Raw genomic sequence first — 115,343 nt, 5'->3', positions numbered from 1 at the left:
AGGGAGCGTCATAGGGGCGGCGCGAGGAGATGCGCTGGATGGGCTCGCCGGGCGGCGTACTGGAGCGCACCAGCGAGAAGAAGATCGGCCGGCCATTGGCTCCCTTGACCTCGGGGAAGTAGAGGTGCGTCAGGAACAGGTGCTCGTAGATGTAGCGACTCATCAGCCGCTGCTTGAGGCTGTCACCATTGAGGAAGGCTTCCACCTGCTGAATCCGTGGCACCAGGACCTCAGACACCGGGCGCACCTCGGTCATCGGCGAGCCCTGCGCCAACCAGTTGACCAGCGTACGGTGCTCCTCATCACTGATCTGCGGCAGCGCATACGGCATGCCCCAGTCCGGATGATCTTCCGCGAAGGCATCATAGCGCTCGATGGGCGCGCACACCTGACTGCGATTGAGCGACAGATCGAAGCGGTCTTCCGGCAGCAGGCCTTCCTCCGTCACCGGCAGGGGTTGCTTGCGCTTCTGGCTCAGCGAGCGGAACAGCACACTGCCTTCCAGATTGGCGAGCGCCGAGTCGTTGCGCTCGTTGAGCACCGGCGAGAAGTTCATGTCACGCCATTCAGCGGTGCTGTCGGCATCCTCGAACAGACGCGTCAGATTGGCCGCCAGCAAGCGGGTGCCGTCATAGACAGGAGCGGGATTGATACCGCGGTCGATCCCGGCCGCCGAGGACATCTTGAGCTGGCACGGGGCGTCATAGCAGCCATGGCAGACCACGCAACGCGTCTCGAGGATCGGTTTGACCTCATCTTCCCAATGCCTCCCCGCCAGACTATCGCCGGACACGACGCGATCGCGTGGCTCGGGCGTCCCGAAACGCGCATCCAGCTGATGCACGGTGACGGCGCTACATCCTCCCAGCAACAGGATGACGAGGATGCTCCAGCGCCAGCGCGGGGTATGCCACAGGCGTCGAAGGGAGTTCAGCATGCAAGGCTCCATAAGCAGAGTACGAGACCGATGGACGGATCGGCCATGAGGCAGGCGGGGCCCGCTGCACACTGCTTCGACAGAGCACAGAAGACATGACAGGCACACAGTATGCCACGAGCAGAATAGCGTCTTTCAGAGGGTTTTCGCGCTCCCGGTCAAATTCTCGAGCCGCGGTGCATCCACCTTCACGCCGGCGACGTAAGACTCAATGACCCGGCAACGAGACCTGACTGGCCGGGTGGATATCTGCATCGAACCTTGCTCAACAACCAGAAAAAACGGGCTCGCCCGAAAGGAAACCATCATGACCATGAAGAAGACCGTGACTGCCGCCACCTTTGCCGCTGCTGCCGCTGCACTGTTCTCCACCGCCGCCCTGACCTCCATGTCCGTGCAGGCGGCTGACAACGCCGTGAAGTGCTCCGGCATCAACTCCTGCAAGGGCACCTCCGAGTGCGCCACCGCCACCAGCGCCTGCAAGGGCCACAATGCCTGCAAGGGTCAGGGCTGGTCTTACACCGCAAGTGCCGAATCCTGTGTCGGCGCTGGCGGCGAAGTCATCTCCGGCAAGAGCTGAGCACTCGAGATGAGGGCACCGTCACCCAGGTAACGGTGTCGCCAGGAGTCCCTGGACACAACGGGAGGACGGCATGCCGTCCTCCCGTTGTTGCATCAGGTCTACACTGCCAATGCAGGCACTGCCTGCCATGCCATGGAAAAGGAGTCACTCATGACGACAGCTTCCCGGAGTCACCAGCCTGCCACTGCCACCTCGGGTGCCGGTCAAGGGCTTGGGCTACGTCCTGAGTACTACCACGAGATTCTGACGACACTGCCGGATATCGATTGGTTCGAGGCCATCAGCGAGAACTACATGGGCCCCGGATTCATCGACTCCGACGGCGTCAGTGCCGGCGGCAAGCCGCTGCACTTTCTTGAGCGAGTCCGCGAGCACTACCCCATCGCCCTGCATGGCGTCTCGCTATCCATCGGTGGCAGCAATCCCATCGACACCCGCTATCTGCGCGAGCTGCGCGCACTGTGTGAGCGCATCGAACCGATGTGGGTCTCCGATCACCTGTGCTGGACCCGCACCGGCGCGCATCAATTCCATGACCTGCTGCCTCTGCCCTATACCGAGGCCACCATCACGCACCTGGCCGAGCGCATCGACCAGGTCCAGAACGCGCTCGGGCGCCAGCTAGTGCTGGAAAACGTCTCCAGCTACCTGACCTGGCAGCCCGACGAGATGAGCGAATGGGAGTTTCTGGCCGAGGTCAGCCGCCGTGCCGATTGCCTGATCCTGCTCGACCTGAACAACGTCATCGTCTCCAGCCACAATCATGACTTCGATCCGCTGGCCTATCTGGATGCCATGCCGGCGGAGCGTGTCTGGCAGCACCATCTCGCCGGGCACATCAGGCAGGACGTGTCTGGCGGTGAGCTGTGCATCGACACCCACGACCAACCCGTCCCGGATGCCGTGTGGTCGCTGTATGACGCCGCACGCGAGCGCTTCGGCGATGTCGCCACCATGATCGAGCGCGATGACAACTTCCCGCCATGGTCGGAGCTGATGGAAGAATATGCCGAGCTGCGTCGCCGCAGTGGTCGCCCGCTGGCCGACGATCAACCGACCCGGACTGTCGCGGCGGCAATGAATGGGGGGCTGCACGCATGACGCATGCATCGACCACAGCGTCGACAGCATCACAGTTCGATCGCCGCGCCTTGACCCAGCTTCAGGACGCCACCGCCGCCTATCTGGCCGCGCCGTCACCCGACACCCGCAGCATCGCGGCACAGGCTGTCATCAGTGATGAGCTGGCCAGTGCCGAGGAGCGCCTTGGCATCTATGCCACGGCTTACCGCCTGCGCCTGTTCGATGTCTTCGGCGGTGATTTCGAGGCCGTGCACACCTTGATTGGCGATGATGCCTTCGGCCTGCTGTGTCGCGAGTACCTCAATGCCCATCCGCCGAGCCACTACTCGATCCGCTGGGCAGGCCAGCACTTTCCGGCCTTCGTGACCGCGCGCGAACCCCGGCGTTCGCTGGTCACCGAGATGGCGGCCTTCGAATGGGCACTGGGGCTGGCACTGGATGCCGAGGAGATCGCGCCGCTCAGCGTCGAGACCCTGCAAGGGCTCGCCCCGCAAGACTGGCCGACGCTGAGACTGGCAGCCCATCCGTCACTGCATCACTTCGCCTTTCATTTCGATACGCCGGCTATCTGGAAATCCATCGACAATGACGAGCCGCCACGTGCGCCGGTCGAGAGCGACATCCCCACGCCATGGATCGTCTGGCGTCAGCCGACCGAGGGCGCACCCGAGGTGCACTATCGCTCTCTCGAGCCATTGGAAGCGCTGGTGCTCGACGCCATTCTCTCCGCCGGTGATGACGGCCTGAGCTTCGCCTCACTGGGAGAGTTGCTGGCCCCCGAAGTCGGCGCCGAGGCAGCGCCGGGCGCCGCCATCAACCTGCTGGTGCAATGGATACCGGCCGGCATGCTGATACGTCCCGAAGACACCGGACGAGCCAGCCGACATACCTCAGACCGTATTGCCTGAGGCGGCGCCCCCTCCTGCAACAGACCGGACATGACAGCCAGCCAGGAAAGCCGGACAATACACGCCGATCACCCCCTTGGTGATCGGCTTTCGTCTTCCTGCTGCCGTGATGCCCATGCCCCCTTCTTCCCATGATCTGCCCTCTTCTCCCGATGGCCTGCCCTGCGACGCGTCAGTGACGTCTCGACCACTCGTGTCGGCGCCCCTCGATGCTGACCCGGCTCACGAGGCCGACCCCATCTTGCCACTCGACATCCTGTTTCAGGATGACGTGCTGGTGGTGGTGCAGAAGCCTTCTGGCCTGCTGGTGCATCGCAGCCCCATCGACAAGCATGAGACGGAATTTCTGCTGCAGCGCCTGCGTGACCAGATCGGCATGCACGTCTTCCCGGTGCATCGTCTCGATCGCCCGACCTCCGGGCTGATGGTCTTCGGCCTCTCACCGGAAGCCGCCCGCAAGCTGAGCGCCGCCTTCGAGGAACAGCAGGTCAGCAAACGCTATCTGGCCGTGGTGCGTGGCGTCGCTCCCGAACAGGAACGCCTGGACTACGGCCTGCGCAAGGAAGAGGGTCGCCTGCCCAAGGCCCAGATGCCGGAGCAGGAAGCCATCACCGACATCCGCCGACTGGCGCAGGTCGAGCTGCCCGTCGCGATCGACCGCTACCCCCAGTCACGCTTCTCGCTGGTGGAGGCACGTCCCTTGACCGGCCGTCGACACCAGATTCGTCGGCACCTGTCGCGCCGTGGCTACCCCATCATCGGAGATGCCAGGCACGGCAAGGGCAACTACAATCGTTACTTCGCCTCGACCCTGGAATGTCCGCGTCTGCTGCTGGCGGCGGTCGGACTGGAACTGCCGCACCCCGAGGGTGGCTGGTTGCGTCTTTCATGCCCACCGGATGGCGCCTACGCTGCCCTGCTGGCGCGCTTTGGCTGGCTGGGGCATCTGCCGGAGCGCCATGCCATCCACCAGGCCGAACGCCCCGAAAGCGACCTGGCTGGCCGGCCCACAGACGACTTGCCCGAATGACGACCGGGCACCCGCGAACACGCTTCGCCATCTGCATTCAACGTCCCTGGAAAGCATGAGCTGCGCATGACCACTACCCCTGACGACATTCCGCTGAATGAGCCAGCGGCCCACACGGCCTCTCTCTCGGACGCCGCGCCCTCTGCCAGCGAACGCATGCTGGCGGATTTCTTCGCCACCGACGCCGAGGCACCGGCGGCGGACGATTACGACTTCCGTTTCGGCGGCATTCGTCGCCTCTACGGCGCCAGCGCCTTCGCCCACTTCCGTCACGCGCATGTCGCGGTGGTCGGGGTCGGCGGGGTCGGCAGCTGGAGCGCCGAGGCGCTGGCACGCTCCGGCATCGGCGAGATGACGCTGATCGACCTCGACGACGTCTGTGTCTCCAACGTCAATCGTCAGCTGCATGCGCTGGATGGCCAGATCGGCCGTCCCAAGGTCGAGGTGCTGGCCGAGCGCTGCCAACTGATCGCGCCACAGATGAAGATTCACGCCATCTCGGCCTTCGTCACCCCGGACAACCTGGCCGAGCTGATCCACGATGAGCTGGATCACGTCATCGATGCCATCGACAGCGTGCCCGCCAAGACGGCGCTGATCGCCTGGTGCAAGCGTCGCAAGCTGGGCCTGACCGTGACGGGCGGTGCCGGTGGCCAGCTCGACCCGACACGCATCCAGATCGCGGATCTTGCCCGTACCGAGCAGGACCCGCTGCTGGCGCGCGTTCGCTCCCTGCTGCGCCGCGACTACCATTTCAGTCGCAATCTCAAGCGCCGTTTCGATGTCGAGTGCGTCTACTCCGACGAGCAGCTGACCTACCCCGGTGCCGATGGCGAGGTCTGCGCCACCAAACCCGGCGACAGCGCCACGCGTCTGGATTGCGCCGGCGGCTTCGGCGCCGCCACCTTCGTCACCGGAAGCTTCGGCTTCACCGCCAGTGCGCGCGCCCTGGCGCGCATCGCACGCCGCGGTGCCAAGGCCACGCCGGCCAACGCTCTCAAGCCCGCACCCGACGCCTGATCGCGCCGGGCGACCGCGCCAACTGTCTTGCCCATCAAGGAAATCATCATGTCAGAGCTGCCTCCCATGCCGCCGCTGCCCGAGAATCGCCCCGTGCCGGGGCTCTACCGCCACTACAAGGGCGCGCAATACGAGGTGATCGGCACCAGTCGTCATAGCGAGACGGAAGAGCTGCTGGTGGTCTACCGCGCCCTCTACGGCGAATGTGGTCTGTGGGTGCGCCCACTGAGCATGTTCATGGAGAATGTCGAGATCCAGGGCGAGCCAGTGCCGCGTTTCGCGCTGGTCACGCAATGGTCCTGCTGAGCCTCGCCGGCCGGTGGCGCCCATAAGCTGACCGACCGGACAGGTGCATGCTGCCTCTCAGGCTCGGTGCTATACTGCGCCGCTTGTTTTTCCAGACATACGCATTGAGGTGGGACTGGCCATCACGGCCCGGCCACCTCGACCACGCCCACACAGCGGGCCGCCCAGCATGCGCTGGCGGTGGCTGTGAGCTGGTTCATACCACGTCAAGAGCGGAGGAAGCATGAGCGCACTGGTTGGTGTCATCATGGGATCAAAATCGGATTGGGCGACCATGTGCCATACGGTCGAGACCCTGGAAGCCCTGGGGATCGAACACGAGGTCAAGGTCGTCTCTGCCCATCGCACGCCTGACCTGCTGTTCGATTATGCCGACACCGCTGCGGAGCGTGGTCTCGAGGTCATCATCGCCGGAGCCGGTGGCGCCGCCCACCTGCCGGGCATGTGTGCCGCCAAGACCTGGCTGCCGGTGCTGGGCGTGCCGGTGCAGTCCAGCATGCTGTCTGGCGTCGACTCTCTGCTCTCCATCGTGCAGATGCCCGCCGGCATCCCCACCGGCACCCTGGCCATCGGTCGTGCCGGTGCCGTGAATGCGGCGCTGCTGGCTGCCAGCCAGCTGGCCAACAAATATCCGGCCATCCGCACGGCGCTCATCAACTTCCGCGCCGAGCAGACCGACCGCGTGCTGGACAATCCGGACCCGCGTCCCGATGCTCCCAGCCTGTCGCATGGAGGCCAGTGAATCATGAGCGAGCCGATCCGCTTCGGTATCGTCGGTGGTGGTCAGCTGGGTCGCATGCTGGCTCAGGCTGGTGCCGCCCTCAATGCCCGCTTCACCTTTCTTGATCCCGCCGACTCGCCCTGTGGGCGCGTGCATGGCCATCATCTGCGCGCCGACTGGCAGGATGACGCCGCTCTGACACAGCTGGTGGCGGCCTCCGATGCCATCACCTTCGAGTTCGAGAACGTGCCCGCCGACGCCGTCGAGCGCCTGGCGGCAGAGCGTCCGACCTATCCCCCGGCCGGCGCGCTGGATACCGCACGGGATCGCTGGAACGAGAAGTCGCTGTTCATGCGTCTGGGCATCGAGGTGCCGCCGCTGGCGCTGGTCGACAGCCAGGCCGATCTGGAAAGCGCGGTGGCCACCATCGGCCTGCCTGCCGTCCTCAAGACACGTACGCTGGGCTACGACGGCAAGGGTCAGAAAGTGCTGCGCGAGATGGCGGACGTGGCCGACACCTTCGCCGAACTCGGCAGCGTGCCGCTGATTCTCGAAGGCTTCATCGCCTTCGATCACGAGGTCTCGGTGATCGCGGTACGCGGTCGTGACGGTGAGACACGCGCCTGGCCGCTGTCCCGCAATGAGCACCGCAGCGGTATCCTGCACTGCGCCACACCGCTGGCCGCGCATGACCTGCAGGCCGAGGCCGAGGCGGCTGCCTTCAAGGTGATGCACGAACTCGACTACGTGGGCGTGATGGCCTTCGAGTTCTTCGTGGTCAAGGAAGCGGACGGCAGCGAGCGCCTGCTGGCCAACGAGATCGCCCCGCGCGTGCACAACTCCGGTCACTGGAGCATCGAGGGCGCGGTCACCAGCCAGTTCGAGAACCATCTGCGCGCCGTCGCCGGCCTGCCGCTGGGCGAGACAGCCCTGCTGGCCCCCTGCGCGATGCTCAACATCATCGGGCGCATGCCAGAGCGCGATGCCGCGCTGGCCATTCCCGGTGCTCGCCTGCATGACTACGGCAAGGCACCGCGAGCCGGCCGCAAGATCGGTCACATCACGGTGCTGGCCGCCGACCAGGCCAGTCTCGACGCGCGCATCGCAGCCGTCGAGGCGCTGCTGGTCAATGACCTGGGCAAGTAAGCCGGTTCTGCGCCACTGAAGACAAAACGCCCCCGCTGCCGATGGCAGCGGGGGCGTTTTCGTTCCTGTCACGACTTGGAAAGCCGCGCCTGGAATCAGTCGATCTCGTGATGAATCTGCTTCTGCAGGTAGAGCTCGATACCGACCTTCTCGATCAGACCCAGCTCGGTCTCCAGGTGATCGATATGCTCTTCCTCGTCGTCGAGGATCTTGCGGAACAGATCACGTGAGGTGTAATCGCGGACCTGCTCGGCATAGGCGATCGCTTCTTTCAGATCACCATGAGCCTGGTGCTCCAGCGCCAGATCGCACTCGAGCATTTCCTTGGTGTTCTCGCCGATACGCAGCTTGCCGAGGTCCTGCAGGTTGGGCAGGCCTTCCATGAACAGGATGCGCTCGATCAGGGTGTCCGCATGACGCATCTCTTCGATGGACTCGTCATATTCCCACTTGGCCAGGCGCTTGAGCCCCCAGTCCTTGTACATGCGCGCATGCAGGAAGTACTGATTGATGGCTACCAGCTCGTTGCCCAGTATGGTGTTGAGATGCTCGATGATCTTGGGATCGCCTTTCATGTCGCCATTCCTCTCTTGTCCGGTGCGGTCTCGTTGTCGTCGGCGACCGGCATGCATGCCGGTGTCAGGGGCCGTCGGGGGTGAGGCGTCTCAGGCACTCGCCCCGCTTCGTCAGGTCCGGCAAGTATGGCGCAAAACCATGAATTTTTCGAGACATGACAACAAGTTATCGACTTTTAGGCGCAAATGGGAAAGATTGGTATCCGCGTTGTCATATGCAGACGGACACCGGTGAGCGTACAAGCGATGAAAGCCCGGGAGAGGAAAGCACGAGAAAGGAAAGTGCGAGAGAGGGAAGTGCGAGAGAGGATAGCTCGAAAGATGAGCTCTCCCGGCAAGGAGCGGCATGCGAAAACGCCAGAGGCCCGATCATGTGATCGGGCCTCTGGCGTTTGAATGACATGGACTCGTGGCGCTGTGCTGCATCGACAGGGCAATCCAGGCCCGGAGAGGCAAGCTCCCCTGACATCAGACCGCGTAGGCGAGGTCGTCAGCCGGCATCATTTCGCGTGCCACGGCTTCACGGGTGATCGTCTTGGCCATGCAGGCACATTTTCCACATTGGGTCGCACACCCGGTCTGCTCGCGGACCTCACGGAAGCTGCGCGCCCCCTGCTCCACGACTTCACGGATCTTGTGGTCTGATACACCCTTGCACAGACAGACGTACATGGCTCACCTCGCTCACTCCAAGTGAGACAAATGTAAATGATTCGCAGAAAGATGCGCAACACCTGACTGCAAAAAATTCTCATTTGCATGCCATATCAACCACTTGCATTACCCCGTCTTCCACCGTCAGCGCCATGAATTGCTGCTGCGGGATGTGAACGTCCGACCAGAGCCGCGTGACGGTTCTCGACCCGCCGTTCTCCCCGCTTTCCTCAACCCGCTGTTCTCAAACCATTGCTTTCAAATCCACTGCTCTCAAATCCGTTGCATCGATGAAAGCGCCCACCGTATAAAGAAGGGAGTCACCTGCCTAAGGCAGGGGTTGCGATTTGGGTCAGGGACGCTAAGATGTATAACGTTTTATTATGCAGAAAAGAATCAAGTCGCAACAAAAAATAATGAGCCATCGACATCCAATGGTTCAGGCTGGTCACTCGCCTCCTGTTAGCGTCAACTTCGCCAGAACGCTGCCGTTCATGACGATGACCCACACGCAGCAAGGCGACGGCAAATGACTGCCACGACCTGCCAGGCAATCAGGAAAAGCACATGAACAGGACACTGCAAGAGATTCCGTCGACGCCCTCCATCCTGACTCGGCCCATCGGCATGCCGATGATGGGCGACATGATGATGCCGTGACCGGCCCGAATCCGTCTGCTGTCCGTTCGTTTCGCCTACTGCCAAACTGCAAGGAGTCCTGACCCAATGTCCGCATCCATCGCTACCGCTGAACATCACGCCGCCTCCCACCTGCCGCTCAATCTCGACGCCGTTCGCGATGCTGGCAGCTGCTTCGGGGACCATCACCGCCTGCCGCTCAATCCGCTGCTGCGCAATCTCTATCGTGAGGCGCGTCGCGAGGGCCTGGTGGACGAGAGCTGCAACGCACGTGAGTTGATGAGTCACATCGCACTGCCGCACGATCACGTCGTCACCCAGGAAATCTCCGATCGTGTCTGGCGCTACAACGTCGGTTATGCCAACAGTGAAAGCAGTGCCGAGCAGGGCGACCTGAATGCTGCACTGGACTCGCTCAACGAGCGTACCCTCGATGAGCCACTGCCGGGCGCGCTGCATCGCCTGACCGAGGCCTGGCTGTACCTGCCCGGCGAGCTGGAAAGTCCGCGTCAGGCCAGTGCCGACGTCCTGTGGCTGGACAAGCAGGGCCGTGCCCGCTATCGCTTGGATCAGGCACGTCACTGGTTCGCCACCCTGCGTGACGAAGCCATCGAAGTGGACGACTGGCTGGCATGGCGCCTGACCCACCTGCCGCTGACCAGCGCACCGGTGCTGGACACGGTCAGTGCCTTCACACGCCTGGCCCGCCTCGACCACGACGGTCAGCGCCCCATCGGCCAGCTGCCCTTCGTGCGCTATCGTGATGGCGTGCGTTTCGAGGGCATGGGCAACGCGGTACTCGACCTGCCACGTGAGCTGCCGGAAACCGCGGCACAGGAAGACAGCCTGGTCGTGTCACGCGCCACGGTCGACCGCATCATCACGCGTCTCGATGGTCTGCTGGGCGTCTGATTCACGTCCTGCACCCCTGACAGACACAACGCCCCGCCAGTCGATGACTGGCGGGGCGTTGTGTTTTCCGGCATTCGGCATGCCTTTCACGGCGATTCCTGCACGCCGCCCTTGCACGACACCCGCAAGGGCGGCGCCTACCGGGCCGTCACTCTCGGCTGGGCCTCGGCACCACCACCACGCGCGTGCCTGAGGCGATGTCGTGCCAGCTGCGGTGTTCAGAGTCCCATAGCTGCCAGAGATACCCCAGTCCACCGCATCCCAGCGAGAGACCGGCAACCAGAAAACGCAGCAGACACTGAGGCAGTGTCGGTGCGCAGCCTTCCGGCGCCTGCAGCCTCAGCCGCCAGGCCTGCATGCCCAACGTCATGCCACTTCGACTCCAGAAGTAGGCAAAGAAGGCGAACACCGCCACCAGCAGAAGCGAGCGGAACAATGGCGACTGATTGGCCTCTCCGCCATTCGCGGCCACCCCCACGAACCCCAGCACGATCAACAGCGCCACTACCAGAAAGGTGTCATACACCAATCCACCCAGACGCCGCATCAGCCCGGCAGGGCGCACGCCCTGCTGCGCGAAGCAGCGCCGGGCCACCGGGCACCGTGCCCTAGCCACTGCGACGAATCAGCAGCAGGCCGATCACGTAACAGGCGATCGTGGGGGCCAGTACTGCCCAGATAGGCGCGAACCCGAAGACCACCGAGGCCGGTGCCAGCAGGTCCTGCAGGTATTTGAACAGCAGACCGACGATGATCCCGTAGAACACGCGCGTCCCGGCTGCCACGGTGCGCAACGGCCCGAACACGAAGGACGCTGCCACCAGCACCAGCGCTGCCAGCGTCAGCGGTTGCAGGATCTTCTGCCAGAAGTACAGCAATGGCTGGTTGGCGGACAGACCCTGCCCCTTCAGATAGCTGGCGTAGCGCCACAGATCAGAGGCGGATTGCTGCTTGGGTTCGGTGATCACCAGCTTGAGCAGGTCCGGCGTCAATCGGGTATCCCACTGGCGTGAGTCCTGCTGCTCGACACGCGTGGAGGCCACCTCGCCGCCTTCACGCTCGAAGACCGTGGTTTCCACCGCCTCCAGCGTCCAATGGTCGTCCTCCCAGACAGCACGCCGGGCGTACATGGCCTGCTTGAGCTCCTGATCATCATCGAATTGATAGCGGGTCACGTTGAGCACCACATCATCACTGCGGATCGAACCGAAGCGATAGAAGTTGTTGCCCTCACGCTGCCAGCCACCGCCTTCGGCATAGACGGCACCCGCCCCCTGCTGCTTCTCGGCGCGCCAGGCATCGGCCTGCATCTCGGTGACAGGCGCCACGTACTCTCCCACGGCCATGGTGATGGCGATCACCAGCCCGAGCGGCTTCATCACGCCCCACAGGATGCGCGTCAAGGAGCGGCCCGCCGCACGCATGATGGTCAGCTCATTGCTGGATGCCATGCTGCCCAGGCCGATCAAGGCCCCCAGCAGCACCCCTACCGGCACGAATTCGTAGAAACGTGACGGTAGCCTCATCAACAGGTAGAGCAAGACCTCAAGGGCACCGTAATCCCCCTCGACATCGCCCAGGTCATTGATATAGGTGATCATCAGGTCAAGCCCGAGGATCAGTACCTGTACCACCAGCATGGCCAGCAGCACGTTGCGCGCGATGTAACGGTCGAGACGATCAAGCAGCATCAGCGGCCACCTCCGCGGTTGTCGCGCCAGCTCAGCCAGAGGCCAAGCGCCAGATAGACGCCGTGAATGGGCCACAGGCCGATCGCGGCCGGATATTTGCCGGACGCGACGGCATTCTGAGCCGCGATCAGCAAGCTGAGGTAGGTGATATGCACGAAGATGGCCGGCAGCAGACGCGCGAAGCGGCCCTGGCGCGGATTGACGCGTGCCAGTGGCAGACCGATCAGCATCAGGATCGGCACCATCAACGGCAGGGAGATACGCCATTGCAGCTGGGCCTGGGCTTCGGGCGTCTGCGTGGCCAACAGCTCTCGGGTGGAGACGAGTTCGATGTCATCCTTGAGACTTGCCTCGCTCTGCCCCTCGCTGACCCGCACCGCATAACGCTCGAAGCCCAGTCGCTGTGAAGCCGACTTGCCCGGCTCCACCGCGTAGCGTGAGCCATCCGCCAGCACCAGATAGCGACTGCCGGTCTCCTCGCTGACGTCCTGGAAGGCGCGCTCGGCGCGCACCACCGACTGACTCGGTTCACTGTCATCGCGGCGGGTGGCCCCGTCATTGCCACGCTCTGCGATGAAGACGTGCTTCAGTTCGCTGTTGTCGTCACTCATGCTCTCGGCATAGACGGTGCGATCGCCGATTTGCTGAAAACGTCCCGCGCCCAGCACCGAGAAGTCGGTCTTCTGCTTCTGAAGCTCCAGCAACATCTCGTTCTTCAGCGCGCCAGCCGGCGTCAGGTAGAGGCTGCAGGCCGCCACCAGCGCCGTGATCAGCAGTGCCGGCAGCAAGGTGACGCGCAGCAGACGCTCCGGGCCGACACCGCAGGCCACCAGCACGGTGATCTCACTGTTCATGTATAGCTGACCGAAGGCCAGCAGCACGGCCAGGAAGAAGGACAGCGGCAACAGCAGCTCGAAGAACCCCGGCAGGTGATAGAGCATCAGGCTGCCGAGAATCGAGGCCGGGAAGTCCCCCTCTGCCGCGTCACTGAAATAGCGGATGAATCGGCTGCCCATGATGACAAGCATCAACACCCCGGCCACCGCGGCCATGGTGGTGAGAATCTCGCGTGTCAGGTAGCGGAAGATGATCAAATGAAACTCCTGTTTCCCACTCGCAATCGAGCGTGTTGACCAGAACGATGATAGCCGGTGAAGACACGATACGGGACACATGAAGATGCACCATCCCTCATGCATGCCGAACCGCCTTTGCGTACACTGGGCATCCGGCCTGCGCTTGCGCCTCGGCCCGGTGCGTTCGAGTGTCGATGACACTGGGCGTGCCGAGCCCCGCAAGGGCATGCTCGAGCATTATCCAGAAAGCATGCAGCCTTGTCGCGGCCATGCCTTGCGACAGGCACATGATCTTCCGCATGATGGACGGCACCGGGAGATGCTTGCCATCAGCGGCCAGCGTCCCCATTCAAAGGTCATGCTCGGTCAGACACCGATGGACGGCAGAGCCTCTTCACATCCGCCCCTGCCGGACCTGGATGCCTGACCCCGGATATCGCGACACGCCCGACCCGCTTCGGTCTGACGCTATCCTCATTTTCGTATCCCCTACTCGCCCGCGTGGAGTTGTCATGGAATTTCCTGTTGTCACTGTCAATCCGGCCCAGCTAGAGACCGCCTGCCTGGTGGTTCCCGTCATTGAAGGCGAACTCGAAGGCGCCGCGGCACGTCTGGACGACGCTAGCGAGAAGCTGATTTCCCAGCTGATCGAACGCGGCGACTTCAAGGCCGAGCTGGGCAACACCCTGCTGCTGCCTTTCGCCCCGGGGCTCGGCGCACAGCGCCTGCTGCTGGCCGGGTTCGGCAAGGCCGAGAAACTCGACGAGAGCCGCTACAAGCGCGGACTGGACGCCGCCATGGCAGCACTGCTCAAACTGCCGGTGGAAGACGCCGCCTTCGCGGGAGTCGGCCTCGATATCGAGCTGCGCGACGCCGCATGGAAGGCACGCATGATCGCCGAGAGCGCGCTGCGCAACGCCTACCGTTTCACCGAGATGAAGAGTCAGCCGGGCGAGCCTGCCTCTCTGACCCGTCTGAGCGTGGTAAGTGCCGACAAGAGTCAGCAGGCAGAACTGGAAGCGGGTCTGCGTATTGGCGCGGCCATCGGCGAAGGAGTCAACGAAGCCCGCACCCTGGGCAATCTGCCGGGCAACATCTGCACCCCGACCTATCTGGGCGAGCGTGCCGAGCAACTGGGCAGCACCTCCGAAGGCGCACTGAAGGTGACCGTGCTGGGTGAGGAAGAACTCGAGAAGCTTGGCGCCCTGTCACTGCTCTCGGTCGGCCGTGGCAGTGAAGAGCCGAGCCGTCTGATCGTGATGGAATACCGCGGCGCGGAAGACGAGAACGAGGCACCGCACGTGCTGGTCGGCAAGGGCATCACCTTCGATACCGGTGGCATCTCGCTGAAGCCGGGCGCCGGCATGGACGAGATGAAGTACGACATGGGCGGCGCGGCGAGCGTCTTCGGCACCATGCGCACCGTGCTGGCACTCAAGCCCAAGCTCAACGTGGTCGCCATCGTGGCCAGCGCCGAGAACATGCCGGACGGCCGTGCCACCAAGCCGGGCGACATCATCAAGACCCTGAAGGGCCTGACCGTCGAAGTCCTCAACACCGACGCCGAAGGCCGCCTGGTGCTGTGCGACGCCCTGACGTACGCCGAGCGCTTCGAGCCGGCCAGCGTCGTCGACATCGCCACCCTGACCGGCGCCTGCGTCATCGCGCTGGGCAATCACGCCACCGGCCTGATCTCCAACGATGATGACCTGGCGCTGGATCTGCTGGATGCCGGGGAAGAAGCCTGGGACCGCGCATGGCACATGCCGCTGTGGGACGAGTATCAGGCACAGCTGGATTCCAACTTCGCCGACATCGCCAACATCGGTGGCCGTGAAGCCGGCATGATCACCGCAGGTTGCTTCCTGTCCCGCTTCGCGGACACCTTCCCGTGGGCGCACCTGGACATCGCCGGCACCGCCTGGCAGTCCGGCAAGCAGAAAGGTGCCAGCGGCCGCCCGGTGGGCCTGCTGACCCAGTATCTGCTGGATCGCGAAGCGGAACTCTATGCCGCCCAGGAAGAGACGCTCTGAGGCTTCGCATGCTCTCGATGGCGTGCTAGCGTTGAGACACGCGGGTCGGCACGCCACTCGGCACCGCTGACCCCAGAGGTCCTATAAAAATGATTCGACCCCCGGCGTTTCGCGCCGGGGGTCTCGCTGCTACGGAGACACCCACGTGACCAAAGGCTTCGACGTCCGCGCGTCCACGCAACCGGCGGATGCTGCCATTCGCGACACCATCCTGGCCAATCCCGGCTTCGGCCGTCACTTCAGCGACCACATGGCACACGTCCGCTGGACCGCCGATGGCGGCTGGCACGGCCATGAAGTCCGCCCCTATGGCCCGCTGAGCCTCGACCCCGCCGCCTCGGTACTGCACTACGCCCAGGAAATCTTCGAAGGCATCAAGGCCTATCGTCATGAAGACGGCTCGGTGTGGACCTTCCGTCCCGAGAAGAACGCGGCACGCTTCCGCAATTCCGCCCGCCGCCTGGCACTGCCGGAGCTCTCCAACGAGGACTTCGTCGGCTCGCTCAAGGCCCTGCTCGCACAGGACAGCGCCTGGGTACCGACCCCCGCCAGCGCCAGCGATGAGTGCAGCCTCTACCTGCGCCCGTTCATGATCGCCAGCGAAGCCTTCCTCGGTGTGCGTCCGTCGCGCGAAGTCGATTACTACGTGATCGCCTCGCCGGTGGCCGCCTACTTCAAGGGTGGCATCAAGCCCGTCTCCATCTGGCTGTCCTCGCATTACAACCGTGCGGCGGCCGGTGGCACCGGTTTTGCCAAGTGTGGCGGCAACTATGCCGGCTCCCTGGCGGCCCAGAGCGAAGCTACCGCCAATGGCTGCGATCAGGTCGTCTTCCTGGATGCCGCCGAGAACAAGTGGGTCGAGGAACTGGGTGGCATGAACCTGTTCTTCGTCTTCAAGGATGGTCGTCTGGTCACGCCGCGTCTGACCGGCACCATTCTGGAAGGTGTCACCCGTGACTCCATCCTGACCATGGCGGGTGATCTCGGCCTGACGCCGGAAGAGCGCCCGGTCAGCATCGACGAGTGGCGCGAAGGTATCGCCTCCGGTGAGATCACCGAGGTGTTCGCCTGCGGTACCGCCGCCGTCATCACCCCGGTGGGCGAGCTGGTCAGCGAAGACGCGCGTCTGGATCTGACCGCCAATGCCGGCGACGTGGCCATGCGTCTGCGTCGCCAGCTGCTGGACCTGCAATATGGTCGCGCCGAAGACACGCGTGGCTGGATGACCCGCCTGGCGTAAGCCCTGTGGCCCATGCCAGACGACAACATGAAGGCCCGCCTCGCAAGAGGCGGGCCTTCATGTTTGCAGACGCGAAGATATCGCGCTTTCCGATGCGTACCGAGTCCCTCCTGCATCGAAGCCACGTGGCGAGTGCGGTATCCTGAGCGCTCGCGAACTCTTGCCACGAGCGGTGCCCATGACCCAGATCGACTTCTACATCCTGCCCGATACCACGCTGGAAGCCCGGCTGGAATTCGCCTGCCGTCTGGCCGAGACCATCCATGCCAAGGGGTTCCGCCTGCACGTGCATGTCGAGGATGAGGCGATGGCGCGTCAGTTCGATGAGCACCTGTGGCAGTTCCGCCCCGAGAGCTTCGTACCCCATGCGCTGGATATCGATCTGGATCTCGCGGCGCGCGAGGCAGAACACGCCGATGACGTGCCACGTCCGCCCGTGACCATCGGTTGGCAGGACGCGCCGGCACCGGGCATCGAGGCACTGCTCAATCTGCACCCCGAGATCCCCGAGTGGTTCTCGCGTTTCGAGCGCGTCGCCGAGATCATCAACCAGCATCAGGATGTGCTGGTCACCAAGCGCGAATGCTGGCGTACCTACAAGTCACGTGGCTATGCGGTGCGTTCGCATCAGCTCAAGGGCGTGAGCTGACGCCGCAGGTACCGGTGGCGCTGTCAGCCGACTCAGCGCTCGCGTTCCTCGTCTTGCTCCCGAGTCTCGAGAAACTCGCGAAAACGCACGATCAGCCACTCGATCCAGTGCTCGACGTCCTGCATGCCGGGGGGACTCTCCCCCACCGCAAAGAATTCCGGCGGCAGGCCATCGGCTTCCGCACCCGTTCGCTCGCCGATACGCACAGCCCACAACGGCGCCTCACGCGGCAGACGCTGGATCTCGCTGAACAGCGACGCCACGCTCATGTCGGCGACGTCTCCGAAGATCACCATGCAGGGACTGACATCACGCACCAGGCGCAAGGCCTGAGCCGCGCTGCTGGCAGTGATGATGTCCAGATTGGCGACATGGCTGCCGATCACTTCCAGGCGCAGTCTGTCCTCCGCGCGCGTGCTGATCACCAGCCAGCGACACGCCACTGGCAGCGCCTGATCTGCCGACCATGCCGCCTTCACGACCTGTTCATGGGCACTGACATCCGCCAACGGCAGCCATACCCGGAAACAGGCCCCCTCGCCCAGTACGCTCTTCGCGGTGATCTCCCCCTGCATCCGCCGCGCCAGCTCACGCGACAGCGCAAGCCCGAGGCCCGTGCCCTCGATTCCCGAATCCTCGCGACCCAGACGCGAGAAAGGCTGGAACAGCTGAGCCGCCTGATTCGGGTCAAACCCGAAGCCACCATCCTCGACATCCACCCAGGCCATCTCCTGGCCGTGGGAGTCGATACCGCGCCCAAGAGCGAGACGTATCCAGCCGCCCGCGCGGTTGTACTTGATGGCATTCCCCATCAGGTTGCCGAGAATCTGGTCCAGACGACGGCGATCGGCATTCAGCCACAGCGACGCCTCTTCCAGCGCCAGTGACAGCGTCAGTTCCGCCTGGTCCAGCCGCGGCTGGTACTGACTGACGAGGCGAATCAGGTGCTGGCCGATCGACAGAGGCTGGCAATCGAGAGGCAGTTCTCCCGCTTCAAGGCTCGACATCTGCAGCACGTCCTCGATCAGCGCCGAGAGCTGGCTTGCCGCGTGGCCCGCTTCATCCACATAGCGACGCTGTTCGCGCGTCAGGGACGATTCGTCCGCCAGCAGGTCAGTGAAGCCCAGGATGGCATTGAGGGGCGTGCGGATCTCGTGACTGAAGCTCGAGAAGAACCGCGACTTGGACTGACTTGCCTCGGTGGCACTGTCACGTGCCGCTTCCAGCACCTGCAGCGTCTGCTTGTGACGCTGGATGTCCAGCACCACCCCCGTGGCACGCAGCGGTCGCCCGTCACCATCGCGGCGGGTCACCTGACCTCGCACCTGCATCCACACCCAGCTGCCGTCGGCATGGCGGTAACGCACGTCACGCGCCTCGGCCCAGCTGTCGCCATGCAACACGCGCCAGCGGGATTCCAGCATCCCCGCCAGATCCTCCGGGTGAGTCATGGCATCGAGATCGGCCAGATGCATGCTGGCCTGGATGGGGAGTCCCATCATCAGGAAGAAGTTCTCGTGGAAGTGGAGATCATCACGCTCGAAGTCATACCGCCAGGTCGCATCACCGGAGGCCGCCATCACCATCTCGACATGCCGGGCATCCTCGGCGCGTTCGAGCTCGATCTGATCACGCCGCAATGCGGCTTCCCGCAGGGCTTCCCCCGCCTGGTCAAGCTCTTGCAAGGCAAAACGCTGACGCACCACCGGCTGTCCGCGACCGATGCGCAGCGCCATGTCACTCAAGCGTTCCAGGGCTTCGGAAAGCGTGGTGGCCATGGATTCCGCCCGCCAGCGCATCACCACCAGCAGGACCAGGAAGAAGGCGATCAGGCCGACCAGCATCACGTAACCCAACTGATTGAAGCGCGTATTCCAGTGCTGGATGCCGCTTTCCACCTGCTGCGGGTCCACCACGGCCAGCAGCCGCCAGTCCGTCCCCGCCACCGGATACCACGCCACCAGCCGCTCACCGGCGAGCAGCGGTATCTTGCGCATGCCATGGGGAGCATCATCGATACCATGCAGCAGGCGCACCATCTCCGGCGACTTGCTCTGATCACGTGCCGTTTCCAGGAAGCGGTCATGCGTCAACGGGGTCGGCTCGATCCGCGGAGTGACATGCACCCCGAAATCCTTCTGACCGGCCTCGGGCATGGCCAGTACGCTGTTGCCACTCACCAGCACCAGATAGGCGTTCCAGGGAAGTCGCGTGCTCTCGAGATGCTTCGCCAGCGCATCGAGCGTGACATCGATACCGACGACCCCCTCAAGAAAGTCCCCACGATGCACCGGCATCAGGGTCGAGATCAGCCAGCCTCCCCCGACGGGGTCCTGATAGGCCGGCGTCACGACCGGCTCACGCGTGGGATTGTTGCGATCATCGGCCAGGTAATAGAAGCCGTAGCTGGTGAGATCCACCCCGGGGGTGAAGATGCCGTGGGTGTCGATCCACGGCTTGATACGGAAATAGCCGTCGTAGCTGGAGAACCACGCCTGACGCAGCTCGGGACGGATCTCGAGCATGTCCTGCATGACCGTATCCAGCCGCGACAGCCGTGCCACCTTGCCGTAGTCCTGCAGATAACTGGGGGCCAGCGACGAATAATAGGAGCCGGCCTCCCCGTCATCCTCGGCCACGTAGAGGGTGCCATCCTCACTGAAGACATGACGCGCCATCTCTCGGACACGCTCGCCCGGCGCGATGGGAGCATCCATCTCACGGAGTGCCGAGTGTGCCAGCTGCTGCACTTCCCTGCGCCAATCCTCCACCACCATGCCGGCATGCTCCGCCTCATAACGGCTCAGCTGCTCAAGCTGGGTACGGATCAGGTCTTCACGGGTCGCCTCCTGCTGCTGCGCGACCAGCCAGTGCAAGCCCAGATAACCCCCCAGCAGCGCCACCTCCATCACCAGCAGTGGCACCAATGCATGACGCAGCAGTTCATGCCAGACCCAGCGACGGGTCGGACGAGGTGCACCATCCGTGGGGCGAGGCTTGGACATTGCGGCTCCGCGAGCAGGATCAGGAGGGAGACTCCGAGGCGAGGCACCTCGGCGTCAGCAGGTTGCGACAGGATACGGCATCATTGCGTGGATGTTGCCTGCTTTGTGAAACCGTCCCCTTGGCGAGGGCCACAAGAGCCTGCACGCCAAGACCGAATGACGCCTGACATCAGCGGCGCTATAATCGAGCCCATTTTCTGCCTGCGCTGCCCCGCTCACTGAGCCGGCGCGGGACGTCCCGCCCAACCGGATCATTTGCAGACCCATGGACAAGACCTACCAACCGAACGCCATCGAGACGCGCTGGTACGAGCGCTGGGAATCCGAGAATCGCTTTGCGCCGTCAGGCCAGGGCGAGAGCTTCTCACTGGTCATCCCGCCGCCCAACGTCACCGGCTCCCTGCACATGGGCCATGCCTTCCAGGATTCCATCATGGACACCCTGGTGCGCTGGCGTCGCATGCAGGGTCGCAACACCCTGTGGCAGGTAGGCACCGACCACGCCGGTATCGCCACGCAGATGCTGGTGGAGCGCAAGGTCGCCGCCGAAGAAGGCAAGACGCGTCATGATCTGGGTCGCGAAGCCTTCACCGACAAGATCTGGGAGTGGAAGGAAGAGTCCGGCGGCAACATCACGCGTCAGCTGCGTCGCATGGGCACCAGCATCGACTGGAGCCGCGAGCGCTTCACCATGGACGATGGCTTCTACAAGGCCGTGCAGGAAGTCTTCGTGCGCCTGCACAAGGAAGACCTCATCTACCGTGGCAAGCGTCTGGTCAACTGGGACCCGACCCTCCACACCGCGATCTCCGATCTCGAAGTCGAGAACCGTGATCAGCAAGGCAGCTTCTGGCACTTCCGCTATCCGCTCGCCGATGGCGTCAAGACCGCCGATGGCAAGGACTACGTCGTCGTCGCCACCACGCGCCCGGAAACCCTGTTGGGTGACACCGGCGTGGCCGTCAATCCCAAGGATGAGCGCTACGCAAGCCTGGTCGGCAAGTTCATCGAACTGCCGCTGGTCGGCCGTCGCATCCCCATCGTCGCCGATGAACACGCCGATATGGAAAAGGGCTCCGGTTGCGTCAAGATCACTCCGGCACACGACTTCAATGACTACGAAGTCGGCAAGCGTCAGGGCCATCTGCTGATCAACGTGATGAGCCAGGATGCCACCATCCTGGAGCGCGCCGAGATCTACGACCTGCAGGGACGTCCGCAGCCCCAGGAAGATGCCAGCCTGCCGGCCGCCTACGCTGGCCTGGATCGCTTCGTCGCGCGCGAGAAGCTGGTCGCCGACATGGACGCGCTGGGTCTGCTGGAGCAGGTCGAGACCATCAACAACACCCTGCCCCACGGTGACCGCTCCGGCGACGTCATCGAGCCGCTGCTGACGGACCAGTGGTTCGTGGCCGTCGAGGAGCTGGCACGCCCGGCCATCGAGGCGGTCGAGAACGGCGACATCGAGTTCGTGCCCAAGAACTACGAGAACATGTACTTCGCGTGGATGCGTGACCTGCAGGACTGGTGCATCTCGCGTCAGCTGTGGTGGGGCCACCGCATTCCGGCCTGGTATGACAACGACGGCAACGTCTATGTCGGCCGCAACGAGGAAGAAGTCCGCGCCGAGAACCAGCTGGGTGCCGACGTCGAACTGCGTCAGGACGAAGACGTCCTCGACACCTGGTTCAGCTCTGCGCTGTGGACCTTCGGCACCCTCGGCTGGCCGGCGGACACCGAAGAACTCAAGACCTTCCACTCCACCGACGTGCTGGTCACCGGCTTCGACATCATCTTCTTCTGGGTGGCGCGGATGATCATGTTCACCCTGAAGTTCAAGGGTGAAGTGCCGTTCCGCAAGGTCTACGTGCATGGTCTGGTGCGTGACAGCCTCGGTCAGAAGATGTCCAAGTCCAAGGGCAACGTGCTCGACCCCATCGACCTGATCGACGGCATCGGCCTGGATGAGCTGGTCGAGAAGCGTACCGGCAACATGATGCAGCCCAAGAAGGCCAAGGCGATCGCCAAGGCCACGCGCAACGAGTTCCCGGAGGGCATCGAGCCCCACGGTACCGATGCGCTGCGCTACACCCTGCTGTCACTGGCTTCCACCGGGCGTGACGTGAAGTTCGACATGGGCCGTCTCGATGGCTATCGCAACTTCTGCAACAAGCTGTGGAACGCGGCGCGCTACGTGCTGATGAATGCCGAAGACCAGGATTGCGGCGTCAACGGCGAAGCCGTCGAGCTGTCACTGGCCGATCGCTGGATCATCGCGCGCCTGCAGCAGACCGAGCAGCAGGTCACCCGCGCGCTGGAAGAGTTCCGCTTCGACCACGCCTCCCAGGCGCTCTATGAGTTCATCTGGAACGAGTACTGCGACTGGTATCTGGAGCTGTCCAAGCCGGTGTTGTGGGACGAGAACGCCAGCGCGGAAGCCAAGCGCGGCACGCGTCGCACCCTGGTGCGCGCGCTCGAGACCATCCTGCGCCTGATCCACCCGATGATGCCGTTCATCTCCGAGGAGATCTGGCAGCGCATCGCGCCTCACGCCGGCAAGCCGGTGGAAGGCGAGAGCATCATGAGCCAGGCGTGGCCGCAGGCCGACGCCGAGCGGATCGATGAGCAGGCCATCCGTGACATCGAGTGGCTCAAGGGCATCATCATCGCGGTGCGCAATATCCGCAACGAGCTGAACCTGTCCCCGGGCAAGCCGCTGGAGGTCTACCTGCAGAACGGGGCCGACGGCGACGCCGAGCGTCTGGAAGCCAATCGTCTGTTCCTGTCCAAGCTGGCCCGTCTGGAAAGCATCACCTTCCTGGCAGCGGGCGATGAAGCGCCGATGTCCGCCATCCAGCGCGTCGGTGAGCTGGAAGTGCTGGTGCCGATGGCCGGCCTGATCGACAAGGATGCCGAGCTCAAGCGCATCGACAAGGAACACGAGAAGCAGCAGAAGGTCATCACCGGTCTCGAGAACAAGCTCGGCAACGAGAAGTTCGTCGGTCGCGCACCGGCCGATGTGGTCGAGAAGGAGCGCGCCAAGCTGGCCGATGCCCAGGCGGAGCTTGCTCTGCTGGAAAGTCAGCGCGCCAAGATCGAAGCGCTGTAAGCCACACTCGTCTTGATCGCAGGCAAAAGCCCCCGGCACCGAAAGGTGCCGGGGGCTTTCTTCATTCCGGGCATGTCACGGGAGTCGGCGCAGGCGCTCAATCGTCGCTAGCGCTCAGTCGTCGCTGGCCGCGACAGGCATGAAGGTCGCCAGCAGGTAGCCGGTGTCATCCATCACCCGCAGGCGAGCGCTCTCGCCACTGCCGACGATCTGATAGCGAGCCACCTCCTCCAGCATGCGATTGAAGGCATTGGACTGCTCCGGATTGGGGCACATCTTCATGGTCGAGGCCAGCGGACCGATCTCCAGGGTCTGGCGAGACTCATCCAGTACCACCGGCCCCATCAGACGATTGCAGCCATTGCTGCCCACCAGACGCAGGCGGTCATCCTCTTCATCCGCCAGCTGCTCCGGTGTCGGGGCCTGCAACAGGAAATTGGGCGCCTCACCGGTCTCCTCGGTCTTCGAGAAGCTCCAGGGGGTACCGACCAGCGCAGGGCTCGCACTGCCGGCACCGCTCCCGCCGCCCTGCCCGGCGTCCGTCGCGCCTGAGTGACTGACCGCGCAGCCGGCCAGCAGGGAAGTCGCGATCGCCAGCGAAGTGGCAAGTGATAGACGGCGCAAGATGACGCTCATGAAGAAATCCCCCGTGATGAGCCTGCCTCGATGTCAGGCATTGATGAAACGATCGGGCGCGAGCATGCAGACCCGTCGCGCAAACCACAAGCCCCTTGATGCCCTGCGCCATCCCGGTCCCGACAGGCCGACTGGCTTGCGAGACGATAGCCCGCCAGATCGCGTCTGACGCAACGATGCTTCTCTCCTGGAACATTCGAAAACAGTGTTTCTTGAAGAGCCTTTGAAATTACCATACGCCGTGAAGGCAGCGATAGGGATCGCTTGCTGATGCTTGATGATACCTCGCACCATCTGCACCAAGAGGGACGGAGATGCTGACCAGACGACTACTGGCACTCAATGCCACAGGATTCGCCTTGCTGATCAGCTGGTGGGTACCGGCACTGGATTTCTGGCCCGATCTGGACGGCCGGGTATTCTGGGCATTCAATCACCTCATCACGCCACTCAATCCGCACTGGGATACCCTGCTGGGACTTCTCAACACGCGGTTCTTCGATGCGGCGGCCTTCGGCCTGATGGGTGTCCTGTTCTGCTGGGCGATGCTTGAGGATTCGCGCCCCGACCGCTACCGGCGCTGGACCAGCCTCGGCATCACCATGCTGCTGACCGCCGGTATCATCTCGCTGTTCGTGCTGCGCGCCATCAGCTACGGCCATGCCAGTCCGACTCGCGTCTTCCAGCACGCACAGCATCTCTCCGACCTGGTGTCCTTCAAGACCAAGGACTCGGCCTCGAACAGCTTCCCGGGGGATCACGGCTTGATGCTGATGGTCTTCGCCGGTTACATGTGGGCCTTCGCCCCACGACGCATCGCGCTTTGGAGTCTGGCATTCGTGGTGATATTGAGTGCCCCACGCATCATGGTGGGTGCCCATTGGTTCAGTGATGTCTATCTGGGCTCGCTCAGCATTGCACTGATCATTCTGCCCTGGGTGCTGTGTACGCCCGTGGCGCGCCGTCTGGCGAGAGCCATCGAGCGCTGCCTGTCAGGCCTCGGCCGGCACACGCTCGAGAACTGAAGAGCGACTCGAGAGCGCAAGACAGCCTCGAATCACCCCACGAGTGTCCTGTCGGCAAAGTGCCCATGTTCTGCCGGGGGCTCACCCTGATCTCCCTGGCGCGCCGTCTCAGGGGCAGCCAAGAGGCTGCGTGGCTCGCCTTCCCTTTCCTGCTGCCGCTCACCCCCCGCTACCACCCGGTCGCGCCCCTGATGCTTGGCGTGGTACAGGCGACGATCCGCCAGCTGCAGCAGGTCATCCAGTGATTCACACTCATGACTGACGGCGACCCCTATCGAGACGGTGACCGGCACGGCGCTTCCCGCAAACTGTGGCGGCGAGCTGGCCAGCAGGGAACGTATCCGTCCCGCCACGGAAATCGCCTCGCCGCGCCCGCTGCGCGGCAACAGCACCAGAAACTCCTCACCACCGATACGCCCTGCTCTATCCCCCTGGCGCAGTGTGGCATTGAGCAGGCGCCCGATCTGTCTCAGGGCCTCATCACCTGCCGCATGCCCCCGCAGATCATTGATCTGCTTGAAGTGATCCACATCCATCATCAATACCGAGCAGGGCACGGCGTCCTGCCACCATTTTTCCGCCTGGCGCAGGGTCTGGCGCCGATTGAACAGCCCGGTCAGCTCATCGCGACTGGCATCCTGGCGGTACTGGCGTTCGAAGTGTTCGGTGAGTGCCAGCATGCGCCACAGGAAGGTGACCATCAGCATGAAGACGGCAAACAGGTTGAATGACTGCATGATCCAGACAGGGATGAAGCCATCGGAAACATGCTGAGAGGCCACCATCAGCGACAGCACTGCAGCGACGAAGAGAGACAGCGTGCTGATGACACGCACCTTGCCTGACAGGGGAGCAAGATGGATACCGGCCATCACGATGAAGAAGTAATACTCGTAGCCGGCGGCATTGCCGAAGCAGTAGGAGGCAAGCCAGGTCATCAACGTCAGACTGCCCAATACCAGCACCAGGGCCATCAGCATGTGATGCTGACGATGCAACAGCACTCCCAGCAGCCCCACCAGCACCATGATGCCGCTGGCGAACGCCAGTCGTGGTGCCTTGAGCACCATGAAGACAGGCAGCCAGGCCACATAAAGGCCCAGCACCATCAGATAGACCCACAGATAGGCATGATAGAAACGGCGATGCTCGACAGCGAGCAGACGCGGTTCTTGACGCAACCAGGCACGAGCAACACTCAACATCAGGCAGTCCTTGCCATTCGGCAGTCATCACGTGGGCGAAACTCTCATGACACGGACACGGCCAGCGCGCGACAGGGGGAGTGTCATGGAGCCTGCACCTGTCTGGACGGCAGGGGTAGCCCTGCACAACACCAGAAAGCCACCGCATGACGTGTCATGTCTCATGCGGCGAGCATTATCGTTCTGATCACAGCATAAGCCCAAATACCGGTTCCGCCAGCCCCGCACCGACATTGCGTCACCATTGTGCGACGCTTGCCCGCGCCTGCGCGCCGTCGGGCATCGCGACCCCGGCGTGAGCGTTACCAGCTGCCGGTATTGGCCATCGAGACCCACGGTTCCTGCGGCGCAAGGGGTTCGCCGGCCTGCAGCAACTCCAGCGAGATGCCATCCGGGCTCTTCACGAACGCCATGTGGCCGTCACGCGGTGGGCGATTGAGGGTCACGCCATTGTCCATCAGATGCTGACAGGTGGCGTAGATGTCCTCGACACGATAGGCCAGATGGCCGAAGTTGCGCCCGCCTTCATAGTCTTCCGGGTCCCAGTTATGGGTCAGTTCCAGCATCGGCGCCTGCATCTCACGGGCACGTTCGGCATCCTGCGGGGCTGCCAGGAAGATCAGCGTGAAGCGGCCCTTCTCGGAATCCTTGCGCGAGATCTCGACCATGCCGAGCAGGTCACGGAAGAAATGCAGTGAAGCGTCGACATCACGGATACGCAGCATGGTGTGCAGATATTGCATGGATCACTCTCTTGAACGATGGATGAGCCGGCACTGAAGACGGGAAAGGACGTACGCCGAGCGAAGCGGGCTCGGCGTACGGGAATATTCTAGACACACGACTGCCGCGCGACGAGTCTCCTCGCCACGCGGCAATGTGGTGATGCTTGCATCCTACTGCTGGCGCCTCGCACCGTCAGGCGATGCGTGAACTGCGCTCCAGCCGCACGGGGACCGCCTTGGAGGCAGGTGTGCCGGTATCGCTGCCATGGCTTTCCAATGCGACCAGCACATTGGTTTCCGGATAATAGGCACCGATGCAACCGGCCGGGATATCGTATTCCACCAGCTTGAACTGAGGCGCACGCCGCTCACTGCCATCCGGGCGCGGCTCACCGACCATATTGACCCAGTCACCATCGGCCAGCCCCAGGCGGGCAAGGTCCTGCGCATTGATGAAGACCACTCGACGCTGACCCGACACGCCACGATAGCGGTCGTTGTAGCCATAGACGGTGGTGTTGTACTGATCATGGCTACGCATGGTCTGCAGGGTCAACCAGCCTTCCCGACGCGCGAGCTGCTGATGCAGCACGGACCCCGGCAGCGCCGCCGCCGAGAACTCCGCCTGGCCACTGGTGGTGGGGAAGCGCAGCTCACGCACCGGGTTGGCGAGATGGAAACCGCGCTTGTGGGCCAGACGGGCATTGAAATCGGCAAAGCCGGGAATCACCGCCGCGATCTCGTCGCGGATGAGATCATAGTTCTCGCTCAGCGCCTCCCAGTTGACCGGGTCACTCACGCCGCGCCGTGGCAGCACCCGGGCAAGCGTGGCGCGCGCGATACCCGCGATGATGCCGGGTTCCGAGCGCAGCTCGTCACTGGCCGGCGCCTTGATGCCAGCGCTTGAGTGCACCATCGACATCGAGTCCTCGACGCTGATGTGCTGGGAGGCCACCTGTGCGGAGCGGTCGATCTCGCTGCGCCCCAGACACGGCAGAATCAGCGCTTGCGTCGTCTTGCCGATCACCAGATGACTGCGGTTGAGCTTGGTGCTGATCTGCACGTTGAGCTTGAGGTTGCGCATGGCCGCCTCGGTGCGCTCGCTGTCCGGCGTGGCGCGCGTGAAGTTGCCGCCCAGCGCGATGAAGGTCTTCGCCCTGCCCTGTTCCAGCGCCGCCAGACTCTCCACGGTGTTGAAGCCCTGGCCACGCGGCATGCTCACGCCATAGCGGGCTTCGAGTGCATCGATCAACGCGGCCGGCACCTTCTCGTCGATGCCCATGGTGCGGTCACCCTGGACATTGGAATGTCCGCGAACGGGGCAGGCACCGGCACCGGGACGCCCGAAATGGCCCCCGAGCAGCAGCAGATTGACGATCTCCCGGACGCTGTCCACGGCGTGCAGATGTTGCGTGATGCCCATCGCCCAGGTGCAGATGACGTTGTCGGCCCCGGCGAAGATCATCGCGGCCTCCTCGAGCTGCGCACGGGTCAGCCCGGACTGATCCTCGAGCGTGGCCCAGTCCGTCGCCTCGACCACGTCCTGCCAGGCCGTCGCTCCCCGCGTGTGGCGCTCGATGAAGGAAGCAGCGCGCGTGAATTCGCCGCGCGCCTCCATGGCGAAGAGTGCCTTGGCCATGCCACGCACCGCCGCCATGTCACCCCCCATCCGCGGCTGGTAATAACGATGACTGATGGGCTGACTGGAGAGGGTCATCATCTCCAGCGGCGACTGCGGGTCGGCGAAGCGCTCCAGCCCCCGTTCACGCAACGGATTGAAGCTGACGATGCGCGCCCCACGTCGAGAGGCACGTCGCAGGTCCCCCAGCATGCGGGGATGGTTGGTGCCGGGGTTCTGACCGAACACGAAGATGGCATCCGCGTGCTCGAAATCCTCCAGCAGTACCGTGCCCTTGCCGACACCGAGACTCGCCTTCATGCCGACGCCACTGGCCTCATGACACATGTTGGAGCAGTCGGGGAAGTTGTTGGTGCCGAACAGACGCACGAACAGCTGATACAGATAGGCCGCCTCATTGCTGGCGCGTCCGGAGGTATAGAACAGCGCCTCATCCGGGGACGTCAGCGCATCGAGGTGCTCGGCGATGATCGCGAAGGCCGCCTCCCAGCTGATCGGCTCGTAGCGGTCACTGGCCGCGTCGTAGCACATCGGCTCGGTCAGGCGGCCCTGGTCCTCGAGCATGAAGTCGTCCCAGCCCAGCAGCTCCGTGACGGTGTGCTGAGCGAAGAAGCGCGGCGTGACACGCTTGGCGGTCACTTCCCAGGCCACTGCCTTGGCGCCGTTCTCGCAGAATTCGAAGGAGGAGCCGTGCTCCGGATCGCCCCAGGCGCAGCCGGGGCAGTCAAAGCCCTTGTCCTGATTGGCCTTGAGCAGGGAGCGCACGCTCTTCCATGGCGCCCTGGAGTGACTGACATGCTGACCGACGCTCTTGAGCGCCCCCCAGCCGCCCGCCGGACCGGAGTAGGCAGCGATGCGGGGATGGCGCGTCATCCTCTCATCCTCACGTGGCAGGGGAGCCGATGCGTGCTCAGGCGTCTCGGGGGCGGCAATATCAGTCATGTCAGGGTCCACAGGCAAAAGGGGAAGGCGGGAAAGGATCAGACAGGCGTGAGTACGCGCCAGGGGCCGTCAGTCGACCTGACCACTGAGCAGCTCGAGTCGACGCCCGCGATGGGCACAGATCAGGTTGAGATCACAGGCCCGCGCGGTCTCCACCGCCAGGCGTGAAGGCACGGCAAGGGTGGCAAGCGTCGGAATGCGGGCACGGATGGTCTTCTGGACCAGCTCCAGACTGCAGCGACTGGAGACCAGCAGCGCCTCGGGCCAGACGCCGCTGTCGAGACTCATGCCGATCACGCGGTCCAGCGCATTGTGGCGACCGATATCGGCCCCCTGCGAGATCAGGCCGCCCTCGGCGTCCAGCCCCAGCGCCAGGTGCATGCCGCGCCGTGTCGCGCGCTCCAGGCGCTCCAGCCCACGCATCAACGCCTCAGGTGAGAGCGCTGCCCGTGGCGGCAGGCGTGTCAGGCCAGCCATCAGCTCGGCCTCATCCTGCACGCCGCAGGCGCCACAGCTGGACACGCTGCTCTCGCGCCGCTGATGGTGCTCGGCCTTGCGCGCCAGCGACTCGCTGACATCCAGACGCACCGCCAGCCCATGGCGCAGCCGCGAGAGATGGATGGCGGTGACCTCCTCACGCCGCGTGATCCAGCCTGCGGTGAAGGCGTGCCCCAGCGCCAGTGGCTCCAGCGCCTCGGGGCTCGCCAGCAGCGTGCCCATCGGGATCTCATTGAGCACCAGACTCACGGGTAGCTCGGAGGGCCCATCCAGCTCTCGCAAGGGCCGCTCACGCGCATCCTGATAACGCAGTCCCTCGGTCGCTGCTTGATAGAGTGAATCACTCATTCCGACACCCCGTTGTGCGCGACATCACTGTGCAGATTCGCGAATGTACGCAAGCCGTCATGGCGATACGATAGCGTCATCATCGATCGCTCACCAATTGAACTCGCCCGTACCTTGATAGACACCATCAATGAAATTGCCAGCATGAGGCGACCCCTTGATCCCGCGCAGGAAATTCGTGCGCGAGTCACGTAAAATATGCCGCCGAACCACGAAGGCTCGCCTGGACGACGCGGCACTCACGCGCTGTCGCACGCCTTCCCTTCTGATCATCCTGCTCCGGATTTACGTTCCGGCCCGCATGAGGACTCCTGCATGACCGATACCCCCACGACCGTCGCACCGGCTGCCGACACCGCTCGTCCCAGCCCGCTGGCGCCGCAGCATGTCGTCTGCGCGCTCTACAAGTTCGTCACCCTCGAGGACTTCGAGGCGCTGCGCGAACCGCTGCTGGCAGTGATGGACGAGCATGGCATCCGCGGCACCCTGCTGCTGGCACGCGAGGGCATCAATGGCACCGTCTCCGGCTCTCGCGCCGGCATCGATGCCCTGCTGGCCTGGCTGACGGCAGACCCGCGCCTGGCGGAACTGGATACCAAGCAGTCTCTGGCAGAGCAGTCCCCCTTCCTGCGTGCCAAGGTCAAGCTCAAGCGCGAGATCGTCACCATGGGCGTGGAAGGGATCGACCCGCGCCATACCGTCGGTACCTACGTGGAGCCGAGGGACTGGAACGCGCTGATCTCCGACCCTGACGTGCTGCTGATCGACACCCGCAACGACTATGAAGTGGAAGTGGGGACCTTCAAGGGTGCCGTCAACCCGAACACGGCCGCTTTCCGTGATTTCCCGGACTATGTCTCCCGTGAGCTGGACCCGCAGCAGCACCGCAAGGTGGCGATGTTCTGCACCGGAGGCATTCGCTGCGAGAAATCCACCGCCTATCTGAAGGAGCAGGGGTTTGAGGAGGTCTATCACCTCAAGGGCGGCATTCTGAAGTATCTGGAAGAGGTGCCCCAGGAAGAGACGCTGTGGCAGGGCGAATGTTTCGTGTTCGATGACCGTGTCACCGTCGACCACAAGTTGCGCCCCGGTCAGTTTGACCAATGTCACGCGTGCCGTCTGCCGATCACGCAAGCGGACAAGCAGAGCGACAAGTACCAGAAGGGTGTCAGCTGCCCGCGCTGCTACGACAAGCTCAGCGATGCCCAGAAGGCACGCTTTGCCGAGCGCGAGAATCAGATTCGTCTCGCCGAGCAACGGGGTGAGGCGCACCTGGGCAAGGACGCGCTCGCCCAGATGCAGGCGCGTCGTGACGCCAAGCAGCGTCAGCGCGAAGCGGCTCGTCTGGCCGCGCTCAAGGCGCAGACGCAGGACGCCGACAAGGGCTGACCCCGACCTCGTGCGTGGCTGAAGACTGATCAAGACACCCCGTTTTCACGGGGTGTCTTGCGTTGCCCCCTCCATCATCCGTCCACGTCTGCCGACCGAGGGAGCGAGCGCAACAGCTCCAGCACGGCATTCAGCCGACGGCTATGCTGTTGGCCGCTACGCCACAGCAGCCCCACCGTCTCGCCCTCCCCGGGCAGGCGTCGCGCCACCAGCCCCGTACCGAGACGCGAGTCGGCAAGGTGTTCCGCCAGCACGCTCACCCCCAGGCCCGCCTCCAGCATCACGCCCAGCGCCGCGATGGAGTTGGCTTCCAGCAACGGCGACGGCTGATGGTTCAGCTGAGCCAGTTGCTGATTGAGCCGGCGTCGCTGCTGCATCTCTGGCGTCAGCAGCACCAGCGGATACTCCCGCAGACACTCCCATGCGGGTGTCTCGGGCAGCAGGAAATGCGCCTGACTGGCAATCAGCGCCGAATGCTCCTGATAGAGCGGTCGGCAGGCGAAGCCGCTCATGGCGGGGGCCGCCGGATAGCCGACCGCGAGATCCAGCTCACCATCCTCCAGCCCCTGAGCCAGCGAAGAGGTGGACAGCTCCCGCATGCGCAGGGAGAGCTGGGGAAAGGCCTCACGCAGACGCGGCAGGAATTCCCCCACCGCCGCCAGCGCGGACGGCACGACACCCAGCGTCAGCCGACCGGTCAGCACGGCCTCGGGTGACAGATCTCCCTTGAGCTCATCCAGCTCGGCGATGATGCGCCGCGCATGCGTCAGCACCCGCTCCCCCTCCGGCGTGAAGCCTTCGAAACGATGCCCTCTGAGAATCAGCGCCGTGCCCAGCTCCTCTTCCAGCTGCTTGAGACGCGCCGAGAGCGTCGGCTGGGTGACATGGCAGACTCGCGCCGCCCGTCCGAAATGGCGTTCATTGGCCAGCGCGACCAGAAAGCCCAACTGCCGATGATCCATGACGGGGTCCTTGCGAGGGGGAGAGTAGAGAAAGTGAATGGCACGCAGAGCAGATGCACGCGACGACGGAAGGCCGGACGCGACGACGGAAGGCCGGACGCGACGACGGAAGGCCGGACGCGACGACGCCCGGCGGAAATCACCGGGCGTCATCATCGGCGCAGGGCCGCTATTGCATCGCGCCTCATGCCTCACGTCTCGTGCTGACAGTGAAGCGGCGTGTCTGGCGACCTGCTTACTGGGCAGCGTCCTGAACGGCTTCACCTGCGTGTTCGACATCCTGGCCGGCACCGTCAACGGTGTTGCAGCCGGAGAGTGCCGCCACAGTGAAGAAAGAGGCGAACAGCAGTGCAATGGTACGGGACATGGTCATGCTCCTTGTGGTGATGGATATCATGGATCCTGCCATTCAACGCGTCATGCCTGCGCTGATACCCATTACCTTGGGCCACCCTGCGGGGTTTCAAGGGAGAAATTCATGTTTCGTTCATTGCCTGAATCCGCTGCCACCTCACTCGCTCAGCTGGCCGACTCCTCGATGGAGCCCCCCAGATGCTCAAGATCTTCCCCGAAGCCTTCCACGGTGTTGCAGCCTCCCAGCATCAGGCCGAACAGCAGAGCCGTACCGGTCATCATCATGAAGCGTCGCATGGGTATTCCTCTCTCAAGTGCCTGATCGCACGCAAGGTGTCGATCAGGCCGTCAGGCTCAGCTGGCTGCGTTGTCGATCTTGCCACCCAGGTGTTCAAGATCCTTGCCAAAGCCGGCCACCGTGTTGCAGCCCGTCAGGGCCACGCTGGCCACCAGCAAGGCGGCCATCATCAAGCGAGTCACTCGCATGTCATGCATTCCTGATCAATCGTCTCTGCCACTCTGACCTTCGTGACACTGGAAAGTGCCAATTCTCAGCGATTCACCAGCAGGATCTTGCCCAGTGCCTCGCCGGATTCGATCAATTCATGTGCCTTGGCGATATCTCGGAAGCTGAACTGATGCTCGTCCAGCAGCGGGCGAACCGCCCCGGCCTCCAGCATCTCGCTCAAGGCGTTGAGCAGCTCCGGCTGCTCATCCATGCCGATACCGGTCAGCAGCGGCACCGAGCGGAAGATGACATGCAGCGACAGGTTCTTGGCGTGCAGCTGGGTCAGGTCGTGGGTCGAGCGGGTGTTGATGGAGCACAGACGACCGGAGATCGCCGTGGCCTCGATGGAGCGATCCAGATTGTCACCACCGACGGTGTCGAAGACGAGATCGAAGCCACGCCCGGAGGTCAGGCGTGCCACATAGTCACTGACCGCTTCCTCGCGATAGTTGATGATCTCGTCGGCGCCCAGCTGGCGCGCCAGATCGGCCTTGGCCTCGCTGGACACGGTGGTGGTGACGTGTGCGCCGAGATACTTGGCGATCTGCACCGCGACATGGCCGACCCCTCCGGTACCGGCGTGGATCAGCACGTGCTCGCCTTCCTTGATCTGACCGCGCGAGACCAGCGCCGTCCAGGCCGTCAGGAACACCAGCGGCAAGGCCGCGCATTCTTCCAGGGTCAGCGCCGCAAGACTCGGGCGTTTCACGATCACACGTGTGTCAGCGATCATGTAATCCGCCAGTGCGCCCTGCCAGCCCTTCACGCCACCGGCGCAGCCCAGCACTTCATCGCCGACCGAGAAATCCGTCACGCCCTCGCCGACGGCGTCGATCACCCCCGCGACATCGCCATTGAGGATGGCCGGGAAGTCGGGGTGCGACTTGACCAGGCCACTGCGCAGCTTGGTCTCGATGGGATTGACGCTGGAGGCAGATACCTTGATGCGCACCTGACCTCGTGCCGGGGTCGGCGTGTCCAGCTCGCGCTCGACGAACACATCCGGGGCGCCGTATTGCTCGATGACCATGGCCTGCATGTGGGAAGACTCCTGAACAATGAGAAAGAAGCGACGCCCTGCCCGCACGGCGCCGTCATGAAAGTTGGGTGACACCGCGCCACTAAGGTGGCGCCATGTCGGCAATGACCCGAGCTTACTCCGTGTCATACCTCAAATCAGCATCAGGTCAGCACCAGCTTGAGCACGATGAGGAAGATCACCGCCACCGTTAGCCACTTGACCCAACGCGCACCGGCAGGACTCATGTTGACCCGCGCACCGAGGAAGGCGCCGCTCATGTTGCCGACCGCCAGTACCAGGCCATAGGCCCAGCGCACCTGACCATCGAACACGAAGACCGCCAGCGCCGGCAGGGTATACATCAACACGATGAAGACCTTGAACACGTTGACCTGGGTCAGATCGATCTTGAGCAACCGGTAGAGCACCACGATGAACAGCACGCCGACGCCCACCTGAATGAAGCCACCATAGAGACCGATGCCGAACATCGCCAGCAGCACGATGGGAGTGATGCGTTCCGGGGTCAGCTCACGCGTGTCGATGCGCGGCGTCGGCAGCAGCATCATGATCGAGCACACCACCATCACCACGATCAGCACGCCCTCGAAGGCCTCGGCACTGATCCGGGTCGCCAGCCAGGCCCCCAGCATCGCGCCCAGCACGGCAGGCACGGCCAGTCGCCAGGCCACCCCCATGTTGTGCGCCCCCGCCTTGAGGAAGGTGCTGGTGGCAGTCGCACTCTGCAACGCGATCGCCACGCGGTTGGTGGCATTGGCCTGTGCGGGGGGCAGGCCGAGAAACATCAACAAGGGCAGCGTCAGCATCGAACCACCCGCCGAGAGCACATTGATGAAACCGGCCACGCCACCCAGCGCGATCAGCGCCACCACGCTGATCAGATCAAGGCCGCCTGCCAGCCCTGCCACATCACTTGTCATGCCGACATTCCTTGTCTTGCCGTAAAAGGGGGACACGCTGCACCCACTTCGTCATTCAGAGCGCGCGATGCCCGACACACCCTCCTCGCAGGAACCTCGCGAAGGCAGGGATGCCGGGCATCGTGGGTGATGCATTGCGTCACGTCATGCAGGATTCAGGCACGTCTGCCGGAACCTGCCGGAACTCAGGAAGCCAGGGCTTCCTGACGGCCACTCTGGCGCACGCTGTAGGTCAGCACGCCCAGGAAGATGGCCAGCCCGGCGATATCATAGGTCAGCTGACCATGCGGCCACAGCATCAGCGCTCCCAGCGGGAACATCGCCAGACGCAGCCACCAGGGCAGTTCGTGCTCCAGATAGCCTTCCATGCCCGCCACGATAGCGTAGATCCCGAACAGCGCGAACACGAAGACCGTCAGCATCTCACCGATGTCACCGGAGATCAGCGGACTCCAGGCGAACAGCAGCGGCACGATGTAGAGCCCCTTGGCGATCTTCCACGCCATCAGGCCTGTCTTCATCGGCGGTGTCTTGGCGATGGCGGCAGCCGCGAAGGCGGTCAGGCAGACCGGCGGCGTGACATTGGAGTCCTGGGACAGCCAGAAGATGATCATGTGGGCACTCACCAGTGCCATGGTCAGCACGTGCGGCGACAGCGCCTGCTCATACAGCTGGCTCTGGAAGGTATCCGGCACCAGGGCCAGCAGTTCACGTGCGGCGTCCATGCTCATCGGCGCGCCCAGCAGGTCCAGCTTGTCAGGTGCCGCCAGCATGAAGATGGCCTTGGCCTGCTCCGGCAGGTTGCCCGCCGCCAGCAGATCCACCAGCTGGGAGTGCGCGATCAGGTTGTAGAGCGCCGGGGCGGATAGCGTGCCCAGCACGATATAGGACGCCGTCACCGGCAGCCCCATGCCCAGGATCAAGGACGCCAGCGCGACCAGGATGATGGTGATCAGCAGGCTGCCACCCGCCCAGTCGGTGATCATCAGCGAGAAGGTGTTGCCGATCCCCGTGGTGGAGACGACATTGACGATCAGCCCGACGGTGATCAGCAGGATCGCCGTGGTGGTCATGTTGCGCACCCCGGCCAGCATCGCCTCGATGATGTCGCCGAGCTTCATCGGGTTCTTCGACAGCCACGAGGCCGCGATGACGGACAGGATCGCGATGCCGGCGGCGTAGGTCGGCGTGAAGCCGTAGATCAGTGCACCGACCAGCACGAACAGCGGTGCCAGATAGTGCCAGCCATCCTTGAGCACGTCCTTGAGGCGCGGGCCCTGCGGGTCATCCAGCGCCGTGGCGTCGGAGCGCTTGGCCTCGATGCGCACGAACATGGCGACAGACAGGAAGTAGAGCAGCGCTGGCAAGGCGGCCACGCCGACGATGGTCAGGTACGGCACCTGGGTATAGGACGCCATGATGAAGGCGCCCGCGCCCATCACCGGCGGCATCAGCTGGCCACCGGTGGAGGCGGCGGCCTCCACACCTGCCGCGAAGCGCGCCGGGAAGCCGGCACGCCGCATCAGCGGGATCGTGATCACGCCGGTGGAGACGGTGTTGGCGACACTGGAGCCGGAGACCGAGCCCATCAGGCCGGAGGCGAACACGGCCACGAAGCCCGGGCCACCCTTGAAGCGACCCGCCGCGCAGCGCGCCAGGTCGATGATGAAGTCACCCGCGCCGGACTTGACCAGGAAGGCGCCGAACAGGATGAACATGAACACGTAGGACCAGGAAATGCGCGCGATGGAGCCCAGCATCCCTTCGCCGCCGATGAAGCTTCTGAACAGCACCGTCTCCCAGGTCAGGCCCGGGAAGTTGAACACGCCACCGACATACTTGCCCCACCAGGCCACATAGGTCAGCGCGATCAGACACAGCACCGGGATGAACCAGCCGGTGGTGCGCCGCGCGAACTCGAGAATCAGCCCCACCGCGACAATGGAGACCACCCAGTCCGCGGGGGAGAACACGACCCCACGATCATAGAGCGCATCCTCGAAGCCGATCAGATAGAGACCGCAACCCAGTGCCGCCAGCCCCAGCATGACATCCACACCCAGCACCCAGCGCTTGGCACCATCACTGGACGGCGTCAGCATCGGGATGGTCAGCGCGCACAGCAGGCCGAACAGCCCGAAGTGCAACGCGCTCACCCACAGCTCCGACAGGGTCGAGATGGTGTTGAAGTACAGATGCGCCAGACAGATGACGATGGAAATCACGAACACGGCCCGCCCTAGCCAAGGCAGTTCCATGCGCCATGGCGCGGCTTCGACGGATTCATCGCGCACACCGGACAGGTCCGGCGCATCCGGCACGGCTTCAGTGGGACGAGAGGGCTCTGGCGAGCGGGAATCATGCATGGCGGTGCCTCAAGACGGGATCAGACAGCGATGGCGCGGCGGCGACGTGTGGCGTCAACCTGCGCCCGGGCTTGCGAGGAAATGCGGACTTGCTTCATCACTGACGTCGGTGACATCAGTGATGCATGGGCAGGCTTTGGCCTGGCAGAGGCTGGCTTGCGAAACGAAGGCGCAGCATGACGCCGGACCGGCACTGTCTTGTTGGACTGCACAGCCCTCACCGCGGCCATGGGCGCGCGATGAGGGCAGCGATGGAGCGGGCTCAGGGGTGGGTCAGTCGGCGATCAGACGCTCAGGGATCTCGATGCCCTGCTCCTTGAAGTAACGCACGGCACCCGGGTGCAGCGGCAGCGGCAGACCAGCGATGGCCTTGTCGAGTGCCATGGCCTTGGTGGCCGGGTGGATGTTGTTCAAGAACGGCAGGTTCTCGTACATGGTCTTGGTGATCTGGTAGACGTCTTCTTCGGAGACGTCATCACGTACCACGAGGATGTTCGGCTGGGCGATGGTGTTGATCGCCTTGTCCTGGCCCGGATAGGTGCCAGCGGCGATTTCATACGGTGTCCACAGCTCGAACTGGGAATTGACCTTGGCCAGCTGCTCTTCGGTGAAGTCCAGCGTGGTGATCTCGTCACCGAGGTTGGCGTAGGCACGCGTCACGGCGGAAGCCGGTGCGCCTGCCGGAATGTTCATGCCATCGATGTTGCCGTTCTGCATCGCGTCGGCACTCGGGCCATAGCCCATGTAGGCCAGATTCATCTTGTCGGCATCGATGCCCAGCTGCTCGAGAATGAAGCGACCCGAGCCCTCGGTGCCGGAGTTCTTCTTGCCGATGGAGAAGCTCTTGCCATAGAAGTTGGTCATGTCCTCGATGGTGCCGGTCTTGACCTCATCGTTGCGTGCCACGAAGTGCTCGACGTTCTGCCACAGCATCGAGATGCTGCGCAGGTCCTTGTGCGCCTTGTTGACCGGCGGAGTGCCATTCCATGCCCAGGCGCCATAGAGACCCTGGATGATGCCGAACTGGGCCTGGTTCTCTTCCATCAGCTTGAGGTTCTCGCCGGAGCCGGCGGAGGAGATCGCGGACACCGAGATGCCGGCGGTCGGCTCGAGCTTGACCTTGATCAGCGTGGAAAGCGCCACGCCGACGGGATAGAAGGTACCGCCGGTGGTCGCGGTACCCATGATGTACTTGCCTTCCGCCTGGGCTGCGGCACTGAGACCCAGAGAGGCAGCGATGGCGAGACCGAGGCCGGCCTTGAGGAACTGGCGCTTTTGCATGGAATGACTCCTTGGCGGGCCTGCCGGAACGCAGGCGAACCCTTATTGTTGGAATAGGCGAGACGTGGCGATAGCGGACGGGACAGCGAAGGTCAGGTCGTACTGCCCAGCCTTGAGTGAAGACTAGCAAGTGTCGAGCAGGGGCGGTATTTGGCGATGGGGGCATTGCGCCAACGGCAGGCCGGCATGGCGCAAACCGAAAAGTGGCAGGATTCTGCCGATCTGGTCACACTGGAGACATTCAGACACCCGGCCTGGGGACACCCGTGACGGCCCCGCCGGCAGACGGACCGGCAGATCAGCCGAGGCCATTCGGGCGCGCCAGCCCCGCGACGACGAGGAACGACAATGAATGATTTCACCCTGCACCCGCAGCTGGAGGCAGACACTCACTTCGTGGCCGATCTGGCATTGTGCAGCGTGCGCCTCATGAACGATGCGCGCTATCCCTGGTTGATGCTGGTGCCACGCCGTGCGGACATTCGCGAAGTCTATGAGCTGGACAGCCATTCCCAGCACCAGCTGTGGCACGAGACCACCCTGCTCGGCGAGCTGTTGATGCAGCTCAGTGACGGCGAAAAGCTCAATATCGGCACCCTGGGCAATGTCGTGTCACAGCTGCATGTACACGTGATCGCCCGCAGCAGCGATGATGCCACTTGGCCCGGGCCGGTCTGGGGAGTGGGACGCCCGAAGGCCTATGACAATGAAGCGCTCACCACGCTGATTGACACGCTACGCATGAAGATCGCCGAGCTGCCGACCTATTCCTTCTAGCGCCCGGTTCAGGCGCCAACGACAACGGGGCCCAGCGGGCCCCGTTGTCGTGATGGGAAGGAAAGCCAGTCAGCATGACATCACTCGGACGCCGAGTGCCGGACACTGGATCGCCAGGCACCTGTCATGTGCCTGCTTCTGGTGCCTCGACGGCGGGGCGCGGAGCCACCAGAGACGTGGCGGGAGCGGCACGCAGCGGGGACGGCGCGCTCTGCGCCGCGCGCCCGAACGGCGAGGCACCGCGTCCGGTGGGGGATTCCAGCGCCTTGAGGCTGCTGGCGACCAGCAAGGCCCCGAACACGCTGATGACGATCCCGCCGAGCAGCCCGATCACCGCGGCCCACGGCCACTGGCGAAGCGCTCCGCCCGCTTCGCGCTTGCCGGTCAGACGCGCCGTGCCCGCCGCCAGACGTCCGCTGGCCTTCATCAGCAGCGTGGCCATCGCCACGCTGCCCACCGTCAGCGCGGTGCCCAGTGACATCGCCAGCACCGCCAGTACCCCGCTGCCGACCAGATTCAGCGCCAGCGCGGCCAGCAATACCAGAATCGCGCCGGAACACGGCCGCAGGCCGATCGCCAGCACCGCCATGCCCATGGTGCGCCAGTCGCCGCTGGCCTGCTCCGCCGTCACGCCATGCGCATGGCCGCAACCGCAGACATGCCCGTGTGAATGATCGTGGCCGTGAGAGTGGTCGCGACCATGCGACGGCTCGAACGCCAGTCCCTGCATCGCTGGCGCTTCCTGTGTCGTCACGCTCTCCTCCATGCCAGTGGTGGCGGGCGACCTGAGTGCCCGCCACAACGCACGCGCGGCACGCCACAGCAGCAGCAGGCCCAACGCCAGTACGCCGACATGGCTGAGCAGAGTGACCTTCTCGACCTGCCCGAGCACCTCACGCCCGGCCCAGTCGAGCAGCCCCGCCCCCAGCCCCACCAGCACCAGCGCACTCACGCCCTGCAGCAAGGCCGCCAGCAGCGAGAGCCATAGCGCACGTCGCCGCGCGATGGGCTGGCTGGCCAGCAGCGTACTGATCACCACCTTGCCATGGCCGGGGCCCGCCGCATGCAGCACTCCGTAAGTGAAGGACAGCCCGATCAGCGCCCAGGGGGTGCCGGGGTGCGCGGCAAGATCGCTCATGGCGCGCCCGAGCGAGCGCTGAAAACGCGACTGTTCAGCGAAGATCCAGCCCAGCGCCTCACCCCAGGCCTGTACCAGACTCGGCCACAGGGCCATGCCCAGCACGATCAATCCGAATCCGAGGGCCAGCCAGCCGGCCAGGCGTCGCCCTCGCGAAGAGGCCGGCTTGAGCAGGCCATCACGCATGCCCTTGAGGCTTTTGACATCCCCAAGCCCGGTGGTGTCCTTGTGCTCATCGCTCATCGAGACGCCTCACAATGGACACTGCCGACATCGGCGAAATACTGGCCAAGATCCATCGGCGCGGTGGCATTGATATCCAGCATCGAGGCCTCGGCGACCTTCTGGGGATCCGGGTCTGCCTTGGCGATCTTCGCCGTACAGTCCATCGGCACCTGCTGCGAGGACAGCCCCTTGATCACCAGCCCTTCCTGGACGGCGATCGCATCCGGGTCATGCAGGATCTCGATGTAATAGGTGGGATCATAGATGCGATAACTGAGCGTATGGCCGGCCATCGGCACGGGTTCGGCCAGAGGAAGTTCCATCTGAAAGGCGACGCGCTCCCCCTTGAGCCAGGTGGTCTGGCGTGTCGCCTCTCCCAGCGCCACCGGCGCTCCGTCACGCTGAACATGGGTGTAATAATCGAACTGGGAAAGATTGGCGAGGATCTCGCTGCCCAGCGCATCCAGGCGCTGCTCCATGCTGGTATCGTCCTGCAGGGCGGCCAGCTCCTGCCGCAGCGTCAGGCTATAGAAGGGGTCCAGCAACCAGTACTGACGCAATGCCACCGCCCGCCCCTGATCATCCAGGCGCAGGGTCACGCGCAGATCCACCCAGCCATGCGGATGGGCAAGCGCCGGTTGACTGACCATCAACGACGCGATGGCCAACATGCCGACCCACGCCCCCGTCAGCAAGCGCAGGCAACGACGCCAGGCGCGCGGAAACGATCGCGCATCATCGCGATGATCAACAGCAAGGGGCATGCAGACACTCCGGAAAGGCGGATACGAAGAAAAGCGAATGGCAGGCGTGGTACATCGTCGTTACCTTATAACATTCGGGGGCACGAACCACCCCTTCGACGCCAGACCGACAATTTGATTCCCGAGCAGGCGCTCATTCCGATGCCCCGTCCGCACCATGACGAAAGTCATCACGCCGCAGTCCGTACTTGTGCATCTTGAGGTTGAGCGTCCGGCGCGGAAGGGCCAGTTCCTCCAGCACCTGGGCAATGTTGCCTCGGGCACGTGTCAGGGCCGCTCGAATCAGCGTCGCCTCGAACAACGCCACCTGCGCGGCAAGCCCGTCCGGGTCCTCTTCTCCCGCTTCCTGCCCGGTCGCCGGCGGCTCCTGCCCCTGTTCACCCAGCACGGTTCGCTGGCTGGCCAGCTGACGCAGCTGGGCAAGATTTCCGGGCCAGTCGGCCGCCATGAGGGTCGTCAGCTCGCCCCGGACGAAGGGCAGTTCAGGAACCTGATGAACGTCGGCGGCCTGGCGGCTGAAATGCGCCATCAACAACGGGATATCCTCGCGCCGCTCACGCAGTGATGGCGTGACCAGCTCGATCTCCGCCAGCGCGTGCCCCCGCGTCAGCCCCAGCGTGCCGGAGGCCACCAAGGCCTGGACACTGCACTCGGCGCTGAAGACCACCCGCGGCGCGCGACGTCCGCCCTCGGGCTGAGCGTTCAGCCAGGCGTCCAGCCACTGCCAATGCTCACGGCTCAGGACGTCGACGCCATGCAGCAACAGGGTATTCATCTCGGGAGCGGCCTGAAGAGCCTCATCAATCGCCTCGGACAATGCCGCGCCGCTCGACGCCGCCCCGCTCGACGCCATACCGACCAGAGCACGACATTCGACCTTCGCCAGCAACGCGGAGGCCGGCGATGTGCCGGCGCGCTGGGCCTCTCCCTCCGACGGCGCATGCTCGGCGAGTGCCAGCGCCGTGGTGGTCCGCCCGCTGCCCGACTCCCCCGTGATCCAGACGCGTGCCGGATGCCCCTTGAGCTCCAGTATCTGCTCGCGCAACTGACGTATCTTCGCGCTTTCACCACGTAGCAGACCGGCAAGCCCCCGCACGCTCAGGCGACGACGCAGCCGCTGGTTCTCATCGCTCAGCCGCCGGCCTGCCAGCGCCTGACGCAGCTTGAGCTCGAGCGCTTCCGGGTCAAAGGGTTTCTCGATGAAATCGCGCGCTCCGCCCTGCATGGCCGAGACCGCAGTGGCCACATCGCCATGCCCTGTCATCATCAGCACCGGCAGCTCCGGCGCCTCGAGCGTGAGCCGTGACAGCAGCGTCAGCCCATCCATGCCCGGCATGCGAATGTCACTGATCACCACGCTGACCGGCTCGCCGGCGGCCAGCGCTTCCAGCAAGGCCTCGGCCCGCGGGAAGCAGCGCAGGTTGAGGTCCGCAAGTTCCAGCCACTGAGACAGCGATTCCCGCACGGCCGGGTCGTCGTCCACCAGCCAGATGGGCGCCTCGCGGGTCAGCTCATGATCCTGAGTCAGGCGCTCATCGCCTGTCTCGAAGGCAGCATCACTCATGGTCAGGTGCCTCCGGGGTCAGTCGAGTGGGTGTCGGGCTGCCCGCGTCATCAGGGGGCGCGCACAGCCACAGTTCGAAGTTGGCACCGCCCAGCGCACCCGGCGGGACATCATCCGAAAGCCGCAGGACACCGCCCAGGTCACGTGCCATGCCATAGCTCAGAAAGAGCCCCATGCCCATGCCGTCACCCACTTCGCGGGTGGTGGTGAAGGGGTCGAACAGGGTGGCCCGCAATGCCGGGTCGATCCCGGGGCCATTGTCCTCGATGCGCAGGCAACCGCCGGGCCGCCCCTCGAGCCAGGCAACCTCAGGCCAGGCCTGCCAGCTCAGCCGGATACGGGCGCGCCCGCCCAGGGTGCCATCGCGCTGCTGACCCTCCAGCGCATCCACGGCATTGCGGATCAGGTTGGTGAGCAGCTGCTCGAGGCGCGCCTGCTCTCCTATCACCCGCACCTCTGGCATCAGTCCCTGCCGCTCGATCACGAGCCCCAGAAGCTCGCACCGCTCATCGAGCAGTTCCAGGGCGTACTCGATGCGAGGCACCAGTGCCAGTGGCGCTGGCGGCTGCTGACTGGCCGGCCGCACGAACACCCGCAACTGGCGGATCATGTCGCCCAGACGCTCGGCCAGTGCCGCGATACGCGTGAAATTGCCGCTCGCCGCTTCGGCGGCACGTGGCAGCAGCTCCGGGCGGGTCGTCGCCTGAGACACGCCACGCGTCAGCAACTTCCCGCCACTGGCGGCATAGGTGCGAATGCCGACCAGCGGCTGATTGAGTTCATGGGCAATGCCGGCAGCCATGGTGCCCAACGCCGCCAGCTTGCCCGCCTGCACCAGCTCGTCACGGGTGGCCTCAAGCTCGCGGGAGCGCTCGGCGACACGCTCCTCGAGACGCTCGTTGATCTCACGCATGACCACCGCCTCACGCCGGATGAGCCGCAGGCGCGCCTGACGCTCGCGCATCCAAAGCGCCAGCATGCCCAGCCCCAGCAGTACCGCCAGCCCGGCCAGCATGGTGTTGCGCGCCTGTATATAGAGAGGCCGCAGCGGCATCAGAAAGTGCAGCTGCCAGGCCAGCGGACCACTGAACAGCGACTCATCCAGATAGCGCTGGCCGACGGAAGTCGAGGAGCGGGAAGACGCCTCTCCCGCCCCCAGCACCAGACTGCCGTCTTCCAGCGAGCGCGCCAGCGGGGAGAGCGGCGCCCCACGAAATTGCTGCTGCGCCCGGATGTCGTCGAGAGCGGCGGGCGCGAGGGGTTCGAGAGTGCGGTATTTCCAGCTCCGCCGTGAGGCCAGCAGCACGACACGATTGGCATCGGCCAGCAGTACCGTTTCGCCGGCCTGGCGCCAGGTATCCTCCAGCGCCTCCAGCGAGACCTTGACCACCAGCACGCCCAGCGGCTGGCCGTCCGCCCCCGATACGGGCGCGGACACGAAGTAGCCGGGGCGCCCCGTGGTATTGCCCACCGCAAAGAATTCCCCGCGCCCGCCCGCCATCGCATCCAGAAAATAGGGCCGGTAGGCGTAGCGATGGCCCACGAAGCTGTCGGATTCATCGAAGTTGCTCGCGGCCAGCGTCACGCCGGAGGCATCCGTCAGGAAGATCGCGGCGGCGCCGGATTCCCGGGCCACACGCTGCAGGTGCCAGTCGAGACGATTGCCGGACTCGGCGACATCGGCCGTGTCATCGAAGGCGGCACGCACGCGCGGTTGTCGCGCCAGCATGGCGGGCAGCCACTGAAAGCGCGACAACTCCGCATTGAGGGTGCTGGCATAGAAGTGCAGCCGAGTGGCCGCATGCTGGCGTGCCTCACGCTCGCTGCGGGCGAACTCCCACTGCCAGAGCGCGAACAGCACCAGTACGCCGGCCAACAGGCTGGCGCCCAGTGCCAGCCAGGTCAGGCGCCGTCGTCGGTGCAGACTCAATCCCTCCGGGCGCAAGCGATCGGAAGATGCCCGATCACGCCCCGGGGCATGGCGCGATGTCATGGGGTGCTGGCGATCATGGCGTGCCGATCACCGGCACGGTACGTGCGTTCAGCGCCACTGCCACGTCCACCAGCAGGTTGTCGAGACGCCCCGGCGCGATCTCGGCGCCATTGCTGTCACCCGTCACGCTCAGACGAATCTGGCCGTTCACCTCACTCACCCAGGCGTCGAGGGTCAGCGGTGGTCTGGCGGCGTAGCTGGCATCCAGCCGCTCGAGATCCGGGTCTGCCCGCTCGATGATGAAGCCGCGCTCCGCAAGCGTGGTCATCAGCGTGACGAAGACCTGCCGGGAGGTCAGCGTGCCGCTGTCGGGCGCGATCACCGCGGTACGGGAGTCCGGCGCATGGGTCGGCTGTGTCATGCAGCCGCCCAGCGACAGCAGGGCGAGACAGGCCACCAGACGCAGGCAGCGAGAAAGGGAAGGATTCATCAGCGCACCTCTCGAGGATCACGGCCCGCCAGCGCGGCTTCCAGCTGACGTTCGATCTGTTGACAGCTCTCGCTGAGATTCTGTGGTCGGGCATCGATGACATACCCGCCCTGGTTGATGACCTGCTCATCACGGATCACGCGCACTCGCTCGTCCGGTGCCACCAGCGAGATGCGCTCGAAGCTGATCGGGTCGTCCCGATAGACGTCATTGCCCACCCCGACACCGATGCCACGCCCGGCGGCCACGCCGTAGCCCACCGAGAACCCGATGCGAGAGCCGAAGGGCCCCTCGATGGCCCCGAGCCCCGGTTGGTCGACCTTGCGCTCCCCGGTCACCAGGCCCAGCGACAGCTCACTTTCGCGCACCTTGTAGCCACGGGCCTCCACGACCTCGGCGGCGGCGCGCAGCCACTGATCGGCATCGCCCTGACGCGGGAAGATGCAGGCCGCAGGCAGCGCTTCGCTGTCATGGGCAGATAGCGGGTCCTGACTCGTCAGCGTGGAACAGCCGCTCAACAGCAGCAGGCCCGAGATGAGCAGCCCCGTGCGAGACACCGCTCCGGCCTGCGGCGTTCGAGCGCTTGCCTCGGTCCGAGAGGGAGCTAAGGAAAGTCGAGAGAACATGCGAACGTCTCCGGTCAGCCATCTGACTTGGCGATCCATCACGATTTTCATCCGCGAGATGGCGCAAAGCCACTAGACTGACACTTAAGCCTTGTAGGATTTGTGCATAACTATAGTATCAAGCAGTAAAGGGGCCTGAATGCAGACGGTCTCATCTTAGCTCGCCACCACGCCAACGCCTACCTCATGCATGTTCCCGGGCGACGGCCAGTACCGGCTGGCACGACGCCTGACCCGCGATGCGCCATGGCATCAGCGTGCCGGAGCGCTTTCGTCCCCATCGCATTTCCATGGCCTCATCATCGGTTACACATGGAAACGATATGGCGCGGACAACTCACGACGCCACAGGTTCAATAAGTTACCATTATCGTCGAACAGGCAATCAGGGAGAGAAATTTATGTCAGAAAATGCCGACCAACCTACGGTCGCGAAGATCAATCCGCCAGTCTTCTTCGGCTCCGCCGTGGTGATACTGGCGTTCGTGATCTTCACCGTATCCATGCCCGAGACGGCGAACGTGGTCTTCGGCCACGTCCAGACCTGGATCATCGATACCGTCGGCTGGTTCTACCTGCTGGCCATGGGGCTGTTCGTGGTCTTCACGCTGGGGCTCGCCTTCTCGAAATCCGGTGACATCAAGCTGGGGCCGGACCACTCCGAGCCGGACTTCAGCTACGGCTCCTGGTTCGCGATGCTGTTTTCCGCGGGCATGGGTATCGGCCTGATGTTCTATGGTGTCGCCGAACCGGTCTTCCACTTCACCGCACCGCCCGTGGGCGATGCCGGTACCGTGGAAGCCGCTCGCGAGGCCATGAAGACCACCTTCTTCCATTGGGGCATCCACGCCTGGGGCGTCTATGCCGTCGTGGCACTGGCGCTGGCCTACTTCAGCTTCCGCCACAACCTGCCGCTGCGCATCAGCTCCGCGCTGTACCCGCTGATCGGCAAGCGCATCCACGGCCCGATCGGTCATGCCGTCGACATCTTCGCCGTCTTCGGCACCATGTTCGGGGTGGCCACCTCGCTGGGTCTGGGGGTGCTGCAGGTCAGCTCCGGTCTGCATTATCTGTTCGATATCGACAACAGCCTGACCACCCAGGTCATCCTGATCGCCATCATCACCGGTCTGGCGACCATCTCCGTGGTCATGGGGCTGGACGGCGGCATCCGTCGTCTCTCCGAGCTGAACCTCGGTCTTGCGCTGGCATTGATGCTGTTCGTGCTGTGCGTTGGCCCGACCATCTTCCTGCTGCAGACCCTGATCCAGAACATCGGTGGCTACCTCAGCGAAGTGGTCGACAAGACCTTCAACATGTTCGCCTACATCCCGGAAGACGGCCCGTCCGAGTGGCTGGGTGGCTGGACCCTGTTCTACTGGGGCTGGTGGATCGCGTGGTCCCCGTTCGTCGGCATGTTCATCGCACGCGTCTCGCGTGGCCGTACCATCCGTGAATTCGTCTATGGCGTGCTGTTCGTGCCGATGGGCTTCACCTTCATGTGGCTGACCTTCTTCGGCGACAGTGCACTGCACCTGTTGATGACCGACGCCGCTGGCAATCTGGCCGAAGCCGTCTCTGCGGATGCCTCCGTGGCACTGTTCAAGTTCCTGGAACTGTTCCCGTTCGGTAGCGTGACCTCCCTGCTGGCCACGGTGCTGGTGGTGACCTTCTTCGTCACCTCCTCCGACTCCGGCTCATTGGTCATCGACATGCTGACCTCGAAGGAAGGCGATGAATCTCCGGTCTGGCAGCGCATCTTCTGGGCCGTGTCCGAAGGTTTCGTGGCCGTGGCGCTGCTGATGGCCGGGGGTCTCGGCGCACTGCAGACCGCCTCGCTGGCCTCTGCTCTGCCCTTCGCCATCATCCTGATGTTCGTCTGCTACGGCCTGCTCAAGGCGCTGCGTCTTGAAGGCGTCAAGCAGCGCTCCATGCAGCATCTCAGCAACACGCCGGGGCATACCGCCGGTGGTGCACGCAGCTGGCAGAAGCGCGTCCAGACCCTGGTCGAGACGCCGCAGCAGAAGAATGTCGAGCAGTATCTGTCGGATGTCGTGACGCCGGCGCTGTCGGATGTCGCCAAGGAGTTCGAGGCGCAGGGACTGGATGTGCGCGTCAACGACGAAGATGACCGCAGCTATCTGCAGGTCAGCCATGGCGACGAGATCGACTTCATCTATGGCGTACGTGTCCGCGAGTATGCGGCACCGGCCTTCGCGCTGCGCAACGTCAAGCGCAAGGGCACCAGTGACGTGGAGCGCCAGTACCGGGCCGAGGTCTTCCTGCGCGAAGGCGGCCAGACCTATGACCTGATGGGCTACACCAAGGAGCAGGTCATCGGTGATGTACTGGATCAGTACGAGAAGCACATGCACTTCCTGCACATGGCGCGCAACTGACGCCTGAGCGTTGCTGAAGTGATGACAGCTGCTGGTCTGGCTGTCGCAAAGGCCCCGCCCCGTGCGGGGCCTTTGCGTTTCTCACGGTCATGCCCCGGCAATGAACCGCGTGCTACCTTGCCGTGCCACCTTGAAAAGCGTCATCCTGAGCCGCATGTACCAGAAAGACGCTTGATCACGGATTCATCGTGAGGCACTGGATGGCTCAGTCATCCGATCATTCGCACCGGAACACGTCATAGCACCAGACGATCACGACGATGCAGCGAATTCGTTACTGCACGGCACCGTCACCCTCTACACTGGTGTCATCGACCCGGTTGCTCGGGCCTGGTGCCATGGGCTTGGCTTCATGAACCTGAGGCACTCGAAGGTAAGGGATATCGCCTGCTTGTCCTCAGTGCCCGCGCCCTGCCTCACCACGTATTCCAACCACATTTCACGTCGCCCATTCTCAAGGAGAGTCTTCATGTCCACCGATACCAATGCCATTGGCCTGCATACTTCCAGCGCAACCCAGCTGGCGGAGCACCTCAATGTGCTGCTGGCCAACTACCAGACCTTCTACATGAACGCGCGTGGCTATCACTGGAACGTGAAGGGCAACCAGTTCTTCGAGCTGCACGTGAAGTTCGAGGAAACCTACACCGACCTGCTGACCAAGGTCGACGAGATCGCCGAGCGCATCCTGACCCTGGGTCACGAGCCGATGCACGCCTACAGCGATTACGCTCGCGTGGCGACCATCAAGGAAGACACCCATGTCAGCGATGGCACCGCTTGCGTCAAGGGTCTGCTCACCGGCTACAAGTCCCTGATCGAGCTGCAGCGTGAAATCCTCTCCGTCGCCTCCGATGCCGACGATGAAGGGACTGCCTCGCTGGTCGGCGACTACATCCGCGAGCAGGAAAAGACGGTCTGGATGCTGTCCGCCTACCTGGGCGAGTGATTCTGACCAAGACACCATCGCGTGTCTGACACTGCCGCCAGCGTGATCGGCAGGCCGTGAACGCCGCCTTCTGTCCCGTGCTTGCGCGGTGTCCGGAAGGCGGCGTTTTCGTGGGTCGGACACCATTCGAGGGGCAGACTCGAGAAGAACTTGAGCTCGAGAAGGACTTGAGCCCGAGAAGAACTTGAGCTCGAGAAGCACTTGAGCAAGAGGCGCAGGACCATGCTCGGAAGCGCATCATCACGCGACACGCAGGGTGGCTGCCAATCAGGCAGGTTGATCAGGCGTCATACCAGGAGGGTTGCATGTCACTGCCGCTGACACGTCTGCTACGCAAGTTGCTGCATGTGGCTGCCAAGCCCATGCGCCATGCCCAGGGCAAGGATGGTTGCGTCATCCATGCCTATCGTGGCTATGGCTCACACAATGAAGCCTTTCTGATGGGCCGCATCTTCCAGCAGCCCGGCTCGCGCAGTCAGCTGGCGCCCGGGGCCGGGCGCGACCTGATGGATGTCGGCCGCCGTCTGCTGCGCTGGGGCAAGGGCGGCGTGGAGGTGGACGTCAGCCTTGGCGGCAACCAGACCACGGTCGTCACCGACCGCGATGGCTACTTCAGCGTCCACCTGCCTCTGCTGTCGCCCTTGGCAGATCAAGGCCAATGGCAGACGGCACGGATCACCGCCCGGCCGCCGAAGCAGGCCGCTGTCGAGGGCGAGGCCCAGGTCTACCTGCCACCGGCCAGTACCCGACTGGGCGTGATCAGCGATATCGACGACACCGTGATGTACACCGGTGTCGCCAACAAGCTCAAGATGCTCTATCGGCTGTTCATCGAATCCGCCGAGCGACGCACTGCCTTCCCGGGAGTCGCCGCGCTCTATCAGGCGCTCCACGAGGGCAGCGACGGTCAGCAGAGTCGCCCGCTGCTCTACGTCTCACGCGGCCCCTGGAGCATCTATGAGATGCTGGAGGTGTTCTTCCAGCACAACCGCATCCCGGTCGGCCCCATCCTGTTCCTGCGCGAATGGGGGCTGACGCTGCAGCGCCCCCTGCCCAAGCGCTCGGAAGACCACAAGCAGGCGCTGATCGAGAAGATGCTCGACCTGTATGACGAGATGCAGTTCCTGCTCATCGGAGACAGCGGTCAGCATGATCCGGAGGTCTATGCCGATGTCGTGCGCCGTTACCCGGGCCGCATCTGCGCCATCTACATTCGCCAGATCGGTGACTCCGAATCGCGCAAGGCAGAGCTGGCCACGCTGGGCGAGGAGCTCTCCGCACTGGGCTGCGACATGCTGTTGAGCACCGACAGCCTCGACATGGCGCATCATGCACACGCCAATGACTACATCGATGCCGCCAGTGTCGAGATGGTACGTGCCGAGATCGAGCATCAGCGCGCCGAAGAGCCTGTCTGACCCACGACGACACGCGATACGCACAACGCAAGACGGAGACCCTGAGGTCTCCGTCTTGCGTTGTGGCCAGCAGGCAAGATCAGGCGATACGTGAGCGAATCAGGTGATCCAGTGACAGACGCCCCGGGCCCTGCAGCACCAGTACCAGCAGACTGGACAGCCACAGACCGTGGGTTACCCAGGCTTCCGGGTAGACGAACAGCTGAATGGTCAATGTCATGCCGGCCAGACCCAGCGCGGCAAGGCGGGAGCCCAGGCCCAGCCACAGCATCAGCGGGAAGAGATGCTCGGCAATCGTGGCCAGATAGGCGGCCAGTACCGGCGGGACCAGCGGCAACGCGTATTCGTACTCGAACAGGAAGAAGGTGCTTTCCTTGAGCGCGAAGCCGTCGACCTTGGTCTGCGCTGACATGAAGAACACGGCGCCAATGACGATGCGCATCAGGATCAGCACGGCATCCATGCGCAGATTTTCCAGCCAGACGAACACGTTCAGGACTTGCCCCGCCACACCGGTACGGACCGCGGGCGTCGTGGATGACTCAAGGCTCATGATGAGGCCTCCTCAAGGATGCGCCAGTGCGCGAGAAAAAGGGGATGCGCCAGCTCGGCCCGGGTAGGTCGGCAGGAGACTGGCATGGACGAAAGATCATGGGGCAACACTAGTCCGGCGCGAGAAACACGCCACTTGCCAGCAGAGGGGCCAGCAGCTGCCCCAGGTCCTGCTCGGGATGGACATCCGCCAGCATGGCGGCCGCATCCGCGAGCGATTCACCCGCCAACAGCAGGTCGAGCAACCAGGCAGCCGCCTCTGACAGCACCGTCACCTGAACCTCCAGGACCGGACGGGTGATCAGCAGGTTCTCGGGCCGCGCGACATCCAGGCCTGCAAGGCTGGCTCCCTCATGCTGGTGGCGTTGCCAGACCTCGAAGATCGCATGCTCCAGGCGCAGCAGACCTGCCGCGGGATGAGGCAGGAAGGTCAATGCCATCACCGCCTCGGGTGACAGCTGCGCCAGCCTGGCCGGTGCCAGCACTTCAGCGTCGGCGCCGTGATAGGCCGTGAGACGCGCGGCCTCGAACCGCGCCAGATCCACCGCGTAGAACGGCAGCTGAGCGGCCGATGCCTGTCGATGCTCGACCAGCGTCGTCAGAGTCGTGTGCAAGGTCTCGGCAAGCCCCGCCCCGTACTCCATCATCAAGGGCGATTCCGGCAGGTGACGGCGTGAGTGATCATGCGCCAGCGCCGCGAAGAAGCGCTCGCCCACGACCTGACGCGTCACGGGATAGGCGTCCTGCAGCGCGGAGATCAGGCTGGCCCAGACATTGTTGCGATAGACGTCAAGACGCCCCTGATGTGCCGCCTCGATGCCCGGCAGATGACGGTCAGGCTGCTCAAGCGCCGTGATGAAGGCCCGCTGCCAGGCGAGAAGATCATGGTCAGTCATGGGGGCCGTTGGCGTGCTCATCGCGGACTCTCCACCTGAGGGCCAGAGGTCTGCGGAACCCGAGAGCCCTGCTGAACCAAGGCGCTCTGCAGAATCTGCTCGGCCCGAGCCGTCTGCCCCAGCAACACCTCCAGCGCCGGCACCTGGGTATCCCACTCGATCAGGGTCGGGCGCGGCCCGACTCGCTGGATGAAGTCGGCATACAGGGCCCATACCGCCTCGCAGACCGGCGCACCGTGATTGTCGATCAGCAGGCCTTCGCGCTCATCGACGACATGACCCGCCAGATGGATCTCGCCGACGGCCGCGGCCGGGATCGACTCAAGCCATGCCGCAGGATCGACACCGATGTTGTGCGCCGAGACGAAGACATTGTTGACGTCGATCAACAGTCCACAGCCGCTGCGCTCGACCAGTCGGGTCAGGAAATTCGTCTCGGGAATCAACTCCGCGCCCAGAGCCTGCGCATCAAAGCGCAGATAGTGTGCGGGATTCTCGATCAATACCTGGCGGCCCAGGCAGTCCTGCAGCCGCATCAGGTTATCGCTGACCCGTGCCAGCATCGCGTCGGTCAATGGCACCGGCAGCAGGTCGTTGTAGAAGTGGCCGCTATGGCCGGCCCAGGCCAGATGCTCTGACACACTGGTAGGCGGGTGACGCTCGCAGAGCGCTCGAAGGCGCGCCAGATGCGCGGCCTCCAGCGGACGATCCGATGCCAGCGACAGGCCGACACCATGGATCGACAGCGGATACTCCTGCAGCGCATCCAGCCGCGCATGGGGGGCTCCGCCTGCGCCCATGTAGTTCTCGGCATGAATCTCGAGGAACCCCAGCGCCGGCCGTGATGACATCAGCTCCCTGACATGCTGCGCCTTGAGGCTGATTCCCGTGGCCATGTCATCGAACGACGGCAAGGCCGTACCGAAATCCGGGCTGCGGGAGGTGGGGGATGACTCGTGCATGACGACCTCTCGATTCTGCGAGCGTCCGGCGGTGGGGTGAGACACCCGCCCACCGGACGTCAGGTTCGGGGGAGACCCGAGGCGTGATGCTTACTTGATCTCTTCCAGGCTGCCGGTGCCAGTGGGCGTTTCGATGGAGGTGCAGGTGCCTTCCGGGACCAGCTTCCAGGCATTGCCCTGATAATCGACGGTCGAAGTGCCGGCACAGGAGGTGCCCGGGCCTGCAGCGCAGTCATTCTCACCGGCCAGCGACACGCCATAGCACTTTTCCATGCCTGCGGCATGCGCCGGAATGGAGACCACGGCGGCAGACAGCGCTACGGCGGTACCGAGGGCGGAAGCCAGGGCGAAAGCGGTCTTGGCGGACTTGTTGGACTTGGTAGACATGGGCACATCTCCTGAGAAAACGCTCATTCATGAGCTGAAAGTTGTTCATTTGTCATTTTCGCCCCATTACCGCAGGCTCAAACCAACTTACGGGGAGGTCCGGAGAACGGATGCAGAAGATGTCGAATTTTTTGCATCACTCACGATATTTCCTTCCTCGCCGCGTCAGAACACGATAGTCCGAGCTTGCGTTGACCCTGCATCTCAAGAAAAACGGCCCTGCTAGAGGGCCGTCGAGAAAGAACAGGGAATACGAGAGATGGCATGCCACCGAGTGTCAGCCGGCAATGAGCGAGATGTGCCGGTTCACGGGGTGTCCCCTTGCCACTTGCGCTCCAGATGTTCCCAGCGCGATAGCGTGGCACCTTGAGCCTTGTCCGCCGTCGAGCCAGAGGCAGGCTCACTCTCACTCTCACTCTCACTCTCAGTCTCAGATTCAAGAGCAGCATCGGACTGCGATGTCGGGCCAGAGACCGGCCCCTGGTGATGCAGGGAGTCACGGGATTGACGCACCAGGGTCTCGGGCAACGGCTTCTTCATGCGCGCACCGAGCTCCAGCAGCTCCTCGGCACGGCTGATCAGGTTGCCGCGCCCGCTGGCCAGACGCTTCATGGCGGTATCGTGCGCCTCGCGGGTACGGCCCAGCTGGCTACCAAGCTCCTCGAGGGATTCGGCAAGTCCGCGGAACTTGTCGAGCAGCGCCCCGGCACGCTCACCGATCACGCGCGCATTGTCGTTCTGGCGCTCCAGACTCCACAGACTGGCCACGGTGCGCAGACTGGCCAGCAAGGTGGTCGGCGTCACCATCACCACGCCCTGGGTGAAGGCGTCCTGGAACAGGCTGTCGTCATGCTCGAAGGCCAGCGCGAAGGCGGGCTCCATCGGCAGGAACAGGAACACGAAATCCGGTGACCCCAGCCCCTCGATGGCAGGATAGTTGCGCCGCGCCAGTCCCGTGACGTGGCCGCGCACCGAGGTCAGATGCGCCCTCAGGGCTCGCGCCCGCGCCGTCTCATCCGCGGCATTGACGTAGTCGGTGTAGGCGCTCAACGAGACCTTGGCATCGATGATCAGATGCTTGTTGTCCGGCAGATAGACGATGGCATCCGGGCGCTGGCGCCCGCCTTCACCGCTGAAGGACACCTCACGCTTGAACTCGATCCCCTCTCGCAGGCCAGAGCGCTCGAGCACGGTCTCCAGAATCATCTCGCCCCAGTTGCCCTGCATCTTGCTGTCGCCCTTGAGCGCACGTGACAGATTGGCCGCTTCCTCGGTGATCTGGCGATTGAGTCCCGCCAGCTGGTCGAGCTGACTCTTGAGGCTGGTGCGTTCGCGTACCTCCTCGCCATGCAGCTGCTCGAGGCGCTGACGAAAGTCCCCGACCTGCTCGCGAAACGGCTTGAGCAACTGTTCGAGCTGGGCACCACTGGCGGCGGTGAAACGCTGCTGGCGCTCCTCGAACACCTTGCCTGCCAGCTGCTCGAATTCCTGACTCAGGCGTTCGCGGGAGTCGTTGAGCAGTGCCAGCTGCTCGGCGTGATGAGTGGCCTCCTGACGCTGACGCGTGACCAGCGAGGCATGCGTCTCGCGCAGCTCGGCGTAGCGCTCGGTCAATGTCTCGAGGCGCTCCTCACGCTCCAGCAGCTGGGCCTCCAGCACTTCCTGCTGGCGGGTCAGGCTGCGTGCCAGCGTCTGCTGTTCACTCAGCGCACGCGACTGTTCATCAAGCCGCCCCTGCAGCGATTCGCGCAGCGTGGCGAGCTGTTCCGTCAGCGCATCGCGCGCCTGGCGCGCCTCCTCCAGCGACTGGCTCAGATAGCGTTGCTGCTGCTCCGCCTGCTGCCCATCCAGTGCGGCACGCTGCTCGACCAGGGCCGCCCGCTGCTCGGCCTGTTGCTGTAGATCCCGCGCCTCTTCAAGCGTCTGCTGCAACGCCTGCCGGGTTTCGTCACTGCTCTCTTCGAGAGCGTGAAGCTGCTCGCGGGTTCGCCGCCAGCCCAACCCCAGGATCAACGACAGCATCAACAGCACGCCGACCAGCAACCACATCACGGCGGAAGATTCAGAAAGCAGAGGCATCGGGCACTCCATGGCCGGTGAAAACGCAGTGGGGTCACCCCCTTGAAAGTCAGTATCGCGCATCCATGTCTTGAGTGTCAGGGCACGAAAGGACGGGAATTCGCTGCATCAACGTGGGGCGCTCACCTCAGTGAGTAACGCATGCTGAGAGCAGAATTTTTCCCTTCTCTGCCCAACACGCTCGCAAGAGCCGAAGCACGGAAAGGAGATTTGCATGACACAGCAGACCGATCAGCAGACACGTCAACAACTGCAAGGTAAGCGCGTGGCCATTCTCGCGACCCATGGCTTCGAGGAATCCGAGCTCGCGGTGCCGCGCGCCGCACTGCAGGAGGCGGGCGTCGAGGTACACATCGTCTCGCCGGAGAAAGACGGCATTCGTGCCTGGGCCGAAACCGACTGGGGCGAGACCTACCAGGTCGACACCTCGCTCAGCGATGCCAGCGAACACGACTATCATGGCCTGGTGCTACCGGGCGGCCTGTTCAATCCCGATACCCTGCGCCAAGACGAGACCGCACTCAACTTCGTGCGCAGCTTCTTCCAGGCCCACAAGCCGGTGGCCGCCATCTGTCACGCGCCGTGGATCCTGATCAACGCCGGGGTGGTCGAAGGCCGCAAGATGACCTCCTTCCCCTCCGTCGCCCAGGACCTGCGAAACGCCGGTGCCGAGTGGCAGGACAGCGACGTCGTGTGTGACAGCGCGCTGGTCACCAGCCGCAAGCCGGATGACCTCGATGCCTTCAATGCCAAGCTGCTCGAGGAGCTCACCGAGGGCAAGCATCAGCATCAACACGCCTGATCTCGTCCCCGACGACAGCACCCGAAAACGCCCCTGCCCCCGCGGCAGGGGCGTTTTTTTGCGCTCTGCACCGCAGACTGACGCTCATCGAGGGAAAAGCATTTGCGAGCAAGCACTTACCTTGAGCGCCATAGAGCATGAAGGCCAGAAGATCACGACATGGACTCAGGGAGACGTCGACACATCAGAGAACGCTGTTCGTCAAAGTGTCCGCGACACGGTATCGTGTGAACAGGGATCAAGAAGGGTGACTATCCGACAACACGGGAGACCACCCCATGCACACCATCACAATGGCACCAGTCCTGCTGAGCCTGGGACTCATGCTGAGCCTCGCCATCCCCGGTGTCGTTGCCGCGGATGATCGTCATCGCTCACAGGGTCAGCAGCATCACGGCCGACAGACCATCGAGCGTCACAGCACGCCGCAAAGCCGCCATGAGGCGATCAAGCGCCGCCATCTGAGGATGTTCGACGAGCCGCGGGTGGAGCGCCATCACTCTCGCCACGACACACGTCACCGCATTCCCCAGCGCCGCTACTACCAACATGAGCGCTACGCGCCTCATCAGTATCGACAATACGATTCGCGCCGCCATGACCTGCGCCGCCGTCACGATGGCGTGAGCATCGGCTTCCCGGCGATACGCATCAATATCCACTGAGCTGACGCACTCTCGAAGTGCCCAGCCAGCGCCCCCGCAGGAAGCGCAACGAGAGCCTGATGCCCAGATACGACACCGCCCCCGCAGGCTACCTGCGGGGGCGGTGTCGTGGGGAGTCAATCGGCCCGGATCAGGCGTCGCGCGGCTCGGCAAGCGTCGTGATCAGTCCTTTGAGCACCTGCCAGAATTCCCCGACCGAGTCGACCTCGACGCGCTCGCTGGGTGAGTGCGCACCGCGAATCAAGGGGCCGAAGGAAATCATCTCGAGCTGGGGATACTTGGCCCCCAGGATGCCGCATTCCAGACCGGCATGGATGACCTTGATCTCCGGCGCGCGGCCGGTGACGCTCTCGTGCAGGCGGCAGAATCGCGCCAAAAGCTCCGCCTCAGGCTGCGGCTGCCAACCCGGGTAGGCATTCTCGGCCTGAGTGTGCGCCCCCAACAGGCCGAACAGCCCGCGGATGCGCTGCTCCATCATGGAGACCGCATCATCACGCAGCGAACGCACCAGGGCGCAGAGATGGAAACTCCCCTCACGCAGCTGGACCACGCCGAGATTATTGGAGGTTTCCACCACGCCTTCCACGGCTGCGCTCATGCGCTCCACGCCATAGGGCGCGGCATCCAGTACGGCGACAAGCCGCTGGGTATCCTCGACGGACAGGGCACTCTCGGCATTGCCGCGCGTCACGCTGAGGGTGACGTCCGGGTCCGTGTCACGCAGCTCATCGCGAATCTGCGCCTCGAATTCCGCCAGACGCTGGCGGGCTGCCGCGACACGCTCATCGAACAGCACCACGCCGACGGTCGCCTCGCGTGGCAGTGCATTGCGCAACGTACCGCCAGACCAGCTGACCAGACGCGGCGAGAATTCCGCCAGCGCCACCAGTGCCCGTGACATCAGGCGGTTGGCATTGCCGCGCCCACGATGGATGTCGAGCCCGGAATGTCCTCCGACCAGCCCGCCGATGGTGAGCTCAAGCTCCGCCTCGGCATCCTTCAGCGAGGACGTGGCGAATTCGTGCGCGACATTGATGTCCGCACCGCCAGCGCAACCGATATAGACCTGGCCACGGTCCTCCGAGTCCAGATTGAGCAGATAGCGCCCTTCCAGCCAGCCTTCGGCCAGATTCAATGCGCCGCCCATCGAGGTTTCTTCCTCGAGGGTGAACAACGCCTCCAGCGGACCATGCACCAGCATCTCGTCTTCCAGCACCGCCAGCGCCGCGGCGACGCCGAGGCCATTGTCGGCGCCCAGCGTCGTGCCGCGCGCCTTGAGCCAGCCATCCTCGAGATAGGTCTCGAGCGCATCACGGGTGAAGTCATGGCGGGAGTCGCTGGCCGCCTGGGCCACCATGTCGAGATGCCCCTGCAACACGATCCCCGGAGCGCTCTCATGGCCGGGGGTGGCCGCCTTGCGCAGACGCAGGTTGCCGAAATCGTCGCGGTCATGCGCGAGGCCGCGCGACTGCGCCCACTCAATCAGATGCTCAACCAGTGCCGCTTCATGCCCGGAAGGGCGCGGGATATTGCACAGGGTACGAAAATGACGCCAGACAATGGCGGGTTCCAACGTGTCGATATGCTCATTCATGGCGAAGTTTCCTGTTCTTGTCATCCCCGAGCATACGGAACCGTCCACGGCCATGGCTAGTGGTTGTCGGTGCCTGTCGATCAGTGACTGCGAATATGCAAGGATGAGATCTCTCGACACAGCCACGCTGTGCACTTCCAGCCCCTGACAACCGGAGCCCTCATGCCCCGCCGACTTCTGCTGTTATCCGTCCTTTCCGCCACTGCTGGCCTGCTGATGCTGAGCGGCTGCTCGCCGATTCCCGACATGCCGGGACCGATCGGCATCCCCGGCCTCTGATCAATGATCGCCGCCAGGCAGGGCACCGTGCGCCTCGACGAGACGCCCTGCCGCCGCACGACACCAGCGATCACGCGCCTTGCGCCCCACGATGCCCTGACGCTGGGCCCAGTCGATGAAGGCTGGTGCATCCTGGCCGGCCAGGGCCAGTGCGAGTCCGTGACGCGCGGCCTCATCCAGTCCGGATGAGCCGACGCACTGCTCATCCGGGGAGCCGTGGGCTTTCAGCGCGGCCTGCAGCCACGGCCGCACCAGGGCAAGACCTCCGCCACCGCGCCGATACCAGTCGAGTCGTTGCGGCCAGCCTTGAGCCGGTTGGCAGCCTTGAGCCAGTTGACCGCCCAGGGCGAGCCGCGATGCCAGCACGTCAGGCAGCCCGGCCAGCTCATGCGCCAGCAGGCTCGGCAGCAGATGCTGAAAGTCCTGATGCAGCGCCTCGAGCAAGGTATCTCCCGGCGAGGCCTCGCCTTCGTCATCGCATGACTCCCCCGTCGCCTTGCCCATCATCACCGCATGCTCGCCACTGGCCGCATCCCGCTTGAGCCCCATGCGCAGTGGCATGAAGCCCTGGGACAACCAGAAGGCCACCAGCCCCGCCTCGGCCCCGAAACTGGTGCCGAGACGAGTGACACCCGCCAGCCGTGCCTGCTGCTCCAGCGCATTGAGCAAGCGCGCCCCCTGCCCACGCCGCCACAGTGCGGGATGTATCGCGATGCGCAGAATCCGCCACCAGCGCGTCTCGGCGGCCGCCTGATGTCCGGCATGCGCCGCCAGAGACTGCGCCAGCAGATGCCCGCGCGGCCGCCGCTGACCTCGCCAGATATCCTCTGCCAGCGGTGCAGGAAACCCGCCCTCCTCGACAGCCGCCACGACGCCCAACCATGCCGGCTTGCCACTGACGGTCTCCTGATGGCGAATCGCCAGCAGCCTGAGCCCCGGGGTATCCAGCAGCTGCCGCAGGTCCGCCGGCGTGGTGCGGTAATGCGCCTGCACCAGCAGGCCGAACAGCGACTCCAGCATCGCTTCATCGCATGCCAGAGCGTCCCGATCCAGCACGACGACCTCACTGCCGGCCAGCCATTGCTCGGCATCGCTGCGATCCTCCATGACCGGCGCCAGCGTTGATGGCGGTGCCGAGAGCAACAACAGATCATCGGTCAGCGCCTCCAGCGGATCACCGGACGCCCAGCGGACAGGCGTGGTCATCTCAAGCGCCTGCCAGCCGGGGCATTGACGCTCGAGATGCTGGCGGAAACGCAGCTGGAACCCTCGCCCGGTACCTTCATAGCCATGGACGGTGGTGGCGAAGGCGATGCGCGGAAAATGCGCCAGAGACGCCTTGAGCAACGGGGTGGGGATGGCGGCTGCTTCATCGACGAACAAGCGCGGCAGTGGCCCCTCCGGGCAGGCAAGGCGGGCGGCGGCGATGGCGTCCGGCGCCAGGAAACGCAGCTCGCTCGCAACCTCCGCTCCATCAGCTGTCCGCCGGGCTTGCGCGGGGTGCACTGCCGGCACGCAAAGCCGAAAGGCATTGCCCTCGCGGCGTCCCCACGGCAGCAGCGCTGCCAGACGCGCGAAGACCGCGGCCACCGCCGCCGGCCGTGGCGCCGTCAGCCAGACACTTTCCCCCGCTGCCAGACAGCGTGCCGCGGCGATGCCCAGCGCGGCACTCTTGCCGCGGCCACGATCGGCACTGATCACCACCGGCTGGTTCGGGCGGAGCGCCGCCAGCGCGGCCACCACCTCGGCCTGATCTGACGTCAGGCAATCAGGGTCCGTGACCTCACCGACGCGGGTCGCTGCCTCCCCGGCGGGTGGCAGCGTCGGTAACGGTTCGCCCTGCGGCCAGTGCAGTACGCTGGCATCCGCCTGGAGACGCCGTGCCAGCCGCGCCAGATAGCGCGCCGCAAGCTGCTCACGCGCGAATGGCCAGTGCGCCAGACGCGCGTAGTCGCCATCCGGCGCTGGCGCTGGCTCGGCGTCGGCCCAGGCGGCAGGCGTCACCAGCACCAGCAGTCCTCCCGCCATCAGAGTGCCGGCCACGGCCCCGAAGGCATCGGGATCAAGACCACTCTGCGGATGTGCGGCATCGAAGACGACCAATGCCTGCTCGCCGCCCAGCTGAGTGGCAGCCTTGGCCATCGCCAGCGAGCGCACGTGTGTCCCGCCCGGCGTCGTGATCGCCTCCCCGGCCCCCAGCCACAGTGGAGCAGACTCACGCGCTGGCCACAGATCACAGATCGCCAGCGCAGCAGCGCAGGGATCACCGCTCGTGCCCTCTCCGCCGCTGATCCACAGACAGGCGCGCTGATGCCGCGCGAGCAGGCGCTCATGCAGTGTCCGGCACCAGGCATCGATGGCGGGAGGGTCCAATGGGGCGGGGTAACGTGAAGAAGTCGTCATCATGGCGCGCAGCATGCCGCATGGTGACGTGGCAGACCAGACATGGTGCTGGAATCCTCATGACGGGAGGCCAGGGGCCAGTCACGCCGGGCAGCCCTCTCTCTCAACGTCCTTTTATTTAAGTAATATCTCATATTTAAAAACACCCCGTTGCAAGATAGGCAACGCAGGCGGCGCAAGAATGAGAATGGTTATATTTATGCCTATCAGGATAATGAAGCTCCACTTCCCATTATTGCGAGCCATCCCCGATGCCACAGCGTCATTTCGTCACCACTACTCTGCCCCGCGCGCTCAAGCCTGCCCTGCTCGCCCTGAGCCTGGCGGCACCGTTCGTGGCGGGCCAGGCCTCGGCACTGGAATACCCGATCGGCACTCCGGTCAAGGAAGGCGGCATGGAAATCGCGGCCGTCTATCTGCAGCCAGTGGTGATGGCCCCGGCAGGCAAGCTGCCGGCCAATCAGGCCGACATCCATCTGGAAGCCGATATCCACGCACTGATGGAAAACGACAACGGCTTCGCGCCGGGCGACTGGATTCCCTATCTGGGCATTCACTACACCCTGACCAAGCAGGGCAGTGATACCCCGATCGAAGGCGATCTGGTGCCAATGATCGCCAACGACGGCACCCACTATGGCAAGAACGTCAAGCTGGATGGCCCGGGCAAGTACCACCTGACCTTCGACATCCAGCACCCGGACATGCCGCGTCACATCGACAAGGAAACCGGTGTCGCCGAGTGGCCGGACACCATCACCACCGATTACGACTTCGTGTATGCCGGTGTCGGCAAGAAAGGCGGCTACTGAGCACCAGCCTCTGCACGTGGCGGACATGACGGCGCCATTTCGTATCCGCCGGCATGTCCGCCCGCTGTCTCCAATGGCCGCCTGTGCTGAAAAGCGCTCGCGGCCATTGGTCGCTCTGCCGGCGACCCTCCATCCCTGGCACCTGGCACCCGCGAGTGCCACGTCCGAATGACCCTCCCTCGTGCCTCTGCCGAGTGCCTACCCCACTATCCCGGAGCCCATCATGCGCCTTCCTCGTCGTCGATCTGCCCGGCAGTCCGTCGCTGCGCTGCTGCCGACCCTCGCTCTGCTGCTGGCGGTACTGCTGCCGCGCGTGACGCTGGCCAGCGACATGCCGTCCTATGACCTGACGCTCACCAACGGCAAGCTCAGTCCCGAGGTGCTCAAGGTCAAGGCCGGCGAGAAATTCGTCATCCAGCTGCACAACGCGGGCAACACGCCCGCCGAATTCGAGAGCAATTCGCTGCGCAAGGAGAAGGTGCTGGCCCCGGGCGTGAAATCCTTCGTGGTGATCCACCCCTTGCGTGCCGGCAGCTACGACTACTTCGATGACTTCCACCTGCCGGATGCCCGCGGCAAGGTCGTCGCAGAAGACTGAGGCACAGGCACATGTCCGCCGTCACTCGTCTCGTCCCCTGCCGCGCCTGCCACCTCTTCCCTGTCAGGGCACGAACGGCATTGCCGATTCCTCACCCTGCCCGCTGTCCCCGAGAGTCCCGCCATGTTTGATCAGGTTCTGTTTATCGTCTGGCGCGAAAGCGTCGAAGCCATTCTCGTCATCGGCATCATGCATGCCTGGCTGGTGCAGTCGGGCACGCGCGCCGGGCTGCGCTACCTGTGGGGTGGGGTCGTTGCCGGTCTGGTGCTGGCCGGGCTGATGGGCGCGGCCCTGATGGGCGCCAACACCTGGCTGACCGGCACCGCCCAGGAAGTCTTCCAGGCGGCGCTGGTACTAATCGCCTGCCTGCTGATCACCCAGATGGTGCTCTGGATGCGGACCAAGGGCCGGACTCTCAAGGCAGAACTCGAGAGCGGCCTGGCCGAGGCCGTCTCCTCCGGCAGCTACTGGGGGGTCGCGGTACTGGTCGCCATCGCCGTGGCACGTGAAGGTGCGGAAACCGTCGTCTTCCTCTACGGCATGGGCGCCGCCAGCCTGCAGTCCGGTGGCATCGGCAGCTTCTCTCTCGCGGCCTTCATCGGTTTCGCGCTGGCAGTGGCGACCTTCACGGCCCTGCAGCTGGGTTCGCGCCTGTTCTCCTGGAAGCTGTTCTTCCGCGTCACGGAAGTCCTGCTGCTGCTGCTGGCCGCGTCATTGTTGATGTCAGGGCTTGAGCAGCTCATCGGCCTGGGCTATCTGCCGGCCGGTCTCGACCCGCTGTGGGATTCCAGCTGGCTGCTCGATGATGGCAGCGGTCTCGGTGGCCTGCTGGCGACCTTCGCCGGCTATCGCGCCTGGCCCGCCACCACCATGGTGCTGGGCTATGCCCTCTACTGGGTCATCGTCATCACTCTGATGAAGCGCCAGCGCAAGGTGGAGCGCAAGGATCAGCGCCAGCAGCTCACCGCCCGCGCGCGCAGCTGATGCCCGTCCCGCGCACTGCCCAGTGAGAGAAGAGGAAGCGTTCATGGCCCATTGCAGTACACACTCCGCACGCCCCGACGCACGGGCGGACATCATCGCCAGTGACGCCGGAGCCGGCGCCTCCCGAGCCACGCGTATCGCGCGTTTCGGCCAGGCGATGCAACAGCGGCGCGGCCTGATCCAGCTGATCCAGTGGCTGGTGGTGGGCATCTACGCCTTCCTGCTGGTGGTGCCGGCATTGCTGCCGCTGCCCGACTATCAGGCGCACATCCTCACCAATCTGACGGTGTTCGCCGAATTCGTGTTCTGGGGGCTGTGGTGGCCCTTCGTGCTGATCAGCATGGTGCTGATGGGCCGGGTGTGGTGCGGGGTCTTCTGCCCCGAGGGTACCCTGACGGAGGCCGCCAGCCGCATCGGGCTCGGCCGGCCGATTCCGGGCTGGATGCGCTGGGGAGGCTGGCCCTTCGTGGCCTTCCTGGGCACCACGCTCTACGGTCAGCTGGCCAGCGTCTATCAGTACCCGCTGGGCGCGCTGGTGGTACTGGGCGGCTCGACGGTGGCGGCGATCGTGGTCGGGCTGATCTACGGCAAGGGCACACGTGTCTGGTGCCGTCAGCTATGCCCGGTGAATGGCGTCTTCAATCTGCTGGCGCGCCTTTCGCCGACCCACTTCCGTACCGACCAGGCGCGCTGGAACGCCCACAACCGCGCCGTGCGCCAGGGCAATGCCGTGCGTACGCATGCGCCTGACTGCGCGCCATTGATTCCGCTCAAGCAGCTCGACAGTGCCGGCGACTGCCATGTCTGCGGGCGCTGCAGTGGCTACAAGGACGCGATGCAGCTGGAATGGCGGTCGCCGGGCGTGGAGCTGGTCGAACCGCCACAGCCGGTGCGTTTCACCCACTACTCGGTGCTGGTGTTCGGCCTGCTCGGCATCGCCATCGGCGCCTTCAGCTGGAGCGCCAGCCCGTGGTTCGTCGCGCTCAAGCAGCAGCTGGCCGTCTGGCTGATCGAGCATGACCTGATGTGGCCGCTGACCACCACCCTGCCCACCTGGATCCTGACCAACTACCCCGAGCACAACGATGTCTTCAATCTACTCGATGGCAGTCTGATCACGCTGTGGATCGTGGTGGGCGGCGGTCTGCTGGGCGCACTCACCAGCCTGCCGCTCTTGCTTGGCAACTGGCTGATGGGGGGCAAGGCGACGCTGTCACGCCTGTGGCATCTCTCGCTGAGCCTGATTCCTCTGGGCGGGCTCGGCGTGTTCCTCGGCCTCTCCGCCACCACCATGACGCTGCTGCGCGGTGACGGCATCAACCTCACCTGGGCCAATGATCTTCGCGCCGTGCTGCTGGCACTGGCCTGCCTGTGGGGCCTGCGACTGGCCTGGCGCATTACTGGCGAGCAGTACAACGGCGAGCAGCACAACGGCGAGCAGCGCAACGGCGAGCAGCGCAACGGCGAGCAGCGCAACGGCGAGCAGCGCAACGGTGGACGGCTCGCCGGCAACGCCGCACGACTGGTCGGCACGACAAGCGTCGCACTGGCCTGCCTGCCCGCGCTGGGGGTCTGGTACCTGATGTTCTGGGGCTGGTGAGACGCTGTCACCCGAAGGCTGAAACGACAAGACCCGCCATCAAGGCGGGTCTTTTGGTTGGCCGGGGCGGCGGTGACGCCACGCTAGTGAGCGCCGCCTTCGTCACTGCCCTCGCTCTCCGGGCGACGGAAGGCGATCACCACGACACTGCCCACCACATAGACCGCGCCCAGCCACAGGAAGATATTGTCGAAGGCCAGCACCTCGGCCTGAAGACTGATGCGCTGCGCGATCATCGCGACGCCCGCCTGCCAGGGGTCGGTCAGGCCCGAGAAGGTCACCTGATAGCTGGCCAGCTGGTCGATCACCACCTGGCGGCTCTGGTCGATGGAGCCGATCAGCTGGTTCCAGTGATAGTCCTCCCGCCAGTCGCGCACGGTATCGATCAGCGCCAGACCCACCGCGCCGCCCAGGTTGCGCATCACGTTGAACAGGCCACTGCCGTTGCCCAGTTCGTGCGGTGCCAGTCGTCCCATCGCCAGGCGTGACACCGACAGCAGCACCAGAATCTGGCCCACGCCACGGATGACCTGCGGCCAGAAGAACTCGTTGTAGCCCGAGCCCGACGTCAGATGGGCATTCATGCCGGTGCCGACACCGGTCAGCACCAGACCGATGAACATCATCAGACGCAGATCGATGAGATCGGAGAGCTTGCCCGACAGCGGTGCCATCAGGAACATCGCCACGCCCGCCACGAACATCACCTCGCCGATCTGCAGGCTCGAGAAGCCACGCACGCTGCCGAGGAACAGCGGCACCAGATAGACCAGCCCGTAGAGCACCACGCCCAGCCAGAAGCCGACCAGCGCGCCGAGCGCGAAGTTGCGATTCTTGAACACGCGCAGATCCACGATGGGGTTGTCAGCACTCAGCACGCGCCAGAAGAAGCCCACGCAGCTCAGCGCACAGACGATGGCCCACAGCAGAATGGGGGTGCTGGCGAACCAGTCATCTCCCGGCCCCTCCTCCAGCACGTATTCGAGGCTGCCGAGAAACACCGCCATCAACGACAGTCCCAGCGTGTCCAGACGCTTGAGCAGTCCGCGATCACCGCTGTCGATCTCCAGATTGCGCCACACCAGACTGGCCACGAGGATGCCCGGCAGCAGATTGGCCAGAAACAGCCAGTGCCAGCTGAAATACTCGGTCAGATAGCCACCGACGGTGGGACCGATGGACGGCGCCATGGTCGCCACCAGGCCGATCACCGCCTGAATGGTGCCCATCTTGCGCCGCGGGAAGATCGAGAAGCTCACGGCCTGGGTCAGCGGAATCATCGCCCCGCCCATGAAGCCCTGGACCGCACGCAGCACGATCAGCGCCTCAAGCGAGGTGGACAATGCACAGCCCAGACTCGCCAGCGTGAACCCCAGCGCCGAGACGGTCAGTACCACGCGGGTCGAGAAGATGCGCGCCAACATGCCCGAGAGCGGAATCATCACGATCTCGGCGATCAGATAGCTGGTCTGGATCCAGGAGACCTGCTCGGGACTGGCCGCCAGGCCCGCCTGGATCTCATTGAGCGAGCTGGCGACGATCTGGATATCCAGGATCGCCATGAACATGCCGAACACCGCCGCGATGAAGCCGATCTGCTGACGGCGCGACGGCATGTCACTGGCAGCACCAGCCGGGGCTGCGGTTGCCTCGGCCATGCTCACTGCGCTCCGTGTTCGGCGGTGGCCGCGACATCGGAGGCGGCCTGCACGCTATCAGGTGCCATGACTGGCGCGGTGACAGCCGCAGTGACAGGCGCGGTGACACTGGCCGCATAGGTGCCGGTCTCCGGCAGCTCACGGGTGTCGATGGACGGCACGACCGACAGCCCCGCCCGCAGGCGTGGCAATGCCGCTTCCGGGCCGGTCAGGCGGATACGCACCGGCACGCGCTGGACGATCTTGTTGAAGTTGCCGGTGGCATTGTCCGTCGGCAGCAGGCTGAACTCGGTGCCGGTCGCCGGCGCGAGGCTGTCCACCACCCCCTCGAACTCGATGTCCGGATAGGCATCCACCTCAAGGTGGACCGGCTGCCCGACTCGCATGCGCTCGGTCTGGGTTTCCTTGTAGTTGGCCACCACGTAGGCGCTTTCCACCGGCACCAGCTGCATCAGGGTCAGCGAGGCGCTGGCCATGGTGCCGACCTCGACACTGCGATTGCCGACCACGCCGTTCTGGGGCGCACGAATCGAGGTCTTCTCCAGCTGGTGGCGCGCGTAGGCGAGATCCGCCGCCGCTGACACCACTTCGGCGCGGGCCGAGTCCAGCTGTGCCTTGTAGACCTCGAGTTGCTGGCGCGCGGAGACCAGCGACGCCTGCTGCTGCGCGACGCTGGCCTCGGCGGTGCGCAGGGTCACCTGATCATCTTCAAGGGACTGCCGCGAGGCGTAGCTGCGGCTCTCAAGACTCCTTGAGCGCTTGAGATGCAGCGCGGCCTGATCGCGCTCGGCCTTGGCCGAGGCCAGGGCCGCCTTGGCCTCATCGATCTTCGCGCTCTGCAGATCCAGCTGACGCTCGGCCTGGACTTCCCCGGTGCGCGCCTTGTCGAGTGCGGCGCTCGCCTGATCCAGATTGGCCCTGGCATCCCCGTCGTCCAGCTGAACCAGCAACTGCCCTTTCTTCACTGGCTGGTTGTCATGCACCAGCATGCGCGTCACGCGCGCGGTGATCTCGGAACGCACCGGCACGCTGTCGGTCCGCACATAGGCATTGTCGGTCTCCTGCATGAAGCGCCCGACCTGCCACCACTCGACTCCCATCACGCCACCCGCGATCACGCCCGCCACCACGAGGAGCGCCACTGCGCCCTTGCCTGCCTTGTTCATACGGCGACTCTCTGTTGCTGCCTGTCAGTGCCAGGCAGGGAAAGCGTCTGACGGTGGCCGGCCTCGATGACGCAACGCCTGCGCTCGGGACTGCCATCTTGCACCGCCACTAAGTGTAATGAATACTACACTTCATTGAGCCACCCCCGACAGCGTCAACCGACAGCGTGCCTCGTTCGCAATATCGCAACCCTGACGGCGTCAGTCGGCCCCTTTCACCAGAGGACACAGACATGACGGACTCCCCTTCCTCGCAGAGTGCTCCGGACACCGCCACATCCCGCACCTCGCCGCGCGGGGAAGCCCGCCGCAGACGCCAGCGGGAAGTCGCCAGAGAACACTTCCTGCAAAATGGCTACGCCGCGACCAGCATCAACGAGATCGCACGGGAGGCCGGCGGATCACTGACGACGCTTTATCGGAATTTCGGCAACAAGGAGGGGCTGTTCCTCGCCGTGATGCAGCAGGAAGCACAGTCGGTATGGTCGGTGATGGATCACGAGGTCAATGAGGCACGTCGCGTCGACGAGGCCCTGGAACACTTCGGGATGGCGATGCTGACACTGGCCCTCGAACCACAGCTGATCCGGCTGTTTCGTGGCCTCGCCTTCGAGAGCGGCCGCAACCCGCAGCTCGGCAAGCTCTTCCTCGACAATGGCCCCAAGCTGACGCGCCAGCGGCTGGCTGGCTACCTGTCACGACAGGTGGCGGAGGGCCACTTGCCAGGCTCCGGCCTCGGGCAGGAACCGCTGGCCGCCGCCAACCTGCTGACCGGCATGCTGCTCAACCCGCTGCATGTCGATGCCCTGCTGGGCAGCTTCCCCGAACCGGCCGACCCGGAAAGCCTGCGACCACACGTCAGGCGCTGCGTGCGCGTCTTCATCGCGGGTTTCGGGGCCTGAACGCTGGGCCCCTGACAGCAAGACGCCGAGTCGACTGACTCGGCGTCTTCGTATGCAGGAGAAGTGGAGCGCGGGAAGCGATCAATGGCCGTCATCGCGGTAGGGAGGCTACGTCAGTCTTGCAGGCTGGCGTTCACGGCAGCGACGGCATCTTCGCCATCGCGGGTCGTCACGCCGGCAAGAAACTCCGCCAGACGCTCCGGGTGGGCGACGAGCCAGTCGTGCGCCACCTCATCGAGGTCACGCTCCTTCAGGCTGTAGTCGAGGATGAAGGCGCTCTGCTCATCGGAGCTGAAGACCAGCTGATCGAGAAAGCGCGTCAGGTTGGGATTGGCCTCGGCGTAGGCGGTCCGCACGACGGTCTTGACGTCACTGGCGCCGTTGTCAGGGCCGAAGACCGATTCCGGGTCTTCCAGGATATGGGTGTCGAATTCCGGCACCATCCAGTGCGGCGTCCAGCCGTAGAAGGCGATCCAGCGTTGCTCGCGCTCGGCGGCGCGCACTTCACTGAGCATCCCCGGCGTCGAGGATTCCATCGCATCCCAGTCACCCAGCCCATAGACATCGTCGTCGATGGCGCCGTTGAGCATGTCGCTGATGGTGGAGCCGCTTTCGATGGAGTAGATGGTCTCATCGAATTCATCGGCATGGGCGGCCAGGTCCGCCGCGCTGTGGATACCCGCGTCATAGACATAGCCCGGCACCGCGAAGCCCATCCGGGCACCGGTGACGTTGTTGCCGAGATCCGTGATCGCGCCGGCCGCCATGGCCGCGTCGTAGCTGTCCTTCTGGGCCGGCAGCCAGCCGGCGAGGAAGGCATCGCTGTCGCCGGTGGTCAGGGTGTTGTAACCGACGGTGGAGCTGACTTCCTGCCGCTCCACGTCATAGCCCATCGGGGCGAGAATCTGGGCGACGATCTCGCTCTTGACGCTGACACCGGGCCAGGGCGGCACGATGAGCGTCAAGGCGTCGTCCGTGTCCTGGGCAGAAGCCGCCAGCGGCGCCGTACTGAGCAGCAGTGCACCGAGCGTGAGGAGTCCGCGGCGGGTGCCGCGCAACGGGGAAGAGGTCAGGCAGGTCAGGGGTCGCTTCATCTTGTCGTTCCTTGTCAGCACCGGTCGCGCCGGGCCTTGTTATAGGGAGTGTCAAGCGGGGTCTTGCATGCCTTGCGCGACTGCAGCCGATGGCGCTGCCACCAGTTTCGGCAGGCCGCCAAAGGGCTCACGCCCCATCACGCGCGCAAGCATCGGGAGGAAATGCGCAAGCGGCAGGGTGTCGTATTCGGGGTCGAAGCTGGTCTGGTCCCACTCGTCACAGAAGCGCACGGTGCGCTCATAGGCAGGGTGGTGGGCGTAGGCATCACGTGCATGGCGGTCCTGGCCGAAGAATTCCCGGTAGTGATAGCCCTGGAACAGCTCGTGATGGCGAATCATCCAGACATTGAGCGGATCGATGAACGGTTCGAGGATACCCGCGGCGATCTCGGCATGATTGGCCGGTGCGAGATCATCGCCGATGTCGTGCAACAGCGCGCAGACCACCATCTCCTCATCGGCGCCGGCACGCAAGGCGCGGGTCGCCGTCTGCAGGCAGTGCTCGTAGCGATCCACCGGATAGCCATGGTGATCTCCCTGGAGGCGGCCCAGGTGGGCGATCACGCGCCGACAGGCATCGGACTGATACTCCCGGAAGTGCGCATCGATCAGCGCCCATTCGGCATGCGTGCTTTCCGCGAAGCTGCGAAAGCGCGCCTGGGTCATCGGGACGGTATCTTGCTGACTCATGCGGTGGCCTCCTCCCGGTTGTCCGGCTGACCGCTGAGCTGATCGGCAAGCTGGTCGGCCAGCAGCAGGCGGCGGCTGGCCGTGGAGTCGCGATCCACATAGCCCTGACGCATGTGGCGGATGCCGCCTTCCAGCTGGAAGGCGCTGCGACCATGGAACAGCCGGTAGTTGTCCATGATCAGCATCTGGCCCGGCGCCAGCTTGAGGTGCAGCGTGAAGTCGTCACCGGAAATCAGGCGGTAGAACGCCTGACGGGCCGCGTAGTAACGGCGCAGGGTCGCGCTCGGCAACGCCGGCACCCGCTCGGTACGATTGGAGAAGCGCACACGGGCCACCTGCCCCCGACTATCCAGCTCGATCAAGGGGCCTTCGCTCTCCAGCCGCGTGGTGGCATCGTGATAGCGGAATCCGGGCGTGACCTCGGTTAAGCAGGCAAAGGCCTCGGGGTCTTCACGACGCAGATGCTCCGCCGCGCTGAACCCATCCACCAGCGTACTGTCACCCCCCTGGGCGGCATTGCGCAGGCAGTGCAGCCAGATATAGCCGGGAATCGGATCGCGATAGGGGTTGTCGGTATGCGGCTCCAGCCCGCGCTGGGTCATGGTGAGGTCATAGGCGTTGGCGACGGATTTCACGTCGGCGATGCCGCCCCAGTTGGTGCGTCGCAGCGGCCCGATGCGATGGATCAGGCTCTGCATGCCATCTTCGTGATCCGGCACGCCACTGACCCGCACGAAGCCGAAGCGCTGCAACTGCTCGAGCATGTCCAGCAAGGCCGCGTCATCGTCCAGTGCTGCCGCGAAGTCAGCCTCGGGCAGCTGGGCGAGATCCCCCTTCCAGAAGGTCATGCCCTGGTAGGCCTGTGGCGCGCGACACTCCGCCAGCAGGGCCGACGACGAGACACTCACCGCGTGGCCGTCGCTGAAGGCCAGCGACAGCGTATCGCCGTCGAGCTGCGCCTCACTCAGGCGCAGATCCAGCGGCAGATCCGCCGCCTCGATCAGGCGCTGACCGGTCAGGGAATCGAGAGTCGCGTCATCAGGACTCCGCTCGCGCAGCCAGAGCGCCTCGAGGGTCAGATCACCCTCGGGGTGGCTCAGCTGCAGTTGTCGTCCGGAGTCTGTCAGGCAGACGGAAAGGGGGGCGCTGGGCACTCGATGTTCTCCACGGCTGGGGAGCGGCACGCTTGTTTTCCCTGGCAGGTGCCTGCTCTCGGGGGCGGGTCCGACTGGAATCTCTTCTACCTTAAGCCCCTACCGTCGAAGTGGTTTGAGGAAATTGGACATAGATTTGATGAAATTGGCCATATGTCGGACCAGCGAACGCGGCGCATCCGCGGAAACGAATCGGCAAGGCTTGGGAAGGAATGGCAGGCAGGCCCGGCAGCCATCGTGCGCCGGGGGTACGACAAGAGAACGAGGGCCGGGAGCCCCCATTCGACATCAGTCGGTCAGGTGCAGGACCTGACCGTTGAGCGCGCGCCCGGCACCACCGGCCAGGAAGCGCGCGCACTCCGCCACGGCATCCGGTCGGCTGCCCTCGGGACACAGCAGATTGGCGCGCACCCTGTCGGGGGCACGCAGCGCGAGGCGCTGGATCAACTCACCCAGCGCCGCCTGCGCCATGGCAGTGCCGTGATGCTCCTGCGAGGGCAGCGGCGAGGACAGCGGCGGCGCGACGGCCAGCAGGCGTCCACCGTGGCGCAACATGCGTGCACAGGCCGCCTTGAGCAAGGCGCCGGGCCCGGCGACCTGCGCGACCAGACACGCCTCCAGCGACTGCCCGGCCACGGCCTGCGGCGGCATGCAGACCAGCACGTCGAGACGGCCGAGACGCGCCACCAGCACCTCGAAACAGCCCTCGCCCACCACCTGACCGAAGCGATCCGACTGCTCGCCGCCCAGCGCGTCCAGCACGCGCTCGAGATCCGTCTGCGCGGTGCTCATCAGGGCGATGATGGCACCATCTTCCAGGAAGGTGCGCGCCATGGCTTCCAGCCATTCCCCCTGCCCCGCAATCAATACCCTGCGTCGTGGCAGCATCTCGTTCTCCCTGATGGATCGCTCTGCCGATCACGGCGGATCTGTGGCACATCACCTCCCTGTGATGCCCCTCGCCCTGCTGACTACCTTCCACGGCGTGGCGGTGTCACGGCGCCGATGTCACGCCCGCACTCTGCCCGCACCCTGCCCGCACCCTGCCCGCACCCTGCCCGCACTCAGGGCATCAGCCCCGGCAACCACAGCACCAGCGCGGGGAACAGCATGCACAGGATCAACCCCGCCAGCTGCAGGCCAACGAAGGGCAGAATCGAGCGATAGATGGTGCCGATGGAGACCTGCCCGGCGGTGATGCCCTTGAGATAGAACAATGCGTAGCCGAAGGGGGGCGTCAGGAAACTCGTCTGCAGGTTGATGGCGACCAGAATCGCGAACCATACCAGCAGCCCCTGGCCGGACAGCCCGAGCCCGAAGTCCAGCGCCTCGACCACCGGCGCCACCAGCGGCAGCACCACGAAGCTGATCTCGATCCACTCCAGGAAGAAGCCGAGCACGAAGATCAGCCCCATCAGCAGCAACAGCAGGCCGTAGGGACCCAGGCCGGTGCCGGTGATGACATCCTCGATCAGATAGTCGCCGCCAAGGCGCTTGAAGACCACCGAGAAGCAGGTCGCGCCGATGACGACGAACAGGATCATCGCGCTGGTCCGCGAGGTATCGCGCAGCGTGTTGCGCAGGGTGTCGAAGGACAGCCCGCCCATCACCAGCGCCAGCAGCAGACTGCCGCCCGCGCCGATGGCCGCGGCCTCGGTGGGCGTGGCGATACCGGTCATGATCGAGCCCAGCACCGCGACGATCAGCACCATCGGGCCGAGCAGATCGCGCAGCAGCGCCAGCGGCAGCGGCGTCTTGTCGGTGCCGAGCAGCGACTGGTCCGGCAGCGGTGCCCAGTCCGGGCGCAGCTTGGCGGTGATCAGCAGATAGGTCACGTAGAGCGCGCCGAGCATCAGCCCCGGAATCAGCGCCGCCTTGAACAGTGCCCCCACCGAGATCTGCAGGATGGAGCCCATCAGCACCAGCATGATCGAGGGCGGAATCAGGATGCCCAGGGTGCCGGAGGCCGCGATCACGCCACAGGCCATCTCGGCCTTGTAGCCCTGCCCCAGCATCACCGGCAGCGCCAGTAGGCCCAGCATGACCACCGAGGCACCGATGATGCCGGTACTGGCGGCCATCACCACGCCCAATAGCGCCACCGAGACGGCCAGACCACCATGCACGCGACCGAACAGGCGCTGCAGCGTCATCAACAGATTGCGCGCCACCCCGGAGCTTTCCAGCATCAGCCCCATGAACACGAACAGCGGAATCGCGATCAGCAGCCAGTTCTCGATCACCCCGCCGAAGATGCGCGAGCCGACGGTGCCGAGAAACGGCAGCGGAATGTCACCGATGAAGGCGAACAGGATACCCAGCCCGCCGAGCAGGAAGGCTACCGGGTAGCCGGAGAAGATACCGATCAGAAGTGCCACCACCATGGTGATGGGCAAGGCGTATTCAGCGAGCATCGTCATGGCTCCCGTCTGCTTGATCCTTGGGTGCCGTCGTGCCGGCCGTCTCGTGTGCAGCGGTGTCCTGCGTCTTGCCTGCCTGAGGTGCAAGGCCGGCAAGACTGGCAATCTCGTGGTCCTTCAGGCGCTCAGGAGTGCGCGCCGGGTCGAACAGACAGGCCAGATTCTCGAAGATCTGCCCGAGTGCGCCGAGGGCGAGAAACACCAGTCCCGTCGGCAGCATCGCCTTGATCAGATACCGGTCCACCAGCCCGCCATAGTTGGACTTCTCGCCGGACATGTAGGACATGGTGACGAAGTGCTTGGACAGCCAGGCGATCAGCAGGCAGAAGGGAATCAGCATGATGAGGTGGCCGAGGATATCGACCACGGCGCGTCCACGCGGCGAGAGGCGCTGGTAGAACAGATCGACCCGCACATGCGTGTCGCTGTGCAAGGCATAGGTGCCACCGAACAGCGTCAGCAGGCCGAACAGATGCCATTGAAGCTCGGTGACGGAATTGATGGTGATCGCGGTGCCGAACAGCAGCACGTCAGGCGACCCCCAGTTGGCGATTTCATTGATGCCCAGGGCGTTGAGCGTGACGGTGGTGAGCACGGCCAGGATGATCGCCAGACCCAACCAGCTGGTCAGGCGACCCACCCATAGCCCCAGGCCGACCAGCGGTCGGCCCAGGGCGTCACACACCGCCCCGCCCTGTGCCCGCCAGGGCGCAAGGCGGGGGTCGGTCATTGGGCGCTACCCTCCTCAGCGTCACCGGCCTGCTTCATGGCCATCGGCTGCGGCATGGCCTGCAGCTCGTACCATTCGTCGATCAGTGCGGCATGCTTCATCAGCGAATCGTAGGCCTTGGCGAAGTCAGGATTGGTCTGCTTCTCTTCTTCCAGCACTTCCCCCCATGCCTTCTGCAGCGCGGTCATCACCGGTTCCGGGAAGCGCTTGACCTCGACACCCTTGGCTTCGAGCTCATGGATCGCACGTACCTGAGCCGGCGGCGCTTCGGCCATCGCCCATTGCAGGGTCGCGCGGCAGGCGGTCTGGAACTGTGCCTTGCGCTGGTCACTGTAGCTGTCCCACACCTGCTGGTTGATCAACAGCGAGAACCAGCTGGCGCTCTGGTGCCAACCCGGGAAGTAGTAGTACTTGGCGACTTCATTGAAGCCCATCGCCTGATCGACCTGCGGCACCGAGAACTCGGTGGCATCGACACGGCCACGCTCCAGTGCAAGATAGATCTCGCTGCCCGGTACCAGCTGGGTGGAAGCGCCCAGCTTGTTGAGCACCTTGGCGCCGAGGCCCGAGATGCGCATCGACAGGCCCTTGAAGTCATCCGGCGAATTGATTTCCTTGTTGTACCAGCCGCCCGTCTCCTGCGGGGAGATGAAGCACGGCAGCACCTTCACGCCGTAGGGGTCATAGGCGGCCTGGATCAGCTCGGTGCCCTCACCGGCCCACATCCATGACATGAAGGCTTCCGGGCTCGGGCCGAACGGCAGCGCCCCGTAGAGGTTGGTGATCGGCACCGTGCCGGCCCAATAGCCCATCCAGTCCCAACCGGCCTGGATCGCGCCGGAAGAGACGGAGTTGAAGACTTCGAAGGCCGGCACCAGATCGCCCGGCTCATGCACGCGCAGGCCGACTTCACCGCCGGTGGCGCTCTTGAGTTCCTCGGACAGACGCACGGCCCCGGCGCCCAGGAAGTTCTTGGTCGAGAAGGTACTGGCGACGTCGAGCTGCTTCGGCCCTTCCGCCTGAGCAGGTGCGGCGGCCATCAAGGTGGTGGTGGCGACGGCCGCCGCGATGGCGGCTCCGAGGCGCAGGCGACGAGTCGGCGTCGTGTGACGCGGCGTGGCGTGATGCAACATGGCACGGCTCCCTGATTTGTTGTTGTACTGGCTGGTCGTACGGCTCGATGCTTTCTGGCGATAAGGCACGCAACAAGCTGACGCTTACGTCAACTTACCCATTGACAACGCAAGCGCCTGACCACGCCACAACAATTCCAATGATTTCAGAGAGCTACGAGAGCCAATCACGCACGTGTAGCCGCACGATGTCCTCGATGCCGCCATCCACGCTCGGCAGCGTCCGGAAAGCCGGACACGCGGGTCGCCAAGGCTGCGACCAAGGTCGCGCGCTGACATGAATTCGGTCTACGACTCCAGTCGAATATGCCGATAGTGGAAGGCAGACCCCATGCGGGCAGGCACGGCGTGGGGTGGCGAGACACGCAAAGCGTCCGGAATTCCGGTCATTGACCGAGTTTCCGGACGCTTTGCCCCCACGTCTGTGGCGGGAAGGTGAAACCACTCTCGATCAGGGCGTTTCGGCCAACAGGCCATGACGGTTGAGCTTCTCGTAGAGCGAGGACTTGGCGATGCCGAGCTGACGGGCGGCGCGGGTGCGATTGCCCTCGGCGGCAGACAGGGCGGCCTCAATCAGGCGTCGCTCGGTCTGCGCCATCGCCTCACGCAGCGAGCCGGTTGCCACTGGCGTGTCGGAAGCAGCAAGCACGTCTGAATCCGAGGGGGGTGTGGATAATTCAGTCCGGCGGGCATCGCCATGCCGCGCATCGCCATGCCGGGCACCGATAGCATCCGGCAGATCGGTCGGCTGGATATGGCTGCCGCCCAGATAGAAGGCGGCTTCGAGGACGTTTTCCAGCTCGCGCACGTTGCCGGGCCAGTGATGGGCACACAGGCGCTCCAACGCGGCCTCGGAGAGTATCGGCGGACGACGGCCACTACGACGCGCCAGACGTGACAGCAGATGCGTGGCCAGGGTCGGCAGGTCGTCACGGCGCTCGCGCAGCGGCGGCACCTGCAGTGGCACCACGTTGATGCGATAGAAGAGGTCTTCGCGGAATTCGCCGCTCTCGACCAGCGCCTCCAGCGGGCGGTGCGTGGCGGCGATGACTCGTACATCGACGGTGACCAGCCGTGTCGCGCCGACCGCCTCGACCTCGCGGTCCTGCAGCACGCGCAGCAACTTGGCCTGCATCGCCAGCGGCATGTCGCCGACCTCATCGAGAAACAGCGTGCCGCCATCCGCGAGCTGGAACTTGCCGGGCTTGCCGCCTCGCCTCGCGCCGGTGAACGCGCCTTCCTCATAGCCGAACAGCTCCGCCTCCAGCAGCGCTTCGGGAATCGCCGCGCAGTTGAGCTTGATGAAGGGCCCCTTGGCACGCGCCGAGCTGCGATGCAGCGCATGGGCATACAGCTCCTTGCCGGTACCGGACTCGCCACGGATCAATACCGAGGCGCCGCCGGGGGCGATCTTGCGTACCTTGCTGGCCAGCTCCCGCATCGCGGGCGAATCCCCGATGATGTCACTCAACTGCCAGCGCGCGCCGTTGGGGGTTTCCAGCGCCTGACGGTAGTAGTCCACCTCCGCCTCCAGCGCCTGGACCTGAGCATTCACCTGCCGCCATTCCCAGGTGTCGTGATAGAGCACCGAGCCGATGGCGCCGATCAGCTCGCCATCGCGGAAGATGGGGTAACGGTGGGCAATCATGTGGTGGCCACGAATCAACTGCAGCTGGGCCAGCTCCGCGCGTCCGCTTTCCAGCACCTCATGCATGCGGGTGTTCTCGATCACCTCGCTGACATCGCGCCCCAGCACCTCGCTGGCCTCCACCCCGAGAAACTCGGCATAGGGGGCGTTCAGAAACTGGATACCGCCCTGGGCATCCACCACCACCACCCACTCCTCCACCGCATCCATCGCGGCTCGCAGCAACTCGCGACGCGCCCGCTCGACATGAATCGAGGTGGCAGGTGAATCGTTGCGCAGCGGAGCAGCCGCCTTCGCTCCACCCGCCGCGCCTGACACTGGCATCTGCTGAGCCATCACCGACTCTCCCTTGGCGTGTCCGGTCATCGTGGGTAGCCGTCATGCTGCCACCAACACCCGCCGGATCTGATTGTTGTGTGCCGCGCCATTCCGCGGCCAGCGTCCGGAAAACCGGACACCACCCACAGCATCGGCCTACTGCCGCCAGGGATCAACGTAGCCAGTGGTCGTAGACAGCTACACATATTGATTAAAACCACCGAAAACCTATATTCAAAAGACGCCACTAATAAAGAGAAGGTAATGAATAGAATTTTTGGCAGAGGTCCAAATTCACAACATAATGCTTGCGTTGGTAATAATGGGCAGCCAGATGCAATTGATTATGCTAAAGGGTATTCAACTGCTGCAAAGATGCTAATAGATACTTATCTAGAAAATAGTACATCTATCTTCCAAGACCAACTTGTTTACCCTATTTGCTTTAATATGCGACACTCAATAGAGATAATACTAAAAAATGAAATCTATAGATCGATCGAAATAAATAGAATCAAAGGAATTGAAGTTCATTTCAACAACAATAAATCCCACGACATTAATATAATATGGGAGTTCTTGTTTACGTATTTAATAATGTTAGACAGGCAATACAAGCCAATTCTAAATACGCTTAAACCGTTAATAAATGAGATTGGTAGCGTAGACCCCACTGGCCAGACATTTCGGTACCCCGAAAATGTCGACGGACACAGACATCTAGTGAAAGTTAGCCTTATCAACATTGAGCGACTAAAAATTAATTTTGAAATCATTGAAAAACTTTTAACAAGATTAGTAAGTCTTAGCGATACGGTTTTCAGTGACTATAAAACCAATACATATACTAGAAATTTATCAAGAAATGATATAAGGGATATATCAACAAGGCTACCCCCTAAATACAGCTGGCCAAGCACACAACTTACTGAAGCAAAATATGAGATAATAAGAAACTACAAGATAAGCAATACTGAATATAAAAAAATGCCTGCAAATAATTCAATCACACCATGAGTTTAGCGCAAATATTGGCTTGGAGCTTGAGCTTGACAGCCTATCTGAGAACGACATTAACCAACTATGTAAAACTTGGAGAGAAACGCATGGAAACACATCACCCCAATCCCGAAATAGAATAATTACCACACAAGAACTGCGCAAAGAGATTGACGCAGGCTCTAATAGAGGTGAGGTCTTTGAAGCTTTCAAAGAAACTTTAACTATAGATAAAGTTGTGGAAATAGAGTCGCTATTTTATTTTGGGTACGAATTAGATTACAGCGAAAAATACTTAGAGAAAGTAGAACGTCTTTTTAGTGAATACACTATAAGAGCCAGTGAAGAACACGACTTACTTGAAATAGCTATCTCTGAAATCTTGGACAAAGTAAATGCTCTAGAAAATATTAAAAAATCTCTCTGCTTCTTAAACCAGACCAAATTGGCCAATACTATAAACACAACCAAATAAAAACCCCGCCGAAGCGGGGTTTTTGTTATTGCTTAAAGAGTCCGTCGCATTAATGCGCTTCTTCCCAGTTATCGCCTTGCTCGACTTCGACGAGCAGCGGGACATCGAGGGAGGCGGCGTTCTGCATGCGCTGGGCGACGTCTTTCATGAAGTCTTCGACCTGCGCTTCAGCGACTTCGAAGACGAGTTCATCGTGTACCTGCATGACCATCATGGCGTCATACGCCTTGTCACCGTCATTGCCCGCCAGCCAGGCGTCCACGTCGATCATGGCGCGCTTGATGATGTCGGCGGCGCTGCCTTGCATCGGGGCGTTGATGGCGGTGCGCTCGGCGGCGCTACGACGCGCGTGATTGCGCGAGCCGATTTCCGGCAGGTAGAGACGACGGCCGAAGATGGTCTCGACATAGCCCTGCTCGGCGGCGAGGTGGCGAGTGTCTTCCATGTAGGTGGCGACGCCCGGATAGCGCTCGAAGTAGCGTTCGATGTAGGTCTTGGCCTGGCCGGGGTCGATATCCAGCTGACGCGAGAGGCCCCAGGCGGACATGCCGTAGATCAGTCCGAAGTTGATGGCCTTGGCGCTGCGACGCTGGTCACTGCTGACACGCGATTCCTCGGTGCCGAAGACTTCCGCGGCGGTGGCGGCGTGCACGTCACGGTTGTCGGCGAAGGCCGAGAGCAGCCCCTTGTCACCGGAGAGGTGCGCCATGATGCGCAGCTCGATCTGCGAGTAATCCGCCGCGACGATGCGATAGCCGGGGCGTGCAATGAAGGCCTGACGAATACGACGGCCCTCCTCGCTGCGCACCGGGATGTTCTGCAGGTTCGGATCGGAAGACGACAGACGCCCGGTGGCGGTGACGGCCTGATGGTAGCTGGTGTGCAGGCGGCGCGTGGTCGGGTTGACCAGCTGCGGCAGCTTGTCGGTATAGGTGCTCTTGAGCTTGGTCATGCCACGGTGACGCATGATCAGCTTGGGCAGCGGGTAGTCCAGCGCCAGCTCCTCAAGCACGGCTTCGGCGGTGGACGGCGCGCCCTTGGGGGTCTTCTTCTTGACCGGCAGCTTCTGCTCCTCGAAGAGGATCTCGCCCAGCTGCTTGGGTGAGGAGAGGTTGAACTCGCGGCCCGCCAGCTCGAAGGCCTGCTTCTCGATGTCGTGGATCTGCTCGGTCAGCTCACGCGTCTGGGCGTGCAGGCGCTCGGGGTCGATCGCGACGCCGTTGCGCTCGATGCGCGCCAGTACCGGAATCAGCGGATATTCGTAATCACGCAGCACCTCACCCAGACGCCCCAGTTTCTCGATGCGCGGCATCAGCAGCGCGGCGAGGCGCAGGGTGATGTCGACATCCTCGCAGGCATACGGCATCGCCTCTTCCAGCGCGATCTGGTCGAACGTCAGCTGCTTGGCGCCCTTGCCGGCGATGTCGGTGAAGCTGATGGTGCTCTCGCCCAGGTACTTGAGCGCCAGCGAGTCCATGTCGTGACGGGTCGCGGTGGAGTTGAGCACGTAAGACATCAGCATGGTGTCGGCCAGCGGACCGGCCACCGCGATGTCATAGCGCGCCAGCACCTCGATGTCGTACTTGAGGTTCTGGCCGATCTTGGTGATGGCGCCATCGGCCAGAATCGGCGTCAGCGCCTCCAGCACGACCTTGCGCTCCAGCTGCGCAGGGGCATCCAGATAGCTGTGGGCGACGGGGATGTAGACGGCCTCGCCGACCTCCAGCGCCATGCCGATGCCGACGATCTCGGCTTCCATGTAGTTGAGGCTGGTGGTCTCGAGGTCGAAGCACAGCGAGGTGGCGTTGCGCACGCGCTCCAGCCACGCGTCCAGCTCGGCCTGCTCGGTGATGGCGCGGTAGTTGCGCTCCTCACGCGGCGGCAGCGCCTCGGGCATCTCGTCCTCGTCACCCGCCCCATCCAGCTCAGGCGTCGGTGCAGCGGCGGTCTTGCCCTTGCCGGAGGCCTTCTCCGCGACGGGCGCGATGCTGTCGCCGAACAGATCACCGCCGGCGACACCGCTGTCCTTCTCGTCGGCGTGCGGGGTGGCGGCCATGTCACCGCCTTCCAGCAGCTCCTTCAGCCAGGCGCGGAACTCCATCTCCTTGTAGAGCTCGACCAGCGCGGCGGTATCCGGCGCGGCGATCGCGAGGTCATCCAGGCCATGCTCCAGCTCGCAATCCAGCTTGATGGTGGCGAGACGATAGGAGAGATAGGCATCCTCGCGGTGTGCTTCCATCTTCTTGGCCAGGGTCTTGGCGCCGCGGAAGCTGAGCGTCTTGATGCGATCGAGGTCACCGTAGATGGTGTCAAGACCGCCGCCCATGCCCTGCAGCAGGCCCAGTGCGGTCTTCTCGCCCACGCCCGGCACGCCGGGGATGTTGTCGACCTTGTCGCCCATCAGCGCGAGGAAGTCGATGATCAGATTGGGCGGAATGCCGAACTTCTCGGTGACGCCGTCCACGTCCAGCGTCTCGTTCTTCATGGTGTTGACCAGGGTGATGTGCTCGTTCACCAGCTGGGCCATGTCCTTGTCGCCGGTGGAGATGACGGCGTCACGCCCGGCCTCGGTGGCCAGTCGCGCAAGAGTGCCGATGACGTCATCGGCCTCGACACCTTCCACGCACAATAGCGGCAGACCCAGCGCACGAACGCAGGCATGCAGCGGCTCGACCTGCAGGCGCAGGTCATCGGGCATCGGCGGACGCTGGGCCTTGTATTCCGGGTACATGTCATCGCGGAAGGTCTTGCCCTTGGCGTCGAACACCACCGCCATGGGGCTGTCCGGATACTGGCGGATCAGGCTCTTGAGCATGTTGATCACGCCCTTCACCGCGCCGGTGGGCAGGCCCTTGGAGGTGGTCAGCGGCGGCAGGGCATGAAAGGCACGATAGAGGTAGGAAGATCCATCGACGAGAACGATCGGCGTGGCGGCCATGAGCAGTCGCATCCGTAGGCTGAAGGGTGAGCTTGGGACAAGCAGAGTCGGGGCCGAAACTCTCTCGGCATCAATGGCTGTCATGATACGCAAGGGCTGCGGCGAGGCACAGTCACGCCGCGGGCATGGACCGGCTTTCGGGCAGCTCCCGGGGGCAGTGAAATCGTGCACGCGGCTGACAAGAGTCGTAGACTGCGCCCATCAGGCAAGGTTTCTGGCCATCGCCGATTCGCTTGCCCTCCGCACGCTTGCGCACAGAATCTTTGCGCTCAGGACTTTTGTGTACGGGGCCTTGTCGCCAGTCTCCCTGCGATGAAGGCTCACGTGTTAAAGGAGGAATGCCATGCGCACGACTGCTTCGATTGCTCCGCACCCGACGCTGCGCCTGCCCACGCTGCTGGCGAGTGCTCTGCTGCTGGTCATCACCGCGCTGGGCGCCCCGCTGGCCGTGGCCGAGAGTGATGCCCCCAAGCCACAGGTCACCAGCCGTCAGCAGGATGACCGCCAGCTGCGTGAATACCGCGTCAATGGCCATCTGTACGCCATCGAGATCATCCCCAAGGGGGGCACGCCCTTCTTCCTGCTCGACAGTGATGGCAACGGCAACTTCACCCGTTCCAGCGTGTCGCAGGCCAGTCAGCTCAAGGTGCCCGGCTGGGCGCGGAAAAAGTGATAAGCTCGGCATTGCGGGTCACGCGGCATCTGACCCGGCAGTGACGGGCATCATGCCCGGACCGGACGCATCCCTTGCGCTCGGTCCGGGCATGGAGGTCTCCCTCCTGCCTACCGACAACAACTCCTGTCAGCGCATTGCCGCCGCGTCGGTCCAGCGGCGCGCCACTGATGGGGCGGACACATTTCGGCGAGAAGAGTCACCCATGGCAGTCTTTACCCCCCTGAGCGAGGCTCAGGTCGCAGAATTTCTGGCAGAGTACGATGCAGGCACGCTGACATCGCTGGAAGATGTCGCCCACGGCACCGAAAACTCGACCTTCTTCGTCACCACCGACCGCCGCGAGATGGTGCTGACCCTGTTCGAGCAGGGCGAGCATGAGGAACTGCCCTTCTTCGTCGAGCTGCTCGATTTCCTCGCCGGCCACCAGCTGCCGGTGCCCGGCCCGTTGCATGACCGCGAAGGTCAGGCGCTCAAGACGCTGGCAGGCAAGCCGGCGTTGCTGTTCCCGCGCATGCCGGGCAAGTGGCCCGTCTCGCCCAATGTCGCCCAGTGCCGCGAGATCGGTGCGGCGCTGGGGCGCATGCACGCCGTCTCGCAGCACTTCACCGGCCAGCGCCCCAACACCCGTGACCTGCATTGGATCAAGCCGATGCACCACAAGGTGCTGGCCTATCTGAGCCCGGAAGACCAGGCATTGATGGCCGACGAGATCGATGTCTGCGAAGACGTCTTCAGTGGCGTCGACCTGCCACAGGGCGCGCTGCACGGGGATCTGTTCCGCGACAACACGCTGTTTGACGGCGATCGCCTCGGCGGCATCATCGACTTCTACAATGGCTGCACCGGCGACCTGATCTTCGATCTGTCGATTCTGGTCAATGACTGGTGCTCCAATGACGATGGCCGTCTGGATCAGGCGCGTTATGACGCCCTGCTCAGCGCCTATCTGGCCGAGCGTCCGATGAACGCTGACGAACGCCGCCTGTGGCCGAGCATGCTGCGCATGACCGCGCTGCGCTACTGGCTGTCACGCCTGCTGGTGGTCTACGTGGACCCGCCCGCTCACAGCCTGACGCCGAAGGACCCGGCGCAGTATCGCCAGTTGCTGGGCCGGCGCATCGAGGAAGGCGCCCTGCCGCTGCCCGACGCCACCCAGCCGGCCTGAATGCCCACGCAAGTGGCAAAGCGATTGCCTGCGCCTCCCCAGCAGGCATAATGCGCCCCCTGAGCGCCCGCATCCGTGCGGGCGCCATTGTCTTCTCCGACGCTGCCCACACCGCTGAGCACCGCCGGGCTTGCCTTCACGCCGTCCATCTCCGGAGACCGCGATGACCTCCTTTGCAGCCGAAGCACGCCGCACCTACAACATTGACCAGTGGGGCAGCGGCTATTTCGATGTGGGCCAGGATGGCCTGACGCTGGTGCGCCCCCATGGCGAACCGGGTACGCCTGCGCTGCCGCTGATCTCGCTGATCGACAAGGCCCGCGCCCAGGGCCTGCGACTGCCGCTGCTGATCCGCTTCGCCGATATCCTGCATGACCGTGTCGAGCAGCTGTGCGCCGCCTTCGATGCCGCCATCAGCTCACGCGGCTATGGCGCCAGCTACACCGCCGTCTATCCGATCAAGGTCAACCAGCAGCGCCGCGTGGTCGAGGAACTGCTGGCGACCAGCGAACGCTCGCGCGGGCGTGTCGGCCTGGAAGCGGGCAGCAAGCCGGAACTGCTCGCCGTGCTGGCGCTGTCGGACAATGGCCCGTCGGTCATCGTCTGCAACGGCTACAAGGACCGCGAGTACGTGCGTCTGGCGCTGATGGGCGAGAAGCTCGGCCACCGCGTGCACCTGGTGGTCGAGAAGGCCAGCGAGCTGGAACTGGTACTGGAAGAAGCTGAACGTCTCGGTGTGCGGCCGCGCATCGGTCTGCGCGCGCGCCTGGCCACCATCGGCAAGGGCAACTGGCAGAACACCGGCGGCGAGAAGTCGAAATTCGGCCTGACGGCGAGCCAGATCGTCGCGCTGGTCGAGCGCCTGCGCGAAGTGGATGCGCTGGACTGCCTCAAGCTGGTCCACTTCCACCTCGGCTCCCAGATCGCGGACATCAGCGACATCCAGCGCGGCCTGGCCGAGTGCGCGCGCTTCTATCAGGGGCTGCATGAAGCCGGTGCCGGCGTGGAAATCGTCGATGTCGGCGGTGGCCTGGGCGTGGACTACGAAGGCACGCGCTCGGAAAGCGCCTGCTCGCTCAACTACTCGATGCGTGAATACGCCGACTATGTGGTCGGGGCGTTCCACGCGGTGTGCGAGGCGCATGATCTGCCGCATCCGCACATCATCTCCGAATCCGGTCGTGCCCTGACCGCTCACCACGCCGTGCTGGTGACGGACGTGATCGGCGAGGAGCGTGTCGACCTGCCGCTGCCCACGCCGCGTGAGGATGATCTGCAGATCGCTGCGCTGTGGACACAGGCCGCGCGTCTGGAAGGTGCGCTCGAGCCACGTGAGCTGGTGGAGATCTACCACGCCGTGGTGCATGCCCAGCATCAGGTGCAGGAGCGCTTCGTGATGGGGCTGGCGAGCATCGCCATCCGTGCCGAGGCGGAGGCCATCTACACCAACGTGTGTCGCAGTCTCGCCGGGCGCCTCGATGCGCGCCAGCGTTCGCACCGCGCGGTGCTCGATGAGCTCAACGAGAAGCTGGCCGACAAGCTGTTCGTCAATTTCTCGCTGTTCCAGTCACTGCCGGACATCTGGGGCATCGAGCAGATCTTCCCGATCCTGCCGCTGACCGGTCTCGACCGCGCGCCGACCCGGCGTGGCGTGATCCAGGACATCACCTGCGACAGTGATGGCCGCATCGACACCTATGTGGATGACCAGGGCCTGGACGCCACCCTGCCGCTGCCGGAATGGCATGCCGAGGAAGAGAAGCTGCTCGGCTTCTTCATGGTCGGCGCCTATCAGGAGATCCTCGGCGATCTGCACAACCTGTTCGGCGATACCGATTCCGTGGATGCCAGCCTCGACGACGAGGGCCAATGGCAGCTTTCCCATGCCATCCAGGGCGATAGCGTGGCGCAGGTGCTGCGCTACGTGAACTTCGACCCGGATCAGCTGGCGGCACGCCTCGCGCGTCAGCTCAAGTCATCCAATCTGAACGCGCTGGAACAGGCAGACCTGCTCGAGGACCTGAAGGCAGGTCTGGAAGGATATACCTACCTGGAGAGCTGAGCCCTTCCGTCATTGAGCTGATCTCTGCTTCAGAGATTCGAGCCCGGAAAGCAGAAGCCCAGAAAGCAGCAGCCCAGACAGCAAAAGCCCCTGCCGGAATCCCGACAGGGGCTTTTTTTAACCCGCTCAGGGCTGTTTTCAACTCGCTCAGGGCTGCCTCAGAGCCAACTCACGTCAAGGCTCGAGACAGACCGAGGCATCATGCCACGCCGCGAGTGCGTGTCTCGACACGCAGCAGCTCGCCGCTGCCATCCGGGGCATCCAGCGCCAGTGCCAGTGCCAGCGCCTGATCCGGATTCAGCTCGCCAACCCCTTCCGGCGTACCGGTCAGTACCACGTCGCCGGGCAGCAGCGTGAAGCTGTGGCTGATCTCGCTGAGCAGCCGCGCGACAGGGAACAGCATCAGACGGGTATCCGCCTGCTGACGCTGCTCGCCGTCGATGGCGAAACGATACTGCAGTGCCTGGAAATCGACATCATGCAGTGCGCCTTCGCCATCACGCCAGCGCGGGCCTTCCAGCGCGACGAAGGAGGACAGAGGACAGCTGCCGTCAAAGGCCTTGGCCAGTTCCCACGGCTGGCCCTTGGCCTTGAGCTTGCTCTGACGCTCACGCAGGGTGAGATCCAGCGCCAGCCCCATGCCGGCCAATGCCTCCAGCGCCTCGTCTTCACTCGCCTCGCACAGTGGCTTGCCGATCAGCAGCGCAAGCTCAGCCTCGTAATGGTACTGGCCACGACGCTTCGAGAGCGGCAGCGGCTTGTCCATGGGCACCACACTGGTGGCGGGCTTGATGAACAGCAACGGCTCGCTGGGCACTTCATTGCCGAGCTCCGCGGCGTGGGCAGCATAATTGCGCCCCACGCACACCACCTTGCCGAGATCATGGGCAAAGACACGACCATCGCTGAAACGTGGGGTAAAACGCTGAGCAAGCGGCATGCAGAACTCCTGTCGGGGCGTGATGGATGATCAATGAGAGATGATCGATGAGAGATGTCTCAATCTTACGCCGCCCCGCCGGTTTGCCACTACCACACCAACGTCCGAGATTTCGCCGCCTGAACGCAACCCCGGGTTGTGCAGTTCAGTCCACTGGCCTGCTCAGCCTTTCGGTCTTTCCTTTCGCTTGCTCACGCTGGCGATCTATCACGCGCGGCTCATTTTTCCAGTTCATCCCAGCCACCATCGGCACGGTGGGCCAGAAATTCAGGGCGCGGACGAGAGGCCGCGAACGGCGCCTGCATGGCATTGTCGACACGGTTGTAGACGAAGAAGGCGTTGCTGCGCGGGTCCGGCGACATGTTGGCGTTGGAGCCGTGCAAGGTGTTGCAGTCAAACATCAGCAGACCACCCGCGGCACCGGTGGGCGCCTCGATGCCACGCTCGGCGACCAGCTCTCGCAGCGCTTCGCGCGAGGGCACACCGACTTCCTGTGCCTGCAGCGAAGACTTGTGATTGTCTTCCGGCGTCTCGCCCAGGCAGTGCACGAAGACTTCGTGCGAGCCGGGGATCAGCATCAGCGGGCCGTTGAAGTGGTGATTGTCATTCAGGATGATCGAGGCGCTGACCGCACGCATTTCCGGCATGCCATCCTCGGCGTGCCAGGTCTCGAAGTCCGAGTGCCAGTTGAAGCCCTTGCCCTCGAAGCCCGGCTTGTAGTTGATGCGCGACTGATGGACATAGACATCGCCACCCAGAATCTGGCGCGCGCGATCCACCAGGCGCGGGTCTTCGGCAAGCTGGCGGAAGCGCTCCGACAGGAAGTGCACGGCGAAGATGGAGCGGATCTCGCGGCTCTTGGGCTCGGTGATGGTGAAATCACGACCCTGGAGATCTTCCTGCTCCAGCAGCGCAGCCAGTTCGGCCTTCAGCGTCTCGACTTCTTCCGGGGCCAGGAATTCCGGCTCGAACAGGAAGCCATCGCGCTCGAACCGCTTGAGTTGCTCAGCCCCCAGCGGCCCCTCGTCGGCGCGCGAGTGCACGACGGGCTCGCGGCGCTTCTGCCACAGGTGCTGCGGTGGCTGGCTCAGACGCGTCGGGTAGGCGTCGCGCGAGTGAGAGGAGCCTCGGTCGCTGCCTGACTTGTCCAGATAGGCTTCCGGCGCCTGATCGCGATCGGCATCGACCTGACGGACACCCAGACGCTGATTGGAGGACTCTGCGCCATCGCTGGCGTTGCTGCCGTCCATCTCGTGGTGGTGGCGCTGCTTGGACGAAAGCGCAGCGGTGGCGTTGTACGAGGTCATGTGGCGTGAAGCTGTCATCTTGCTCTCCTTAAGGCATCAATGGCTTGCATTGAGGAAAGAGGAATCCGGCGTTCTATTCCTGCGGCTTGGCCGCACTGTCCCACCTATGGGCCATGACACAGACTTCAACCCCATGAATCATGAATTAATCACAGACGCCTGATCCCCGAGTTCGTTAAAAGACCATTCAATCGCGCACTACCCCCGCCATCACCGTTCTCGCGAAAACATGAGACCTCCTGTGTCTCACGGATGACAAGATTCCTCAGTCACCCCGATAGATCATTTCATCATTCACGCGGTGGCCACGCGCCTCATGCATGAAAGACATCATGACTCATATATCGCCTCATTCCTTGTCATGGCCTCCTGACAATTCACCCCAATACGCTTCGCCTTTTGCAAATCGCATCGCGAATGATCACCAGACAATAAGCGTAAGTTGTTGTGAACTATTGTGAATTTAGTTGGCACACTTAATGCCCCTGTAAAGTCACGGCATCACAACTGATAGACACATATCAGAGTACAAGAACGGCGCAGGACAATGCGTCACACCAGGGGAACTTCCAGCATGTTCAAGCCACGGATTTGTCTGGCCGCTTGCATGGCCACAGTGCTGGGGGGCTGCGCCGCAGTCGAGCCGAAATTCGATAATGTCGAGCCAGTCGTCGGGCCGCCAGTCACCTCAAACAATACGCCTTACAGTGAATGTCTTGCCTCATTGAGCCGTATTTCAGGCGCGACAAACCTGCCAGTCATCGCCGTCGGGCAGATCACTGACAAGACAGGGCAACGCAGCTATTCGACAGTAACCGAAAGCGCCGCCGTCACTCAGGGTGTCTCGGAAATGTTGATCAGCGCGCTCTACAAGACTCGCAAGGTTCACCTGACAGAGCGTCTTGATGTTCGCGTCCCGCTGGCCGAGCAGCAACTTTACGAGAACAAGGCCATGGCCTACGCACCACGCAAGCTGGCCGTCCTCCCCTCGCACTTCGTGGTTCTCGGTGCCCTCACTGAGCTCAATTACAACATTTCCAGTGGTGGCACTCGCCTGTTCGTCAGCGGAATCGGGGCCGGATTGCGGACCGCCGTCATCAATGTGGGTCTGGACCTGCGCATGGTCGACATCCGCACCTTCCGCACCGTCTATGTCACCAGCCTGCAGAAGCAGGTGGTGGGTTACGAAGTCGAAGCCGGCATCTATCGCTTCTTCGGCAATCAGCTGGTCGAGTTTGATTCCGGCGCAGTGCGCAATGAACCACTGCAGCTGGGCGTGAGATCAGTCGTGGAGATGGGCGCCTACCAACTCCTGACTGAAGGCCTGGGACTTCCTGTACCTGCGGGGCAGGAATGTGAACTTCACCCGGGACAGCATGTTGCAGCGAAAGACGGCAACACGCAGCAAGTGGCCGCAGCCAATACGGCATCAGGCAGTACCGCAGCAGTCGCAACACCGTTGCAAGCAGCACCCGCATCAGAAGTACCGGCAGCATCCAGCGCAGCACAATAAGTCAACATTCATGAGGAACATGACAATGACTACCTATAATAAGCTCGCAGTCGCCATCGGTCTCGTAAGTGGTGTGATGATGGCAAGCCAAGCGCAAGCCTTCAATAACGTGGATTGGAATTGGGATGGGTATGTCAATACTGATGTCAATATTGATGTCTATATTGACCCGAAAATCAAAGATCCAGGCGGCCTGGTGATGGTCGAAAGTCTGCAAAAGCAGATCGGTGACGTCAGCTCCGAAGCCATCGTCAGTGATGTCAGCTACGGTGCAGGTGAAGCAGGTGACCCTTCCATCGAACTAGTTGATAGCCTCAGTGCAGGCAGCAGCGCGTCATCCGCTGCGAATGCACACAGCTGGAATCATCATTCAGCAGCCAATGCGAGTGCAGATGCAGTTGCAAACGCTAACGCTGATGTCGATGTCTATATCAGCTATGCCGGCTCCACGCCTAATCCTGACATTACTCGCCTAGAGTCGCTTGAGAATGCCGCTACTTCGGTGGGCAACAATGTCTCGGTGGATAGTGATGCCATGGTCAACCTACACAATGAGCAGTTCTTGGCGGGTTCTGGTGGCTATTTCTTCTACCCGGGCACTGCTGAAGTCGAATCATTGGCCAAGGTCGACAACATTCTCAACCTGAGCGTGGACAATGCCGCGACCTCCGTAGGCAACAATATGTCGGTCACTCTGGATAGCACTGATATCGATAGCGCCCTGATTGCCGACAATACCCAGATGAGCTTCGCCAACATCAGCTCGACTGCCAAAGTCAGCAACATCACGCTGGATCTGCCGCCGACAGGCAGCTTCGAAGGCCCGGTCATCAATAATGCCGCGACCTCCGTGGGTAACAACATGTCCATCAGCGTCGGCCCCGTGACTCCGTAACCCCTCTGCAGGCAACCAACACACGCGGGGCAACCCGCGTGTGTTTCAGCACCTGCTGACATCAGACGTCTCACGCATCAGACACTGCATCTTTCACAGACCGAAAGGAGCAAGACATGAATGCTTTCACACGTATCAGCCTGGGAGTCGTGGGCGCGGGATTCCTGCTGGCCGGTAGCGCCAGCGCCAACTCGTTGATGGGCCCCTTCCCCTACGACTTCCCGGCGCGCAGTGCAGAAACCGCGCTGATCCTCTACGAGAGCAAGAAGGCCGGCAGCCTGGGGGAAGGGTCCGAGACCAATATCGGCGCATATACGCTCAATACCGGCAGCAGTACCTCGATCGGCAACTGGCAGCAGATTGAACAGACCCTGAGTGACGGCTCTACCGGCACCATCGACAGCACGGCGGACCAGTCCGCCGATGGCAGCTCGCAGACGTCGTCAACGGATTTCACCATCACCCACAACAATGCGGATGATGAAGAGGAAGAAGCCCCATGATGTCCCGCCCGGGCAAGGCGTGACGGCCCAGGCAGGGCACTTGAGAACATCAGACTCACGTGTCAAACGTGAGGAGAGAGTTGGTCATCATGCCAACGGGCGGGATGAGATATCTGACCCTCGCGCGCAGCGGAAAAAACCCACTAAAAGCCGCCATGATCATCTCTCACGTTTGAGTAAGCTTGGAAAAGGACGCGCAACAACCCGCATGACGAAGACTCAACGCTTGGGGAGCGTGTGTCCTTCCGAGAGGCTGTCACCAGAAGCAGCCCGACAATTATGCTCCTGCAGCGATGCTCTACGAGCTGCTGACAGGGGTCCAGCAGCAAGGGAACATCACTCATGACCGCACTGAAGGCTCACCATCAGGCTACGCCGATCACCACTGCGTTGAATCTGACTGTCGACTCCCCCGCACGGGTGAAGTCTCTACCGACAGGCCGGCCTAACGGTTTTGAGGGGTTCATCGGAGGCTCATCGTCCATGCAGACCCTCTATCGCACCCTCATACAGGTCGCCCATTCGGACGCCCCCATCTTCATCACCGGCGAAAGCGGCAGCGGCAAGGAGCTATGCGCCACTGCCATCCACCGCCACAGCCCGGTACGCGAAGGCCCTTTCATCGCCGTCAACTGTGCTGCCATCCCGGCGGAGCTATTGGAATCACAGCTGTTCGGGCATGTGCGTGGCGCCTTTACCGGTGCCGTCAGTGCCCAGCAGGGCCTGGCCGTGGCAGCGGATGGCGGGACGCTGTTCCTGGATGAGATCGCCGAACTGCCCTTGCCACTGCAGAGCAAGCTGTTGCGCTTTCTGCAGACCGGCCAGGTGATGCCCGTGGGCGCGACACGCACGGTCGAGGTCAACTGCCGTATCGTCTGCGCCACGCATCAGGACCCGCGTCAGCTGGTGGAGACCCATCGATTCCGCGAAGACCTCTTCTACCGCCTGCACGTCATCCCGCTCAAGGTGCCGCCCCTGCGCGAGCGCGGAAGTGACATTCTCGAGATCGCCAACGGCTTACTGAGTCGCATGGCCAGCCACGAAGGCAAGCATTTCACCAGCCTGAGCGCCTGCGCGGAGCAGGCGCTGCTGGCCCACGATTGGCCGGGCAACGTGCGCGAGCTGGAAAACACCCTGCGCCGCGCCATCATCCTCCACGAGGGTGAGAGTCTCACGGCCGCCATGCTGGACCTGCCAGCACACGGCGGCTCACACGAGAGACTCGAGCACGCACCACCCGGCGCCGAGAACCAGGGCCTCTGGCAGCGCCCGCTGTGGATGGTGGAGCGGGATGCCATCGAGACGGTGATAGCGGCATGCGATGGCAGCATTCCGCGTGCCGCTGCCATTCTGGAAATCGCCCCATCGACCATCTATCGCAAACGCCTCAGCTGGCAGGCCCATCACCCCGGCTCATCCGCCGCGCATTGAGCGCCGAAAGACGCAAGGCGAGCAGACGCCAGACGCAAAAAAGCCACCCCGGAGGGTGGCTTTTCTGTTGGCTGCCGAATTCATCCTGCGACTTCATCTGCTAGCCAGAATTGGCTGGGGTACCAGGACTCGAACCTGGGAATGCCGATACCAAAAACCGGTGCCTTACCACTTGGCTATACCCCAATTTGGTGGCCAGAGACGGAATCGAACCGCCGACACGGGGATTTTCAATCCCCTGCTCTACCAACTGAGCTATCTGGCCGACCGGAAGACACAAAAAAAGCCGCCTGGGCGACTTCGATATCCTGCGTTCTTCGTTCATCTACAGAAGCCTGAAGATGGTGCCGGCTAAAGGAGTCGAACCCTCGACCTACTGATTACAAGTCAGTTGCTCTACCAACTGAGCTAAGCCGGCACAAAGAACTCATGATATGAGTCTTCTTACTACGTTACTGCATGTCAGCTGGCTGGGGTACCAGGACTCGAACCTGGGAATGCCGATACCAAAAACCGGTGCCTTACCACTTGGCTATACCCCAACACTTGGTGGCCAGAGACGGAATCGAACCGCCGACACGGGGATTTTCAATCCCCTGCTCTACCAACTGAGCTATCTGGCCCTTGCCAACGAGGACGTATTAAATAGAAAACCTTTCCCGACGTCAACCCTTGCTTATCAAGAATTTGGCGTCGTTATTCGTCTTCCATCGCCCTCGCCGTCTCGTCAGACTTCGTAGCCCTGTCCGCCCTGCGCTTCGCCCTTGGCGGCGGCGTCAGTCGGGACGAAACCTTCGGCCTGATCGGTCTCTTCGTTGCGGAAGAAACGCTCCATCTGCTCCATCAGATAACGACGGCTGTCGGCATCCATCATGTTGAGGTGCTTCTCGTTGATCAGGCGTGTCTGCAGCGCCTGCCATTCTTCCCATGCCTGCTTCGAGACGTTGGCCCAGATATCCTGGCCCTTCTCGCCCGGCAGCGGCGGAAAGTCGAGACCCGGCAGGTCCTGGTCATACTTGCGGCAATGTACGGTGCGCATGGGTAACTCCGTAAGAGAACTGGATGTCAGTGCGGTTGAGCGCCGAGCCTTCGCCAGACGCTCAATCGATTGCCTCATTCTCGCACGCTTGAGCGGGTTTCCCCCAGGCATCCGAGGCCTGTCGATGAGAGCGACTCGCTCACAGCCCGAACAGATTATCCGTGCAGCGTGCCAGCAGCGCCTTGACCGGTGCCGGCAGGCCCACGGCATCCGGCGCGGCGGGGTCGACGAAACGGCGGTCTGCTCCGTGTTCGTTGACGCCATCCTCCGCCGACGGCGTCAGTTCCGCCGCTCCCAGCTGGACCGGCTGCGGCGTGATGGTCAGCCGGAAGTGGCTGAAGACATGCTCGAAACTGTCCAGCGGCGCCTCCAGATGCGCGCCTCGCGCTTCACGGGCGACCCACTCCCGCGCGGCCTCGCGGTCCTCGACCAGCGGCGGCGCCCACAGGCCGCCCCAGATGCCCGTCGGTGGGCGTCGTTCGAGCAGAATCCGGCCCGCCTCGTCACTGACCAGCAGCATCAGCGTCTGACGTGTCGGAATAGCCTTCTTGGGCTTGCTCTCGGGGAAGCGCTTTTCCTCGCCGCGTGCATGCGCCACGCAGACTTCCTCGAAGGGGCAGCGCGTACAATCCGGCTTGCTGCCGCGCGTGCACAGGGTGGCCCCGAGATCCATCATCGCCTGGGTCCAGTCCGCCAGCCGCACCTGCGGCGTGTAGCGCTCCGCCAGCGTCCACAGCTTGCGCTCCACGGCCGGCCGTCCCGGCCAGCCTTCCACGGCATGCAGGCGAGCCAGCACGCGCTTGACGTTGCCATCGAGAATCGGCGCCCGTTGTCCGGTGCTGATGCTGATGATCGCCCCGGCGGTCGAGCGCCCGATACCCGGCAAGGCCGACAGTGCCTCGACACTCTCGACCGGGAAGGTGCCGCCATACTCAGCGACCACCTGTTGAGCGGCCTTGTGCAGATTGCGCGCCCGGGCGTAGTAGCCAAGCCCCGTCCACAGGTGCAGCACCTCATCGATCTCCGCCGCCGCCAGCGCGGCGACATCCGGGAAGCATTCCATGAAGCGCGCGTAATAGGGCAGCACCGTCGTGACCTGGGTCTGCTGGAGCATGATCTCCGAGACCCATACACGATACGGGGTGGTGTTCTCCTGCCAGGGCAGGTGCTTGCGGCCATGCTCATCGAACCAGTCGAACACGCGGGCCTGGAATTCCTCCGGGCTCAGCGCAATGCTTGCCACGCCTGGCGGGGCGTGGGTATCAGACGCCGCCACGTCAGGCGTGGCCGCAGTGTCAGGTACCGCCATCAAGACTTCCTCTACTCGTGACTCGTACCATGGCGCGCCATGGTCTGGGCTCCAACGGCAGCACGCCAGCCCCGAGGGACTGGCGTGCCGGTCTTGCTGTGCTAGGAGCGCGTGATCAGTTGAACAGCCCCTGAATCGCGCCCTTCAGCTTGTCGCTGGCGCCTTCGCCCAGCTTGTCATCGATCTTCTTGCGCGTGTCTTCATCGAGCTTCTCATCCAGCTTCTCGCTGACCTTCTCGCCCGCCTTGCGCTTGGCTTCATCCTTGGCCAGTTCCGCGGCGGCCGTCTGGAAGCCCTTCTGGTCAAAGCCGCACCATTCGCCCGGCTCACCGCTCAGATTGCCCTGACACTGCACCGGGAAACGCAACTTGACCAGACGCGGATTGACCTCACAGGCAGCGTCATCCGTTCCTTCGATGAAGCGCGCCGCCACGTTGTAGTCAAAGGCTTCGGTCGGCAGGTTGAGCTGCCCCTTGCCATCCAGCGCGATACCCGGGATCGCCAGTGCCAGATCCTGATTGCTGATCACGCCATTGGTGACCTTGAAGCTGCCCTGTGCGCGTTCCAGCGGGGTATTCGCCGCCCAGTCACGCGAGGACGTCTTGCCACTCAGCGTCGCCACCGTGGTGCACATCTTCTCGGACACATTGACGTCGAGTATCTCGCCATTGCGAATCTCGAAGTCACCCGAACCATTCAGGTTGCGCTTCATGCTGTCGAGTTGATTGGTGCTGGTGGTGTAGTCGCCATTGAGCGTCAGACGGCCACGCAGGATGTCATCCTGCTCAGGCGCCAGCGCCTTGAGGAATGGCGCGATATCCAGATTGGTCAACTTCTCGCCGAAGCTCATGGTCAGCGGTGTCTTGCGACTGTCGATGCGGGCACTGGCTGCCAGGCTACCGCCGTACAGACTGGCCGTCAGGCTATCGAGCTGCTGCAGTCCCGGCTGACCGGACAGCTTGGCGGACACCTTGCGCATCTCGAGCCCGGATGCCGTGAGGTTCGCGATGTCCAGCTGGCCCTTGAGCCCGAGAGTTCTGAGCAGCTCCACCGGCAACACCTCTGCATCGCCGTCAGCCGCGTAGGCCGGCGCCACCAGTCCTGCCGTCACCCCCGTACCGAGATTCGCGGTCTTCTCGCTGGTCTGCGGCGGGAGGTAGTCGTCCAGATTCAGCGCATCGACATCCAGATCAAAGGTGATCTGCGAGGCATCGAAGGAGGAGCCGAGACGTCCGTTGATGGTGGTGTCATCCAGTGCCATCACCAGGTTGGTCAGCTGTACTTGTGACAGGTCGCCCTTGAGCGGGCTGGAGAATGCCAGCGAGGTCAGTGCATCGCCGCGTGCCGTCTGCGGTGCCTGCATGCCGACCCGCGTCATCCACGCCTTGGGCGACAGCGGGGCCAGCTTGAACTGCCCGCTGTAGCTCAGCGCCTCGCCCGTGATGTCACTGGCCTTGAGCGCCCCGCTCAGACGCAGGTCACTGCCCGAGGTCAGCAGCAGATCGGAGAGCGTCGCGGTGCCTTCGGCAAGATCCGCTTCCGCCCCGAAGGTCGCCTTCACCGGCAGCGCCTTCTCTCCCAGCGACGGTTCGTTGAGCGAGGCATCCAGCTCCCCACCCTCGATGCGATAGCGCTGCTGCTCGGTATCCAGTGTCAGGGTATCGATCTCCAGCGCCAGCTGCTGGGACTGCTCGCTCAACGACGGCATGCTGGTGGCGGTATCCAGGCTGATGCCGGTCAGGACATGGCGACCGTTCTGAAGGTCCAGCGCCACCTTGCCGTCCAGATTGATGGTGCTGCGCAGCTCAGGCTCACGCCCCTCCGCCACGAAGGACAGCTCCACCGGGAACGCCTTGGTCGGGCTGACGTTGCTGGAGCTCAACGCCAGCTCATTGAGCGTCATGTCGAGACCGCTGGCAGCATCCTGGTAGGTGATCTGCCCATTGGTGACCTGAATCGAGGCGATATCGAGATTGACGGCCATGCCTTCAGCGCCATCGCTGACACCGGCATCTCCCTGCGTCTCATCGGCCATGGCGACACCGGCACTCTTGGCGGGAGGCAGGGCCTTGTCCGCCGCACCGCTCTCGGCGGCATCGGCAGCATGCTGCAACAGACTCTCCCAGTTGCCTCGCCCGTCAGCGTCTCGCTTGAGGTCCAGTTTCAGGCCATCGAGGAACACGCCCTCGACCTCCACCTCACCGCTCAGCAAGGGCGCGAAGGACACCCCGACTTCGGCACGCTTGAAGGAGGCGAAGGGTGTCTGGTCGTGAGCCTGCTCCGGCAGCCAGGTCTGGGCGTCCTCGACACTGACGCCCAGACGCGGGTAGAACGACCAGTCCAGCGGACCGTTCAGGGCCAGCTCCAGCCCCGCCTGGTCCTTGACCGCCTTGACCAGACGCGGCTTGAGATCATTCGGGTCGAGGAAGGTGGTGACATAGATCACCCCCGCCACCACGACCAGCGCCAGTACTCCGACGATGGCCAGCAAGGCCCTGAACAGTGCTTTCATCTGCGTCCTCCCTTTGACACGATGAGATGTCCGGGCTGCCTTCGCTCCTGAAGGCATTGCCCGGCACGTGTGAATGATCCCGATTGTCGCACCTGAGGGCGCGAACGTGCGCCCGATGCCAGACGCCAGCGTCAACGTTCACCTGCGGTGGACAGGCCCCGGCGTCATCAGTTCCTGTCACGCCTGTCCAGCCGTCAGCTTTCGCTATCTGTCTGGGCCAGCACGAAGCCTTGCTGCTCGGCATCCTTCACGTAACCGAGCCGCGACAGCAGAAGCTCGTCAGCCAGCGTCAATCCTTGATCCGGCACGACCAGCAGGCGCTCACGCGCCGCCGCTTCCAGCGACATCAATGCCATCAGGCGCGTTCCCACCCCGCGTCGCCGGGTACTCTTGCGCACGCAGCAATGACGGATGCGCCATGCCCTTCCATCGTCCTCGCACAGCAGGGCGCCGATATGGCGATCATTGAAGAAGGCGGTGCAGAAGCGATGACCGGTCTCCAGGCTGGCCTGAATGAACTCATCCGGCGCGAGTGGCAGGCGTTCACCGGGGGCTTCGTGATAGATGCGTGACAGGTCGATGCGCACTTGCTCATCGGCCTGCCAGCGTGCGTGATCGATCATCTGAAGAGTGACCGGCATGGTGAGATCCTCGCCCGCGATATGAATGCCCGCCATTGTAGCGGATGCCGTTGTCCTTTCTCTATAATGACGGGCTGGGCAGGCAAGGACGACGCGTCTGCCATCGATCAGTGACCCGCAACCTCGACAACGTCACTGGATCACGCTTTCACTTGCGACATCACATGACAACAACCACATGATGCGCACTTCCCGGCCGGACTGGACATACGCCTCTCACACCCAGGCCCCAGACTGCGCCAGACCTCATCAGCCCCGAAGCCGCGGTGAGGTCACCGACCGCTGGAGAGACATCATGGCAGAGCGTATCGCCGAGGTTCATCGCAACACCTCGGAAACCAAGATTCGGGTTCGCATCAATCTGGACGGCGAAGGCAAGCTGAGCGCCAACACCGGCGTGCCCTTCCTCGAACACATGATGGACCAGATCGCCCGTCACGGCGTGATCGACATCGACGTCGACTGCGACGGTGATCTGCACATCGACGATCACCATACCGTCGAGGACATCGGCATCACTCTCGGCCAGGCCTTCGCGCAGGCGCTCGGCAACAAGGCCGGCATCCGCCGCTACGGCCATGCCTACGTGCCGCTGGACGAAGCCCTGTCGCGCGTGGTGATCGACTTCTCCGGTCGCCCGGGCCTGTTCATGCAGTGCGAGTTCACGCGCGGCAACATCGGGCGTTTCGATACGCAGCTGTTCTGGGAATTCTTCCAGGGCTTCGTCAACCATGCCGGCGCCACGCTGCACATCGACAACCTCAAGGGTTTCAATGCCCACCACCAGGCGGAGACCATCTTCAAGGCCTTCGGCCGTGCCGTGCGCATGGCGGTGGAAGAGGACGAGCGCATGGGAGGCCGTATCGCCTCCACCAAGGGATCGCTGTAAGCGTCGTGACGCGCGGCCAGAGGATGTGTCGCCAGCCATTGCCGCTTGCCGGGCACCGGGTGGCACTTCCTCTGCATGAACATCCAATGCCGGAGTCCCCTCCGGCCTGCGGGAGAAAGACATGACGATTGCCGTCATCGACTATGGCATGGGCAACCTGCACTCCGTCGCCAAGGCACTTGAGCATGTGGCTGACGAGAATGTCGTGATCACCAGTGACCCGCGCGCCATCCGTGGTGCGACCCGCGTGGTGCTGCCCGGTCAGGGCGCCATCCGCGATTGCATGGGCGAGCTTGAGCGCGCCGAACTGCGCGGGCTGGTCGGCGAACTGCTGAGCAACCACAGCAAGCCGCTGCTGGGCGTGTGTGTCGGTCAGCAAATGCTGATGGAGCGCAGTGAAGAGAACGGTGGCATCGATTGCCTCGCCTACTTCAAGGGCGATGTGAAGCGCTTTGATGACAAGCAGCTGGACGAACACGGCCAGCGTCTCAAGGTGCCGCACATGGGCTGGAACCACGTCGCCCACACCCAGGGCCATGCGCTGTGGGAAGGCATCGAGGACAACTCGCGCTTCTACTTCGTGCACAGCTTCTATGTCTCGGCTGCCGAGCGCTCACAGGTCTTCGGCGCGACTCACTACGCCGGTGCCGAGGCGCACGTCGCCATCGGTGAGGGCAGCCTGTTCGCGGTGCAGTTCCACCCGGAGAAGAGTGCGGCCGCCGGCCTCAAGCTGCTCGAGAATTTCGTCCGCTGGCAGCCCTGAGGGCTCACCTGCGTGACCGTCGGTGCCTGCCTTGCGAGTCGGGCACCGATTCATTCGCCTTCGATATACCGACGACAATTCAGGCGTGCCAAGACACGCCGAGAGGACACCCGACATGCTGGTAATCCCCGCGATCGATCTCAAGGACGGTCAGTGCGTACGCCTGAAGCAAGGCCGCATGGAAGACTCCACCAACTACGGCGATGACCCGCTGGCCATGGCCGCGCGCTGGGTCGAGGCCGGTGGTCGCCGCCTGCATCTGGTCGATCTCAACGGTGCCTTCGAAGGCAAGCCGGTCAATGGTGACGCCGTGACACGCATCGCCCGCGCCTACCCGGAGCTGCCGATCCAGATCGGCGGTGGCATCCGGGATGCCGCGACCATCGAGCACTATCTGGAGGCCGGCGTCGGTCAGGTCATCATCGGCACCAAGGCCGTGAAGGAACCGGCCTTCGTCGCCGAGATGTGCCGCGCCTTCCCGGGCCGCATCATCGTCGGTCTCGATGCGCGTGACGGCTTCGTGGCCACCGATGGCTGGGCCGAGGTCTCCACCATCAAGGCGACCGAGCTTGCCAAGCGTTTCGCCAATGACGGCGTGTCCTCCATCGTCTACACCGACATCGCCCGCGACGGCATGATGCAGGGCGTCAACATCGAAGCCACCGTGGCGCTGGCCCGCGAAGGCGGCATCCCAGTGATCGCCTCCGGCGGCGTGACCAACCTGGACGACATCCGTGGCTTGGCTGAAGTGGCCGATCAGGGCATCCTCGGCGCCATCACCGGTCGCGCCATCTATGAAGGCAGCCTGGATATCGCCGAAGCACAGGCGCTGTCCGACGCCATCACCGGCCGCACGGCCTGAGGGGAGCGATCATGGCACTCGCCAAACGCATCATCCCGTGTCTGGACGTCGACGCCGGTCGCGTCGTCAAGGGAGTCAACTTCGTCGGTATCCGCGATGCCGGTGATCCGGTCGAGGTCGCCAAGCGCTACAACGAGCAAGGCGCCGACGAGATCACCTTCCTCGACATCACCGCCAGCGTCGACAACCGTGGCACCACGGTCGACATGGTGTCGCGCATCGCCGGTGAGGTGTTCATCCCGCTGACGGTCGGTGGTGGCATCCGCACCTGCGAGGACATCCGCACCATGCTGAATGCCGGCGCGGACAAGGTCTCGATCAATACCGCCGCCGTGTTCAACCCGGACTTCGTGCGTGAAGCGGCGGACCGCTTCGGCAGCCAGTGCATCGTGGTCGCCATCGACGCCAAGCGCGTCAGCGAAGAGGGCGAGACTCCGCGCTGGGAAATCTTCACCCACGGTGGCCGCAAGCCAACCGGGCTCGACGCTGTCGAGTGGGCGAAGAAGATGGTCGAGCTGGGCGCCGGTGAATTGCTGCTGACCAGCATGGACCGCGATGGCACCAAGGCCGGCTTCGATCTCGGCGTGACACGCGCCATCTCCGACGCCGTCAGCGTGCCGGTGATCGCCTCCGGTGGGGTCGGCACTCTCGACCATCTGGTGGACGGCGTGCTCGAGGGCGGGGCGGATGCGGTGCTGGCCGCCAGCATCTTCCACTTCGCCGAGTACACCATCCCGCAAGCCAAGGCCTACATGGCCGAGCGCGGCATCGAGATGCGCCTCTGAGCGATCTCCTTCGCGTCAGGTAGATACACGAACGCCGCCACTCCTCAGGGAATGGCGGCGTTCGTGTCTTCAGAGACATTACCCGCAGGTCAGGCGACGACAGCGCTCAGGCCTAGCCCAGCTTCGCCAGTGGCGTGAGCGCCTGCTCGAGTCGCTGGTCGGCAAGTCGCAGAATATCACCCACCAGATGCTTCTCGGCGGCGGGCAGCATCACCCGCTCGCCGACCCACAGCGCCAGCTCGGCAAGGTCATGCTGATTGCCCAGACGGGATGCTGCCTTGTCGAGCAATTCCGGCTCACGACGACGCCCACGACTCGGTGACTCGAGTTCACGCCCTGCCGTCTCCCCCAGCGCCGCATGCGCCAGTGCCAGCTGGAACCTGCGGTACTTGATCCACTTGCGCAGCCGGTGGGACGTCTCGATCTCGCGCTTGCTGATCACCCGCGCCGCCAACTTGTGGAGGCGGTGACGACTGAATTCCAGTCCGGCCGTGAGCTCCTCCCCCGTCAGCGGAGCGGCCTGCCAGGCGGCCATCTCGTCGCTCAGCAGCCGTTTCAGAGGTGCATGATCCAGCTCCGCCACCGACTCGCTCAATGCGGCACTGGTCAGCCCCGGACGCAGCGCATCCAGCAGACGCTGGCTACGCTCATCCACCCAGGCATAGGCGCGCGCATGGGTCTTGCGCAGCATGCGCGCCTCACGCGGGCCGGCCAATGCCCTGGCGATGGCGCGCGGACGCGCCTGATGCTCACTCACCGCCGCCTTGCCCAGTGACTCACGTCGCAGTTGCCACCAGCCCCGCAGCTGCTTGCAGTCGACGCGCAGCGCATGGACCTCCTGCGCGGTGAGCGTCGCCTGCGCCAGATGCTGCTGCATTGACTCGAGATGCGCGAGGATCAGGCCATTCAAGGGATCAACGCCTGTGCGGGAAAGCATCTGACTCGCCTTGCCCATCTGTCTCTCCAAGGGAATGGCCTGGCTGCCAGTGTCAGCCGGGCAGGCTCGCTCACCCGGTCTTCCGGGGGCTCATTCCTGCAAGGATAGCCCCAGATTGCTGACATCCTCGTTACGCCCCAGCCGCTTGAGCGCTCGCCAGTCATCACGCTCAAGACGCGGAGCCTCGACACTCTCCAGCACGGCGTCCTGGAAGTCGCGCTCATCGACCATCAGGGGATGCTCGCGAATCATGGCTTCCAGCGCTTCCTGCTCGATGCCCTCACCGGCCTGCAGGTCGATCAGCGCGCGGACGCCATCGGCGGACAGGCGACTGACCTTGAGCGCGGCTTCCGGCTCCTCACTGATCAGCACATCGATGCAGGCGGTCAGCGCCATGACGGCTTCCAGTGCACGGCGCGCACCGAAGCTGTCGTCATGCTCGTCGGGCTCGAAGGCCGTGACCTTCTCGGCCTGCAGCGAGAAATCGATCTTGGCATCGCGAACGCGCAGCTGCTCCCAGACGAGGTCCAGCAGCTTGCGCAACTCGCGCGTGGTCTCCAGCGCGCTGGCGGTGCCATTGGCCTCGGCGTAGAAGCCGGCATTGGGCAGGAGTCGCTCGGTCAGCGTTGCCATGAAGGCGGTACGGCGAACGGGGGCCAGCGCTTCCAGACGCACGCGGAAACCGGGAACAGGCTGAGTCATGACGGCTCTCTTCTCACTTCACTTTTCAAAGAGGCGGGGCACATGTCGGGAGGGGAAATCCGCCAGCCGACAGCCCGCCACAGATGGCATGGGACATGCGTTAGGGTAGCGCACTCAGGCGGTCTGACGAACGAGACTTTGCCGCGGCGAGATTCACGGCCACAGACATTCTCTGGGCACGCGGCCGACAGCATCGAACAGCACGCCTTCGCTGCGCAGTTTCTCCCGCTGACGCACCGCGCCACCGTGGTCGGTGACCTTGAGCGAGGCATTGATCACCCGATGCCAGGGCAATTGATGGCCATCCGGCAGGTGACGCATCGCCGAGCCGACCATGCGTGCGCTGGCACCCTCGGTCATCTTGGCGATACGCCCATAGGTGGTGATGCGACCTTCGGGAATCTGTGCCACCACGGTGTAGATCTGTTCAAGTAGTTCGGCCCGCATGCTGCTCTCCCCTCGTCATGTCACTGTTGGGTACGCCGTCGTGATGGCACAGAAGTCTTTACGCTGCCATGGCGCTCACGCATGATGACGCCATGCACCTTTACTTCATACATCAAGGCCTTATCCCCGACGCAGCGCCTCACTCAGCGACTGATGCCCTGCCACGATCACAAGGCTGGCAGGACTCCGTACGCCTGAGCGACTGGCTTGTCGGCATGGGCCACAGCTACAACACCAGCTTCCCGCTGGATGGCGAGACGCTCCCCGGCATCGACGATTTCCAGGCGCTGGTGATCCTGGATGGCCCTCAGCCATTGTCAGGTGCCGAGAGCACCCAATCACAGCCACTGCGCCTGCAGCGCAAGCTGATTCGCCGCGCGCTCAACAGCAACCGCCCCGTACTGGGCATCGGGCTGGGCGCGCGCCTCATCGCCGAGCAACTCGGCGCCATCGTGTCTCCGGCCGTGGTGCCGCAGCGTCGCTGGGCCACGCTCACGCGCAGTGACGAGTGTCCCGTGGGACTGCCCGCCGAATTCGAGACGCTGCTGTGGCATGAGGAGATCTGTGGCCTGCCGGAGGATTGCGAGCTGCTGGCCAGCGGTGAGCATACCCCGATCGCCGGATTCAGCTGGGATGCTGGCCGGGTGCTGGCGCTCAACTTCCATCCCCATCTGGATGCCGCCGCAACGCGTGACCGTCTCCGGCATCACCCCGCCCCGAATGAGGGTCGCGGAGTGCAGTCAGAAGACGCGCTGCTGGAAGACCCGAAGCGCTTTGATCGGCAGGCCGCCCTGCTGGACCGCCTGCTGGTGGACTGGCTCGACGCCTGAGGCGCTCCCGGGCGGCGCTGGGGCCCTACGACGACTCAGCGCTGCCAGCGATGCGTGGCGCTCCAGTCACGCACGAAGGCGAGCGTATTGTCCCAGTCGCCGACATGCAGGAAGGTACGCTCGTGCTTCTCGAGCTGATAACGGTACATGGGGTCGTAGTATTCGCTGAGCAGCGGGGCCAGCCAGCCCTCATGGGCAGTGGGATTGCCGCGCTTGTGTTCACGGAAGGCGATGTCCTGCATGCGAATCAGGCGCGCCAGACGTGCACTGCCCAACCGCTTGCGCAGACGCAGCAACGCCTGACGCAGCTGACGCTGCAGCAGTGCCCAGCCGAGGAAGTCACCATAGTGTCTGCTGTAGGTGGCCCACAGCCCTTCGATGTAGTCCTTCTGAATCTGCACCAGTCGCCAGTCCAGTGGCATCTCGACTCTCACCAGCGGGGCAGCCTCCATCGCGCGCCATGCCTGCAGCGGAATGTTGACGCTGCCGATGAAGCGCGACTCATCTTCCATGACGGTGGGCGCGTCCGCGGCCAGTGACAGCATCTCGGCGCTGATGCGATGCTCGAAGTCGATCTGGCTCGGTGCCGGGAAGGGGTGACGGCCGAAGGCCGAGCCCTTGTGGCGCGCGCAGCCTTCCAGGTCGATGCCATTGTCGAGCGCATGGATCAGCTCGGTCTTGGCGCAGCCGGTCAGGCCCCCGATCAGCAGCATCGGGGCCTGCTCGACGCGCTCATCGATATGCTGGCAAAGCTGCTGACGCATGGCCTTCCAGCCCCCGGCGATCCGCGGGCGCTCGATGCCTGCCTCCTTCAACCATTGCTGGCTGAGCTGAGAGCGCATGCCGCCCCGGAAGCAGTAGAGAACCGCCTCGGGATGGCGCTCGACGTGCTCAACCCAGGCACGAATCCTGGCGCGCTTGATCCCGCCACTGACCAGCTGATGACCCAGATGCACCGCCGACTCCGGGCCGACCTGCTTGTACTGCAGACCGACCCGGTGACGTTCCTCGTCATCCATCAGCGGAAGGTTGACGGCCCCCGGCAGGGAGCCGGCCGCAAATTCGATCGGTGCACGCACATCGATCAGCGGGCGGCCATCGCGAATCAGATCGCAGCTGGCCGCCACGGTGGGCAAACTCATGGGCATCTCTCGACTGGAAAACTGAAATGAGGCAATGGCCGGCGACTCGCACCCGGCACATCGATGGCTGGCATTCTATCGCATGCACGACATGGCCCCCAGCCTTGCCGTCTCGCGTGCCGCCAACTCTCGCCCTGTCAGCTGCCGCACGGCCCGCTCAGGCCAGCGGCGGCGTCAGGCGAATGCCCTGGCTCGGGCCGATGCTGTCAGGGCCGAACAGCGGGCAGGACGCACATGCGGCCGGCTCGCCGTCGTGTGGCCGATGCGCCTCGGACACTGCCTCGCGCAGCGCGGCAATGGCCGCCTCGGCAGTATGAAAGTAGTGCTCATCCCCCATGCGCTCAAGGAAGCCTCCGCGCTCCATCACTTCCAGCGCGTAGCGTCGGAAGCCGCACATGCTCAGGCTGCCGCCGGCATCCTGTAGGCGGCGCTGCTCGATCTCGAGCATCTCGGCCCCCGCGATGTCGATGAAGTTGCAGCCGGTGCCGAGCAGGATGACGTGCTTGCCGGTATAGCGCGCCAGCTTGCGCTGGACGTGGTCCACCGCGCCGAAGAACAGCGAGCCATCCACTCGCAGGATGACGACCTCACGGCATTGGGTCAGCTGATAGCGCTCGGCATTGCGCACGCCCAGCTCCGGGTGTTCGGGGTCCGGTGCCATTTCCACCAGACGTGGACGCGAGGTGCGATTCAGATACAGCACCAGCGACACCAGCACGCCGGCGAAGATGGCGAACTCAAGCGGCAGCAGCAGCGTGGCGAGGAAGGTGATCACCAGCACCACCGCTTCCTCGCGGCTGACGGTGAGAATCTGACGGATATGACTGAATTCGATCAGGTTGGCGGCGATCACCATGATCAGGCCCGCCATGGCGGGCAATGGCAGCCAGGCCGTGACATTCGGCACCAGCAACAGCACCGCCAGCACGATCAGGGCCGCGATCATCACCGACAGCGGCGTGCGGGCGCCGGCATCGTAATTGGCCCCTGAACGGGTGAAGGAGCCGGAGCCGGCGAAGCACGAGAAGAAGCTGCCGACCAGATTCGACAGCCCCTGGCCGATGAACTCCTGATTGCCATCGATGCGCTGATGCGAGCGTACCCCGATGGCGCGGGCGATGGAGACCGCCTCGATCAAGCCGAGAACCGCCAGCGCAAAGGCCGCACCGCCCAGCGAGCGCAGGGTGTCAAACCCCAGTGGCGGCAGAGAAAACGGCGGCAGGCTGCCGGAGAGGGCCCCCACCATCGGGATGCCTGCCTCGCTGCCACCCAGCAATGCCGCAACCCCGCAACCGACGGCCATCGCGACCAGCATCCACGGCAGTCTGCGATTCACCCGCCGCACCAGCAAGGCACTGGCGAGCGTACTGAGGCCGGTGATCAGGGTCGCCCACGAGGTGTCTTCCAGATGCCCAAGCAATGCCCACCAGGTGCCGAGGAAGCTCGAGGCATCTCCCAGCGCGATACCGAACAGATGCTTGAGCTGACTGGTGGCGATCAATACGCCGGCACCGGCGGTGAAGCCGATCACCACGGTATGCGAGATCAGATTGACCAGCGCCCCCATGCGCAGCAGCCCGAGTGCGAGCTGGATGATGCCGACCATGCAGGTCAGCGCCAGCACCAGCGGCAGGTATTCCGGACTGCCGGGGGTGGCCAGGGTCGAGACGGTACCGAAGACCACCATCGAGATGGCGGCGGCCGGCCCGCTGACCATATGACGCGAGCAGCCGAAGAGTCCGGCGATGATCGCGACCACGATGGCGGCATAGAGTCCATGCGCCGGAGGCAACCCCGCGATCAGCGCGTAGGCCACCCCCTGAGGCAGTACCAGCACCGCACCGCTCAGCCCGGCGATCAGGTCCGCGCGCGCATCTCTCGGCGACAGCTGGCGCATCCAGCCCAGAAACGGCAGCAGGCGTGACAGGCGGTATGCCGTGGCACTCGACGTGGCAGAGGCATCATCGGCAGGCTGGCGTGGCGGTGGATTGTCAGCGGGCAAGAAGTGCCTCCATGAAGGTGCGTGGGCTGCGGGAGAGGCCATCGCCTCCGTGAAGAAACGATGCCGGGGCCGGGCGTGGCGACGTCCGGCCCCGGCAAGTCTATCCCTGAATACGCTGATGAAACAGCGTGTCAGCGAACCGTACTCGCCGGCCCGGGGCTCCGTTTGCCGGTAGCGATACCGGCGACAATCGTGGCGCGCTGCCAATCCGGACTGGCCATGGCCGGCATGAGCAGTGACAATGCACCCTCCTGACACCGCTGCGGACCCTGACGCCATGACCACCGACGCTACGCCTGCTGACACCACCTCTTCCACCCCGTCGGCCGGCTATACGCCTGCACTTGAGGTCAGTGAGGCCGAGGCCATCGAGACCACCCGCCAGTGGGTCGAGACGCACATCATCGCGGACAATCTATGCCCGTTCGCGGCACGTGAAGTGGCGCGCAACAGCGTCCAGTACGCCGTCATCCCCGGCGCGGGACTCGAGCGTTGCCTGCAGGCACTCGGCGATGAACTCCTCAACCTCGATGCCAATCGCGATGCCGAAACCACCCTGGTGATCTTCAAGGATGGCTTCCGCGACTTCGATGCCTATCTGGAGCTGCTGGATTACGCTGAGGCACTGCTCGAGATGCAGGGCTATGAGGGCATCTATCAGCTGGCCAGCTTCCATCCGGACTATGTCTTCGAGGATACCGAGGAAGACGACGCCGCGAACTACACCAACCGCTCGCCCTTCCCGATGCTGCACCTGCTGCGGGAAAGCTCGGTCGAGGCGGCGATCAATGCCTATTCGGGGGATGTGGAAGAGGTGCCGGCGCGCAACGAGGCACTGATGCGCGAGCGTGGCGTCGAGCAGCTGGTCGCGCGCCTCAAGGCCTGCGCTCACGCCGCCCGTCAGGCTGACAACCAGGACTGACATCACGCCCAGTGGCAATCCCATATGCACAAGGCCAGCCGCGAGGCTGGCCTTGTGCGTTTCAGGCGGAATGTCACGGGAAAGCTTGCGCGTGGCAGCTGCCGGCAGCCATCACAGGGCTTCCAGCGCCTGGGACAACTTGTCGACCGCGACGATCGTCATGCCCTTGGGCGGATTCTTGGGGGCATTGCCCTTGGGCACGATGGCGCGCGTGAAGCCATGCTTGGCGGCCTCGACGATGCGCTCCTGCCCACTGGGCACCGGGCGGATCTCGCCGGACAGGCCGACCTCACCGAACACCACCAGTTCACGCGGCAGCGGGCGGTTCTGAAGACTGGATACCACCGCACACAGCACCGCGAGGTCGGCGCTGGTCTCGAGCACCTTGACCCCGCCCACCACGTTCAGGAAGACATCCTGATCGCCGGTGAACAGGCCGCCGTGCTTGTTGAGCACGGCCAGCAACATCGAGAGTCGATTGCCATCCAGACCGACCGCGACGCGCCGGGGATTGCCCAGCGGCGAATCGTCCAGCAACGCCTGGACCTCGATCAGGATCGGCCGAGTCCCTTCCCAGACCACCATCACCAGGCTGCCGGAGGATTGCTCCTCGCTGCGTGACAGGAAGATCGCACTGGGGTTCTTCACCTCCTTCAGGCCAAGCTCGACCATGGCGAACACGCCCAGCTCATTGACCGCGCCGAAGCGGTTCTTCTGTCCGCGCAGGGTGCGAAAGCGCGAATCACCATCCCCTTCCAGCAACAGGGAGGCATCGATCATGTGCTCCAGTACCTTGGGGCCGGCCAGCGAGCCATCCTTGGTCACGTGCCCGACCAGCAGCAATACGGTGTTGGTCCGCTTGGCGAAACGCGTCAACGCCGCGGCGGACTCACGCACCTGCGAGACGCCCCCCGGCGCGGAGGACAGATCCTCCAGGTGCATGGTCTGGATGGAGTCGATGATCAGCACTTCCGGCTTCTCGCGCTCGGCGGTGGCCAGAATCGTCTCGACACTGGTCTCGGCCAGCATCTTGAGTCCCTGGGTCGGGAGCTGAAGTCGATGGGCACGCATGGCCACCTGCGACAGCGACTCTTCACCGGTGACGTAGAGCGAACGCTTGTGCTGCGCCAGCTTGCAGGCGGTCTGCAGCAGCAGCGTCGACTTGCCGGCACCGGGATGCCCGCCGAGCAATACGGCGGAGCCAGGCACCAGACCGCCGCCAAGCACGCGATCAAACTCACCGAAGGTCGAGGAGAAGCGCGGCACTTCGGCCAGCGAGACGTTGGACAGATCCGTCACGTTGTCACTCAGCGTGCCGGCATAGCCGCCTCTGGCGCTGGTGGCGCCACGTGACGCCCCGCCAGTGCTGATGCCCCCGGCAGCCGGCGCAGCCCCCGGCAATACCGTGGCACCGACCCGAATCTCCTGCAGGGTATTCCACTCGCGACAGCCGCTGCACTGCCCCTGCCACTTCGAGAATTCGCTACCGCACTCGGTACATACGAAGGCGCTCTTTGCTTTCGCCATCAGACCATCCTGTCAGGGAGTAATGATTTCAGACCACGTCGCCCGGCATGGCACCCATGCCCCGCATCGCCCGATGGCACCAGGCAGGGGCGCTCGATGCGAACGTCCGACACGGATGCCAGACACAAGCAAGGCGGCTTGCGCCGCCTTGCTGTCACCTCACGCGTGCATGACACGCGGCGGCATCACTCGCGCTTGAGACGCAGTGTCTCGCCGTTCTGGAAGCGGCGCTTCTGCGGGTCGACCAGTTCCAGTGTCTGGGGGTCCAGGCGCAGGAAGTAGTAGGTCTGGCCCTCGCCATTCGGCGTCAGCTCATAGACGGTGGCATTCGGGTCGGTCACCGTACCTGACAGCACATCCCACTGCCCCTCGTAGTGCTCCGGCGCAGGCTGCTGCGGATGATCGCGATAGGTGGCATCGAGACTGAAGGTACGCGCTTCCGGGGCAGCATCTTCCGCTCCCTTGAGACGCACATCGAGGTCAATGCCCGTGCAACGACGACACGGCAGGGTGCCCTTGTAGACGGCAACCTGCTCGCTGGCTGTCTCGGTGGCGTCATTGGCAGCGGCACCATCCGTCGTCTGGGCCGTTGATGCGCACCCGGCGAGACCGACCATCAGCGCGGCTCCCACCATCAGAGTCCTGATCTGCATTGAATCCTCCTTAAGGCGATGATTCGATAGCAGCGTCAGCGCTATCGACGGCGAGCGGCCCGACTGCCTCGACAGACGGACCGCTCACGAGCTTCCACGCTCAAGAATAGCGGGTATCAGCCCCGTGAGGCCACCCCCGATGGCGTTTATCGAACGCCATTCGCTAAATCATGTCGGCCTCAGCCACGGCGATCATGCCCGTTGTCGAGGAAGGGATAATCGGTGTAGCCCTCGGCACCGCCACCGTAGAAGGTATCAGGATCCTGCTCGTTGAGCGGCGCATCCAGACGCAGGCGTTCGACCAGGTCCGGATTGGCGATGTAGGGGCGCCCGATGGCGACGGCATCCGCAATGCCCTCGTCGATGATGCGTGCCGCACGCTCCCCATCGTAATGACCGCAGAAGATCAGCGCGCCCTTGACGCGCTCCCGCAGTGCGCGGCGGAAGTCATCGGTGAACTTGACGTCGCCGCCGGCCCAGTCCGGCTCGTTGACGTGCACGTAGGCAATGCCACGTCTGGAGAGCTGGTCTGCCATGTAGAAGGCCATCTCTTCCGGCTCGTCATCGGTGAGACCGAAGATCTCGATGAAGGGCGTCAGACGGATGCCGGTGCGCTCCGGCCCGAAGACCTCGGCGACGGCATCGACGACTTCCAGTGTCAGACGCGCACGATTCTCGACCGAACCACCGTACTGGTCGGTGCGCTGGTTGGTGCCGGTCGCCATGAACTGGTTGAGCAGATAGGCGTTGGCGGCATGCACCTCGATCATGTCGAAGCCGGCACGCTTGGCGCGCACGGCAGCCTGACGATAGTCCTCGACCAGCTGGGGGATTTCCTCCGTCTCCAGCGCACGCGGCGTGCTGGTGGGGTGGCGACCACTGCTGCCATCCTCGAACTCGACGAAGCACTGGGCGCCTTCACCACGCAGGGCGCTGGGCGCGACCGGTGGCTGGCCATCCGGCTGCACCATCTCGTGCGAGACACGCCCGACATGCCACAGCTGAAGCGCCATGCGTCCACCCTTGGCGTGCACTGCCTCGACGACGCCCTTCCAGCCGGCTTCCTGCTCATCCGTCCAGATACCCGGCGTGTAGACGTAACCACGCGCGGTCGGCGAGATGTTGGTCGCCTCGCTGATGATCAGGCCGGCGCCGGCACGCTGTCCGTAGTAGACCTCCTGAAGCTCACCGGGAATGCTGTCCGGCGTGCGCGCTCGGGTCAGTGGCGCCATCAGGATACGATTGGGCAGGGTGAGATCACCGAGCGTGACCGGATCAAGCAGGGTGTCGGCGTACGGGGCCTTGGTGTTGGCAGTCATCGGTGCTCCTTGAGTCTCTGATCTTTCGCCAGCCGCCGCTTCGGGCGAACCGGGCGGGCATGCCAGTGACATGCGGTGCGCCAGCTGATGCTTCAAGCGCACGCGGTGCATGAGAATAATGCTGGGATGGCAACAATGCGCCAGGTCGCGCCACGCGGCATCCTCGCGACTCATGCGAGAGCCTGCCGATGCTTGTACCGCGACGATCCAGCGGGCAACATGAAACCTATCCATGACACGGGTCATGCACTGTCACCAGCGGCGAGAAATCATGAGCAAGTACTGGAGCCCACAGGTCCACGACCTGACCCCCTACGTCCCCGGCGAACAACCGCGTGAGCAGCTGATCAAGCTGAACACCAATGAAAACCCCTACCCGCCGGCCCCGGCCGTGGAACAGACGCTGCGCGAGTTCAATGCCTCTGACCTGCGTCGCTACCCGGACCCGAGTTCCAGCTCGCTGCGCGCCGCCCTGGCCGAGACCTTCCATGTGGCCGCAGAGGAAGTCTTCGTCGGCAATGGCTCCGACGAGGTGCTGGCGCTGGCCTTCCAGGCCTTCTTCCGTCAGGACAAGCCGCTGCTGCTGCCCTCCATCAGCTACAGCTTCTATCCGGTCTACTGCCGCATGTATGGCATCGAATCACGCAGCATCGCGCTGACCGACAACTGGGAAGTCGATCTCGAAGCCTTCGGCAATGACAACGGTGGCATCATCTTCGCCAATCCCAATGCGCCGACAGGCCATGGCCATGGCCGCAAGGCGATTGCCGCGCTGCTGGAGCGCAACCCGCAGAGCGTGGTGCTGGTGGATGAGGCTTACGTGGACTTCGGGGGGGAAAGCGCCATCCCGCTGATTCATCAGTATCCGAATCTGGTCGTGTCAGGCACTTTCTCGAAGTCGCGTAGCCTCGCGGGTATTCGCCTTGGCTATGCCGTGGCCTCGCGGGAGCTGATCGAGGGCCTGGAGCGCGTGAAGGACTCCTTCAATTCCTACCCCATCGATCGTCTGGCCGAGCAGGTCGGCGTCGCCGCGCTCAGTGATCCCGCCTATTTCGATGAGTGCCGCACACGCGTCATCACTACCCGTGAGCAGACGCGCGATCGCATGGCCGCATTGGGCTTCGAGATCCTGCCGTCACAGACCAACTTCGTGCTGGCGACTCACCCGACCCATGATGCCGGCAAGCTGTTCATCGGCCTTCGCGAGCAGGGCATCCTGGTGCGCCACTTCAACACCGATGCGCTACGCGACCATCTGCGCATCAGCATCGGTACCGATGCCGAGATGGACAGCCTGATCGAAGCCCTGGAAACCCTGTGTCGTTGAGATAGCGCACAGAATGACCCGTGATGGGTTCAATGAAAGAAGGCGCCCACTGGGCGCCTTCTTTCATCAGGACGTCACTCGGGCATTCGCCACCGAAGACTCTCAGCAGGAGCAACCATATGACAACGGAACGTCCCACCATGGCGTCAAGTGCCACTTCGACAGCGCGCCTGCCTTTGACGCGCGTGCATCACGTGGCACTCATCACCGCTGATTACCCACGCGCCAGGCGCTTCTATCTCGAGGTCATGGATGCGCAGGTGATCCACGAGGCCTATCGTGAAGCCCGCGACAGCTACAAGCTCGACCTGCGCTTGCCGGGCGGTATCCAGCTGGAGTTGTTCTCCTTCCCGTCGCCGCCTGAGCGCCCAAGCTATCCGGAAGCCTGTGGGCTGCGTCACCTGGCGCTGGCAACCGAGGACATCAACACCTGTGTCGAGCTGCTGATCGCCCGTGGCGCCACGCCAGAGCCGATACGTGTCGATGAATACACCGGCGCCCGCTTCACCTTCCTGGCAGACCCTGACGGTACGCCCATCGAGCTCTACGAAGTCTCGCCCTGATGTGATGGCGCGCTGAAACTTCACTGGCTCTGAAGACAAAAGGCCCCTGTCGATATCTCGACAGGGGCCTTCTTGTGGCATATGCACGTTGCTCACGCGGAGCTTTCCTCTCGCTCTTTTCTTTCGCCCACTGCTATTTCGCACGCAGGACTTTCTGCGCAACTTCTCCGAGCACCACTTCTCCGAGCACGACTTTTTCCGCGCACAAAGAGAACCGCCCCTGCAGCTGGGCTGCAGGGGCGGTTCAGTATAAGTGCCTGACGATGACCTACTCTCACATGGAGAAACTCCACACTACCATC

The 115,343-nt window shown here is 63.7% G+C and carries 101 protein-coding genes and 5 tRNA genes (1 of these 106 running past the window's edge); 43 read left to right on the top strand and 63 right to left on the bottom strand.

From position 1 onward, the window contains the following. Positions 1-937 carry the 5' end (the start) of a fatty acid cis/trans isomerase gene (locus OW493_RS03845; RefSeq protein ID WP_289863333.1) on the bottom strand. 1,562 nt of this gene lie to the left of the window's left edge, so the window shows 937 of its 2,499 coding nt (coding positions 1-937); its start codon is at positions 935-937; its stop codon lies beyond the left edge, outside the window. A 307-nt stretch (positions 938-1,244) separates the two neighbouring features. Here OW493_RS03845 and OW493_RS03840 point away from each other — a divergent pair, with 307 nt between their 5' ends. The 8 genes from OW493_RS03840 to OW493_RS03805 all read left to right on the top strand — a co-directional run bounded on the left by OW493_RS03840 (position 1,245) and on the right by OW493_RS03805 (position 7,734). After that, positions 1,245-1,517 carry a hypothetical protein gene (locus OW493_RS03840; RefSeq protein WP_240499614.1) on the top strand — a complete coding sequence of 91 codons (273 nt, stop codon included), beginning with the start codon at positions 1,245-1,247 and terminating at the stop codon, positions 1,515-1,517. A gap of 153 nt (positions 1,518-1,670) precedes the next feature. Beyond that, positions 1,671-2,621, top strand: a complete 951-nt coding sequence (locus OW493_RS03835; protein ID WP_191236505.1) for a DUF692 domain-containing protein — start codon at positions 1,671-1,673, stop codon at positions 2,619-2,621. 50 nt (positions 2,622-2,671) lie between these two features. Beyond that, a complete protein-coding gene (locus OW493_RS03830) occupies positions 2,672-3,511 on the top strand; it encodes a DNA-binding domain-containing protein (RefSeq protein ID WP_169477241.1) in 840 nt (279 codons plus the stop codon). Between the two features lie 238 nt (positions 3,512-3,749). Continuing rightward, complete coding sequence (locus OW493_RS03825; protein WP_077379350.1) at positions 3,750-4,541, top strand: pseudouridine synthase; 792 nt, start codon at positions 3,750-3,752, stop codon at positions 4,539-4,541. A gap of 156 nt (positions 4,542-4,697) precedes the next feature. After that, positions 4,698-5,561 carry a tRNA cyclic N6-threonylcarbamoyladenosine(37) synthase TcdA gene (gene tcdA, locus OW493_RS03820; protein ID WP_077379348.1) on the top strand — a complete coding sequence of 288 codons (864 nt, stop codon included), beginning with the start codon at positions 4,698-4,700 and terminating at the stop codon, positions 5,559-5,561. Between the two features lie 48 nt (positions 5,562-5,609). Then, on the top strand, positions 5,610-5,867 hold the full coding sequence (locus OW493_RS03815; protein WP_240499615.1) for a DUF1653 domain-containing protein: 258 nt from the start codon (positions 5,610-5,612) through the stop codon (positions 5,865-5,867). 223 nt (positions 5,868-6,090) lie between these two features. Then, positions 6,091-6,609 (top strand): 5-(carboxyamino)imidazole ribonucleotide mutase, encoded by a 519-nt coding sequence (purE, locus tag OW493_RS03810; protein ID WP_077378762.1) that lies wholly within the window; start codon positions 6,091-6,093, stop codon positions 6,607-6,609. 3 nt (positions 6,610-6,612) lie between these two features. Continuing rightward, a complete protein-coding gene (locus OW493_RS03805) occupies positions 6,613-7,734 on the top strand; it encodes a 5-(carboxyamino)imidazole ribonucleotide synthase (RefSeq protein ID WP_289863332.1) in 1,122 nt (373 codons plus the stop codon). A 95-nt stretch (positions 7,735-7,829) separates the two neighbouring features. On the opposite strand, the gene bfr is transcribed toward OW493_RS03805, so the two are convergent. Then, entirely contained in the window at positions 7,830-8,309 is a 480-nt protein-coding gene (bfr, locus tag OW493_RS03800; RefSeq protein WP_077378759.1) for a bacterioferritin, read from the bottom strand. 468 nt (positions 8,310-8,777) lie between these two features. Further along, the gene (locus OW493_RS03795) at positions 8,778-8,981 is read right to left on the bottom strand and encodes a bacterioferritin-associated ferredoxin (RefSeq protein ID WP_077378756.1); all 204 of its coding nucleotides are present in this window, start codon (positions 8,979-8,981) and stop codon (positions 8,778-8,780) included. Positions 8,982-9,689: 708 nt separating this feature from the next. Here OW493_RS03795 and OW493_RS03790 point away from each other — a divergent pair. Next, positions 9,690-10,514, top strand: coding sequence for a hypothetical protein (locus tag OW493_RS03790; RefSeq protein ID WP_289863331.1), 825 nt, complete (start codon positions 9,690-9,692; stop codon positions 10,512-10,514). Between the two features lie 148 nt (positions 10,515-10,662). Here OW493_RS03790 and OW493_RS03785 read toward each other — a convergent pair whose 3' ends face one another. From OW493_RS03785 to lptF, 3 genes are read right to left on the bottom strand one after another with little or no spacing between them, the layout of a single operon-like run. Next, entirely contained in the window at positions 10,663-11,130 is a 468-nt protein-coding gene (locus OW493_RS03785; protein ID WP_289863330.1) for an RDD family protein, read from the bottom strand. Continuing rightward, a complete protein-coding gene (gene lptG / locus OW493_RS03780) occupies positions 11,123-12,205 on the bottom strand; it encodes an LPS export ABC transporter permease LptG (protein ID WP_077378750.1) in 1,083 nt (360 codons plus the stop codon). Before lptG ends, OW493_RS03785 begins: the two co-directional genes overlap by 8 nt. Beyond that, the gene (gene lptF, locus OW493_RS03775) at positions 12,205-13,299 is read right to left on the bottom strand and encodes an LPS export ABC transporter permease LptF (RefSeq protein ID WP_169477242.1); all 1,095 of its coding nucleotides are present in this window, start codon (positions 13,297-13,299) and stop codon (positions 12,205-12,207) included. The genes lptG and lptF overlap by 1 nt, the downstream gene beginning before the upstream one ends. A 494-nt stretch (positions 13,300-13,793) precedes the next feature. On the opposite strand from lptF, the gene OW493_RS03770 reads away from it, so the two are divergent. The 3 genes from OW493_RS03770 to OW493_RS03760 all read left to right on the top strand — a co-directional run bounded on the left by OW493_RS03770 (position 13,794) and on the right by OW493_RS03760 (position 17,203). Further along, positions 13,794-15,314 (top strand): leucyl aminopeptidase, encoded by a 1,521-nt coding sequence (locus OW493_RS03770; RefSeq protein WP_289863329.1) that lies wholly within the window; start codon positions 13,794-13,796, stop codon positions 15,312-15,314. A gap of 145 nt (positions 15,315-15,459) precedes the next feature. Then, entirely contained in the window at positions 15,460-16,554 is a 1,095-nt protein-coding gene (locus OW493_RS03765) for a branched-chain amino acid aminotransferase (protein ID WP_289863328.1), read from the top strand. A 178-nt stretch (positions 16,555-16,732) separates the two neighbouring features. Continuing rightward, positions 16,733-17,203, top strand: coding sequence for a DNA polymerase III subunit chi (locus OW493_RS03760; RefSeq protein WP_077378736.1), 471 nt, complete (start codon positions 16,733-16,735; stop codon positions 17,201-17,203). Positions 17,204-17,235: 32 nt separating this feature from the next. Here OW493_RS03760 and OW493_RS03755 read toward each other — a convergent pair whose 3' ends face one another. Then, positions 17,236-20,208: an ATP-binding protein gene (locus tag OW493_RS03755; RefSeq protein ID WP_289863327.1), complete on the bottom strand. Its 2,973-nt coding sequence runs from the start codon at positions 20,206-20,208 to the stop codon at positions 17,236-17,238. Between the two features lie 265 nt (positions 20,209-20,473). Between OW493_RS03755 and OW493_RS03750 the strand changes: the two genes are divergently transcribed. After that, on the top strand, positions 20,474-23,317 hold the full coding sequence (locus OW493_RS03750; RefSeq protein ID WP_191236502.1) for a valine--tRNA ligase: 2,844 nt from the start codon (positions 20,474-20,476) through the stop codon (positions 23,315-23,317). A gap of 114 nt (positions 23,318-23,431) precedes the next feature. On the opposite strand, the gene OW493_RS03745 is transcribed toward OW493_RS03750, so the two are convergent. Continuing rightward, positions 23,432-23,953 carry an META domain-containing protein gene (locus OW493_RS03745; RefSeq protein WP_077378721.1) on the bottom strand — a complete coding sequence of 174 codons (522 nt, stop codon included), beginning with the start codon at positions 23,951-23,953 and terminating at the stop codon, positions 23,432-23,434. Positions 23,954-24,267: 314 nt separating this feature from the next. Here OW493_RS03745 and OW493_RS03740 point away from each other — a divergent pair, with 314 nt between their 5' ends. Next, positions 24,268-24,978, top strand: coding sequence for a phosphatase PAP2 family protein (locus tag OW493_RS03740; protein ID WP_136939097.1), 711 nt, complete (start codon positions 24,268-24,270; stop codon positions 24,976-24,978). Between the two features lie 32 nt (positions 24,979-25,010). Here OW493_RS03740 and OW493_RS03735 read toward each other — a convergent pair whose 3' ends face one another. The 4 genes from OW493_RS03735 to OW493_RS03720 all read right to left on the bottom strand — a co-directional run bounded on the left by OW493_RS03735 (position 25,011) and on the right by OW493_RS03720 (position 30,335). Continuing rightward, entirely contained in the window at positions 25,011-26,183 is a 1,173-nt protein-coding gene (locus OW493_RS03735; RefSeq protein ID WP_289863326.1) for a GGDEF domain-containing protein, read from the bottom strand. Positions 26,184-26,485: 302 nt separating this feature from the next. Beyond that, entirely contained in the window at positions 26,486-26,926 is a 441-nt protein-coding gene (locus tag OW493_RS03730; protein WP_084209428.1) for a VOC family protein, read from the bottom strand. Between the two features lie 175 nt (positions 26,927-27,101). After that, positions 27,102-29,489, bottom strand: a complete 2,388-nt coding sequence (locus OW493_RS03725; RefSeq protein WP_354670127.1) for an FdhF/YdeP family oxidoreductase — start codon at positions 29,487-29,489, stop codon at positions 27,102-27,104. A gap of 69 nt (positions 29,490-29,558) precedes the next feature. Continuing rightward, on the bottom strand, positions 29,559-30,335 hold the full coding sequence (locus tag OW493_RS03720) for a formate dehydrogenase accessory sulfurtransferase FdhD (RefSeq protein WP_289863325.1): 777 nt from the start codon (positions 30,333-30,335) through the stop codon (positions 29,559-29,561). 315 nt (positions 30,336-30,650) lie between these two features. Here OW493_RS03720 and OW493_RS03715 point away from each other — a divergent pair, with 315 nt between their 5' ends. Beyond that, positions 30,651-31,724, top strand: a complete 1,074-nt coding sequence (locus OW493_RS03715; RefSeq protein WP_289863324.1) for a rhodanese-related sulfurtransferase — start codon at positions 30,651-30,653, stop codon at positions 31,722-31,724. Positions 31,725-31,798: 74 nt separating this feature from the next. On the opposite strand, the gene OW493_RS03710 is transcribed toward OW493_RS03715, so the two are convergent. The 8 genes from OW493_RS03710 to OW493_RS03675 form a co-directional block, all read right to left on the bottom strand. Next, positions 31,799-32,686, bottom strand: a complete 888-nt coding sequence (locus tag OW493_RS03710; RefSeq protein ID WP_077378700.1) for a LysR family transcriptional regulator — start codon at positions 32,684-32,686, stop codon at positions 31,799-31,801. A 235-nt stretch (positions 32,687-32,921) separates the two neighbouring features. Continuing rightward, entirely contained in the window at positions 32,922-33,053 is a 132-nt protein-coding gene (locus OW493_RS03705) for an entericidin A/B family lipoprotein (RefSeq protein ID WP_077378697.1), read from the bottom strand. Positions 33,054-33,205: 152 nt separating this feature from the next. Then, positions 33,206-33,337: an entericidin A/B family lipoprotein gene (locus OW493_RS03700; RefSeq protein WP_077378694.1), complete on the bottom strand. Its 132-nt coding sequence runs from the start codon at positions 33,335-33,337 to the stop codon at positions 33,206-33,208. Between the two features lie 57 nt (positions 33,338-33,394). Then, positions 33,395-33,526 carry an entericidin A/B family lipoprotein gene (locus tag OW493_RS03695; RefSeq protein ID WP_077378691.1) on the bottom strand — a complete coding sequence of 44 codons (132 nt, stop codon included), beginning with the start codon at positions 33,524-33,526 and terminating at the stop codon, positions 33,395-33,397. A 65-nt stretch (positions 33,527-33,591) separates the two neighbouring features. After that, positions 33,592-34,587 (bottom strand): zinc-dependent alcohol dehydrogenase family protein, encoded by a 996-nt coding sequence (locus OW493_RS03690; protein ID WP_084209433.1) that lies wholly within the window; start codon positions 34,585-34,587, stop codon positions 33,592-33,594. A gap of 143 nt (positions 34,588-34,730) precedes the next feature. Further along, on the bottom strand, positions 34,731-35,510 hold the full coding sequence (locus tag OW493_RS03685; protein WP_077378685.1) for a TSUP family transporter: 780 nt from the start codon (positions 35,508-35,510) through the stop codon (positions 34,731-34,733). Between the two features lie 185 nt (positions 35,511-35,695). Next, positions 35,696-37,768 carry a TRAP transporter permease gene (locus tag OW493_RS03680; RefSeq protein ID WP_205632796.1) on the bottom strand — a complete coding sequence of 691 codons (2,073 nt, stop codon included), beginning with the start codon at positions 37,766-37,768 and terminating at the stop codon, positions 35,696-35,698. Between the two features lie 381 nt (positions 37,769-38,149). Continuing rightward, positions 38,150-39,157 (bottom strand): TAXI family TRAP transporter solute-binding subunit, encoded by a 1,008-nt coding sequence (locus tag OW493_RS03675; protein WP_077378679.1) that lies wholly within the window; start codon positions 39,155-39,157, stop codon positions 38,150-38,152. A gap of 348 nt (positions 39,158-39,505) precedes the next feature. On the opposite strand from OW493_RS03675, the gene OW493_RS03670 reads away from it, so the two are divergent. After that, entirely contained in the window at positions 39,506-39,934 is a 429-nt protein-coding gene (locus tag OW493_RS03670) for an HIT family protein (RefSeq protein WP_077378676.1), read from the top strand. Between the two features lie 124 nt (positions 39,935-40,058). On the opposite strand, the gene OW493_RS03665 is transcribed toward OW493_RS03670, so the two are convergent. The 6 genes from OW493_RS03665 to OW493_RS03640 form a co-directional block, all read right to left on the bottom strand. After that, positions 40,059-41,315, bottom strand: a complete 1,257-nt coding sequence (locus OW493_RS03665) for a sodium:proton antiporter (protein WP_289863323.1) — start codon at positions 41,313-41,315, stop codon at positions 40,059-40,061. Further along, the gene (locus OW493_RS03660; RefSeq protein WP_077378670.1) at positions 41,312-42,061 is read right to left on the bottom strand and encodes a DUF1007 family protein; all 750 of its coding nucleotides are present in this window, start codon (positions 42,059-42,061) and stop codon (positions 41,312-41,314) included. Before OW493_RS03660 ends, OW493_RS03665 begins: the two co-directional genes overlap by 4 nt. Before the next feature lie 133 nt (positions 42,062-42,194). Further along, positions 42,195-43,625, bottom strand: coding sequence for a response regulator (locus tag OW493_RS03655; RefSeq protein ID WP_289863322.1), 1,431 nt, complete (start codon positions 43,623-43,625; stop codon positions 42,195-42,197). Beyond that, positions 43,618-45,618, bottom strand: a complete 2,001-nt coding sequence (locus tag OW493_RS03650) for a cache domain-containing protein (protein ID WP_289863321.1) — start codon at positions 45,616-45,618, stop codon at positions 43,618-43,620. The genes OW493_RS03655 and OW493_RS03650 overlap by 8 nt, the downstream gene beginning before the upstream one ends. 13 nt (positions 45,619-45,631) lie before the next feature. Continuing rightward, the gene (locus OW493_RS03645; RefSeq protein ID WP_136939104.1) at positions 45,632-46,048 is read right to left on the bottom strand and encodes a glycerate kinase; all 417 of its coding nucleotides are present in this window, start codon (positions 46,046-46,048) and stop codon (positions 45,632-45,634) included. Then, positions 46,048-46,674, bottom strand: coding sequence for a hypothetical protein (locus OW493_RS03640; RefSeq protein ID WP_289863320.1), 627 nt, complete (start codon positions 46,672-46,674; stop codon positions 46,048-46,050). Before OW493_RS03640 ends, OW493_RS03645 begins: the two co-directional genes overlap by 1 nt. A 401-nt stretch (positions 46,675-47,075) precedes the next feature. Here OW493_RS03640 and betT point away from each other — a divergent pair, with 401 nt between their 5' ends. The 3 genes from betT (at position 47,076) to OW493_RS03625 (ending at position 51,440) form a co-directional block, all read left to right on the top strand. After that, a complete protein-coding gene (gene betT / locus OW493_RS03635) occupies positions 47,076-49,073 on the top strand; it encodes a choline BCCT transporter BetT (protein WP_077378655.1) in 1,998 nt (665 codons plus the stop codon). Positions 49,074-49,542: 469 nt separating this feature from the next. After that, positions 49,543-50,022: a Dps family protein gene (locus OW493_RS03630; protein ID WP_065392451.1), complete on the top strand. Its 480-nt coding sequence runs from the start codon at positions 49,543-49,545 to the stop codon at positions 50,020-50,022. A gap of 305 nt (positions 50,023-50,327) precedes the next feature. Next, complete coding sequence (locus tag OW493_RS03625) at positions 50,328-51,440, top strand: phosphatase domain-containing protein (protein ID WP_077378652.1); 1,113 nt, start codon at positions 50,328-50,330, stop codon at positions 51,438-51,440. Positions 51,441-51,519: 79 nt separating this feature from the next. Here the strand turns inward: OW493_RS03625 and OW493_RS03620 are convergent, their stop codons facing one another. From OW493_RS03620 to rmuC, 5 genes are all read right to left on the bottom strand, one after another. Further along, positions 51,520-51,993 (bottom strand): DoxX family protein, encoded by a 474-nt coding sequence (locus OW493_RS03620; RefSeq protein ID WP_077378649.1) that lies wholly within the window; start codon positions 51,991-51,993, stop codon positions 51,520-51,522. Positions 51,994-52,102: 109 nt separating this feature from the next. Next, positions 52,103-52,909, bottom strand: a complete 807-nt coding sequence (locus OW493_RS03615) for a DNA-binding domain-containing protein (RefSeq protein ID WP_289863319.1) — start codon at positions 52,907-52,909, stop codon at positions 52,103-52,105. Then, complete coding sequence (locus OW493_RS03610; protein ID WP_077378643.1) at positions 52,906-53,850, bottom strand: DUF692 domain-containing protein; 945 nt, start codon at positions 53,848-53,850, stop codon at positions 52,906-52,908. The genes OW493_RS03615 and OW493_RS03610 overlap by 4 nt, the downstream gene beginning before the upstream one ends. A 90-nt stretch (positions 53,851-53,940) precedes the next feature. After that, on the bottom strand, positions 53,941-54,237 hold the full coding sequence (locus tag OW493_RS03605) for a DUF2282 domain-containing protein (RefSeq protein WP_084209440.1): 297 nt from the start codon (positions 54,235-54,237) through the stop codon (positions 53,941-53,943). Between the two features lie 306 nt (positions 54,238-54,543). Further along, positions 54,544-56,316 (bottom strand): DNA recombination protein RmuC, encoded by a 1,773-nt coding sequence (gene rmuC / locus OW493_RS03600; protein ID WP_289863318.1) that lies wholly within the window; start codon positions 56,314-56,316, stop codon positions 54,544-54,546. A 214-nt stretch (positions 56,317-56,530) separates the two neighbouring features. On the opposite strand from rmuC, the gene OW493_RS03595 reads away from it, so the two are divergent. Beyond that, positions 56,531-57,118 (top strand): type 1 glutamine amidotransferase domain-containing protein, encoded by a 588-nt coding sequence (locus tag OW493_RS03595; RefSeq protein ID WP_289863317.1) that lies wholly within the window; start codon positions 56,531-56,533, stop codon positions 57,116-57,118. Positions 57,119-57,396: 278 nt separating this feature from the next. Next, positions 57,397-57,783: a hypothetical protein gene (locus OW493_RS03590; RefSeq protein ID WP_136939110.1), complete on the top strand. Its 387-nt coding sequence runs from the start codon at positions 57,397-57,399 to the stop codon at positions 57,781-57,783. Between the two features lie 130 nt (positions 57,784-57,913). Here OW493_RS03590 and OW493_RS03585 read toward each other — a convergent pair whose 3' ends face one another. Next, positions 57,914-59,377 (bottom strand): aminoacyl-histidine dipeptidase, encoded by a 1,464-nt coding sequence (locus tag OW493_RS03585; RefSeq protein WP_289863316.1) that lies wholly within the window; start codon positions 59,375-59,377, stop codon positions 57,914-57,916. A gap of 279 nt (positions 59,378-59,656) precedes the next feature. Beyond that, complete coding sequence (locus tag OW493_RS03580) at positions 59,657-62,062, bottom strand: GNAT family N-acetyltransferase (protein WP_289863315.1); 2,406 nt, start codon at positions 62,060-62,062, stop codon at positions 59,657-59,659. A gap of 248 nt (positions 62,063-62,310) precedes the next feature. Here OW493_RS03580 and OW493_RS03575 point away from each other — a divergent pair, with 248 nt between their 5' ends. From OW493_RS03575 to OW493_RS03560, 4 genes are all read left to right on the top strand, one after another. Then, positions 62,311-62,871: an iron transporter gene (locus OW493_RS03575; protein WP_077378625.1), complete on the top strand. Its 561-nt coding sequence runs from the start codon at positions 62,311-62,313 to the stop codon at positions 62,869-62,871. Positions 62,872-63,094: 223 nt separating this feature from the next. Further along, a complete protein-coding gene (locus OW493_RS03570) occupies positions 63,095-63,469 on the top strand; it encodes a cupredoxin domain-containing protein (protein ID WP_077378622.1) in 375 nt (124 codons plus the stop codon). 123 nt (positions 63,470-63,592) lie between these two features. Then, positions 63,593-64,453 carry an FTR1 family protein gene (locus tag OW493_RS03565; protein WP_289863314.1) on the top strand — a complete coding sequence of 287 codons (861 nt, stop codon included), beginning with the start codon at positions 63,593-63,595 and terminating at the stop codon, positions 64,451-64,453. Between the two features lie 43 nt (positions 64,454-64,496). After that, complete coding sequence (locus tag OW493_RS03560; RefSeq protein WP_289863313.1) at positions 64,497-66,053, top strand: 4Fe-4S binding protein; 1,557 nt, start codon at positions 64,497-64,499, stop codon at positions 66,051-66,053. A gap of 83 nt (positions 66,054-66,136) precedes the next feature. Here OW493_RS03560 and OW493_RS03555 read toward each other — a convergent pair whose 3' ends face one another. Next, positions 66,137-67,711 carry a DHA2 family efflux MFS transporter permease subunit gene (locus tag OW493_RS03555; RefSeq protein ID WP_077378613.1) on the bottom strand — a complete coding sequence of 525 codons (1,575 nt, stop codon included), beginning with the start codon at positions 67,709-67,711 and terminating at the stop codon, positions 66,137-66,139. A gap of 2 nt (positions 67,712-67,713) precedes the next feature. Next, positions 67,714-68,877, bottom strand: coding sequence for an HlyD family secretion protein (locus OW493_RS03550; RefSeq protein ID WP_077378610.1), 1,164 nt, complete (start codon positions 68,875-68,877; stop codon positions 67,714-67,716). Positions 68,878-69,110: 233 nt separating this feature from the next. On the opposite strand from OW493_RS03550, the gene OW493_RS03545 reads away from it, so the two are divergent. Further along, positions 69,111-69,779, top strand: a complete 669-nt coding sequence (locus tag OW493_RS03545; RefSeq protein ID WP_077378608.1) for a TetR/AcrR family transcriptional regulator — start codon at positions 69,111-69,113, stop codon at positions 69,777-69,779. Positions 69,780-69,892: 113 nt separating this feature from the next. On the opposite strand, the gene OW493_RS03540 is transcribed toward OW493_RS03545, so the two are convergent. The 8 genes from OW493_RS03540 to OW493_RS03505 form a co-directional block, all read right to left on the bottom strand. Beyond that, positions 69,893-70,873, bottom strand: coding sequence for an ABC transporter substrate-binding protein (locus OW493_RS03540; RefSeq protein ID WP_289863312.1), 981 nt, complete (start codon positions 70,871-70,873; stop codon positions 69,893-69,895). Positions 70,874-70,924: 51 nt separating this feature from the next. Further along, the gene (locus OW493_RS03535; protein ID WP_077379338.1) at positions 70,925-71,539 is read right to left on the bottom strand and encodes an HD domain-containing protein; all 615 of its coding nucleotides are present in this window, start codon (positions 71,537-71,539) and stop codon (positions 70,925-70,927) included. Positions 71,540-71,559: 20 nt separating this feature from the next. Then, the gene (locus OW493_RS03530; RefSeq protein ID WP_289863455.1) at positions 71,560-72,690 is read right to left on the bottom strand and encodes a TauD/TfdA family dioxygenase; all 1,131 of its coding nucleotides are present in this window, start codon (positions 72,688-72,690) and stop codon (positions 71,560-71,562) included. Between the two features lie 315 nt (positions 72,691-73,005). Further along, on the bottom strand, positions 73,006-73,605 hold the full coding sequence (locus OW493_RS03525) for a hypothetical protein (RefSeq protein WP_077378599.1): 600 nt from the start codon (positions 73,603-73,605) through the stop codon (positions 73,006-73,008). Positions 73,606-73,781: 176 nt separating this feature from the next. Then, complete coding sequence (locus OW493_RS03520; protein ID WP_289863454.1) at positions 73,782-75,131, bottom strand: TRAP transporter large permease subunit; 1,350 nt, start codon at positions 75,129-75,131, stop codon at positions 73,782-73,784. Further along, a complete protein-coding gene (locus OW493_RS03515; protein ID WP_077378593.1) occupies positions 75,121-75,867 on the bottom strand; it encodes a TRAP transporter small permease subunit in 747 nt (248 codons plus the stop codon). Before OW493_RS03515 ends, OW493_RS03520 begins: the two co-directional genes overlap by 11 nt. Next, the gene (locus OW493_RS03510) at positions 75,864-77,000 is read right to left on the bottom strand and encodes a TRAP transporter substrate-binding protein (protein WP_077378590.1); all 1,137 of its coding nucleotides are present in this window, start codon (positions 76,998-77,000) and stop codon (positions 75,864-75,866) included. The genes OW493_RS03515 and OW493_RS03510 overlap by 4 nt, the downstream gene beginning before the upstream one ends. 451 nt (positions 77,001-77,451) lie before the next feature. Next, positions 77,452-78,984 (bottom strand): sigma 54-interacting transcriptional regulator, encoded by a 1,533-nt coding sequence (locus tag OW493_RS03505; RefSeq protein ID WP_289863311.1) that lies wholly within the window; start codon positions 78,982-78,984, stop codon positions 77,452-77,454. A gap of 246 nt (positions 78,985-79,230) precedes the next feature. Here OW493_RS03505 and OW493_RS03500 point away from each other — a divergent pair, with 246 nt between their 5' ends. Together OW493_RS03500 and OW493_RS03495 are read left to right on the top strand one after the other, a co-directional pair. Then, a complete protein-coding gene (locus OW493_RS03500) occupies positions 79,231-79,983 on the top strand; it encodes a hypothetical protein (protein WP_289863310.1) in 753 nt (250 codons plus the stop codon). Positions 79,984-80,002: 19 nt separating this feature from the next. Next, the gene (locus OW493_RS03495; protein WP_289863309.1) at positions 80,003-80,440 is read left to right on the top strand and encodes a hypothetical protein; all 438 of its coding nucleotides are present in this window, start codon (positions 80,003-80,005) and stop codon (positions 80,438-80,440) included. A gap of 49 nt (positions 80,441-80,489) precedes the next feature. On the opposite strand, the gene polA is transcribed toward OW493_RS03495, so the two are convergent. Beyond that, the gene (polA, locus tag OW493_RS03490) at positions 80,490-83,378 is read right to left on the bottom strand and encodes a DNA polymerase I (protein WP_289863308.1); all 2,889 of its coding nucleotides are present in this window, start codon (positions 83,376-83,378) and stop codon (positions 80,490-80,492) included. Between the two features lie 343 nt (positions 83,379-83,721). Here polA and OW493_RS03485 point away from each other — a divergent pair, with 343 nt between their 5' ends. The 3 genes from OW493_RS03485 to speA all read left to right on the top strand — a co-directional run bounded on the left by OW493_RS03485 (position 83,722) and on the right by speA (position 87,281). Next, the gene (locus OW493_RS03485) at positions 83,722-84,051 is read left to right on the top strand and encodes a DUF2782 domain-containing protein (protein ID WP_084209457.1); all 330 of its coding nucleotides are present in this window, start codon (positions 83,722-83,724) and stop codon (positions 84,049-84,051) included. Between the two features lie 205 nt (positions 84,052-84,256). After that, positions 84,257-85,219, top strand: coding sequence for a homoserine kinase (locus OW493_RS03480; RefSeq protein ID WP_084209458.1), 963 nt, complete (start codon positions 84,257-84,259; stop codon positions 85,217-85,219). Positions 85,220-85,382: 163 nt separating this feature from the next. Next, complete coding sequence (gene speA, locus OW493_RS03475; protein WP_077378572.1) at positions 85,383-87,281, top strand: biosynthetic arginine decarboxylase; 1,899 nt, start codon at positions 85,383-85,385, stop codon at positions 87,279-87,281. Between the two features lie 199 nt (positions 87,282-87,480). Here speA and OW493_RS03470 read toward each other — a convergent pair whose 3' ends face one another. Continuing rightward, the gene (locus OW493_RS03470) at positions 87,481-88,221 is read right to left on the bottom strand and encodes a fumarylacetoacetate hydrolase family protein (RefSeq protein ID WP_289863307.1); all 741 of its coding nucleotides are present in this window, start codon (positions 88,219-88,221) and stop codon (positions 87,481-87,483) included. Positions 88,222-88,439: 218 nt separating this feature from the next. Then, complete coding sequence (thpD, locus tag OW493_RS03465) at positions 88,440-89,546, bottom strand: ectoine hydroxylase (protein WP_338080399.1); 1,107 nt, start codon at positions 89,544-89,546, stop codon at positions 88,440-88,442. Positions 89,547-90,102: 556 nt separating this feature from the next. Here thpD and OW493_RS03460 point away from each other — a divergent pair. The 4 genes from OW493_RS03460 (at position 90,103) to OW493_RS03445 (ending at position 93,870) form a co-directional block, all read left to right on the top strand. Beyond that, entirely contained in the window at positions 90,103-91,041 is a 939-nt protein-coding gene (locus OW493_RS03460) for a CsgG/HfaB family protein (RefSeq protein WP_279855816.1), read from the top strand. Between the two features lie 25 nt (positions 91,042-91,066). Then, positions 91,067-91,936, top strand: coding sequence for a hypothetical protein (locus OW493_RS03455; RefSeq protein ID WP_043333251.1), 870 nt, complete (start codon positions 91,067-91,069; stop codon positions 91,934-91,936). Between the two features lie 116 nt (positions 91,937-92,052). Beyond that, a complete protein-coding gene (locus tag OW493_RS03450) occupies positions 92,053-92,439 on the top strand; it encodes a hypothetical protein (RefSeq protein ID WP_136939121.1) in 387 nt (128 codons plus the stop codon). A gap of 342 nt (positions 92,440-92,781) precedes the next feature. Continuing rightward, positions 92,782-93,870 (top strand): sigma-54 dependent transcriptional regulator, encoded by a 1,089-nt coding sequence (locus OW493_RS03445; protein ID WP_077378557.1) that lies wholly within the window; start codon positions 92,782-92,784, stop codon positions 93,868-93,870. Between the two features lie 111 nt (positions 93,871-93,981). Here the strand turns inward: OW493_RS03445 and OW493_RS03440 are convergent. From OW493_RS03440 to OW493_RS03400, 9 genes are all read right to left on the bottom strand, one after another. Then, positions 93,982-94,056: transfer RNA gene (locus OW493_RS03440), tRNA-Gln, on the bottom strand. Between the two features lie 3 nt (positions 94,057-94,059). Beyond that, positions 94,060-94,135 (bottom strand) — tRNA-Phe (locus OW493_RS03435). Positions 94,136-94,212: 77 nt separating this feature from the next. Beyond that, positions 94,213-94,288, bottom strand: a tRNA-Thr gene (locus OW493_RS03430). 49 nt (positions 94,289-94,337) lie between these two features. Continuing rightward, positions 94,338-94,412 (bottom strand) — tRNA-Gln (locus OW493_RS03425). Between the two features lie 5 nt (positions 94,413-94,417). Continuing rightward, positions 94,418-94,493: transfer RNA gene (locus OW493_RS03420), tRNA-Phe, on the bottom strand. Between the two features lie 104 nt (positions 94,494-94,597). Further along, positions 94,598-94,909: an oxidative damage protection protein gene (locus tag OW493_RS03415; protein WP_077378554.1), complete on the bottom strand. Its 312-nt coding sequence runs from the start codon at positions 94,907-94,909 to the stop codon at positions 94,598-94,600. A gap of 139 nt (positions 94,910-95,048) precedes the next feature. Continuing rightward, positions 95,049-96,218: an A/G-specific adenine glycosylase gene (gene mutY / locus OW493_RS03410; RefSeq protein WP_289863301.1), complete on the bottom strand. Its 1,170-nt coding sequence runs from the start codon at positions 96,216-96,218 to the stop codon at positions 95,049-95,051. A gap of 115 nt (positions 96,219-96,333) precedes the next feature. Further along, positions 96,334-98,730 (bottom strand): AsmA family protein, encoded by a 2,397-nt coding sequence (locus tag OW493_RS03405; protein WP_279874832.1) that lies wholly within the window; start codon positions 98,728-98,730, stop codon positions 96,334-96,336. A 194-nt stretch (positions 98,731-98,924) separates the two neighbouring features. Then, positions 98,925-99,371 (bottom strand): acetyl-CoA sensor PanZ family protein, encoded by a 447-nt coding sequence (locus OW493_RS03400; RefSeq protein WP_077379332.1) that lies wholly within the window; start codon positions 99,369-99,371, stop codon positions 98,925-98,927. A gap of 295 nt (positions 99,372-99,666) precedes the next feature. Between OW493_RS03400 and hisB the strand changes: the two genes are divergently transcribed. The 4 genes from hisB to hisF all read left to right on the top strand — a co-directional run bounded on the left by hisB (position 99,667) and on the right by hisF (position 102,670). After that, a complete protein-coding gene (hisB, locus tag OW493_RS03395) occupies positions 99,667-100,260 on the top strand; it encodes an imidazoleglycerol-phosphate dehydratase HisB (RefSeq protein ID WP_077378545.1) in 594 nt (197 codons plus the stop codon). Positions 100,261-100,381: 121 nt separating this feature from the next. Then, complete coding sequence (hisH, locus tag OW493_RS03390; RefSeq protein ID WP_077378543.1) at positions 100,382-101,023, top strand: imidazole glycerol phosphate synthase subunit HisH; 642 nt, start codon at positions 100,382-100,384, stop codon at positions 101,021-101,023. Between the two features lie 115 nt (positions 101,024-101,138). Further along, positions 101,139-101,885: a 1-(5-phosphoribosyl)-5-[(5-phosphoribosylamino)methylideneamino]imidazole-4-carboxamide isomerase gene (hisA, locus tag OW493_RS03385; protein ID WP_077378540.1), complete on the top strand. Its 747-nt coding sequence runs from the start codon at positions 101,139-101,141 to the stop codon at positions 101,883-101,885. Positions 101,886-101,896: 11 nt separating this feature from the next. Continuing rightward, on the top strand, positions 101,897-102,670 hold the full coding sequence (hisF, locus tag OW493_RS03380) for an imidazole glycerol phosphate synthase subunit HisF (protein WP_077378537.1): 774 nt from the start codon (positions 101,897-101,899) through the stop codon (positions 102,668-102,670). A 112-nt stretch (positions 102,671-102,782) separates the two neighbouring features. On the opposite strand, the gene OW493_RS03375 is transcribed toward hisF, so the two are convergent. From OW493_RS03375 to OW493_RS03365, 3 genes are all read right to left on the bottom strand, one after another. Then, positions 102,783-103,607 carry a CHAD domain-containing protein gene (locus tag OW493_RS03375; protein ID WP_289863290.1) on the bottom strand — a complete coding sequence of 275 codons (825 nt, stop codon included), beginning with the start codon at positions 103,605-103,607 and terminating at the stop codon, positions 102,783-102,785. A gap of 90 nt (positions 103,608-103,697) precedes the next feature. Next, entirely contained in the window at positions 103,698-104,309 is a 612-nt protein-coding gene (locus tag OW493_RS03370; protein WP_289863288.1) for a DUF416 family protein, read from the bottom strand. A gap of 153 nt (positions 104,310-104,462) precedes the next feature. Further along, positions 104,463-104,756: an MGMT family protein gene (locus tag OW493_RS03365; RefSeq protein ID WP_279874834.1), complete on the bottom strand. Its 294-nt coding sequence runs from the start codon at positions 104,754-104,756 to the stop codon at positions 104,463-104,465. Positions 104,757-104,971: 215 nt separating this feature from the next. On the opposite strand from OW493_RS03365, the gene OW493_RS03360 reads away from it, so the two are divergent. After that, positions 104,972-105,586, top strand: a complete 615-nt coding sequence (locus OW493_RS03360) for a type 1 glutamine amidotransferase (protein ID WP_289863286.1) — start codon at positions 104,972-104,974, stop codon at positions 105,584-105,586. Between the two features lie 35 nt (positions 105,587-105,621). On the opposite strand, the gene mnmH is transcribed toward OW493_RS03360, so the two are convergent. Beyond that, positions 105,622-106,728 carry a tRNA 2-selenouridine(34) synthase MnmH gene (gene mnmH / locus OW493_RS03355; RefSeq protein ID WP_289863284.1) on the bottom strand — a complete coding sequence of 369 codons (1,107 nt, stop codon included), beginning with the start codon at positions 106,726-106,728 and terminating at the stop codon, positions 105,622-105,624. 157 nt (positions 106,729-106,885) lie between these two features. Continuing rightward, positions 106,886-108,730 (bottom strand): SulP family inorganic anion transporter, encoded by a 1,845-nt coding sequence (locus tag OW493_RS03350; RefSeq protein WP_176493735.1) that lies wholly within the window; start codon positions 108,728-108,730, stop codon positions 106,886-106,888. A 277-nt stretch (positions 108,731-109,007) separates the two neighbouring features. On the opposite strand from OW493_RS03350, the gene OW493_RS03345 reads away from it, so the two are divergent. Beyond that, entirely contained in the window at positions 109,008-109,652 is a 645-nt protein-coding gene (locus OW493_RS03345; protein WP_279874836.1) for a DUF1415 domain-containing protein, read from the top strand. A 111-nt stretch (positions 109,653-109,763) separates the two neighbouring features. Here the strand turns inward: OW493_RS03345 and radA are convergent, their stop codons facing one another. The 3 genes from radA to OW493_RS03330 all read right to left on the bottom strand — a co-directional run bounded on the left by radA (position 109,764) and on the right by OW493_RS03330 (position 113,151). Then, complete coding sequence (gene radA, locus OW493_RS03340; protein WP_077378515.1) at positions 109,764-111,179, bottom strand: DNA repair protein RadA; 1,416 nt, start codon at positions 111,177-111,179, stop codon at positions 109,764-109,766. Between the two features lie 185 nt (positions 111,180-111,364). Further along, the gene (locus tag OW493_RS03335; RefSeq protein WP_077378513.1) at positions 111,365-111,832 is read right to left on the bottom strand and encodes a copper resistance protein NlpE N-terminal domain-containing protein; all 468 of its coding nucleotides are present in this window, start codon (positions 111,830-111,832) and stop codon (positions 111,365-111,367) included. Positions 111,833-112,011: 179 nt separating this feature from the next. Further along, the gene (locus OW493_RS03330; RefSeq protein ID WP_176493736.1) at positions 112,012-113,151 is read right to left on the bottom strand and encodes an alkene reductase; all 1,140 of its coding nucleotides are present in this window, start codon (positions 113,149-113,151) and stop codon (positions 112,012-112,014) included. Between the two features lie 271 nt (positions 113,152-113,422). Between OW493_RS03330 and hisC the strand changes: the two genes are divergently transcribed. Both hisC and OW493_RS03320 read left to right on the top strand, forming a co-directional pair. Further along, positions 113,423-114,478 carry a histidinol-phosphate transaminase gene (gene hisC / locus OW493_RS03325; protein WP_176493737.1) on the top strand — a complete coding sequence of 352 codons (1,056 nt, stop codon included), beginning with the start codon at positions 113,423-113,425 and terminating at the stop codon, positions 114,476-114,478. Between the two features lie 119 nt (positions 114,479-114,597). Further along, a complete protein-coding gene (locus tag OW493_RS03320; RefSeq protein WP_289863271.1) occupies positions 114,598-115,041 on the top strand; it encodes a VOC family protein in 444 nt (147 codons plus the stop codon). The last annotated feature ends 302 nt before the right edge of the window (positions 115,042-115,343 follow it).

Source organism: Cobetia sp. 14N.309.X.WAT.E.A4 (assembly GCF_030397495.1).
Classification (GTDB): domain Bacteria; phylum Pseudomonadota; class Gammaproteobacteria; order Pseudomonadales; family Halomonadaceae; genus Cobetia; species Cobetia marina.
This window is presented reverse-complemented; position numbering and strand designations above follow the sequence as displayed.

Coding starts and splice junctions, on each gene's coding strand:
- OW493_RS03840 (WP_240499614.1), top strand. CDS start 1,245: ATGACCATGAAGAAGACCGTGACTGCCGCCACCTTTGCCGCTGCTGCC.
- OW493_RS03835 (WP_191236505.1), top strand. CDS start 1,671: ATGACGACAGCTTCCCGGAGTCACCAGCCTGCCACTGCCACCTCGGGT.
- tcdA (WP_077379348.1), top strand. CDS start 4,698: ATGCTGGCGGATTTCTTCGCCACCGACGCCGAGGCACCGGCGGCGGAC.
- OW493_RS03815 (WP_240499615.1), top strand. CDS start 5,610: ATGTCAGAGCTGCCTCCCATGCCGCCGCTGCCCGAGAATCGCCCCGTG.
- purE (WP_077378762.1), top strand. CDS start 6,091: ATGAGCGCACTGGTTGGTGTCATCATGGGATCAAAATCGGATTGGGCG.
- OW493_RS03805 (WP_289863332.1), top strand. CDS start 6,613: ATGAGCGAGCCGATCCGCTTCGGTATCGTCGGTGGTGGTCAGCTGGGT.
- bfr (WP_077378759.1), bottom strand. CDS start 8,309: ATGAAAGGCGATCCCAAGATCATCGAGCATCTCAACACCATACTGGGC.
- OW493_RS03795 (WP_077378756.1), bottom strand. CDS start 8,981: ATGTACGTCTGTCTGTGCAAGGGTGTATCAGACCACAAGATCCGTGAA.
- OW493_RS03790 (WP_289863331.1), top strand. CDS start 9,690: ATGTCCGCATCCATCGCTACCGCTGAACATCACGCCGCCTCCCACCTG.
- lptG (WP_077378750.1), bottom strand. CDS start 12,205: ATGCTGCTTGATCGTCTCGACCGTTACATCGCGCGCAACGTGCTGCTG.
- OW493_RS03770 (WP_289863329.1), top strand. CDS start 13,794: ATGGAATTTCCTGTTGTCACTGTCAATCCGGCCCAGCTAGAGACCGCC.
- OW493_RS03760 (WP_077378736.1), top strand. CDS start 16,733: ATGACCCAGATCGACTTCTACATCCTGCCCGATACCACGCTGGAAGCC.
- OW493_RS03755 (WP_289863327.1), bottom strand. CDS start 20,208: ATGTCCAAGCCTCGCCCCACGGATGGTGCACCTCGTCCGACCCGTCGC.
- OW493_RS03750 (WP_191236502.1), top strand. CDS start 20,474: ATGGACAAGACCTACCAACCGAACGCCATCGAGACGCGCTGGTACGAG.
- OW493_RS03745 (WP_077378721.1), bottom strand. CDS start 23,953: ATGAGCGTCATCTTGCGCCGTCTATCACTTGCCACTTCGCTGGCGATC.
- OW493_RS03740 (WP_136939097.1), top strand. CDS start 24,268: ATGCTGACCAGACGACTACTGGCACTCAATGCCACAGGATTCGCCTTG.
- OW493_RS03735 (WP_289863326.1), bottom strand. CDS start 26,183: ATGTTGAGTGTTGCTCGTGCCTGGTTGCGTCAAGAACCGCGTCTGCTC.
- OW493_RS03730 (WP_084209428.1), bottom strand. CDS start 26,926: ATGCAATATCTGCACACCATGCTGCGTATCCGTGATGTCGACGCTTCA.
- OW493_RS03725 (WP_354670127.1), bottom strand. CDS start 29,489: ATGACTGATATTGCCGCCCCCGAGACGCCTGAGCACGCATCGGCTCCC.
- OW493_RS03720 (WP_289863325.1), bottom strand. CDS start 30,335: ATGAGTGATTCACTCTATCAAGCAGCGACCGAGGGACTGCGTTATCAG.
- OW493_RS03715 (WP_289863324.1), top strand. CDS start 30,651: ATGACCGATACCCCCACGACCGTCGCACCGGCTGCCGACACCGCTCGT.
- OW493_RS03710 (WP_077378700.1), bottom strand. CDS start 32,686: ATGGATCATCGGCAGTTGGGCTTTCTGGTCGCGCTGGCCAATGAACGC.
- OW493_RS03705 (WP_077378697.1), bottom strand. CDS start 33,053: ATGTCCCGTACCATTGCACTGCTGTTCGCCTCTTTCTTCACTGTGGCG.
- OW493_RS03700 (WP_077378694.1), bottom strand. CDS start 33,337: ATGCGACGCTTCATGATGATGACCGGTACGGCTCTGCTGTTCGGCCTG.
- OW493_RS03695 (WP_077378691.1), bottom strand. CDS start 33,526: ATGCGAGTGACTCGCTTGATGATGGCCGCCTTGCTGGTGGCCAGCGTG.
- OW493_RS03690 (WP_084209433.1), bottom strand. CDS start 34,587: ATGCAGGCCATGGTCATCGAGCAATACGGCGCCCCGGATGTGTTCGTC.
- OW493_RS03685 (WP_077378685.1), bottom strand. CDS start 35,510: ATGACAAGTGATGTGGCAGGGCTGGCAGGCGGCCTTGATCTGATCAGC.
- OW493_RS03680 (WP_205632796.1), bottom strand. CDS start 37,768: ATGGAACTGCCTTGGCTAGGGCGGGCCGTGTTCGTGATTTCCATCGTC.
- OW493_RS03675 (WP_077378679.1), bottom strand. CDS start 39,157: ATGCAAAAGCGCCAGTTCCTCAAGGCCGGCCTCGGTCTCGCCATCGCT.
- OW493_RS03670 (WP_077378676.1), top strand. CDS start 39,506: ATGAATGATTTCACCCTGCACCCGCAGCTGGAGGCAGACACTCACTTC.
- OW493_RS03665 (WP_289863323.1), bottom strand. CDS start 41,315: ATGAGCGATGAGCACAAGGACACCACCGGGCTTGGGGATGTCAAAAGC.
- OW493_RS03660 (WP_077378670.1), bottom strand. CDS start 42,061: ATGCCCCTTGCTGTTGATCATCGCGATGATGCGCGATCGTTTCCGCGC.
- OW493_RS03655 (WP_289863322.1), bottom strand. CDS start 43,625: ATGAGTGATGCTGCCTTCGAGACAGGCGATGAGCGCCTGACTCAGGAT.
- OW493_RS03650 (WP_289863321.1), bottom strand. CDS start 45,618: ATGACATCGCGCCATGCCCCGGGGCGTGATCGGGCATCTTCCGATCGC.
- OW493_RS03645 (WP_136939104.1), bottom strand. CDS start 46,048: ATGAATCCTTCCCTTTCTCGCTGCCTGCGTCTGGTGGCCTGTCTCGCC.
- OW493_RS03640 (WP_289863320.1), bottom strand. CDS start 46,674: ATGTTCTCTCGACTTTCCTTAGCTCCCTCTCGGACCGAGGCAAGCGCT.
- betT (WP_077378655.1), top strand. CDS start 47,076: ATGTCAGAAAATGCCGACCAACCTACGGTCGCGAAGATCAATCCGCCA.
- OW493_RS03630 (WP_065392451.1), top strand. CDS start 49,543: ATGTCCACCGATACCAATGCCATTGGCCTGCATACTTCCAGCGCAACC.
- OW493_RS03625 (WP_077378652.1), top strand. CDS start 50,328: ATGTCACTGCCGCTGACACGTCTGCTACGCAAGTTGCTGCATGTGGCT.
- OW493_RS03620 (WP_077378649.1), bottom strand. CDS start 51,993: ATGAGCCTTGAGTCATCCACGACGCCCGCGGTCCGTACCGGTGTGGCG.
- OW493_RS03615 (WP_289863319.1), bottom strand. CDS start 52,909: ATGAGCACGCCAACGGCCCCCATGACTGACCATGATCTTCTCGCCTGG.
- OW493_RS03610 (WP_077378643.1), bottom strand. CDS start 53,850: ATGCACGAGTCATCCCCCACCTCCCGCAGCCCGGATTTCGGTACGGCC.
- OW493_RS03605 (WP_084209440.1), bottom strand. CDS start 54,237: ATGTCTACCAAGTCCAACAAGTCCGCCAAGACCGCTTTCGCCCTGGCT.
- rmuC (WP_289863318.1), bottom strand. CDS start 56,316: ATGCCTCTGCTTTCTGAATCTTCCGCCGTGATGTGGTTGCTGGTCGGC.
- OW493_RS03595 (WP_289863317.1), top strand. CDS start 56,531: ATGACACAGCAGACCGATCAGCAGACACGTCAACAACTGCAAGGTAAG.
- OW493_RS03590 (WP_136939110.1), top strand. CDS start 57,397: ATGCACACCATCACAATGGCACCAGTCCTGCTGAGCCTGGGACTCATG.
- OW493_RS03585 (WP_289863316.1), bottom strand. CDS start 59,377: ATGAATGAGCATATCGACACGTTGGAACCCGCCATTGTCTGGCGTCAT.
- OW493_RS03580 (WP_289863315.1), bottom strand. CDS start 62,062: ATGATGACGACTTCTTCACGTTACCCCGCCCCATTGGACCCTCCCGCC.
- OW493_RS03575 (WP_077378625.1), top strand. CDS start 62,311: ATGCCACAGCGTCATTTCGTCACCACTACTCTGCCCCGCGCGCTCAAG.
- OW493_RS03570 (WP_077378622.1), top strand. CDS start 63,095: ATGCGCCTTCCTCGTCGTCGATCTGCCCGGCAGTCCGTCGCTGCGCTG.
- OW493_RS03565 (WP_289863314.1), top strand. CDS start 63,593: ATGTTTGATCAGGTTCTGTTTATCGTCTGGCGCGAAAGCGTCGAAGCC.
- OW493_RS03560 (WP_289863313.1), top strand. CDS start 64,497: ATGGCCCATTGCAGTACACACTCCGCACGCCCCGACGCACGGGCGGAC.
- OW493_RS03555 (WP_077378613.1), bottom strand. CDS start 67,711: ATGGCCGAGGCAACCGCAGCCCCGGCTGGTGCTGCCAGTGACATGCCG.
- OW493_RS03550 (WP_077378610.1), bottom strand. CDS start 68,877: ATGAACAAGGCAGGCAAGGGCGCAGTGGCGCTCCTCGTGGTGGCGGGC.
- OW493_RS03545 (WP_077378608.1), top strand. CDS start 69,111: ATGACGGACTCCCCTTCCTCGCAGAGTGCTCCGGACACCGCCACATCC.
- OW493_RS03540 (WP_289863312.1), bottom strand. CDS start 70,873: ATGAAGCGACCCCTGACCTGCCTGACCTCTTCCCCGTTGCGCGGCACC.
- OW493_RS03535 (WP_077379338.1), bottom strand. CDS start 71,539: ATGACCCAGGCGCGCTTTCGCAGCTTCGCGGAAAGCACGCATGCCGAA.
- OW493_RS03525 (WP_077378599.1), bottom strand. CDS start 73,605: ATGCTGCCACGACGCAGGGTATTGATTGCGGGGCAGGGGGAATGGCTG.
- OW493_RS03520 (WP_289863454.1), bottom strand. CDS start 75,131: ATGCTCGCTGAATACGCCTTGCCCATCACCATGGTGGTGGCACTTCTG.
- OW493_RS03515 (WP_077378593.1), bottom strand. CDS start 75,867: ATGACCGACCCCCGCCTTGCGCCCTGGCGGGCACAGGGCGGGGCGGTG.
- OW493_RS03510 (WP_077378590.1), bottom strand. CDS start 77,000: ATGTTGCATCACGCCACGCCGCGTCACACGACGCCGACTCGTCGCCTG.
- OW493_RS03505 (WP_289863311.1), bottom strand. CDS start 78,984: ATGGCTCAGCAGATGCCAGTGTCAGGCGCGGCGGGTGGAGCGAAGGCG.
- OW493_RS03500 (WP_289863310.1), top strand. CDS start 79,231: ATGAATAGAATTTTTGGCAGAGGTCCAAATTCACAACATAATGCTTGC.
- polA (WP_289863308.1), bottom strand. CDS start 83,378: ATGGCCGCCACGCCGATCGTTCTCGTCGATGGATCTTCCTACCTCTAT.
- OW493_RS03485 (WP_084209457.1), top strand. CDS start 83,722: ATGCGCACGACTGCTTCGATTGCTCCGCACCCGACGCTGCGCCTGCCC.
- OW493_RS03480 (WP_084209458.1), top strand. CDS start 84,257: ATGGCAGTCTTTACCCCCCTGAGCGAGGCTCAGGTCGCAGAATTTCTG.
- speA (WP_077378572.1), top strand. CDS start 85,383: ATGACCTCCTTTGCAGCCGAAGCACGCCGCACCTACAACATTGACCAG.
- OW493_RS03470 (WP_289863307.1), bottom strand. CDS start 88,221: ATGCCGCTTGCTCAGCGTTTTACCCCACGTTTCAGCGATGGTCGTGTC.
- thpD (WP_338080399.1), bottom strand. CDS start 89,546: ATGACAGCTTCACGCCACATGACCTCGTACAACGCCACCGCTGCGCTT.
- OW493_RS03460 (WP_279855816.1), top strand. CDS start 90,103: ATGTTCAAGCCACGGATTTGTCTGGCCGCTTGCATGGCCACAGTGCTG.
- OW493_RS03455 (WP_043333251.1), top strand. CDS start 91,067: ATGACTACCTATAATAAGCTCGCAGTCGCCATCGGTCTCGTAAGTGGT.
- OW493_RS03450 (WP_136939121.1), top strand. CDS start 92,053: ATGAATGCTTTCACACGTATCAGCCTGGGAGTCGTGGGCGCGGGATTC.
- OW493_RS03445 (WP_077378557.1), top strand. CDS start 92,782: ATGACCGCACTGAAGGCTCACCATCAGGCTACGCCGATCACCACTGCG.
- OW493_RS03415 (WP_077378554.1), bottom strand. CDS start 94,909: ATGCGCACCGTACATTGCCGCAAGTATGACCAGGACCTGCCGGGTCTC.
- mutY (WP_289863301.1), bottom strand. CDS start 96,218: ATGGCGGTACCTGACACTGCGGCCACGCCTGACGTGGCGGCGTCTGAT.
- OW493_RS03405 (WP_279874832.1), bottom strand. CDS start 98,730: ATGAAAGCACTGTTCAGGGCCTTGCTGGCCATCGTCGGAGTACTGGCG.
- OW493_RS03400 (WP_077379332.1), bottom strand. CDS start 99,371: ATGCCGGTCACTCTTCAGATGATCGATCACGCACGCTGGCAGGCCGAT.
- hisB (WP_077378545.1), top strand. CDS start 99,667: ATGGCAGAGCGTATCGCCGAGGTTCATCGCAACACCTCGGAAACCAAG.
- hisH (WP_077378543.1), top strand. CDS start 100,382: ATGACGATTGCCGTCATCGACTATGGCATGGGCAACCTGCACTCCGTC.
- hisA (WP_077378540.1), top strand. CDS start 101,139: ATGCTGGTAATCCCCGCGATCGATCTCAAGGACGGTCAGTGCGTACGC.
- hisF (WP_077378537.1), top strand. CDS start 101,897: ATGGCACTCGCCAAACGCATCATCCCGTGTCTGGACGTCGACGCCGGT.
- OW493_RS03375 (WP_289863290.1), bottom strand. CDS start 103,607: ATGCTTTCCCGCACAGGCGTTGATCCCTTGAATGGCCTGATCCTCGCG.
- OW493_RS03370 (WP_289863288.1), bottom strand. CDS start 104,309: ATGACTCAGCCTGTTCCCGGTTTCCGCGTGCGTCTGGAAGCGCTGGCC.
- OW493_RS03365 (WP_279874834.1), bottom strand. CDS start 104,756: ATGCGGGCCGAACTACTTGAACAGATCTACACCGTGGTGGCACAGATT.
- OW493_RS03360 (WP_289863286.1), top strand. CDS start 104,972: ATGGGCCACAGCTACAACACCAGCTTCCCGCTGGATGGCGAGACGCTC.
- mnmH (WP_289863284.1), bottom strand. CDS start 106,728: ATGAGTTTGCCCACCGTGGCGGCCAGCTGCGATCTGATTCGCGATGGC.
- OW493_RS03345 (WP_279874836.1), top strand. CDS start 109,008: ATGACCACCGACGCTACGCCTGCTGACACCACCTCTTCCACCCCGTCG.
- radA (WP_077378515.1), bottom strand. CDS start 111,179: ATGGCGAAAGCAAAGAGCGCCTTCGTATGTACCGAGTGCGGTAGCGAA.
- OW493_RS03335 (WP_077378513.1), bottom strand. CDS start 111,832: ATGCAGATCAGGACTCTGATGGTGGGAGCCGCGCTGATGGTCGGTCTC.
- OW493_RS03330 (WP_176493736.1), bottom strand. CDS start 113,151: ATGACTGCCAACACCAAGGCCCCGTACGCCGACACCCTGCTTGATCCG.
- hisC (WP_176493737.1), top strand. CDS start 113,423: ATGAGCAAGTACTGGAGCCCACAGGTCCACGACCTGACCCCCTACGTC.
- OW493_RS03320 (WP_289863271.1), top strand. CDS start 114,598: ATGACAACGGAACGTCCCACCATGGCGTCAAGTGCCACTTCGACAGCG.